The organism is Streptomyces sp. NPDC057743, from assembly GCF_042798755.1.
Taxonomy (GTDB): Bacteria; Actinomycetota; Actinomycetes; order Streptomycetales; family Streptomycetaceae; genus Streptomyces.
In genome coordinates this window covers 223370-334104 of sequence record NZ_JBHVJX010000001.1, presented here as the reverse complement: position 1 = coordinate 334104, position 110735 = coordinate 223370, and the positions used below count along the sequence as shown (strand labels likewise).

Annotated in this window: 106 protein-coding genes, 1 tRNA gene and 2 pseudogenes (2 of these 109 running past the window's edge); 60 read left to right on the top strand and 49 right to left on the bottom strand. The window is 71.4% G+C overall.

Going from position 1 to position 110735, the window contains the following annotated elements:
* A protein-coding gene (locus tag ACFVFQ_RS01535; RefSeq protein WP_383406676.1) for a hypothetical protein crosses the window boundary here: on the bottom strand, nt 1-119 show its 5' portion. The gene continues 268 nt to the left of window position 1, outside the view; only the first 119 of its 387 coding nucleotides appear in the window; the start codon lies at nt 117-119; its stop codon lies off the left edge, out of view.
* A complete protein-coding gene (locus ACFVFQ_RS01530) occupies nt 109-321 on the bottom strand; it encodes a helix-turn-helix transcriptional regulator (RefSeq protein WP_383406673.1) in 213 nt (70 codons plus the stop codon). The genes ACFVFQ_RS01535 and ACFVFQ_RS01530 overlap by 11 nt, the downstream gene beginning before the upstream one ends.
* A gap of 226 nt (nt 322-547) precedes the next feature.
* Between ACFVFQ_RS01530 and ACFVFQ_RS01525 the strand changes: the two genes are divergently transcribed.
* Together ACFVFQ_RS01525 and ACFVFQ_RS01520 are read left to right on the top strand one after the other, a co-directional pair.
* A tRNA-Met gene (locus ACFVFQ_RS01525) sits at nt 548-621 on the top strand.
* A gap of 322 nt (nt 622-943) precedes the next feature.
* Complete coding sequence (locus tag ACFVFQ_RS01520) at nt 944-2062, top strand: DUF5954 family protein (protein WP_383406670.1); 1119 nt, start codon at nt 944-946, stop codon at nt 2060-2062.
* A 216-nt stretch (nt 2063-2278) separates the two neighbouring features.
* Here ACFVFQ_RS01520 and ACFVFQ_RS01515 read toward each other — a convergent pair whose 3' ends face one another.
* Nucleotides 2279-2569, bottom strand: coding sequence for a hypothetical protein (locus ACFVFQ_RS01515; RefSeq protein ID WP_383406667.1), 291 nt, complete (start codon nt 2567-2569; stop codon nt 2279-2281).
* A 320-nt stretch (nt 2570-2889) separates the two neighbouring features.
* Here ACFVFQ_RS01515 and ACFVFQ_RS01510 point away from each other — a divergent pair, with 320 nt between their 5' ends.
* Nucleotides 2890-3984, top strand: coding sequence for a PP2C family protein-serine/threonine phosphatase (locus tag ACFVFQ_RS01510; protein WP_383406664.1), 1095 nt, complete (start codon nt 2890-2892; stop codon nt 3982-3984).
* Between the two features lie 112 nt (nt 3985-4096).
* Nucleotides 4097-4330 carry a hypothetical protein gene (locus ACFVFQ_RS01505; protein ID WP_383406661.1) on the top strand — a complete coding sequence of 78 codons (234 nt, stop codon included), beginning with the start codon at nt 4097-4099 and terminating at the stop codon, nt 4328-4330.
* Nucleotides 4331-4412: 82 nt separating this feature from the next.
* Here the strand turns inward: ACFVFQ_RS01505 and ACFVFQ_RS01500 are convergent.
* A pseudogene (locus ACFVFQ_RS01500) lies at nt 4413-4562 on the bottom strand (TetR/AcrR family transcriptional regulator); the annotation flags it as partial.
* Here ACFVFQ_RS01500 and ACFVFQ_RS01495 point away from each other — a divergent pair.
* Nucleotides 4491-4985, top strand: coding sequence for an FAD-dependent monooxygenase (locus ACFVFQ_RS01495; protein ID WP_383407012.1), 495 nt, complete (start codon nt 4491-4493; stop codon nt 4983-4985). The pseudogene ACFVFQ_RS01500 and the gene ACFVFQ_RS01495 overlap by 72 nt on opposite strands.
* Before the next feature lie 135 nt (nt 4986-5120).
* Here ACFVFQ_RS01495 and ACFVFQ_RS01490 read toward each other — a convergent pair whose 3' ends face one another.
* Nucleotides 5121-5654 carry a GNAT family N-acetyltransferase gene (locus ACFVFQ_RS01490; RefSeq protein ID WP_383406658.1) on the bottom strand — a complete coding sequence of 178 codons (534 nt, stop codon included), beginning with the start codon at nt 5652-5654 and terminating at the stop codon, nt 5121-5123.
* Between the two features lie 194 nt (nt 5655-5848).
* Here ACFVFQ_RS01490 and panD point away from each other — a divergent pair, with 194 nt between their 5' ends.
* Entirely contained in the window at nt 5849-6268 is a 420-nt protein-coding gene (panD, locus tag ACFVFQ_RS01485; RefSeq protein WP_383406655.1) for an aspartate 1-decarboxylase, read from the top strand.
* A gap of 270 nt (nt 6269-6538) precedes the next feature.
* Here panD and ACFVFQ_RS01480 read toward each other — a convergent pair whose 3' ends face one another.
* The gene (locus ACFVFQ_RS01480; RefSeq protein WP_383406652.1) at nt 6539-7075 is read right to left on the bottom strand and encodes a GNAT family N-acetyltransferase; all 537 of its coding nucleotides are present in this window, start codon (nt 7073-7075) and stop codon (nt 6539-6541) included.
* A 377-nt stretch (nt 7076-7452) separates the two neighbouring features.
* Here ACFVFQ_RS01480 and ACFVFQ_RS01475 point away from each other — a divergent pair, with 377 nt between their 5' ends.
* The 5 genes from ACFVFQ_RS01475 (at nt 7453) to ACFVFQ_RS01455 (ending at nt 10511) form a co-directional block, all read left to right on the top strand.
* On the top strand, nt 7453-8007 hold the full coding sequence (locus ACFVFQ_RS01475; RefSeq protein ID WP_383406649.1) for a hemerythrin domain-containing protein: 555 nt from the start codon (nt 7453-7455) through the stop codon (nt 8005-8007).
* 289 nt (nt 8008-8296) lie between these two features.
* Nucleotides 8297-8623: a plasmid stabilization protein gene (locus ACFVFQ_RS01470; protein WP_383406646.1), complete on the top strand. Its 327-nt coding sequence runs from the start codon at nt 8297-8299 to the stop codon at nt 8621-8623.
* Nucleotides 8624-9188: 565 nt separating this feature from the next.
* Nucleotides 9189-9548 carry a hypothetical protein gene (locus ACFVFQ_RS01465; protein WP_383406643.1) on the top strand — a complete coding sequence of 120 codons (360 nt, stop codon included), beginning with the start codon at nt 9189-9191 and terminating at the stop codon, nt 9546-9548.
* Between the two features lie 158 nt (nt 9549-9706).
* Nucleotides 9707-10006, top strand: a complete 300-nt coding sequence (locus tag ACFVFQ_RS01460; RefSeq protein ID WP_383406640.1) for a hypothetical protein — start codon at nt 9707-9709, stop codon at nt 10004-10006.
* A 187-nt stretch (nt 10007-10193) separates the two neighbouring features.
* Entirely contained in the window at nt 10194-10511 is a 318-nt protein-coding gene (locus ACFVFQ_RS01455; protein ID WP_383406637.1) for a hypothetical protein, read from the top strand.
* On the opposite strand, the gene ACFVFQ_RS01450 is transcribed toward ACFVFQ_RS01455, so the two are convergent.
* Nucleotides 10498-12078: a TIGR03086 family metal-binding protein gene (locus ACFVFQ_RS01450; RefSeq protein WP_383406634.1), complete on the bottom strand. Its 1581-nt coding sequence runs from the start codon at nt 12076-12078 to the stop codon at nt 10498-10500. The two genes, ACFVFQ_RS01455 and ACFVFQ_RS01450, sit on opposite strands and share 14 nt — an antisense overlap.
* Nucleotides 12079-12344: 266 nt before the next feature.
* Between ACFVFQ_RS01450 and ACFVFQ_RS01445 the strand changes: the two genes are divergently transcribed.
* Complete coding sequence (locus tag ACFVFQ_RS01445) at nt 12345-13328, top strand: alpha/beta fold hydrolase (RefSeq protein WP_383406631.1); 984 nt, start codon at nt 12345-12347, stop codon at nt 13326-13328.
* Nucleotides 13329-13381: 53 nt separating this feature from the next.
* On the opposite strand, the gene ACFVFQ_RS01440 is transcribed toward ACFVFQ_RS01445, so the two are convergent.
* Nucleotides 13382-14656, bottom strand: coding sequence for a lanthionine synthetase LanC family protein (locus ACFVFQ_RS01440; RefSeq protein WP_383406628.1), 1275 nt, complete (start codon nt 14654-14656; stop codon nt 13382-13384).
* A 556-nt stretch (nt 14657-15212) separates the two neighbouring features.
* Here ACFVFQ_RS01440 and ACFVFQ_RS01435 point away from each other — a divergent pair.
* From ACFVFQ_RS01435 to ACFVFQ_RS01425, 3 genes are all read left to right on the top strand, one after another.
* Nucleotides 15213-17111: an ABC transporter ATP-binding protein gene (locus tag ACFVFQ_RS01435; RefSeq protein WP_383407009.1), complete on the top strand. Its 1899-nt coding sequence runs from the start codon at nt 15213-15215 to the stop codon at nt 17109-17111.
* A 150-nt stretch (nt 17112-17261) separates the two neighbouring features.
* Nucleotides 17262-18335, top strand: coding sequence for a LysR family transcriptional regulator (locus tag ACFVFQ_RS01430; protein WP_383406624.1), 1074 nt, complete (start codon nt 17262-17264; stop codon nt 18333-18335).
* Nucleotides 18332-19267, top strand: coding sequence for a serine hydrolase (locus tag ACFVFQ_RS01425; RefSeq protein WP_383406621.1), 936 nt, complete (start codon nt 18332-18334; stop codon nt 19265-19267). Before ACFVFQ_RS01430 ends, ACFVFQ_RS01425 begins: the two co-directional genes overlap by 4 nt.
* Nucleotides 19268-19284: 17 nt before the next feature.
* Here the strand turns inward: ACFVFQ_RS01425 and ACFVFQ_RS01420 are convergent, their stop codons facing one another.
* A complete protein-coding gene (locus ACFVFQ_RS01420; protein ID WP_383406618.1) occupies nt 19285-20154 on the bottom strand; it encodes an alpha/beta fold hydrolase in 870 nt (289 codons plus the stop codon).
* A gap of 80 nt (nt 20155-20234) precedes the next feature.
* Here ACFVFQ_RS01420 and ACFVFQ_RS01415 point away from each other — a divergent pair, with 80 nt between their 5' ends.
* The gene (locus ACFVFQ_RS01415; RefSeq protein WP_383406614.1) at nt 20235-20786 is read left to right on the top strand and encodes a helix-turn-helix domain-containing protein; all 552 of its coding nucleotides are present in this window, start codon (nt 20235-20237) and stop codon (nt 20784-20786) included.
* Nucleotides 20787-20810: 24 nt separating this feature from the next.
* On the opposite strand, the gene ACFVFQ_RS01410 is transcribed toward ACFVFQ_RS01415, so the two are convergent.
* The 3 genes from ACFVFQ_RS01410 to ACFVFQ_RS01400 form a co-directional block, all read right to left on the bottom strand.
* Nucleotides 20811-21137 (bottom strand): YciI family protein, encoded by a 327-nt coding sequence (locus tag ACFVFQ_RS01410; RefSeq protein ID WP_383406611.1) that lies wholly within the window; start codon nt 21135-21137, stop codon nt 20811-20813.
* Nucleotides 21138-21275: 138 nt separating this feature from the next.
* Nucleotides 21276-22400 carry a serine hydrolase domain-containing protein gene (locus tag ACFVFQ_RS01405; RefSeq protein ID WP_383406607.1) on the bottom strand — a complete coding sequence of 375 codons (1125 nt, stop codon included), beginning with the start codon at nt 22398-22400 and terminating at the stop codon, nt 21276-21278.
* Nucleotides 22401-22493: 93 nt separating this feature from the next.
* Complete coding sequence (locus tag ACFVFQ_RS01400) at nt 22494-23498, bottom strand: alpha/beta hydrolase (protein ID WP_383406604.1); 1005 nt, start codon at nt 23496-23498, stop codon at nt 22494-22496.
* A 332-nt stretch (nt 23499-23830) separates the two neighbouring features.
* Here ACFVFQ_RS01400 and ACFVFQ_RS01395 point away from each other — a divergent pair, with 332 nt between their 5' ends.
* Nucleotides 23831-25015: a hypothetical protein gene (locus ACFVFQ_RS01395; protein WP_383406601.1), complete on the top strand. Its 1185-nt coding sequence runs from the start codon at nt 23831-23833 to the stop codon at nt 25013-25015.
* A 63-nt stretch (nt 25016-25078) separates the two neighbouring features.
* Here the strand turns inward: ACFVFQ_RS01395 and ACFVFQ_RS01390 are convergent, their stop codons facing one another.
* Nucleotides 25079-26203 (bottom strand): NADH:flavin oxidoreductase, encoded by a 1125-nt coding sequence (locus tag ACFVFQ_RS01390; RefSeq protein WP_383406598.1) that lies wholly within the window; start codon nt 26201-26203, stop codon nt 25079-25081.
* A 291-nt stretch (nt 26204-26494) separates the two neighbouring features.
* On the opposite strand from ACFVFQ_RS01390, the gene ACFVFQ_RS01385 reads away from it, so the two are divergent.
* Nucleotides 26495-28366 (top strand): transketolase, encoded by a 1872-nt coding sequence (locus tag ACFVFQ_RS01385; RefSeq protein WP_383406595.1) that lies wholly within the window; start codon nt 26495-26497, stop codon nt 28364-28366.
* 158 nt (nt 28367-28524) lie between these two features.
* On the opposite strand, the gene ACFVFQ_RS01380 is transcribed toward ACFVFQ_RS01385, so the two are convergent.
* Nucleotides 28525-29820 carry a C2 family cysteine protease gene (locus tag ACFVFQ_RS01380; RefSeq protein ID WP_383406593.1) on the bottom strand — a complete coding sequence of 432 codons (1296 nt, stop codon included), beginning with the start codon at nt 29818-29820 and terminating at the stop codon, nt 28525-28527.
* A 263-nt stretch (nt 29821-30083) separates the two neighbouring features.
* On the opposite strand from ACFVFQ_RS01380, the gene ACFVFQ_RS01375 reads away from it, so the two are divergent.
* The 3 genes from ACFVFQ_RS01375 to proS all read left to right on the top strand — a co-directional run bounded on the left by ACFVFQ_RS01375 (nt 30084) and on the right by proS (nt 33395).
* Nucleotides 30084-31010 carry a VOC family protein gene (locus tag ACFVFQ_RS01375; protein WP_383406590.1) on the top strand — a complete coding sequence of 309 codons (927 nt, stop codon included), beginning with the start codon at nt 30084-30086 and terminating at the stop codon, nt 31008-31010.
* Between the two features lie 86 nt (nt 31011-31096).
* The gene (locus tag ACFVFQ_RS01370) at nt 31097-31882 is read left to right on the top strand and encodes a polysaccharide deacetylase (RefSeq protein WP_383406586.1); all 786 of its coding nucleotides are present in this window, start codon (nt 31097-31099) and stop codon (nt 31880-31882) included.
* A gap of 100 nt (nt 31883-31982) precedes the next feature.
* A complete protein-coding gene (proS, locus tag ACFVFQ_RS01365; RefSeq protein WP_383406581.1) occupies nt 31983-33395 on the top strand; it encodes a proline--tRNA ligase in 1413 nt (470 codons plus the stop codon).
* Between the two features lie 25 nt (nt 33396-33420).
* On the opposite strand, the gene ACFVFQ_RS01360 is transcribed toward proS, so the two are convergent.
* Nucleotides 33421-34026 carry a TetR/AcrR family transcriptional regulator gene (locus tag ACFVFQ_RS01360; RefSeq protein ID WP_383406578.1) on the bottom strand — a complete coding sequence of 202 codons (606 nt, stop codon included), beginning with the start codon at nt 34024-34026 and terminating at the stop codon, nt 33421-33423.
* A 126-nt stretch (nt 34027-34152) separates the two neighbouring features.
* Between ACFVFQ_RS01360 and ACFVFQ_RS01355 the strand changes: the two genes are divergently transcribed.
* Nucleotides 34153-34845 (top strand): nitroreductase, encoded by a 693-nt coding sequence (locus tag ACFVFQ_RS01355; protein WP_383406575.1) that lies wholly within the window; start codon nt 34153-34155, stop codon nt 34843-34845.
* A 63-nt stretch (nt 34846-34908) separates the two neighbouring features.
* On the opposite strand, the gene ACFVFQ_RS01350 is transcribed toward ACFVFQ_RS01355, so the two are convergent.
* Together ACFVFQ_RS01350 and ACFVFQ_RS01345 are read right to left on the bottom strand one after the other, a co-directional pair.
* Nucleotides 34909-35676: a GNAT family N-acetyltransferase gene (locus ACFVFQ_RS01350; RefSeq protein ID WP_383407006.1), complete on the bottom strand. Its 768-nt coding sequence runs from the start codon at nt 35674-35676 to the stop codon at nt 34909-34911.
* 138 nt (nt 35677-35814) lie between these two features.
* Nucleotides 35815-36744, bottom strand: coding sequence for a zinc-binding dehydrogenase (locus ACFVFQ_RS01345; protein WP_383406572.1), 930 nt, complete (start codon nt 36742-36744; stop codon nt 35815-35817).
* A gap of 111 nt (nt 36745-36855) precedes the next feature.
* On the opposite strand from ACFVFQ_RS01345, the gene ACFVFQ_RS01340 reads away from it, so the two are divergent.
* Nucleotides 36856-37518 (top strand): TetR/AcrR family transcriptional regulator, encoded by a 663-nt coding sequence (locus ACFVFQ_RS01340; protein WP_383406569.1) that lies wholly within the window; start codon nt 36856-36858, stop codon nt 37516-37518.
* 94 nt (nt 37519-37612) lie between these two features.
* On the opposite strand, the gene ACFVFQ_RS01335 is transcribed toward ACFVFQ_RS01340, so the two are convergent.
* Both ACFVFQ_RS01335 and ACFVFQ_RS01330 read right to left on the bottom strand, forming a co-directional pair.
* Nucleotides 37613-38494, bottom strand: a complete 882-nt coding sequence (locus ACFVFQ_RS01335; protein WP_383406566.1) for an alpha/beta fold hydrolase — start codon at nt 38492-38494, stop codon at nt 37613-37615.
* Between the two features lie 41 nt (nt 38495-38535).
* On the bottom strand, nt 38536-39939 hold the full coding sequence (locus ACFVFQ_RS01330; RefSeq protein ID WP_383406565.1) for an SDR family NAD(P)-dependent oxidoreductase: 1404 nt from the start codon (nt 39937-39939) through the stop codon (nt 38536-38538).
* On the opposite strand from ACFVFQ_RS01330, the gene ACFVFQ_RS01325 reads away from it, so the two are divergent.
* The gene (locus ACFVFQ_RS01325; RefSeq protein WP_383407004.1) at nt 39847-40188 is read left to right on the top strand and encodes a helix-turn-helix domain-containing protein; all 342 of its coding nucleotides are present in this window, start codon (nt 39847-39849) and stop codon (nt 40186-40188) included. The two genes, ACFVFQ_RS01330 and ACFVFQ_RS01325, sit on opposite strands and share 93 nt — an antisense overlap.
* A 45-nt stretch (nt 40189-40233) precedes the next feature.
* Here the strand turns inward: ACFVFQ_RS01325 and ACFVFQ_RS01320 are convergent, their stop codons facing one another.
* Nucleotides 40234-40572: an ArsR/SmtB family transcription factor gene (locus ACFVFQ_RS01320; RefSeq protein ID WP_383406563.1), complete on the bottom strand. Its 339-nt coding sequence runs from the start codon at nt 40570-40572 to the stop codon at nt 40234-40236.
* Nucleotides 40573-40688: 116 nt separating this feature from the next.
* On the opposite strand from ACFVFQ_RS01320, the gene ACFVFQ_RS01315 reads away from it, so the two are divergent.
* The 6 genes from ACFVFQ_RS01315 to argG all read left to right on the top strand — a co-directional run bounded on the left by ACFVFQ_RS01315 (nt 40689) and on the right by argG (nt 47501).
* The gene (locus ACFVFQ_RS01315; RefSeq protein ID WP_383406561.1) at nt 40689-41024 is read left to right on the top strand and encodes a putative quinol monooxygenase; all 336 of its coding nucleotides are present in this window, start codon (nt 40689-40691) and stop codon (nt 41022-41024) included.
* Between the two features lie 224 nt (nt 41025-41248).
* Complete coding sequence (locus ACFVFQ_RS01310) at nt 41249-42796, top strand: cellulase family glycosylhydrolase (RefSeq protein ID WP_383406558.1); 1548 nt, start codon at nt 41249-41251, stop codon at nt 42794-42796.
* A gap of 315 nt (nt 42797-43111) precedes the next feature.
* Nucleotides 43112-43585, top strand: coding sequence for a hypothetical protein (locus ACFVFQ_RS01305; protein WP_383406552.1), 474 nt, complete (start codon nt 43112-43114; stop codon nt 43583-43585).
* 50 nt (nt 43586-43635) lie between these two features.
* Nucleotides 43636-44316 carry a class I SAM-dependent methyltransferase gene (locus tag ACFVFQ_RS01300; protein WP_383406549.1) on the top strand — a complete coding sequence of 227 codons (681 nt, stop codon included), beginning with the start codon at nt 43636-43638 and terminating at the stop codon, nt 44314-44316.
* Between the two features lie 134 nt (nt 44317-44450).
* Complete coding sequence (locus ACFVFQ_RS01295; protein ID WP_383406546.1) at nt 44451-45890, top strand: amidase; 1440 nt, start codon at nt 44451-44453, stop codon at nt 45888-45890.
* A gap of 165 nt (nt 45891-46055) precedes the next feature.
* Complete coding sequence (argG, locus tag ACFVFQ_RS01290; protein WP_383406543.1) at nt 46056-47501, top strand: argininosuccinate synthase; 1446 nt, start codon at nt 46056-46058, stop codon at nt 47499-47501.
* Nucleotides 47502-47613: 112 nt separating this feature from the next.
* Here argG and ACFVFQ_RS01285 read toward each other — a convergent pair whose 3' ends face one another.
* Both ACFVFQ_RS01285 and ACFVFQ_RS01280 read right to left on the bottom strand, forming a co-directional pair.
* Entirely contained in the window at nt 47614-48474 is an 861-nt protein-coding gene (locus tag ACFVFQ_RS01285; RefSeq protein WP_383406540.1) for an alpha/beta fold hydrolase, read from the bottom strand.
* 199 nt (nt 48475-48673) lie between these two features.
* Entirely contained in the window at nt 48674-50131 is a 1458-nt protein-coding gene (locus ACFVFQ_RS01280) for an alpha/beta hydrolase (protein WP_383406537.1), read from the bottom strand.
* Between the two features lie 151 nt (nt 50132-50282).
* Here ACFVFQ_RS01280 and ACFVFQ_RS01275 point away from each other — a divergent pair.
* The 3 genes and pseudogenes from ACFVFQ_RS01275 to ACFVFQ_RS01265 all read left to right on the top strand — a co-directional run.
* A pseudogene (locus ACFVFQ_RS01275) lies at nt 50283-50480 on the top strand (SAM-dependent methyltransferase); the annotation flags it as partial.
* Between the two features lie 318 nt (nt 50481-50798).
* Nucleotides 50799-53084, top strand: coding sequence for a molybdopterin cofactor-binding domain-containing protein (locus ACFVFQ_RS01270; protein ID WP_383407001.1), 2286 nt, complete (start codon nt 50799-50801; stop codon nt 53082-53084).
* A 42-nt stretch (nt 53085-53126) separates the two neighbouring features.
* Nucleotides 53127-53603 carry a (2Fe-2S)-binding protein gene (locus ACFVFQ_RS01265; RefSeq protein ID WP_383406534.1) on the top strand — a complete coding sequence of 159 codons (477 nt, stop codon included), beginning with the start codon at nt 53127-53129 and terminating at the stop codon, nt 53601-53603.
* Between the two features lie 25 nt (nt 53604-53628).
* On the opposite strand, the gene ACFVFQ_RS01260 is transcribed toward ACFVFQ_RS01265, so the two are convergent.
* On the bottom strand, nt 53629-55209 hold the full coding sequence (locus ACFVFQ_RS01260; protein ID WP_383406531.1) for a GMC family oxidoreductase: 1581 nt from the start codon (nt 55207-55209) through the stop codon (nt 53629-53631).
* A 200-nt stretch (nt 55210-55409) separates the two neighbouring features.
* Nucleotides 55410-56720, bottom strand: a complete 1311-nt coding sequence (locus ACFVFQ_RS01255; protein ID WP_383406528.1) for a flavin monoamine oxidase family protein — start codon at nt 56718-56720, stop codon at nt 55410-55412.
* Nucleotides 56721-56903: 183 nt separating this feature from the next.
* On the opposite strand from ACFVFQ_RS01255, the gene ACFVFQ_RS01250 reads away from it, so the two are divergent.
* Nucleotides 56904-57548 (top strand): TetR/AcrR family transcriptional regulator, encoded by a 645-nt coding sequence (locus tag ACFVFQ_RS01250; protein ID WP_383406525.1) that lies wholly within the window; start codon nt 56904-56906, stop codon nt 57546-57548.
* Nucleotides 57549-57692: 144 nt separating this feature from the next.
* Here ACFVFQ_RS01250 and ACFVFQ_RS01245 read toward each other — a convergent pair whose 3' ends face one another.
* Together ACFVFQ_RS01245 and ACFVFQ_RS01240 are read right to left on the bottom strand one after the other, a co-directional pair.
* Nucleotides 57693-58214, bottom strand: a complete 522-nt coding sequence (locus ACFVFQ_RS01245) for a DinB family protein (protein ID WP_383406522.1) — start codon at nt 58212-58214, stop codon at nt 57693-57695.
* A 92-nt stretch (nt 58215-58306) separates the two neighbouring features.
* Nucleotides 58307-59623 (bottom strand): APC family permease, encoded by a 1317-nt coding sequence (locus ACFVFQ_RS01240; protein ID WP_383406520.1) that lies wholly within the window; start codon nt 59621-59623, stop codon nt 58307-58309.
* Between the two features lie 112 nt (nt 59624-59735).
* Here ACFVFQ_RS01240 and ACFVFQ_RS01235 point away from each other — a divergent pair, with 112 nt between their 5' ends.
* Entirely contained in the window at nt 59736-60245 is a 510-nt protein-coding gene (locus ACFVFQ_RS01235; RefSeq protein WP_383406517.1) for an Lrp/AsnC family transcriptional regulator, read from the top strand.
* Nucleotides 60246-60303: 58 nt separating this feature from the next.
* On the opposite strand, the gene ectB is transcribed toward ACFVFQ_RS01235, so the two are convergent.
* The 8 genes from ectB to ACFVFQ_RS01195 all read right to left on the bottom strand — a co-directional run bounded on the left by ectB (nt 60304) and on the right by ACFVFQ_RS01195 (nt 69219).
* Nucleotides 60304-61572, bottom strand: coding sequence for a diaminobutyrate--2-oxoglutarate transaminase (gene ectB, locus ACFVFQ_RS01230; protein ID WP_383406514.1), 1269 nt, complete (start codon nt 61570-61572; stop codon nt 60304-60306).
* Nucleotides 61573-61636: 64 nt separating this feature from the next.
* Nucleotides 61637-62638 (bottom strand): hypothetical protein, encoded by a 1002-nt coding sequence (locus ACFVFQ_RS01225; protein ID WP_383406511.1) that lies wholly within the window; start codon nt 62636-62638, stop codon nt 61637-61639.
* An 11-nt stretch (nt 62639-62649) separates the two neighbouring features.
* A complete protein-coding gene (locus ACFVFQ_RS01220) occupies nt 62650-64293 on the bottom strand; it encodes a methionine--tRNA ligase (RefSeq protein WP_383406508.1) in 1644 nt (547 codons plus the stop codon).
* Nucleotides 64290-64868 carry a serine O-acetyltransferase EpsC gene (epsC, locus tag ACFVFQ_RS01215; RefSeq protein ID WP_383406505.1) on the bottom strand — a complete coding sequence of 193 codons (579 nt, stop codon included), beginning with the start codon at nt 64866-64868 and terminating at the stop codon, nt 64290-64292. Before epsC ends, ACFVFQ_RS01220 begins: the two co-directional genes overlap by 4 nt.
* A 13-nt stretch (nt 64869-64881) precedes the next feature.
* Nucleotides 64882-66084, bottom strand: coding sequence for an NAD(P)/FAD-dependent oxidoreductase (locus tag ACFVFQ_RS01210; RefSeq protein WP_383406502.1), 1203 nt, complete (start codon nt 66082-66084; stop codon nt 64882-64884).
* Nucleotides 66081-66491 carry a cupin domain-containing protein gene (locus tag ACFVFQ_RS01205; protein ID WP_383406500.1) on the bottom strand — a complete coding sequence of 137 codons (411 nt, stop codon included), beginning with the start codon at nt 66489-66491 and terminating at the stop codon, nt 66081-66083. Before ACFVFQ_RS01205 ends, ACFVFQ_RS01210 begins: the two co-directional genes overlap by 4 nt.
* Before the next feature lie 38 nt (nt 66492-66529).
* Entirely contained in the window at nt 66530-67858 is a 1329-nt protein-coding gene (locus ACFVFQ_RS01200) for a SidA/IucD/PvdA family monooxygenase (RefSeq protein ID WP_383406497.1), read from the bottom strand.
* A gap of 38 nt (nt 67859-67896) precedes the next feature.
* Nucleotides 67897-69219 carry a SidA/IucD/PvdA family monooxygenase gene (locus tag ACFVFQ_RS01195; protein ID WP_383406492.1) on the bottom strand — a complete coding sequence of 441 codons (1323 nt, stop codon included), beginning with the start codon at nt 69217-69219 and terminating at the stop codon, nt 67897-67899.
* Between the two features lie 490 nt (nt 69220-69709).
* On the opposite strand from ACFVFQ_RS01195, the gene ACFVFQ_RS01190 reads away from it, so the two are divergent.
* From ACFVFQ_RS01190 to ACFVFQ_RS01175, 4 genes are all read left to right on the top strand, one after another.
* The gene (locus ACFVFQ_RS01190; RefSeq protein WP_383406487.1) at nt 69710-70171 is read left to right on the top strand and encodes an Lrp/AsnC family transcriptional regulator; all 462 of its coding nucleotides are present in this window, start codon (nt 69710-69712) and stop codon (nt 70169-70171) included.
* 258 nt (nt 70172-70429) lie between these two features.
* The gene (locus tag ACFVFQ_RS01185; protein ID WP_383406482.1) at nt 70430-70948 is read left to right on the top strand and encodes a hypothetical protein; all 519 of its coding nucleotides are present in this window, start codon (nt 70430-70432) and stop codon (nt 70946-70948) included.
* Nucleotides 70949-70964: 16 nt separating this feature from the next.
* Nucleotides 70965-71456: a GNAT family N-acetyltransferase gene (locus tag ACFVFQ_RS01180; RefSeq protein WP_383406479.1), complete on the top strand. Its 492-nt coding sequence runs from the start codon at nt 70965-70967 to the stop codon at nt 71454-71456.
* A 106-nt stretch (nt 71457-71562) separates the two neighbouring features.
* Complete coding sequence (locus ACFVFQ_RS01175; protein WP_383406476.1) at nt 71563-72480, top strand: ketopantoate reductase family protein; 918 nt, start codon at nt 71563-71565, stop codon at nt 72478-72480.
* 173 nt (nt 72481-72653) lie between these two features.
* Here the strand turns inward: ACFVFQ_RS01175 and ACFVFQ_RS01170 are convergent, their stop codons facing one another.
* The gene (locus ACFVFQ_RS01170; RefSeq protein WP_383406474.1) at nt 72654-72839 is read right to left on the bottom strand and encodes a DUF1272 domain-containing protein; all 186 of its coding nucleotides are present in this window, start codon (nt 72837-72839) and stop codon (nt 72654-72656) included.
* 273 nt (nt 72840-73112) lie between these two features.
* On the bottom strand, nt 73113-73697 hold the full coding sequence (locus ACFVFQ_RS01165) for a CGNR zinc finger domain-containing protein (RefSeq protein ID WP_383406471.1): 585 nt from the start codon (nt 73695-73697) through the stop codon (nt 73113-73115).
* Between the two features lie 51 nt (nt 73698-73748).
* On the opposite strand from ACFVFQ_RS01165, the gene ACFVFQ_RS01160 reads away from it, so the two are divergent.
* Together ACFVFQ_RS01160 and ACFVFQ_RS01155 are read left to right on the top strand one after the other, a co-directional pair.
* Nucleotides 73749-75194, top strand: a complete 1446-nt coding sequence (locus ACFVFQ_RS01160) for an MFS transporter (RefSeq protein WP_383406469.1) — start codon at nt 73749-73751, stop codon at nt 75192-75194.
* A gap of 52 nt (nt 75195-75246) precedes the next feature.
* Nucleotides 75247-76368, top strand: a complete 1122-nt coding sequence (locus ACFVFQ_RS01155) for an epoxide hydrolase family protein (protein ID WP_383406466.1) — start codon at nt 75247-75249, stop codon at nt 76366-76368.
* 238 nt (nt 76369-76606) lie between these two features.
* Here the strand turns inward: ACFVFQ_RS01155 and ACFVFQ_RS01150 are convergent, their stop codons facing one another.
* From ACFVFQ_RS01150 to ACFVFQ_RS01140, 3 genes are all read right to left on the bottom strand, one after another.
* Nucleotides 76607-78028: an amino acid permease gene (locus ACFVFQ_RS01150; RefSeq protein ID WP_383406463.1), complete on the bottom strand. Its 1422-nt coding sequence runs from the start codon at nt 78026-78028 to the stop codon at nt 76607-76609.
* A gap of 187 nt (nt 78029-78215) precedes the next feature.
* Nucleotides 78216-78629, bottom strand: coding sequence for a hypothetical protein (locus ACFVFQ_RS01145; RefSeq protein ID WP_383406460.1), 414 nt, complete (start codon nt 78627-78629; stop codon nt 78216-78218).
* 413 nt (nt 78630-79042) lie between these two features.
* Nucleotides 79043-79846, bottom strand: a complete 804-nt coding sequence (locus ACFVFQ_RS01140; protein ID WP_383406457.1) for a TSUP family transporter — start codon at nt 79844-79846, stop codon at nt 79043-79045.
* A gap of 120 nt (nt 79847-79966) precedes the next feature.
* Here ACFVFQ_RS01140 and ACFVFQ_RS01135 point away from each other — a divergent pair, with 120 nt between their 5' ends.
* The 5 genes from ACFVFQ_RS01135 (at nt 79967) to ACFVFQ_RS01115 (ending at nt 86554) form a co-directional block, all read left to right on the top strand.
* A complete protein-coding gene (locus ACFVFQ_RS01135; protein ID WP_383406455.1) occupies nt 79967-80767 on the top strand; it encodes an AraC family transcriptional regulator in 801 nt (266 codons plus the stop codon).
* Nucleotides 80768-80816: 49 nt separating this feature from the next.
* On the top strand, nt 80817-81923 hold the full coding sequence (locus tag ACFVFQ_RS01130; RefSeq protein WP_383406452.1) for a zinc-binding dehydrogenase: 1107 nt from the start codon (nt 80817-80819) through the stop codon (nt 81921-81923).
* Between the two features lie 117 nt (nt 81924-82040).
* Nucleotides 82041-82460, top strand: coding sequence for a VOC family protein (locus tag ACFVFQ_RS01125; protein ID WP_383406449.1), 420 nt, complete (start codon nt 82041-82043; stop codon nt 82458-82460).
* A gap of 247 nt (nt 82461-82707) precedes the next feature.
* Nucleotides 82708-85098, top strand: coding sequence for an ATP-binding cassette domain-containing protein (locus ACFVFQ_RS01120; RefSeq protein WP_383406446.1), 2391 nt, complete (start codon nt 82708-82710; stop codon nt 85096-85098).
* 214 nt (nt 85099-85312) lie between these two features.
* The gene (locus ACFVFQ_RS01115) at nt 85313-86554 is read left to right on the top strand and encodes an alginate lyase family protein (protein WP_383406443.1); all 1242 of its coding nucleotides are present in this window, start codon (nt 85313-85315) and stop codon (nt 86552-86554) included.
* Between the two features lie 32 nt (nt 86555-86586).
* On the opposite strand, the gene ACFVFQ_RS01110 is transcribed toward ACFVFQ_RS01115, so the two are convergent.
* Nucleotides 86587-88209 (bottom strand): peptide-N4-asparagine amidase, encoded by a 1623-nt coding sequence (locus tag ACFVFQ_RS01110; protein WP_383406440.1) that lies wholly within the window; start codon nt 88207-88209, stop codon nt 86587-86589.
* Nucleotides 88210-88435: 226 nt separating this feature from the next.
* On the opposite strand from ACFVFQ_RS01110, the gene ACFVFQ_RS01105 reads away from it, so the two are divergent.
* From ACFVFQ_RS01105 to ACFVFQ_RS01065, 9 genes are all read left to right on the top strand, one after another.
* Complete coding sequence (locus ACFVFQ_RS01105) at nt 88436-88711, top strand: hypothetical protein (RefSeq protein WP_383406437.1); 276 nt, start codon at nt 88436-88438, stop codon at nt 88709-88711.
* 1 nt (nt 88712) lies between these two features.
* Entirely contained in the window at nt 88713-88955 is a 243-nt protein-coding gene (locus tag ACFVFQ_RS01100; RefSeq protein ID WP_383406434.1) for a hypothetical protein, read from the top strand.
* A 180-nt stretch (nt 88956-89135) separates the two neighbouring features.
* The gene (locus ACFVFQ_RS01095; protein ID WP_383406431.1) at nt 89136-90428 is read left to right on the top strand and encodes an ATP-grasp domain-containing protein; all 1293 of its coding nucleotides are present in this window, start codon (nt 89136-89138) and stop codon (nt 90426-90428) included.
* An 80-nt stretch (nt 90429-90508) separates the two neighbouring features.
* On the top strand, nt 90509-91984 hold the full coding sequence (locus ACFVFQ_RS01090) for an amidase (RefSeq protein ID WP_383406428.1): 1476 nt from the start codon (nt 90509-90511) through the stop codon (nt 91982-91984).
* A 198-nt stretch (nt 91985-92182) separates the two neighbouring features.
* Entirely contained in the window at nt 92183-92857 is a 675-nt protein-coding gene (locus ACFVFQ_RS01085) for an HAD family hydrolase (RefSeq protein ID WP_383406425.1), read from the top strand.
* 25 nt (nt 92858-92882) lie between these two features.
* Nucleotides 92883-94391 carry an MFS transporter gene (locus ACFVFQ_RS01080; protein WP_383406423.1) on the top strand — a complete coding sequence of 503 codons (1509 nt, stop codon included), beginning with the start codon at nt 92883-92885 and terminating at the stop codon, nt 94389-94391.
* Between the two features lie 2 nt (nt 94392-94393).
* The gene (locus tag ACFVFQ_RS01075) at nt 94394-94981 is read left to right on the top strand and encodes an RNA polymerase sigma factor (RefSeq protein WP_383406420.1); all 588 of its coding nucleotides are present in this window, start codon (nt 94394-94396) and stop codon (nt 94979-94981) included.
* The gene (locus ACFVFQ_RS01070; RefSeq protein WP_383406417.1) at nt 94978-95805 is read left to right on the top strand and encodes an MGMT family protein; all 828 of its coding nucleotides are present in this window, start codon (nt 94978-94980) and stop codon (nt 95803-95805) included. The genes ACFVFQ_RS01075 and ACFVFQ_RS01070 overlap by 4 nt, the downstream gene beginning before the upstream one ends.
* Nucleotides 95806-95849: 44 nt before the next feature.
* The gene (locus tag ACFVFQ_RS01065) at nt 95850-96452 is read left to right on the top strand and encodes a methylated-DNA--[protein]-cysteine S-methyltransferase (protein WP_383406414.1); all 603 of its coding nucleotides are present in this window, start codon (nt 95850-95852) and stop codon (nt 96450-96452) included.
* Here ACFVFQ_RS01065 and ACFVFQ_RS01060 read toward each other — a convergent pair.
* The 4 genes from ACFVFQ_RS01060 to ACFVFQ_RS01045 are packed head-to-tail and all read right to left on the bottom strand — an operon-like array spanning nt 96415 to nt 99939.
* Nucleotides 96415-97077: a LysE family translocator gene (locus ACFVFQ_RS01060; RefSeq protein ID WP_383406410.1), complete on the bottom strand. Its 663-nt coding sequence runs from the start codon at nt 97075-97077 to the stop codon at nt 96415-96417. The two genes, ACFVFQ_RS01065 and ACFVFQ_RS01060, sit on opposite strands and share 38 nt — an antisense overlap.
* A gap of 20 nt (nt 97078-97097) precedes the next feature.
* Entirely contained in the window at nt 97098-97436 is a 339-nt protein-coding gene (locus ACFVFQ_RS01055) for a Rieske 2Fe-2S domain-containing protein (protein ID WP_383406407.1), read from the bottom strand.
* On the bottom strand, nt 97427-98845 hold the full coding sequence (locus ACFVFQ_RS01050) for an iron-containing redox enzyme family protein (protein ID WP_383406404.1): 1419 nt from the start codon (nt 98843-98845) through the stop codon (nt 97427-97429). Before ACFVFQ_RS01050 ends, ACFVFQ_RS01055 begins: the two co-directional genes overlap by 10 nt.
* A gap of 50 nt (nt 98846-98895) precedes the next feature.
* Complete coding sequence (locus ACFVFQ_RS01045; protein ID WP_383406401.1) at nt 98896-99939, bottom strand: 50S ribosomal protein L11 methyltransferase; 1044 nt, start codon at nt 99937-99939, stop codon at nt 98896-98898.
* 816 nt (nt 99940-100755) lie between these two features.
* Here ACFVFQ_RS01045 and ACFVFQ_RS01040 point away from each other — a divergent pair.
* A complete protein-coding gene (locus ACFVFQ_RS01040; protein WP_383406398.1) occupies nt 100756-101433 on the top strand; it encodes a class I SAM-dependent methyltransferase in 678 nt (225 codons plus the stop codon).
* A 71-nt stretch (nt 101434-101504) separates the two neighbouring features.
* Here ACFVFQ_RS01040 and ACFVFQ_RS01035 read toward each other — a convergent pair whose 3' ends face one another.
* A complete protein-coding gene (locus ACFVFQ_RS01035) occupies nt 101505-103049 on the bottom strand; it encodes an MFS transporter (protein ID WP_383406395.1) in 1545 nt (514 codons plus the stop codon).
* A gap of 240 nt (nt 103050-103289) precedes the next feature.
* Here ACFVFQ_RS01035 and cynR point away from each other — a divergent pair, with 240 nt between their 5' ends.
* Both cynR and ACFVFQ_RS01025 read left to right on the top strand, forming a co-directional pair.
* Nucleotides 103290-104168 (top strand): transcriptional regulator CynR, encoded by an 879-nt coding sequence (gene cynR, locus ACFVFQ_RS01030; RefSeq protein ID WP_383406392.1) that lies wholly within the window; start codon nt 103290-103292, stop codon nt 104166-104168.
* Nucleotides 104169-104376: 208 nt separating this feature from the next.
* A complete protein-coding gene (locus ACFVFQ_RS01025; protein ID WP_383406389.1) occupies nt 104377-105918 on the top strand; it encodes an oxygenase MpaB family protein in 1542 nt (513 codons plus the stop codon).
* Between the two features lie 100 nt (nt 105919-106018).
* On the opposite strand, the gene ACFVFQ_RS01020 is transcribed toward ACFVFQ_RS01025, so the two are convergent.
* From ACFVFQ_RS01020 to ACFVFQ_RS01005, 4 genes are all read right to left on the bottom strand, one after another.
* Nucleotides 106019-107569, bottom strand: coding sequence for a hypothetical protein (locus ACFVFQ_RS01020; protein WP_383406386.1), 1551 nt, complete (start codon nt 107567-107569; stop codon nt 106019-106021).
* A gap of 173 nt (nt 107570-107742) precedes the next feature.
* The gene (locus tag ACFVFQ_RS01015) at nt 107743-108300 is read right to left on the bottom strand and encodes a Uma2 family endonuclease (protein ID WP_383406383.1); all 558 of its coding nucleotides are present in this window, start codon (nt 108298-108300) and stop codon (nt 107743-107745) included.
* A 234-nt stretch (nt 108301-108534) separates the two neighbouring features.
* Complete coding sequence (locus ACFVFQ_RS01010; protein ID WP_383406380.1) at nt 108535-108774, bottom strand: hypothetical protein; 240 nt, start codon at nt 108772-108774, stop codon at nt 108535-108537.
* Nucleotides 108771-109082 carry a hypothetical protein gene (locus ACFVFQ_RS01005; RefSeq protein WP_383406377.1) on the bottom strand — a complete coding sequence of 104 codons (312 nt, stop codon included), beginning with the start codon at nt 109080-109082 and terminating at the stop codon, nt 108771-108773. Before ACFVFQ_RS01005 ends, ACFVFQ_RS01010 begins: the two co-directional genes overlap by 4 nt.
* Nucleotides 109083-109330: 248 nt before the next feature.
* On the opposite strand from ACFVFQ_RS01005, the gene ACFVFQ_RS01000 reads away from it, so the two are divergent.
* Together ACFVFQ_RS01000 and ACFVFQ_RS00995 are read left to right on the top strand one after the other, a co-directional pair.
* Nucleotides 109331-109996 (top strand): class I SAM-dependent methyltransferase, encoded by a 666-nt coding sequence (locus ACFVFQ_RS01000; protein WP_383406374.1) that lies wholly within the window; start codon nt 109331-109333, stop codon nt 109994-109996.
* A gap of 199 nt (nt 109997-110195) precedes the next feature.
* Nucleotides 110196-110735, top strand: partial view of a hypothetical protein gene (locus ACFVFQ_RS00995; protein WP_383406371.1) — the 5' portion only. Its footprint extends 324 nt past the window's final position; only the first 540 of its 864 coding nucleotides appear in the window; its start codon is at nt 110196-110198; the stop codon falls past the right edge of the window.

The following is a 110735-nucleotide window of genomic DNA, read 5'->3' as shown; positions in this document are numbered from 1 at the left end:
ATCCCGAACACCACCAGGCCGCGAGCGAGGTGGCCGCCGAAAGCCGCGGCCACGAGGCAGGCGCCTCCGACGGCAAGGAAGAAGCCGGGGACGGACCGCCTGGCCGCGTTACTGCTCATCTGCTGGGCGCTCCTCGACATGAAACATCTCCTCAACGCTGACCTCGAAGAACTTGGCCATGGACAGAGCGAGCGGCAGGGAAGGCGTGTACCGCTCGGTCTCGATGGCATTGATCGTCTGCCGCGAGACCCCTAGGGCCGTACCTAGCTGCCCCTGGGAAAGCCCCCGCAACGACCGCAGTTTCCTGACGCTGTTCCGCACGTGTAAAGCGTACTTGTCACCCCTCGACGCATGTCAAGCTCGCTTTACAGGGGGCAGGAACCGCACGACACCTCAGGCACTTCGCTCGCCGCGCTCACCACACTGGCCAATCCCACCCCGGGCGACTACTTGGAGGTCGCCACGCCATCCCGGCCCCTGCTGGTCACGCCGCCAACGACGCCGATTCGATTGATCCCGCTCAGTGCCGTACAGTTCATCGTGTCGACGCGGGGTGGAGCAGCTCGGTAGCTCGCTGGGCTCATAACCCAGAGGTCGCAGGTTCAAATCCTGTCCCCGCTACTCAAGTGTGAAGGCCCGGTGGTATCCACCGGGCCTTCACTGCGTTCAACGTCGCATCGGGCCGGCGCTCCGCGACCGGGCCGACCACCCCCGTCGGGCCGTCTGCGTCGGATCGCCGGTCAACTGGCAGCTTCGAGGCCGATGTTGGGTTGCTACCGCCGGAACGCGGGAACCGGCGTCAAAGCTCCGAAGCAGCCGGTGCTCCTGCGCGGCGCTGGTGCCGACCCCGCCCTATACACCTGCGGCGCGGTTCCCAGGAGTGGAATGCAGGAATGTGGGCGAATCTCCGTCAGGAGCATTCCGTGGTCGGCAGGATGAGGGCATGGACCATGGGGATGTGAGGCCGGGCGGGGTGCGACCGATGGTGGTGCGGGTTCCGGTGGAACCGGTCGAGGCCGCCGTGGAGGCCGACGCAGTTGACGCCGCGGTTCTGGCCGGCGATGTGGCGGTCCGCGGCCCGCTGTTCGGCGTGGCCGCGCAGGATGCGGACGACAAGCCGCGGTGGCGGCTGGTGGTTTCGGTAGCAACAGGCTGTCCGCAGATGGCCCGTGACAGCCTGAATTCGCTGCTGTGGTTCCGTGCGAAGGACGAGGCCCAGGACAGAGCGGAGCGTCGTGCCCTACTGGCGGCGATCGCCCGGCTGGAGAGCGAGCCCGTCGACGAACTCACCGTGCTTGGCACCCGCTACCGGATCGTCCGCGCCGAGGAGTACGTCGGCATGGGCCCGGACGGCATCGAGCGGCCGCGCCCCACCGACCCGGAGCCCGTCTCTCCGAACTGGGACCGTGGCTCCCGGGACGGGAAGTTCGATGAGGGTTTCGTGCTGGATCCGGATGCGCCGGTCACCCCCGCCCAAGCCGCGGAGCGGCTGACGCTGCGCGGCATGGCCTACGTAGGCTCTCAATACCCCGACGACGTGCTACTCGACTCGCATCGGGCCGTGACCACCCACCCTGACATCCTGCTGCTCCCCGCGACGTTCAAAATCGTGGAGCGGACCGGGACGGAGTGGAAGTCGGGCAGCGGCCTCCACGTCAGTGCGCATGATGCCCGGAAGACGCTGGACTTCTCCCTGACGTGGTGGGAACCGCGCGGGCGCGGCCTGATCCCCATGGAAGCCGACCACACTGTCGACGCCCGTAGCCAGGTCGCCGAGGACCCTGAAGCCGGGGACGGGGAGTTGGCCGCCTACGCCGAGGCCGCCGACCAGCTACGCGCCGGCCGGGTCAACCAGCTGGAGGTCCTGGGCACCGTCTACCGGATCGGCCGCGTCCGACGCCTGGTGCGCTGGGGGCCGGACGGCCCCGAAGGACCGCGCCCGTCCGATGTCAACCAACAGCCGCCCAGCCGCATTCACCTCCCGCTCGACGAGGACGGCAACATCCAGTACGAGGACGAGGGTGAGGATGAGGATGAGGATAAGGACGGCGGCGAGGGCTGATTCGGTGCCTGTGGGCACGGCGGTGAGCAGGTGGCCCCGCTAGGTCCTGTCGTCAAACTCCCGTCTGCCGTGCGGCGCCCGGCCCGCACTCTCGCCGCACCGGGCGACGACCCCAGTACGTCCAGTACAGGGGCCGCCGCCCGGCACGCCGAGAGCACGCACCGACCACCGCCCGGCCCGCCCTCCGGGCGAACGACGGGAGTTTGACGACAGGACCTAGCGGCCATCGAGTGCACGGCGCAGCAGTGCTGCCGTGGTGCCGGCGGCCGCTCGCTCCACCTCGTCCTCGCTTACCTGGGCACGCTCTTCCAGCAGCACCACGGCCGCCTGCAGCAGGCCGGCCTGCACCGGCACCGTCTCCAGTGCTGTCAGCACGGCCGCGGCCTGCTCCGCGGCCGGCACGGCGCCGCTTTCGGCCTGCGGAATGAGCGCGTTGACGCCACGTCCGAGGGTGCGGTCGCGGGGCGACGGGGACGGGGACAGAGACGGGGACGGGAGGGTGGTCACCGGTACATCATCCCACCGACCATCGGCACTCAGCGTTGCTCCGAAGGCAGGCCGCTCCTGACCGTGGCCGTGAACGACCGGCTCCTGGAAGGGTGTTGTGCGACGCACGCCGGGCGATGGGCAGCCCCGACGAGGAACCGCGCCGGGCCCCTCCCGACATCGGCAGCGCCCGCAGGCCGGCCTGGCCCGGCCACCGAGTCCTCCGACACCTCGCCCGCCACCCCGCCAGCGCGGCGCGCCACGACCGACGGGCAACAACAGACAGCCGACTCCGACCCACCAGGGCGCTTTGCCCCCTTTGTATAGATATCCTGCGAAATGTGAACGAGTCTGAACGACCGCGGCTCCTTCAATACGACCGGTGGAGGCTTGTGCGGCTCTCGCCGGTCGTCCTGACCTGCGTCATCGCCGGCCTGGCATACACCACTCCCCCGGAGACGGCCTTCAGCCGCCTCCTGCCCGCAGCACCGGCCCTCGCCGCCGCCATGTGGCCGGTGCTCCCCACCGTCCTGCTCGGGACGGTCTGCCTGCTTCTCATGATCGGCCTCAGCATCGTCTTCCCCGACCTGGGAACATGGTGGACGGCCTCGGGAATCATCGCGGTCACCGTGGCGGCCGCGTACGGAAGCCACGTCCGACTCCAACGCGAGCGGACCCTCTTTCACGTACGGCTCGTCGCCGACGCAGCACAGCAGGTGGTGCTGAGCCCGATGCCCCGCCGCATCGGGAGCATCGAGATCGAGTCGCTGTATCTCGCGGCCGCTGCGGAGGCCCGTATCGGCGGGGACTTCTACGAGGTTGCCGACACGCGATACGGGGTCAGGCTGCTCATCGGCGATGTGCGCGGCAAGGGGCTGCCGGCAGTGGGAGCGGCCGCGGCGATCGTCAACTCGTTCCGGGAAGCGGCCTACAGCGAGGCCGACATGGTCAGCGTCGCGCGCCGGCTGGACGCCAGCAGCACCCGCTACAGCGTCGCCTTTCCCCTCGACGGGCCGGTGGAGCGCTTCGCCACCGCCCTCCTCGTCCAGATCCCGCACGAAGGCGGGCGTATCGAGATCCTCAACTGCGGACACCCACCACCGCTGCTCCTGAACGATGGGGAACTTTGCCCCCTCGAACCCACCAGCCCCTCCCCGCCACTCAACCTCGCGGAACTGATCGGCGATCACTACACCATCGACGCCTTCGACTTCGCCGTCGGTGACCTGCTGCTTCTCTACACCGACGGGGTCTCGGAGGCCCGCGCCCGCGACGGCGGGTTCTTCCCACTGGCGGCCTGGATGCGCCAACAACCCCTGTCCTCGCCCCACGAGCTGCTCGCGGCCCTTCACCGCGACCTGCTCCGCTACAACAGGGGGCGCCTGAACGACGACATCGCCGCCCTCGCCGTGCGCCTGCGCGAGCCCTCGGAGTAGGTCCAGGCCAGGCCACGGCCCTGCGACTTCACCAGGCAGGCCGCATGGGAGCGGGACTTCCCAACGTGCAACAATCAACGGCTTGCGCAAGTAGCTAAGTTGGAGGCGATAGATGGCCGACAGGGTCAGCGGTGTGGTCCGGTGGTACAACCAGGTCCGGGGCACCGGCTACATCGATGGGGACGACGGTCGTGAAGTGCGGGTGGACCGCCAGGCCATCGAGGACGGGACCTTCGTGGTCGAGGGGCTGCGGGTGACCTATGTACCCGTGGAGGACGAGAACGGCTGGCACGCGGAGCACTTGAACATCGTCCGGCGCCCTTCGGGAGCCACCTCTCACGGGTAGCCGGCGCGTCCGGCGGCCTCCGGGGGGGGAGGACCGGCCCGTTCACCGGCGCTCGGCTTGGGTGGGCGGCAGGTCGCCGGTGTCAGCGGGGCACGCCGAGGCCGTCGAGGACGATATCTACGGCCCGGTCGAGCGCTTCGCCGTCGGCGAGGTTCGTGGCGTGCACGAGGGCGCGCAGGAGGAGGGAGATGTCGTCGCCGGTGACCTCGGGGCGTGCGGCGCCGGCGGCCTGGGCGCGACGGAGTGCACCGTCGACGGCCGCGTGGAGGGCGTCGGCCGCGTGGAAGGCGTCGGCCGCGTGGAAGGCGTCGGCCGCGTGTACCTACTCGGAGACGCCGCGCACATCGTGCCCCCCATGAGCGCGAAGGGCATGAACCTGGCCCTGCATGATGCCGACGCCTTCGCCACGGCCGTGCTCCAGCAGGTCAAGGAGCAGAACGCGGGCCTGCTGGAGGCGTATTCCTCGACCTGCCTGAAGCACGTCTGGAACTACCAGGCTTTCGCCGTCTGGTTCACCGACCTCATGCACGACGCGGGAGACGTCTCCTCTCGCGGCGAGTTCCAACGCCGCCTCGCCCGGGCCGAGTTCGAGCGCCTCTACGAATCCGCGAGCGCCAACCGGCTCTTCAGCGAGTTCCTCACCGGCCTGAACTGAGCCTGCCTTCCTGGTGAAGGGGACCGGGACAGTGGGGCTGTCTGGGCAGCCCAGGCATGCAGCCCCTGTCACCAACGCCCGCAGGGGTCGGGAGGGCTACCGGCCCCGACCCCTGCGGGCGGTGCGTGCGCCGGTTCATGCCTGGTACTCGGTGAGGTCGATGGTGTGCACGCGCAGCGGATGGCCGTACTCCGGGTGGGCCGTCTCGCGCTCCAGCACCATGCCGAGCTTGCGGATGACGTTCTCGGAGGCGGTGTCACCCACCCGACTGATGCTGATGACGCGGTCGAGACCGCGGTCCTGGAGCGCGAACTCCAGCGTGGCCTGGGCGGCTTCGGACGCATACCCCTGGCCCCAGAACTGTGAGCCCAGCCGCCAGCCGATCGCCACGGCGGGCCCTACCTCCGGCAGGAACTCAGGCACGTACAGGCCCGTGAAGCCGGCCAGTTCCCCCGAGGCCAGCAGTTCGACGGCGAAGAGCCCGAAGCCCTCCTCGTCCCACTCCTCCTCCCCTCGCTCGATGTCCTCGGCAGTGTGCTCCAGGTCGCGCACCGAGCCGTCGTCCACCCAGCGCATGACCCGAGGGTTCGCGTTGATGTCGGCCATGGGCACGAGGTCGTCGTCATGCCATTGACGGAGCAGGAGGCGGGGGGTGCGGATCTCAACCATGGCCCCATCCTGCCGAAGGCAGGGTACCCGCCGGAAATCGGCACCCACCGTGCCGCCGCTCCCGGGGCCACGGCAGTACGGTTCGGAGGCAGGGCTCCGCCCCAGGGGCGTCGAAGACGTCGCCGCGTAGCATGGCCTCTCCGGCGCGCACCTCGTGGTGAGGGCGCGACCCTTCTTCAGCGGGAGTGTGAGCTGTGCTGCGCACCATGTTCAAGTCCAAGATCCACCGGGCCACCGTGACCGAGGCCGATCTGCACTACGTCGGGTCGGTCACCATCGACGCCGCGCTGATGGAAGCCGCCGACCTGCTGCCCGGCGAGCTGGTCCACATCGTCGACATCGACAACGGCGCCCGCCTGGAGACGTACGTCATCGAGGGCGAGCGGGACTCGGGCGTCATCGGTATCAACGGAGCCGCCGCGCACCTGGTGCATCCCGGCGACATGGTCATCCTGATCAGCTATGCGCAGGTGGACGACGCGGAGGCCCGTGCGTTGCGGCCGAAGGTCGTACATGTCGACGAGGGCAACCGCATCGTGGCCCTTGGCACCGACGCGTCCGAGCCGGTGCCTGGCAGCGACACGTCGCGCAGTCCGCAGGCTCGACTGCGGTGACCTCGTCGTGCGGGGGTCCGGGCTGCCCGGTGGGGGCCCCTCGTTGGCGTCGGTCCTACCCAGGAAAGCGGAACAGGGGCGGTGGGACCAACTCGGCTCCCACACTGGTGAGTTGCCGGCCCAGTCGGAGCGACGGGTCAGTGACGAAGTCGATTTCGGCATCGCCCGGCGGGAGTTGCCGAGTATCGAGGTGTGGCTGTCGGCGCCAAGAACGACCGCTGCCTGGTGAGTACGGCAGGTTCGAGGACGGGTCGGCGCGGTGGACGTCGGTCAGACGGTCAGTGCGCGAAGCATGACCGTGAAGTTCGGGGAGTCCGGGAACGGTTGCTGGTTTCCGGCCTTCCGGTATCCCCACGACGCGTACAGGGCCTCCACCTTCGGGTGGTTGGCGTCGACCAAGAGCGCAGCCAAGGCTTCCGGACGCTCCGCCAACAGCGCTTCATGCAGCCGCTGTGCCGTGCCGGTCTTCCGCCACTTCGGCCGGACCATCAGCTCAGACAGGGCGAAGGTCCACGGGTCGGTCGGTGCCGGGTCAAGGAATCCGCGCCACCACTCGTGTCCCTCGACGGCCGGGGCGCCGTACGCGAAGCCGACAGGTTCGCCGCCGTCGTAGCCGACGACGCAGGCGAATCCCGGGCGGGCGGACCATGTGTTCACAAACCAGCCGAAGCGTTCGCGGGTGTGGAACGGGTCGTCTAGCTGCTCGGCGTAACAGTCGTCGTGTACGTCAAGCAGCATCGCGCGGATGCGGTCGATGCCGTCGACGTCGTCGGTGGTGGTGGTGAAGTGGCGTAGGTCGATGCTCACGAAACGGTCTCCGGGAGATGGGGTTTCCGCGCTGGGTAACCGATGCGTTACGACGCGTCCTTGGGGGCTTCTTAGGGGCAGTGCCGCACACCGTGCAAGAGCGGGTCTGCGCCACGGGGCCTTCCCTCGCTACCAGGGGCCTGCCGGTCTGGGGCGAGTTCCATTTCCGCGCGGTGTGCGGTTGCGGGTGGCCAGGACGGCGGAAGCGCGCGGTGCGAGAGTGACAGTGGGGATGTCGCCGAAGGGTGGGTGCGGCGCTGCTGTTGGAATTGCTCCCGCTTGTTAGCGGCTCAGCGTGGTGGGGAACGCGTGGGGCGCAGGGGAACGCGTGGGGCGCAGGCCAAGACAGCCGCGCAGCCACGAGGAGGTGGAAGACCGTGGGACACCACGAGGACGTGATCGCGGAGCTGACCAACGACCATCGGGAGGTCGCGTCACTGTTCTCCCGGTTCGAGGACACGCCGCCCGGCGGCGCTCAGCGCAGGCAGCTCGCCGACGAGATCACGATCGAGTTGGTGCGGCACTCGGTGGCGGAAGAACAACATCTCTACCCCGCGGTGCGGGAACACCTGGAGGACGGAGACGCCCTGGCCGATCGGGAGCTCGCCGATCACGACCGGGTCGAACGGCTCCTGAAGGAGTTGGAGGCCCGCGAGCCCGACGACCTGGACTTCGACCGCCTGATGGTGAAGCTGCGTACCGAGGTGACCGCGCACGCCCGCGACGAGGAGGACGAGCTGTTCGTCCGGCTCCGGGAGGGCGTCCATCCCTTCGTCCTCGAAAGCCTGGGGAGGAAGGTCCGCGAGGCGAAGAAGACGGCCCCCACTCGCCCGCACCCTTCCGCCCCGACCACGCCGCCGGTGAACAAGCTGCTCGCCCCGGGCCTGGGCCTGGTGGACAGGGTCCGGGACTACCTCTCGGGCCGTGGTTAGGGGCACTCGCCACTGCGGGCTGACCGCCTGGCTGCGCGTCGCGGCCCTGGCCGAGTGGCCCGACCACGGAAACGGCCCGGCACGACCCACCACTTCCCGCCCTTCCTCGCCCGTCTTCGCCACCGCCAGCCCCACGGACCGCCCCGGGTAGCGCCGCCCAGACGCCCGGGCTGAACTGAAACGGGAGGCGACTGCCCGCGCGTCGCGCGCAGCGGAGGACACCGGTCCGCCGACGCGGACCGCCGCCGTCCCCGTCACTCCACGCACCACCCGTCCAAAGGAGGTCCCCATGCCTGCGGGTTCCAGCAAGAAGCGTGAGCGCCAGTACGAGCACATCAAGGAAAGCGCCGAGCAACGCGGCGAATCCGCCGAGCGGGCCAAGGAAATCGCCGCCCGGACCGTGAACAAGGAGCGGGCCCGCTCCGGCGAATCCCGCACGGCGAGCAAGGTCTCCACACAGGACCCGAAGTCCGCCTCGCAACGCGGAGGCGAGCGCTCGCACCGCGGCGCCCAGGGCCCGACGAAGGACCAACTGTACGAAGAGGCGAAGAGGCGCCACATCGACGGCCGGTCCTCGATGAACAAGGACGAGCTGCGCCGAGCCCTGGGCCGCTGAGCCGTGCGGCGACGGCAGCTACCCCGTGACGCGCACCGGCCGGCTCGTGTGGGGCGGACGCTGTGAGGCCGGGTCGCTCATCCGGCACAACCGCCGGGTGAGCACGGCATCGTGGCGTGCCGCGAGGCACTGGACGATTCGGTGCGGGCCGGAGCTGGCCGGACACGTCCGACGGCACTGGCAGCCGGCGGCTCGCCGCGGAGCGATCGCCCGCCGCCACGAACCTGCCGCGGGTGTCTGGGAGTTGGCACCACGCGCGTGGACGCACAGCCGGCCAATCTGCGCAACCGGGCTGGGCCTGCCCACATCCCCACGAAAGGCAGCAGTCCCCATGCGGCAAACGGTCGTCATCACCGGAGCGAGTGGCGGCATCGGCCGCGCCACCGCCCGCGCGACCGCGGGAAGAACCGATCGGAAACCCACCGTCACCGTTCGCAACGGTGCGTCACTGTCAACTGCCGCTGGGGCCCCGGGCCGAACCGGGAAAAACTCCACGGGGATGCGACGGTGCGGTAGCTCCGTGAAACTACTTGAGTGGGGTGCATCTGTTGGAGGAGGGAGAAGCATGTTGGGGCGCATTCTTTCCGCCATCGCAGGTAGTGGTGCTGCGCTACTGGCAGTTGCCGTGATCGGCTCGACAGCTGCTCCCGTCGAACAGTATGCCGTTGCGGCATCACAAAGCGTGTCTGCCGATGCCCCCGTGAAGGCGGACCATCCGCCGTGCCCGTGGGAGAAGGGCTGCCAGAGCAGCGAGGGGCGTCGAGTCGAGTTGAAACGGAACGTCAAGGTCAACGACGAGGGCGACACCCTGGATATGTGGTGGGACCACACCAGGGATTTCCGCGACAACTTCTGTGCCAACGTGATGACTCAGGCTCCCCAACACGGAGGCAGTTTCTGCGGGGGACTCAAACCGCCGATGTAACCGATGGGTGAGGGGCACGACGAAGAGGGAGAAGGTACCTCCCCATGTCACACCACACTGCGACAGCATCGGGAGCACTCTGGGCGGCCAGGTGGGCAGGAGCACTGTTGTGCCTGGCAGTAGCCGTCATCCATGTCGTGGACCAAGGCGGTATCACGATGACGAGGGACCCCTTCTACATCGGTGTCGCCTACCACGTCCTGGAGATCGCGGCCGTGGTCTCCGCTGCGGTGCTCCTCATCGGCCTCGTCCGACTGGGATGGCTACTGGCCGCCGGGGTCGCCATCGGCCCCCTGCTGGGCTACCTCCTCTCCAGAGGGCCGGGGCTGCCCAACTACCGCGACGACATCGGTAATTGGACCGAACCGCTCGGGCTGCTCAGCCTGGCCGTCGAGGGAGCCCTGCTCCTGCTGTCGGTGCCGCTCTTCGTGCGGAGCCTGCGCCGCAGAACCCACTGAAGCACCACGAGCCAGCCGGGGTTGACGGGTCCCGGGGCCCGTCACCTGGTGCATGCTCCGGAAGTCCGGACGCTGCGGTCGCCAGACAGAAAGACAGACAGACAGGCTTGCCCGAAACCTGACTTGTCCCGACTCGCCCGCCCTGCCAGGGTCGCTCCCAACTCCTCCGCAGAGAACGGATGCCCCGATGCGTCGTGCCTTCCTGCCCACCGTCGCCCTCGCCGTCGCGGCCCTGTTCACGGCGGGCACCGGCACCGCCCAGGCAGCCGCCGCCCCCGCCGCGACCGGCTCCCTCAACTGTGTCAATGCCTACCTGGGCGTCAACAACGGCCAGCCCTTCTACCACGTGCAGTGCGGCGTGATCGGCCAGGCAACGTGGTACGCCAACGTCGCCTGCTCGGACGGCAGTTTCCACAACGCGGGCCCCTTCACCAACTTCCGTGAGGTGTACGTGTACTGCCCGGCGGGGACCGAGGTGCAGCGGGGCTGGGTCACCAGCAGTTGACGTCGCGGCCGAGGTGGCCGGCGAGGTGGTCGAGGGCGGGTGCGCCGTCGGCCACCGGTCGGGGCGGGGCGAAGGACCCGCCCGCCGTCCGCGGCAGTCCGCCGTAGATCTCCCGCACCACCGGCAGGGCCGCCCGGGCGAGGTCCGGAACGAGATCCCGCGGGTGTCCGATGGCCGTGGCCAAGTCCCAGCCGTGCACCAGCATTTCGATGACCAGTTGCTCGACGAGCCGTCGGCCGGGCGCGGGGCCGTAGCGCTGGTCGAGCATCCCGGGGCGGCGGAAGGCGGCCAGCGCACTCCGTGCGGCGGCCTGGAACGCCGCGCGGTGGTCCTCCCCGAGGTGGTCGGCGGTGGCGTCGGAGCGCGGGGTGCCGTCGGCCAGTCCGGCCCACATCAGGTTCTCCCAGACCAGGTGGGCGAGGAGGGCGCGCACGTCCCAGTCCGCGCAGGGCGTCGGCAGGTCCAACTGGTCGGGCCCGACCGCGCCGACGAGCTCCGCCACCGCGCCCAACGTCCGTTCGCACGCGTCGAGTACGCCGGCGGGCCGCCAGGCATCGGCACCGGCGTCGTACAGGGCGCCGAGCTCCTCGGCCCGGGCGCCGGGCGCGGGGTTGGTGCGCAGCGCAGTCCTCAGCCAGTCGCCGGCCGCCGCCATGCTCGGTTGGACCGGCCAGTCGTTGAGGGTGCATATCAACTGCCAGTACCGCTCGGCCTTGGGCTGAGAGGCGACCTCCAGTTGCTCCAACAGCACCCGGCGGGCGTGTGCGTCGTCGCCGTGCACGGCGTTGCGGGTGCCTGCCTGGGTGGGGATCCAGGCGGTGACGATTGCGGCGACCACCTGGTCGGCCGCGGGCGAGTCCGGCGCGATCCCGTCCCGTAGCGCGGTGTTCACCCGGCGCGTCCAGTCATCGGTGAGCCGCCGGGCGTCGCGCAGCGTGCCCTCGTCGTGCTCGCCCGGGGCGTGCTCGGCGGCGTAGCGGGCCATGCGCCGCATTCCGGTCCGCAGGTCCGGGTCCGCGACCAGTTCGCTGAGTTCGATCCAGGCATCGACCTGGGCGTCGGTGGGGTTGTCGGGCAGGTCCGGGGTGGCGGCCAGCAGTCCGCGGCGGTAGGCCGGTACGTCCAGGTCGGCGAGCGTCTCGGTCACGAACTCCTCGATGAGCGTGCGGCGTTCGGCGGCGGACAGGCGGGCGGCTCGGGTCATGACGGCGAGTCCTTCGGCGGTGGTGGTGCGGCGGGTGACGGAGCGCAGCACCGCCTGCTGCCTGCGCAGCGCGCGGATCTGCGCCTCCAGCGCGTCGACATGGGCCGCGGCCACCTCCGTCAGGCTGTGCTCGCGGTCGAGAACGTCGCGGATGTGCGCCAGTCCCAGTCCGAGGTCCCGTAGGGTCCGGGCCAGTTCCAGGCGGGCCAGCGACTCGGAGTCGTAGACGCGGTACCCGGCGGCGGTCCGCCCGGCGGGCGGCACCACCCCCACGTCGGACCAGTGCCGGATGAGCTTCACCGACAGTCCGGTCCGCCGCGCGATCTCCCCGATGTTCCACAACACCGCGTCGTCGACGTGCATGCGCCCCACCTTTGACTCTCCCATCGTGGGAGAGTCAACCACGCACCGGCCGACCGGGAAGCACGCCGGGTGCGGCCCGGTGGGCGCGGCCGGTCGTCGCTGGCGTGATGCATGGGCACTGTGTCGTTGTTGGAATGGGTTGCTGCTGACGTTGGTTGTTGTGGACGTTGGTTGTTTCTGAAGTTGCCGAATTGGCAACGAGATTCGCGATCGGGGTGCCGTCCGCCGGACGATCGCCGCCGGACGTACCGCACTCGGGAGGACCCATGCCACAGACGCCCACCGCCGACCTCACCCACCGCCTGGTGCCCGCTCCCGCCGGCCGGATCCATCTGGTGGAGCAGGGCACCGGGCCGTTGGTCGTCCTCGTGCACGGGTTCCCGGAGTCCTGGTACTCGTGGCGCCACCAACTGCCCGCCCTGGCCGCGGCCGGCTACCGCGCGGTGGCCATCGACGTCCGCGGCTACGGGCGCTCCTCCCGGCCCGCGGCGGTGGACGCGTACCGGATGCTCGATCTGGTGGCGGACAGCGCCGCGGTGGTGGAGGCCCTGGGCGAGCAGAGTGCGGTGATCGTCGGCCATGACTGGGGTGCCAACATCGCCGCGGCCTCCGCGCTGGTCAGGCCCGAGGTGTTCCGCGCGGTCGGCCTGCTCAGCGTGCCCTACGCCCCGCGCGGCGGACCGCGTCCCAGTGAGGTCTTCGGACAGCTCGGTGGCGACGAGGAGTTCTACGTCTCCTACTTCCAGCAGCCGGGCCGCGCCGAGTCCGAGATCGAGCCCGATGTGCGCGGTTGGCTCGCGGGGCTCTACACCGCCCTGTCCGGCGACACCATGCCCGCACCGGGCGCGCCCGACCCCCACTTCGTGAGCCCCGGCGGGAGGATGCGCGACCGCTTCCCGGTCGATCGTCTGCCGTCCTGGCTGGACGAGGCCGAACTCGACGCCTACGCCGCCGAGTTCGAGCGGACCGGCCTGACCGGAGCCCTGAACCGCTACCGCAACATGGACCGTGACTGGGAGGAACTGGCCGACTACGACGGCGCCCCGATCACCCAACCGTCGCTCTTCGTCGGCGGCGGCTCGGACGCCTCCACCACCTGGCTGGCCGACGCGATCGAGGCGTTCCCCACCACGATGCCCGGCCTGGTCGCGTCGCACATCCTCGACGGCTGCGGCCACTGGATCCAGCAGGAACGCCCCAAGGAGCTCAACCAGATCCTGCTCGACTGGCTCGCCCGCCTGCCCGCCTGACGCATGCCTGTCGGGCGGCCACCCGCGGCGCCTGGTCCCGCGGCCTTCCGGTTTCACCCTGCCTGGCTTACCGCCGGCTGGTCCGGCCAGGGCACCGCGTACGACGGGTCGCCGCCCCGGCCGAGCCGCACGAAGCGCAACAGTTCGCGCACGATGCCGGCGTTGCCCATTGCCCAACCGGTGTGGGGTTCAAGGGAGTTCGGGGTGGCCCGGGGGGCGAGGTTCGACCATCGGACGCCGTCCGCGTCCCGGGTCGCGCGGACGGCGAGGTCCCTGACCAGTCGGCGCGCGAAGTCCGGGCGGTCGCCCTGCTCGGCCATCCGGTCGCAGGCCAGCGCCAGGACGCCGGCGGTGCCGCAGCACCGGCCGTTGTTGTCCCAGAAGCCGGGCCGCAGTCGGCGTGGCAGGCCGGAGTGGGTGAGGGTGCGCCAGCAGCGGTCGGCCAGGCCCTGCCAGGCGGGCTCGTCGAGCGCGTCCCGGAGCAGCCGGAAGACCTGGGCGTCGCCGGCCGGGCCGTGGCACCAGCCGTAGCTGTAGCGTTCGATGAGCTCGTGGCGTTGCTGTGGGTCGGAGTGCGGGACGAGGAAGCCGGCCGGGCCGGCGTCGTTGCGCGCCACGACGCCGGCCACGCCCGCCCGCGCCAGCTCGATCAGATCGGCGCGGCCGGCGGCCCGGCCGATCCGGACCAGCGCATAGGCGATGCCGAGCGTGCCGTGCGACATGTGGTGGTACCGCCAGGACCACCCGGTGCGCGACTCCCACTGCACGCCGCCCGCGTTCCCCGAACTCCGTTCGGCCGTGCGCAGATAGGGCTCCACCGCGAGCACGGCCAGGTCGAGGTCGCCGGCCGCGAGCGCGCCCAGGCCGATGCCGGCGTTGCCGCCGATCAGATCGAACCAGTCACCCCAGCGCGTCCCGTCGAACCGGGCGCGCACCAAGTCCAACGCCCGATCCGCGGCGCCGGCGGCGTCCGGAGCGCCCAGTGCGTTATCGACCGCCCGCAGCGCGAACGCCAGGCCCGCCAGTCCGCCGTACAGGGAGCTGTTCTCGCACTCCTCGACCGCGGCGGACACGCTGCGGGCGGCGCGCAGGGCGGCGTCACCGTAGCGGTCGTCGTCGAAGTGCCGCCGCGCTTCGAGGAGTACGGGGATGATCCCGGCCGTGCCGCCGTAGAGGGCGGGATCGGGCTCGTCCGTGGAAGGCGTGCCGGCCCAGGCCAGTCCGCCGCCCTCGACCTGCCGCGCGCACCCCAACAACCACCGCAGGGCATCCGCCGCCAACGCCTCGACCTCGTCCACCGCTGCCCGCGCCCCGCCCGCCGCCGTCATGCCCCCACTCTGGCACGCAACACGGACCCCGCCCAGACCTCGACCGCACCGAGCCCCGGAACGGCCAACGCCGGCGTTTCGGCCATGAACGCCCCCACGGCGACCCGCTTCCGGTAAGGGTCGGTGCACCCAGCACGAACGTCTTTTCGCTTCCTTGCGGGGCTCGCACCGCGTCCGAAACACGTGAGTTCGAAATTCCCGGTCCCCTCGTTGAGCAGGTCGACACCCCCCACCGACCGCGACTGGAGGCCGCCGTGTACCCGCTCCCCCCTCGTGTGACCGCTCCTCTTCCTGCCACCCCCGATCAGCACGCGCCCTCCCAGGGTCAGGGCATCGCCGCTCCGCGCGCCCACCGTGTCGCCGGCGCGTTCCGCTTGGCGCTGCCGGATACGGGGTGGTCGGCATGAGCGAGCCCACCGATGCGTCCGCCGCCAACGTCCCCAAGCCGCGCACCACTTCGTCGTCTTCGAGCCCCACCAACGAGGCGCCTGGCAACCGTCCGCCCGCGGCCGCTTCGCCCAACACCGCTGCGGTGGCGGGCGGTTCGGGGGCGGAGATGCGGTACGTGGATCTGACCGGCAGTCGGGAGGCGGCCGGTCGCGCCATCCGGATGAGCGACATGGCCAGACGGCTACCGCAGTTGGTGCGCCGGTCGCTGGCGCTCGCCTGGCGGGTCGACCGCGCGGCGACCGTCGGGCTGCTGCTGTGCCAGGGGGCGGCCGGTGTGATGCAGGCCCTGGGACTGGTCGCGATCAGCGGCACCCTGACCGCGCTGCTCACCAGCGGGGACGTCTACCAACGGCTGCTGCATGCCTGGCCGTCGGTGATCCTGCTCGCCGGCGCGTCCGGAGTGCGCGCGCTGTTGGGGATCACCGTCAACTGGCTCTCCTCCCGGCTCGGCCCACTGATGTCGCGCGAGGCCGAGCAGATGCTGCTCACCGGCTGCGCGGAGGTGGAACTGTCCGCCTACGACGAGCCCGACTTCAACCGCGACCGGGAGGCCGCCGACCGCGGGGCACAGGTCACCGGGGATCTGATCAACGAGGGGCAGGACCTGATCGCCTCGGCGGCGTCGTTCCTGGCCGGGGCGGTCGTGCTGGCCGGGGTGCACTGGGCGCTGCTGCCGCTCCTGGTGGCAGCCAGTCTGCCGCAGGCCCTGGCGCAGGTAAGCGCCGCGCGGGTGCGGTACTTGGCCAACCTGCGGAGCAACGGCGATGCCCGCATGCTGTCGGTGCTGCGGTGGCACATCTTCACGCGGGAGGCCGCCGATCAGATCCGTGCCGGCACCATGGCCGCCTTCCTGTCCGACCGGTACCGGCAGACGGTCGCCCGGATCAACCGCGAGGACCGGGCCGCGGCCGACAAGAGCGCCCGCATGTCCCTGACCGGCTCGCTCTGCGGCGGCCTGGGATCGGCCGTGGTGTGGGCGGCAGTTGTCTGGCTGTTGGCGACCGGACACATCAGCGTCGGGCACGCGGGGACGGCGGTCTTCGCCCTCCAGACGGTGGGACAGTCGGTCCGCGGACTGGTCGCCATCGGTGCACGAGCCGTGCGCACGGGCCTGTACATGGATGACTGGAGCGGCTTCCTGGACAAGGCGGGTGGGTTCCGCATGTGCCGCGGCACGGTCCGGCCCCAACCGCCACGGCAGATCGAGCTCAGGGCGGTCTCCCACCGCTACGCCGGCAAGGGCCGCAACGCCCTTTCCGACATCTCGCTCACCCTGCGCCGGGGCGAGGTCACCGCCCTGGTCGGCTTCAACGGATCGGGCAAGTCAACGCTGTCGAAGCTGGTCAGCGGCCTGTACTTGCCAACGGACGGTCAGGTGCTGTGGGACGGCGTGCCCACCGGCGACGCCGACCCACAGGCACTGTGGCAGCAAGTCGCCCTGGTGCCACAGGACTACGCGCACTGGCCGCTGACGGTCCGGGAGAACATCACCCTCGGGCAGCCCTCGCCCCGCGGCGACGTCGCGGTGCATGAGGCGTGCGCGGCCGCCGGTGCCGACGAGGTCGTCGACAAGCTGGGAGCCGGGCTGGACACGCTCCTGGCCCGCGAGTGGCTCAACGGGGAGGAGCTCAGCGGCGGCCAGTGGCAACGCATCGCCCTCGGGCGGGCGTTCTTCCGCCCGGCAGGCTTGTTGGTACTGGACGAACCGACCGCCAACCTGGACCCCCGGGCCGAGTACCGCATCTTCCAACGACTGCGGGACCTGGCGCAGGACCGCGTGGTGCTGCTGGTGACCCACCGCATCACCAACGTGGCCGTGGCCGACCGGATCGTGGTCCTCGACGAGGGCCACGTCGTACAGGAGGGCACCTACCAGCAACTCGCCCACGAACCGGGCCTGTTCCAGCAACTGCTGTCGTATCAGGTCACGTCCGAGACAACCGAAGGCACGGGCGCAGGCACCGACACCGACACCGACACCGACACCGAGGGGGTATCCCCGTGACCGACGCCACCGCGCCAGCCACTGCGGCCGCGAGCCCGGCGACCGCCTGCGCCAGGACCGGCCGTGACGGGAGAGAGCGAAACAGTCACACACCGCTCATATCCAAGGCTGCATATTGAACGCCCCAGAACATATTGATATGACTGCCGGATGGACCTGCTCGCACACCTTGAGGCGTATGTGGCGGCCGTCGACGAGGCCAGCTTCTCGCGCGCGGCCGACCGGCTCGGCATCGCCCAACCACTCCTGAGCCGACGCATCAAGACGCTGGAGACCCACTTCGGCGACGTGCTCTTCGACCGCTCGCGGCGGCAGGTCACGGTCACCGACTTCGGTCTGCTCCTGCTGCCGTACGCCAGGGACGTGCTGGACCGGGCGCAACGACTGCGGCAGGTCGCCCAGTCGGCCAGGCAGTCGGCGATACGCGCGGTCGGTGTGCCCGCCGACTGCGGCCCGGCGGCGCTGGCGCGGGTCATCCGCGCCGGCACCGAGCACGACCTTCCGCTCGGCGTCCATGAACTCCCCCCGGACGAGCGGGTGTCGGGCCTGGCCGACGGGACGCTGGCGTACGCACTGTTGCGGGTTCCGCCGGGGAACGCGGCCCTGCGGGTGCCGCTCGGCCTGGCCTCCGCACCGCCGTCGGACGCATCGTCGAAAACTTCGCCGGATGCGTCGGCGGGTGCGTTGTCGGGTGCCTGGGAGGGGCCCTTCGTCGGCCAGGCAGCGGCTCGGGTGCGGGACCGTCGGCGGGTGGTCCACCTGGAGGATCTGCGCCCCGCGCGCGGGCGTCGCGCTGCGGGCGAACGACCGGGCGAGCGGCCGACCATGGTGCCGATCCTCACCACGGCGGAGGATCACGTCCCGTATCTGCGGGACCGACTGGGGCGGGCGGCCGCGCGGGCCGGGCTGCCGGAGGGGGTGATCCGTCCGGCCGGATCGTTGGCGACCGCGCTGGCCGAGACGCTCGCCGGGCGGGCGACGCTGCTGTGCACCGAACCGTTCGCGCGTCAACACGGCGCGGAGTGGGCGCCGTTGGGCGATGCGTCGCTGCACCGCGGCTACGACCCGGGGGCCGCGCGGCGGCGGGCGGACGCGGCCGAGGCGCCCGACTGGTTGGTCGCACAGCTGGCGGCCGCGGTCGGTGCCGCGCCGCCCAGGCAGGCGGCGGCCCGCACCACGCCGGCGGGCGAGCACGCCCCGGCGCTGCTGGCGGCCCGCGGATGAGCGCCGACGCGGTGGACCGGGCCGCGTGCGTCGCCAGCGGTGGTTGGCTCCGCGACGTTGCCGAGGCGATCGCCGCAGACTGGGAAAGCCTGGGCGTCCGCGGGTCGTTCCTGGCCCGGGACATCGACACCGGTGCGTACCTCGGCTTCGATGTCGACGCGCCGGTGCCGCTCGCTTCGGTGGTCAAGGTGCCGCTGGCCCTGGTCGCCCTGGACCGGATCGCGACCGGGGAGCTCGACGCGGCCCAACCGCTCACCATCGACCCGGCCACCAGCAGCGTCGGGCCCACCGGCCTGGCGGCGTTCCGCTATCCGGTCACCGCGGCCGTCGGCGACCTGTTGTTCATGATGCTGTCGGTGAGCGACAGCGCCAGCGCCGACGCGTTGTTCGGCCTGGTGCCGGTGGTCGACGTCGACGCCCAACTGCGTGCCTGGGGCTGTGCGGACATCCATGTCCGGCACCGGCTCAACCGCATGTACGAGTGCGCCGCCGGTGCCGCCGGCAACGACTTCTCCCTCGCCCTCGAACTGGCCATCCGCGACGACCGCTCGGGCCACCACACCATCGAGACCCTGGATCCGGCCCACGCCAACCTGGGCACCGCCACGGCCCTCGCCGACCTGCTGCAACGCGTCTGGCGGGACGAGATCGCGCACCCGGACGCGACCGCCGAACTGCGCCGGATGATGGGTCTCCAGGTCTTCACCCAGCGCCTGTCGAGCGAGCTGCGCACGGACACCATCCACGTCAGCGGCAAGACGGGGACGTTCCTCCATCTTCGGCATGAGATCGGCGTGGTGGAGGCCGAGTCCGGCGACCGGATCGCGATGGTCGCGCTCACCCGCTCCGACCGCCGGGCCAGCCTGGCACCCGACATCGATCTAGCGATCGGGGCCGCGGCGCGGGACGCCTTCGAGGCACTGCGCCGCTGACGCTTCGGCCGGGCGCGTCAGGCCAACGCCCCGGGCCGTCGGCCCGCCCCACGGTCGAGCAGGCGTCCGATCCGCTCCGCGACGATCTCCGGCCGCTCGGCCTGGATGAAGTGTCCCGAGTCGACCTCCTCGAACCGGCCGTCCAACACCCCTTCCATCCAACGCCGTTGGTGTGCGGCCAGCTCGGCGTGGTGCCGCTCGCGGCCCCGCGCGGGGCGGGACGCCGAGAGCAGGACCGTCGGGCACGTCGGCGGGGCCGGCGGCTCGGCACGGAACCGCGGGATGGCTTCGGCGACGGCCCGCATCTCCCGCCGGGTCTGTGCCATGCCCTCCGGGACGAAGTCCTCGGCGAGCATGGCCTCGTAGGTCTCCGCCGGGAAGACGCGGCGGACGTTCCCGCTGGCCATCCGGGCCAGTGGGCGGAACCGGACCAACGTCTGCGTCACCCCCAAGGCACGGTCGACCTTCCTGGCCGTCTGGGCGAACGTGTCGTAGACGGGCGCGCTCTCCGGCGTGGGGTCGAGCAGCAACAGCCCACTCAGCCGCGGCCCCAGGGCCTCCGCGGCACGGCGCGCGACCAGTCCGCCCATACTGTGCGCGACGAGCACGAACCGGCTGGGCACGACCGCCTCGACCAGGGCGACGAGATCGGCGGCCAGGTCGTCGATGCTCAGTTGCGCGGTGGTCCGACCGCTACGCCCGAGGCCGGCGCGGTCGTAGACCACCGTCCGCGCCCGGCCCGCCAGTTGCGGCAGCACCGCGTCCCAGCAGGTGCGCCCCAACCCCTGGCCCGCCTCGAAGACCACCCGGTCCGATCCGCCACCGGACTCCTCGACGTAGACGGTCCGGCCGTTCACCCGGACCGTCCGCCCCCGTGACTGGCGCATGCGCCCCCCTCCCCAACCGTTTCCAATTTCGGTAATAGTACCGTGCATGAAACAGTTACCGTGCATGAAACAGTAAAGCCATGGACGCCACCGAACTGCTTCTCCACCCGGTGCGCCTGCGCGTGCTGCACGCGCTCGCCGGCGACCGGGCGCTGACCACCTCTCAACTGCGCGAGCGCATGCCCGAGGTGCCGAAGGTGACCCTGTACCGGCACGTCGGGCTGTTGGCCGAGGCCGGCTTCCTGGAGTTGGTCGAGGAGCAGCGGGTGCGCGGCGCCGTCGAGCGGCACTACCGGCTGCGCCGGGACCGCCCCGTCATCGACGCCGACGCGGCGTCCGCGATGTCGACGGACGACCACCGCCGGGGCTTCGCCGCCTCCATGGCCGTACTGATCGCGGAATTCAACGCGTACCTGGACCGCCCCGGCGCGGACCCGGTCGCCGACGCGGTCTCCTACCGCCAGGGCACGCTCTGGCTCAGCCCGGACGAACTCGCCGCCATACACCGCGAGTTGCTCGCGGTCCTGGGCCCCCTGCTCGCCAACGGCCCGGCCCCGGGCCGCTCCCCCTACCTCATGAGCCGGATCTTCTTCCCGTCCGATTCCGAAACGGCGCGCCCGGACGACGAGTAGGGGTCGCGGCGTTTCGGACTGGCGCTAGTTGCGTGGCGTGGTCGGCTTGCCCAGCGCCGCCATGAAGAGGGGGCCTGCCTGGCACGGGCGCACCTGGATATCGGCCCACACGCCGTCGGTCACATACGGCTCGGTCGCCAGCCAGGCATCGAACTGCGCGCGGGACGGGAAGTCCATCACCATCATCGAGCCGACCATCCGGCCCTCGTCGTCGAGGATCGCGGTGCCGAACAGCGCCTGGCCGTTGGCGATCAGCGACGGTCCCTGCGCAAGGTGCCGCTCGCGCGCCGCCAGCCGACGCTCGGCCGCCTGCTCGTCCGTGGCGTCGTGGGCGATGAGCAGGAACTGCATGGTCTTCTCTCCTGTTGCCTGAGGTCCGGCAGGTACCGTAACCCACCGCCTGGTGCGGCTGTGGCGCTCGGCGGGGCTGACGCCCGACGGGCCGGGACGCGCGGTCAACGCCGTCAGCGCCCCGGCCGGTAGTTGCCGTCAGTAGTTCTCACAGAGGGCCGAGGAGGCCGCGGCGGTCATCTTGTCGATGGCTTCCTGGACGTTGAGTTGGACCATGGAGTTGGTCATGACCGCCACGTGTCGGCCGTCGGGGGTTGCCGCGGAGAACGACAGGTAGCCGGGCACACCGCCGTTGTGTCCGAAGGCCACTCCGCCGCAGGGCAGGGGCAGTCGGTCCAGGCCCAGGCCGTACGGGGCGTGGGTGCCCGGGGTCTCCATCTGCGCCAGGCTCCCCCGGGAGACGAGCTTGCCGTCGACGAGTGCCTGGAAGAAGGCGGCCATGTCCCGCTCGGTGGAGATCATCGCGCCCGCGCTGTGGAAGAGGGACGGTTCCAAGGTGGTGGTGGCGTCCTGCCAGTAGAAGAACGGCCCGACGCGGATGCCGCGGTAGCCGTGTACGTAGGGGTCGGCGAGGGTGCGGTCGCCCGGCTCGGGGAAGCGGGTGTCGGTGAGGCCGAGCGGTTCGATGATCCGGCTCGTGATCACCTGGCCCACCGGCGTGCCGGTGATCTTCTCGATCAGCATGCCGAGGATCTGGAGGTTGGTGTTGCTGTACTGGAAGGAGGTGCCCGGCGGGAAGGCCGGGCGGTGGCTCAGCCCGTCGCGCACCAGGGCGGCCAGGCTGTAGCTGCCGTCCGGATTGGCCTGGGGGTTGGGGACGTTGGTCGGGATGCCGCTGGTGTGTTGGAGGAGTTGGCGGACGGTGATGGTGTTGCCGTCGTAGCCGTTGCCGTCGACCACGCCGGGCAGGTACCGCTCGATCGCCGTGTCGAGATCGACCTTGCCGTCGTCCACCAGTTGCAACACCGCGACGGCGGTGAAGGTCTTGGTCTGGCTGCCGATGCGGTAGTGATCGGTGGGCTGGACGGGCCGGTTGGCGCCGGTGGTGCCGGTGCCCGCGTTGAGGCTCCAGGAGCCGGACGGGTCGCCGGCGTAGAGCCCGGCGCCCGGGCCGCCGATTGCCTGGAGGGCGTTGAGCGATGCCTGGGTTGCCTGGTGTCCGCCGTCGGTCGCGGCCTGTGCGGGGGACGGCGGGAGCAGGGCGGCCGTGGCGAGCGCGCCGAGCGCGGCTGCGAGTCTCCACTTACCTAGGTTTCTGGCCATCGAAGCTCCTTTATTGGACTTACGGGTGCATGCACGGCAATGACCGGAATCCTCGTGCATGCGAGGACGCCTGTTGAGGGTGGCTTCGGCCAACTACGGGGCGGTGCGTGGCTCGTTGGTGTCGGACGGGGTGAGGAGGCGGCGGAGCCAGCGGGTGCGGGCGTCCTGGGCGTCCTGGCTGAGGGCCGCCCGTGGGGCGAGGGTGTCGTAGCCGTGGCAGGCTCCGGGCCAGACATGCAGTTCGGCCTGGCCACCGGCCCGCCAGATGGCGTTGGCGTAGGCCACGCCCTCGTCCCGGAAGGTCTCGGCCGATCCGACGTCGAGGTAGGTCGGGGGCAGCCCGGTCAGGTCGGTGGCGCGGGCGGGCGCGGCGTAGGGCGGGAGGTCCGCGGCGCCGTACCGGTCGCCCAACAGGGCCTGCCAGGCGGTGGCGTTGGAGGTGCGGTCCCAGAGGTCGACGCCGGCCATCTGGTGGCTGGAGTAGGTGGTGTTGCGGTCGTCGAGCATCGGACTGACGAGGAGTTGACCGAGGAGTGTGGGGCCGCCCCGGTCGCGGGTGAGCAGGGCGAGCGCCGCGGCCAGTCCGCCGCCGGCGCTCTTGCCCCCGACGATGATGCGGTGGGCGTCGATGCCCAGTCGCGTCGCGTGCGAGGCGGCCCAGGCAAGTCCCGCGTAGCAGTCCTCCACCGGTCCGGGGTACTGCGTCTGCGGCGCCAACCGGTACTCGACGGAGAGGACGGCCAGTTGGAGCGGGAGCGCCACGTTGCGCAACAGCCGTGGGAGTACGGACCAGGCGTTGCCGCTGACCATTCCGCCACCGTGCAGGTAGTACAGCGCGGGCAGCGGCCCGGCGATCCCGGCGGGCCGCGCGCTGACGAGCGTGAGGGGTGGGCCGCCCGGCGCTCCCGGCACGCGCAGCTCCGCCACCTCGAAGCGGCCGTCGGCTCGGAGGTCCCGGACGGTCGGCCTGGGGCGGGCCAGGGCGTCTTGTTGTTGCCTGGCGGCGAGGTTCGCCGGAGTGACCGGGGTCCTCACCTCCTCACCCAACTCCGCGAGTACGGCGCTCAGTTCGGGGTCGAGTGGAGGTGCGGCGCCCATCGGTCGGTGGGGGCGGGGTTCCAAGGGCGCGTCATCAACAGTCATGGCCTGCCGTCCGGGAGTGCTCGCGCGAGGTTCATGCGGCGTAGTCAACCACCCGCCGGGCGGCGGCGACTGCCGCTCGGCGAAGGTCGTGGCGGGACGAAAGTCACAGGTGGGGGGCTTGAATGCGGCCGTGCCAGGCGGCCGTTGAGGGAGGGCGCCGGTGAGCGGCGGCGTCGTTGTCGTGAGGGGGACGGGCCGGCATCGGTCGTGATCCGTATGTGATCAGCGTCCCGTAATGTCCCTTGAGCAATGTTCAAGAATTACGCGAAAAACGCGGGGGACAGTTCATGACGTATCGACGTGCGGCGATACCGGCGGTGGCCGGTGGGCTGCTGCTCACGGCGCTGTTGTGGTGGGCGGGGGCGAGCGTGCACGCGTTGCAGCTGCCAGGCGCCAGCAATCTGGTCGACGGCGAGACCGTCGGGCAACTCCGGGGCTGGCTCCTGCCCTGGGCCTACGACCCGCCGGGCGCGGCCCAGTTCGGCAACGCGATGGCGGGCGGGGACGCGCCCGGGCCCGATGGGGCGAGCTACGCGGCGCTGGAGGCGACCGGGCAGCAGATCCGGTTCGGCGCGGTCCTGGTCTTCTTCTCGTTGGGGGCGCTGTTCCTGCTCCGCAGGCTGCCGCCGGAGCGCGGCCGGACGCTGGCTGCGGTGTTGGCGGTGTGGGCCTGGGGCCTGGTGGCCGGGACGTTGGCGGTGACGGTGTCCGCACCGTGGTCGATCGCCTCAGGGGGGCGCGGCAGTTTCCGTTTTCTGCCGCGGCTGGCGGGGGTGATCGCCTCCGGGCGGGAGGTTCTGGTGGTGACCGCGTTGGTCGCCGCGGTGGCGACCGTGCTCGTGGCGCGGCTGACGGCGAAGGGGGCCGGCCCGGTGCCGCAGGCGGTCGTCCCGACGCGCGCCGCCCGCCTGGCGACCACCGTCGGGACCGCGGTGGTCGCGTTCGCCGTGGTGGTCGTCTCCCAACAGTCGGTCGCCGCCGCGCTCCAGTCGGTTTCCCCGAGCGTCGGGGTGTTGTCGGAACCGGGCGATCTGCTGCGCCAGTGGCTGCTGTTCGGCGCGTGGTCGGGGCCGGGGAGCGCGCCGTTCGGTGCCTGGCTGTTGGACCGCGGCGCGGATGTGCTGCTGCTCGTCGTGGTGTGGTGGGCGCTGCGGCGACTGCCCATGCTGCTCACCCGGGCCACCGTGCCGGCGATGGCGTTGGGCGGGGTCTGTGCGACCGTACTCGGGTTGCTGGCGGGCGAGTTGTTGCGGGTGGTCCGCAGTGCGGTGGAGCTGCCCGGCGATCCGCTGCGCCTCCTGAGCGGCTTCGCCGAGGGCGTCCCGGCCGCGTTGACCTGGGGGCTGGTGGCGGGCGTCGCGGCCGCGGTGACGCTGCGGGTGGTGACGGGCCGCGCGCAGGTCGCCGGCGCCGCGCCGGACGACCCGGAGCCCGCCAACCCGTCGGACGGCCCGGAGCCCGCCAACCCATAGGGGCTGGCCAACGACCGTGGGGCGCCGGCCAGTTGGCGCGGCGCCCCAGTCAGCCCGTACGCCTCAGCTCAGCGTCTGCAGCGACGCGGCGTCGTAGGGCTTGAGCTCCGCGAAGCGGTCGGCCAGGACCTTGGCGGCCCACTCCGGGTCCTGGAGGAGGGCCCGGCCGACGGCGACCAGGTCGAACTCGTCGCGCTCCAGGCGGTCGAGGAGGTTGTCGATGCCCTGGACCGGGGCCCCGTCGCCCTGGAAGGAGCGGAGGAAGTCGCCGTCGAGGCCGACCGAGCCGACGGTGATGGTGGGCCTGCCGGTGAGCTTCTTGGTCCAACCCGCGAGGTTGAGGTCCGAGCCCTCGAACTCGGGGAGCCAGTAGCGGCGGGTGGAGGCGTGGAAGGCATCGACGCCGGCGGCGGCCAGCGGGGTCAGGATCGCCTCCAACTCCTCCGGGGTCTCGGCCAGCTTGGCGCGGTACGCCTCCTGCTTCCACTGCGAGTAGCGGAAGATCACCGGGAAGTCGGGCGAGACGGACTCGCGGACCGCGGCCACGATCTCGGCCGCGAACTTCGTGCGGGCCACCGGGTCGCCGCCGTAGGCGTCGGTGCGGCGGTTGGTGCCGGCCCAGAGGAACTGGTCGATGAGGTAGCCGTGGGCGCCGTGCAGTTCGATGCCGTCGAAGCCGATGCGCTCGGCGTCCGCGGCGGCCTTGGCGAAGGCGCCGATGACGTCGTCCAGGTCGCGCCGGGTCATCGCCTTGCCGCCCTCGGTGCCGTCGACGCGGAGGCCGGAGGGGCCGACGGAGGGGGCGGCGGCGAAGGGCGGCTCGCCCTCCTTGCGGACCGTGCCGATGTGCCAGAGCTGCGGCACGATCGTGCCGCCCGCCTCGTGGACGGCCTCGACGACCTTCGCCCAGCCGGCGAGCTGCTCCTCGCCGTGGAAGCGCGGCACCCGGTCGCTGTTGCCGGCCGACTCGTGGCCGACGTAGGTCCCCTCGGTGATGATCAGTCCCACGCCCGCGGCGGCGCGGCGGGCGTAGTACGACCGCACGTCCTCACCGGCGATGCCGTCCGGGGAGAACATGCGCGTCATCGGCGCCATCGCGATGCGGTTCGGGACGGTCAGGCCGTTGAGCGCGATGGGGCGGGACAGGATCTCGGCCGCGCGGGAGGCGGGGGACGCCGGGACGGTCACGGGGGCTCCTCGTAAATGCCAGTCGGTAAGGGGCACGCATGGGTTGCGTGTAGAAGCCAACCTGACTGGCGGCCCGGGCATTCCGACCGTCCGCTCCCCCGTGACGTGATCCTGACCACGTGCCCCGGCGGGGCGGTCGCCGCCGCGTTCGAACGCATCGCCCACGGCCGCCACACTCCCCCTTACCGGACAAATGGGCGGATAGCCTTCCTCGGCGGTGATCGGCCGGCCCGGAACCGGCGGCCCTCACCCGGCGCCCCAACCCACCGTCCACGAAAGGCCCCCACCACCATGACCGCAGCGCAGACCGTCACGCTCGGGCCCGAAAGCGACCTGTCCGAGGTCTTCGAACTCGCGCAGCAACTGCGCGTGGACTCGGTGCGCGCCAGCACCGCGGCGGGCTCCGGGCACCCCACGTCGAGCCTGTCCGCGGCCGATCTGATGGCGGTCCTGATGACCCGCCACCTGCACTACGACTGGGACGCGCCCGACAACCCCGCCGGCGACCACCTGGTCTTCTCCAAGGGACACGCCTCTCCCCTGCTGTACGCGATGTTCAAGGCGGTCGACGCGGTCAGCGACGAGGAGTTGATGACGACCTACCGCCGCTTCGACCACCGGCTCCAGGGCCACCCCACCCCCGTGCTGCCCTGGGTGGACGTGGCCACCGGCTCACTGGGCCAGGGCATCGGCTACGGCGTCGGCATCGCGCTGGCCGGCCGGGACCTGGACAAGCAGCCCTACCGGGTGTGGGTGCTGTGCGGGGACAGCGAGATGTCCGAGGGGTCGGTGTGGGAGGCCCTCGACAAGGCCGGCCACCACGAGCTCACCAACTTCACCGCCGTCATCGATGTCAACCGCCTGGGACAGCGCGGCCCCACCGAGTTGGAGTGGGACACCGCCGCCTACGCCCGCCGCGTCGAGGCGTTCGGCTGCCGCGCGCTCGTGATCGACGGGCACGACCTGACGGCGATCGACGAGGCGCTGACCACCGCCGCCGACGGCCGGGCACCCACCGTCATCATCGCCAGGACCGTCAAGGGCCGCGGCGTCTCCGAGGTGGCCGACAAGGAGGGCTGGCACGGCAAGGCGCTGCCGGAGGACCTGGCCGACCGGGCCGTCGCCGAACTGGGCGGCGTCCGGCACCTGCGCGTGCGCGGCCCCCAACCGCCCACCGCCGCGCCCCTCCACGTCCCGGCCGCCGGCCCCGTCGAACTGCCCCGCTTCGACGTCGGCGACAAGGTCGCCACCCGCGTCGCCTTCGGGCACGCGCTGGCCGCGCTCGGCGCCCGGCCGGACGTCGTCGCCCTGGACGCCGAGGTCGGCAACTCCACCCACGCCGAGGACTTCGAAAAGGTCCATCCCGAGCGGTACTTCCAGACCTACATCGCCGAGCAGCAGATGATCGCCAGCGCCGTCGGCATGGCCGTTCGCGGCTACCGCCCCTACGCCACCACCTTCGCCGCCTTCCTCACCCGCGCCCACGACTTCATCCGCATGGCCGCCGTCTCCCAGATCACCATGGCGCTGTGCGGAACCCACTGCGGCGTCGAGATCGGCGCCGACGGGCCCTCCCAAATGGGCCTGGAAGACCTGTCGATGATGCGCGCCGTCCACGGCTCCACCGTCCTCTACCCCAGCGACGCCAACTCCGCGGCCGCCCTGACCGCCGCCATGGCCGAGCTCGACGGCATCTCCTACCTGCGCGCCACCCGCGGCGGCTACCCGGTCCTCTACGACGGCGACGAAGCCTTCCCCGTCGGCGGCTCCAAGACCCTCCGCCAGGGCGAGCACGACCACGTCACCCTGATCGGTGCCGGCGTGACCCTGCACGAGTGCCTGGCGGCCGCCGAACTCCTCGCCGGCGACGGCGTCCAGGCCCGGGTCATCGACCTGTACTCGGTCAAGCCGCTCGATGTCGCCGCCCTCGCCCGGGCCGCCCAGGACACCGGCGCACTCGTCGTCGTCGAGGACCACCACCCCGAGGGCGGCGTCGGGGAGGCCGTGCTGTCGGCACTTGCCGCCAGCGGCAACCATCCGGCCTTCACCCACCTCGCCGTCACCAACCTCCCGGGCTCCGGCACCACCGGCGAACTCCTCGACGCCGCCGGCATTTCCCGCTCCCACATCGCCCAGGCGGCCCGCGCGCTGATCCAGCGCTAGGTCCTGTCGTCAAACTCCCGTCGTTCGCCCGGAGGGCGGGCCGGGCGGTGGTCGGTGCGTGTTCTCGGAGTGCCGGGTGCTGCGGCGGACCGTCTGACCGATCGGGACGGTGGTCCGCCGGGTGGGCGGGCGGCTCCGGTGTGGGCGAGTGGTGGGGGTCACCAGGTGTCGACGGCGTTGATGAGCGCCACGTAGGAGCCGACCTCCGGCAGCGTCAGCCAGCACTCCCACATCTGCCTGGTGGCATCGTCGCCCCACGGGTTGCCCAGGCAGATCCGGCCGCCCATCGGGTCCACGTCCTTGATGAAGTAGGCGTGGTTGGCGGCCAGTCGGCCGCCGGCGATCTGGTTGCGGTCGCTGGTGCCGTAGGTGGCGGCGACGAGTGCCTGGCCGCGCGCCTTCCGGTCGGCGATCTCCCGGGCCAGCCAGGGCGAGGCGAGGTCCAGTTGCTGTACCTGGCGGCCGGTGAGCGTGGCGAGCGCGACATCGACGGGGCCGCCCTGGGCGACGTCGGGGTAGTTGCCGAACAGTTGGGCGGCGGCCTTCTCGAAGTAGCCCGGCCAGGTCTCGGCGTAACGGGCGTCCGCGGTATGGCCCTTGGCGCCCCAGAGGCCACCGTGGCCGTAGGGCAGGTCGGGCACCACGGTGAGGGCGACCGGGCTGCCCTGGTCGTAGAGGGTGACGGTGACGGTGCCGTTGGGCTCCAGGCTGAGGTGCCGGGGGGCGTACTGCGGGTTGGCCTGGAGCACGGCCTGCATGCTGGTCAGCAGCCAGCAGGTGCCGAACCGGCCCTGGTCCATGTCCTGCCAGGACATCGCCTCGGTCGCGGCCGAGACCCACTGCCAGTTCTCGGTGACGTAGGCGCCGTCCACCTGCGCGAAGGGGCCCTCGGGTAGGACCCAACCGTGGTCCGCACAGTCACACCCGGCGTCGTAGTCGGGCTGGCTGCACGGCATGCCGGTGCCGATCAGCATCGCCGCGTACGGGCTGACCGAGCGGAGGAGCCAGGTGAAGAGCTCCTGTTGGCGCCGCCAGTCATAGGCGGGCCGGCCGTGCTCGTCCTCGACGTGGGCGAGCGAGTCCCAGCGGTCCAGGCCCTGGGTGCCGAACCGGCGGATGACCAGGTCGAGTTCGGTGGGTGGCAGGGACACCAACAGGTTGCCGACCTGGTCGAGCAGCGAACGGGCGCCGTAGCGCTGTGCGTCGGCGAACAGCGCGTGCCATGCCTGGCGGCCGATCTCGTCGGCGCGCTGGTGGTTGGGGGGCGGGCCGGGCGGCTGCCAGGGCAGCTCGACCACCGGGTGGCCGCCCTGGACGTAGTGCAGCCGGTCCCGGCCGACGCTGTCACTGATCCCGTGCACCACGTCCACGGCGTTCATCAGCTCGCGGCCGCCGGGGAGGAACGGTGCGGCGAGGTCGGCGACCTGGCGCCAGTTGTTGCGGTGGTATCCCATGTCTGCTCCCCCGTACGTCCGCCGCCCGACCGACGAGCGTACGCGGCGGGCCCGGCGGTTCGGTACCCGGCCCCGGCGTGCGCGGGGTCAGGCGGTCGGTGTCGGCGAGGCCCCCTTTACCTGTGCCGGCGCCGGTGTGAGGCTGGGTGACGTTCCGTAGCGCCGGCCGGGCCCGGGGCATGGGCTCGGCGGCGTGACCGGGGCAGCCGCCGGACGCGTCGGCCCGCACGGCCTGACCAGCCGCACCGCCAGGAGGAGTGCGCATGGCACTGCACCGTCTGATCTCCGTCACCATGGGGGTCCCGAACGTCGCCGAGACGGCCGCTTACTACGCCGAGTTCGGCCTCTCCCCCGAGGGCGACGGCTGGTTCGCCACCCGGGACGCCGGCCGCCAGTTGCACATCGTGCCGGCGCCGACCCGCCGCCTCGTCGAGGTCCGGATCGGCGCGGACACCCCCGACGACCTGGCCGCGGCCGCCTCCCGGCTGCACCGCCTGGGCATCGCCAGTCACGTCGAGGGCGCCACCCTGACCGCCCACGACACAACGACCGGTCTGCGCGCCGTCCTTGAGGTCGCCGGGCGACTGGTCCAGCAGCCCGTGCCGGCCATCGACCACAACGGCCCCGGGCGCAACGAGCGCCTCGACACCCGCGCCCCCGCGGTGCGGCGCACCGACCGGGTCCGGCCGCGCAAACTGGGCCATGCGGTCCTCGGCACCACCGACTTCGACGGCACGACCGCGTTCCTCCGCGACGGGCTCGGCCTCAAGGCGTCCGACTACCTCAAGGACCGCGGGGCGTTCCTGCGCTGCTCCACCGACCACCACAACATCCTGGTACTGGCCGCCCCGGTGAGCTTCCTGCACCACACCTCCTGGCAGGTCGACGACCTCGACGAGGTCGGCCGGGGCGCCGCCGCGATGTTGGCGGACCACCCCGAACGACATGTCTGGGGCCTGGGCCGGCACTACGCCGGTTCCAACTTCTTCTGGTACCTCAAGGACCCGGCCGGCAACTTCAGCGAGTTCTACTCCGATATGGACTGCATCGTCGACGACCAACTGTGGACACCCGAAGTCCTGGAAGGGGCCAAGGGGTTGCTGACCTGGGGCCCGCCGCCCCCGCCGTCCTTCCTCGCCCCCGACGACCTCGCCGCCCTGATGACGGGAGTGCACGGCCCGACGGGGTGACTTGGCGGGACGGCACACCAGGCCGGCTCCCCCGTCAACCCACCGATTCGTAGCGTCCGTTCGCGTCGCTGCCGAGAGGACCCGACATGACCAAGGACATCAGGATCTGCCTGGGAGTCGACGTCGATGCCGTCGCCGGCTGGCTCGGTTCGTACGGCGGAGCGGACTCCCCCAACGACGTCCAGCGCGGCGTCTTCGCCGGCGAGATCGGCATCCCCCGGATGCTCACGCTCTTCAGACGCCATGGGATCCGCACCAGTTGGTTCGTGCCGGGCCACTCGATAGAGACCTTCCCCGAGCAGACCCGGATGATCGTCGAGGCGGGCCACGAGATAGGCGCGCACGGCTATTCGCACGAGAACCCGCTCGCGATGACGCCCCGTCAGGAGGAGGACGTGCTGGCCAAGTGCGTCGAGTTGATCGAGGAGTACACCGGCCGCCGCCCGCGCGGCTATGTGGCGCCCTGGTGGGAGATGTCCCCGCACACCGCGGAACTGCTGCACACGTACGGTTTCTCCAACGAGGTCGACCTGGTGGAATTCTGCGGGAACTGGTACGTGGACGACCTCCCGCCGATGATGTTCAACAAGCACGCCCACAACAGTCACGGCTTCGTCAGCCCGCGCGAGTTGGAACAGACCTGGCGCGACCAGTTCGACTGGGTGCACCGCGAGCTCGACTACGCCGTCGTCCCCGTCACCCTCCACCCCGACGTCAGCGGGCGTCCGCAGGTCCTGCTGATGTTGGAGCGGTTCATCGACTACGTCGGCTGCCACGACGGTGTCACCTTCTGCACCCTTGAGGACGCCGCCGACGACTTCCGCCGTCGCTTCCCGTTCGCCGGCACGGAACGCCCGGCCGATATGCGCTGACCCGGTCTCCGGCGACAGAACAAGGGGCCCGGGCAACGGCGGTGCCGCCACCGGAGAAATCGGTTCGCACCGGGCGGGCCCGGCCCCTACGCTGCCCGGCATGGCAAAGACACCCGTGCTCACGCCCCGGGCGGACGACTTCCCGCGCTGGTACCAGGACCTGATCAGCAAGGCCGAACTGGCCGACAACGGGCCGGTGCGCGGCACCATGGTCATCCGACCGTACGGGTACGGCCTGTGGGAGCGGATGCAGCAGGAGCTGGACTCCCGGATCAAGGCGGCGGGCGCCGCCAACGCGTACTTCCCGCTCCTCATCCCCCAGTCGTATCTGACGAAGGAGGCCGAGCACGTCGAAGGGTTCGCGCCGGAGCTCGCCGTCGTCACGCACGGTGGCGGCAAGGAGTTGGAGGAGCCCGTCGTCGTCCGCCCCACCTCCGAGACGATCGTCAACGACTACTTCGCCAAGTGGGTGCAGAGCTACCGCGATCTACCGCTGCTCATCAACCAGTGGGCGAACGTGGTGCGTTGGGAGCTGCGCCCGCGGGTGTTCCTCCGTACGACGGAATTCCTGTGGCAGGAGGGCCACACCGCGCACGCCACCTACGAGGAGGCCCGGCGCTACGCCGCGCACATCCACCGGGAGGTGTATGCCGACTTCATGACGAACACCCTCGCCATGGACGTCCTGCCGGGGCGCAAAACGGCCCGGGAGCGGTTCGCCGGTGCGCTCAACACGCTCACCCTGGAGGGCATGATGGGCGACGGCAAGGCCCTGCAACTGGGCACCAGTCACGAGCTGGGCCAGAACTTCGCCAAGGCGTTCCACACCCAGTACCTGTCGCGGGACGGCCGGCAGGAGTATGTCTGGCAGACCTCCTGGGGCGCGACCACGCGCATGATCGGCGCGTTGGTGATGATGCACGGCGACGACAACGGCCTGCGCGTTCCGCCCCGTTTGGCGCCGGTCCAGGCGGTGGTGGTCGCCGTCAAGGGCGATGACGCGGTGGTGGCCGAGGTCCGGGAGATCGGCCGCCGGTTGACCGCGGCCGGCATCCGCGTCCAGGTCGACGACCGCACCGACCTCCCGTTCGGCCGGCGGGCGGTCGACTGGGAACTCAAGGGCGTACCGGTACGGATCGAGATCGGACCGCGCGATGTGGCGAGCGGCACCGCCGTGTTGGTCCGTCGCATCGCGGGGAGCAAGGAGCCGACGGCGATCGAGGCACTGCCCGGGCTGCTGCCCCAAGTCCTCGCGGACGACCAGGCGTTGCTGCTGACCCAGTCGCGCGAGCGCCGCGAGCGGCACACCGTCGAGGTGTCGACGCTCGCGGAGGCGGTGGCGGCCGCGAGCACGGGGTGGGCGCGCATTCCGTGGGCCGCGCTGGGCCCGGAGGGTGAGGCGGAACTGGCCGAGCAGGGGGTGTCCGTGCGGTGCCTGGTCGCCGCGGACGGGTCCGTCCCCGAGCGCGACGACCAACCGGGCAATGTCGCGGTGGTGGCGCGCGCCTACTGATCCGATCCGCGCGGGGCGGATGCGGTCACCCCGTTCCCGGCGAGGCGTGTGCGAGGAGGGTCTCCGCGGCCGCGCGCGCATGCCGACCGTAATCCGCCTCGTTCAGCACCATGGCGCGACTGGCCGCACCGTCCGCCAGGGTGACCAGTTGCTCGGCGAGCGCTTCGGGCTCGTCGCAGCCCAACTCCGTTACCAGCTCTGTGACCAGACGTACCATCAGCAGTTTCTGTGCCCGGGCGTAGGCATGGATCGGGCTCTTTGGGTCGGGGAACTCGGCCGCGGCATCGATGAACGGGCACCCGCGCGCCACGGCCGCGTCCGTGGCGGGCGGGTCGAAGAGCCGGAGGATCCGCTCGCGCGGGTCGAGGTCCTCAAGGGTGAGCACGCTCTCCAACGTGCTCCCCGACTCGGCGAGCGCCCGCAGATGGGCCAGCACGAGATCGCTCTTGGTCCGGAAGTGAAGGTAGAGGGTGCGCTTGGACACCGGCGCCTGGGCCGCGACCTGCTCCATGCCGGTCGCCGTGATCCCCTGCTCCGCGAACAGCCGCGCGGCGGCGGCCAGCACGCGCCCTCGCGCCCCCTGCCCCCGCCGTTGCACCGCTTCCTTCTCCACCCCTGTCTCCGTTCCCATGACGCAAGTATACGACCGCGTTTACTTCTCGCGTGACGACTGGGTAGAGTCACCCACGCATCGCCAGTAAACGTTCCCGTTTACCGATGCCTTTCTCCACTCTCCCCTGCCATCGAGGAGCGCTCCATGAGGCCGTCCGACCACACCCAACTGGCCAGCCATGCGGAGAAGTTGATACGCAGGCGACGGGCCGTACGCGCGTTCCGTCCGGACCCCGTGCCCCACGAGACGATGCGGGCGATCTTCTCGCTGGCCGGCGCCGCACCGTCCAACTCCAACACCCAGCCGTGGCGGGTGGAGGTGGTCAGCGGCGCGCCGCGCGATCGCCTGGCGGACGCGCTCCAGGCGGCCCACGCCGCGCACCGCACCTCCGTCGACTTCCCGTACGACGACGCCATGTACCTTCCGGTGCAGCGGGAGCGGCGCACCGCGTTCGGCGGCCAGCTCTATGGCGCGCTGGGCATCGGCCGCGACGACCACGCGGCGCGCGCGGCCTATGACGCCGAGAGCCTGGGCTTCTACGGCGCCCCGCACGTCGCCTTCCTCTTCGTCGCGGACCGCGCCGACGCGCGCCTGGCCGCGGACGTCGGCGGCTACCTCCAGACGCTCCTGCTGGCCATGACCGGGTACGGCGTGGACAGTTGCCCGCAGGGGCTGCTGAGCTTCTACGCCGACACGGTGCGCGGCGAACTCGGCCTCGACGGGGGCAAGTTGCTCGTCGGAGTCTCCTTCGGCTACGCCGACGCCGCCGCACCGGTGAACCAGATCTCCACCCCGCGCGCGGCACTGGAAGCGACCACGACGTTCCACGACCGGTAGGAAGCGGCCGGAGTACGGGGGCAGGGACGGAAGTTGGCGCTGCCCCAGGGGCGGTGTGGGGTCTCAGGAGGCGCCGATGGCGTGTTCGGTGAACTGGCCGCAGGGGTGGAACCCCAGGCGGCGGTAGACCGGTTCGCCGTCCTCGGATGCCTGGAGCACCGCGATGCGGTGGCCGTGGCTGCGGGCGGTGTGCAGGGCGGCGAGGGTGAGGGCCCCGCCGTAGCCGCGTCGGCGGTGGCTGGTCAGGGTGCAGATGCCGTAGATCCCGGCGACTTGGGCGTGCAGGAAGACCTCGGCCGAGCTGACCGGGCGGCCCGCTGCGTAGCCGACCAGATAGCGGGCCGGGCAGTCGGCGGCCAGTGCCTGTGGGGCGGCGCGGGCGAAGAAGCGGCGGACGGTGGCGGCGGGCGGGTCCCAGTTGGCGGCCAGGACCGTGGCGAAGTCGGCGAGTTCGTCCGGTGTGGTCACCGGACGGATCTCCAACCCGTCGGCCGTCGGCTGCGGTAGCGCGTCCGTCAACTCGGCCCACATGGCCGTCTCGCGCTCGGCGGGCGGCAGTCCGGCGGCCGCCAGGCGGTCGGCCAGGCCCTCCGGCTCGGAGGCGGGACCCACCCACCAGGAAAAACGGCGCCCGGTGGCGGCGACGGTCCGGAGCGTGCGGTCGATCCGTGCCTGGGCGTCGTCGGGGGTGAAGCGGGCCCCGGCGACGACGTTGAAGGTGTCGTCGTCGAGGCCGCTGTCGGCGACCAGGAGGTCGTCGGTCTCCGTGACGGTCGCGCCGGCCATCTCCCGGTGCAGATGGCCGGCGTGTTCGGCCAGGTTCCGCTCCATCCCGGCCAGCAGATCGCGGTCGTCGCTTCCGTCGCGGAACGGGTGCTGCATCGGTCGCATGGTGAGCCATCCCATCACGCCCGCCGGCCGCCAGGCTCCTGATTTTCGCGGCCCCGGCCCTGACCCATCGGACAGCCCCTAGCCGAGGGTGAGCACCGCCTTGCCGTGCAGTCCGCCGGCGAGCAGCGTCTGGACCGCCTCCGCCGCGGCGCCCCAGTCGCCGCGCCAGGTGATGCCCGGGTCGAGTTCGCCGGCGGCCACGCGCTGGGCCAACCAGGCCAGGTCGCGGTCCAGGCCGGAGCAGGCGAGCAGGAAGAAGGTCACGATCGACCGGTCGTGCCTGCCGTGGTCGCCGAAGAACGTCCCGAACGGGAAGTCCTCTCCGGTGTGGGTGGTGTGCCCGACCGCAACGAGGGTGCCGCCTTCGTTGAGTGTCTGGTACGCCTCGACGAGCAGCGGGCCGCCAACCATGTCGACCACGCCATCCATCGGCCGGGTGGCCTCCTTCGGCGCGCCGATCACCTCGTGGGCGCCGAGCCCGCGCAGCAGTTCACCGTTGGCGTCGGGCTTGCTGGTGACGGCCACGACGTGGGCGCCGGCCGCGCGGGCGAGTTGCACGGTGAACCGGCCGACGCCTCCGGTGGCTCCCGTGACGAGGACGTTCCGTCCCAGGAGCGGGCCGATCCGGTGCAGGGCGCGCAGGGCGCTCGTGGCGGCGACCGGGATCGTGGCCAGCTCCGCCGGCTCGGCCCCAACAGGTGCGATGCCGATCAACGCGGTGTCGACCGCGCGCAGTTCGGCCCAGGCACCGTCGGGCATCAGGGTCACGACCGGTGTGCCGGCGGCCGGGCCTGAGCCGTCGGCGGCCGCCCGTTCCACGACGCCGGCGGCGTCCCAGCCAAGGACGGCGCCCTCGGGCGCATTGGCCAGACCGAAGGCGACCTCTCCGTGGTTGAGCGAGGTCGCGGTCACCCGAACCAGGGCCTGGTGGGGCGCGGGGACCGGATCGGGGACGGCGGCGAGCCGCAGGCCGGCGGGGGCCGAACGATCGACGAGCAGCGCACGCATGGGAAACCTCCCGGGAAGCAAGGAACCAGGACAAGCAACAGAAAACAAGAAAGTGCCACTGAGTGGCGTAAGCGTACAGGGCGCATTTGCTGCTCAGCTACACTGGCATTGATGACGCCCAAGACCTCCGCCGCCGCTCGCGCAGCCGCCCAACTCCCGCTCCGCGAGCGGAAGAAGCTGCGCACCAGGCAGGCGCTGGTCGACACCGCACTGGAGTTGTTCGGCGAGCGCGGCTTCGACGCGGTGACGTTGAACGAGCTCTGCGACGCGGTCGAGGTATCCAAGCGGACGTTCTTCCGCAACTTCAGCAGCAAGGAAGACGTCGCCCTGGCCCCGACCCAGGACCTGTGGGCGGCCTTCCTCGACGCGTTGGAGGAGTGCCCGGCGGACGGGCGCACGCTCATCGCGCTGTTCGAGGACGCCCTCGTCGCGGCCATCGACCGGATGGACGCCGACGGATGGGCCGAACGCGCCCTGGCGAGCCGCCGGTTGGCGGGGCGGACGCCGTCCATGGACGCGCACGGGCTGGCGTTCTGCGACCGCACCAGCCGTGCCGCGCTCGCCGTGGTGGAGCGACGGTTCGACCTCCCCGGGGGCGGCGGCGTGCGCTCCCATCTGGCGCTCGACATGCTGATCGCGGCGTTCCACCGGGCGCTCGACGGCTGGGTGACACAGCCCGCCAGGCACACCCGGGCAGACCTCGCCCGCCGACTCCGCGCGGCCTGCGCGGAGCTGCCCGGCGCGCTGACGGTGCAGGCGCGGGGGCGCGCGTAGGGCCGCTCCGTTACGCCCGTCGTGCCTGTCACTCCTGTCGTGCCTGGCGGGCCTCAACTCCCCCGTGGATGGGTTGGGTTGGGGGTGATCGAGTTCAGGCCGTGTGTGTCTGTAGGGCGTCGAGGAGCTGGGGCCACAGTTCGCGCGGGCGGTCGTGTCCCATGTCGGGGACCAGCATGAGCCTCGCTCCGGGCACCAGTTTCGCGGTGCGTTCGCCGCCGCTCGGGGCGATCAGCGTGTCGTCCAGGCCGTGGATCACCAGGGTCGGCACCCGGAGCTCGCGGAGCGCCTCGGCGCGCGAGCCGTCGAGGATCATCGCCCCGAGCTGACGCCCGATCCCGGCCGGGTAGTAGGCGCGGTCGTAGCTGGCGGCGGCCAACTCGCGGAGGAGTGCGGGGTCTCCGTAGCGCTTGGAGGACCACACCAGTTCGCGCTCCGCCGAGGCGACGTATCCCTCCCGGTCGGTCGGCCTCGGTCCCAGGAGCACCGCTTGGGCCTCGGGGCTGGTCCCGCCGTATTCGGGTTCGCCGGTCGCGGACATCATCGACGTCAGGGTCAGCACCCGGTCCGGCCGGGTGAGGGCCATCCGCTGGGCGATCATCCCGCCCATCGAGGACCCGACCACATGCGCGCGGTCGATGCCGAGCGCGGTGAGCAGGTTGAGGCCGTCGGCGGCCATGTCCGTCAGCGTGTACGGCACCATCGCACGGGCGGCGGCGAGGTCTCCCGAGCCCACGGCGGCGATGAACCGGCCCACGTCGACGGGGTGATCGTCGAACGTGGTGGACAGTCCGCAGTCGCGGTTGTCGTAGCGGATCACATGGCGGCCGCGGTCGGCCAGCGCGCGGCAGAAGTCCTCGTGCCAGGCGATCAGCTGGGAGCCGAACCCCATCACGAGCAGGACGGGTGGGTCGGACGGGTCGCCGAACGTGTCGTAGGCGAGGGACATTCCGGGTGAGACCTCAACGAGTGGCATGCCGGATCCTCCCAGCCCCGACCGCCGCCGGGGCCCGCTCCCTACTTCACGGTCACGCCGTCGAACAGCACGTCGTCCTCCCACTGCTCGACGGGCTGCCCGGCGAGCCGTACGTACTGTTCGGCGATCCGGTCGGGGTCGAGCGGGGAACCCGGGGAGACCGGGCCGGCGACGGTGACGGTGGCGAGGTGCACGCCCTGCGGCCCGAACTCCTCGGCGAGGACCGCGCGGGCCGCGCGCAGCCCGGCCTTGCCGATGGACAGGCTGGTGCCCGCGACGCGCGGGGTCGGCATGCCCGAGGTGAGCAGGACGGTGCCGCCGCCGGCGGCCGCCATGCGCGGCGCCAGGTGCGTCACCGCGGTCACCGCGCCGACCACGTTGACCCGCAGCGTCGCCGTCAGTTCGGCGGCGGACAGCTCGCCGGGGCGGTCGTAGCGGACCCAGGCGGCGTTGTAGACCAACACGTCCGGGATGCCGAGCCGTTCGACGGCGGCATCGAGGCCGGCGCGCAGTGATGCCTCGTCAGCCGCGTCCGCCAGCAGGCCGAGGGCCTTGCCCCCGGCCTCCTCGACCGCCGCGACGGCCCCGTCGACGGTGGACCGGGAGCGCGCCAACACCGCGATCGGCGAACCCTCCTGAGCGAATCGGCGGGCCACTGCCTGGCCGATGCCGGGCCCCGCGCCGATCACGAACGTTCCAGCCATGGTGAGTCCCCTTCCTTTCACTGTCCTTGTCACTGTCGCCGAAACGGCGATCGGAGGGGGAACCCGGCTGATCCACTTCTTATTCCGCTTCTTATTCCGCTCTGCACCTGCCGATGCTCCTCCCGGACAGCGGTCTGCCCGGCGACGGACCGTTCCCTGGAGCCAGTCGAAGGACTCGCCCAGGACGAGGGTGGCGCACAGGGTGTTGATGACGGGGACGTTGAACATCATCAGCGAGGCCCTCGCCGGTCCGACGGCGCCAACTCCCCGGTAGCAGAGGAGGTTTGCGACGGCGGCGGCACCAACCGTCAGGTACAGGGCGTTCAGCCAGACCGTCGCGGACAGCTGCGCCCACTCCACCTTGGCCATGCCGGGGACGGCCAGAACGCCGAGCAGGACGGCACCCGCGCAGGTCGCGTACGTGGTGGCGCGCAGCGGGGCGATGCCAGTCATCACCCGGGGTCCCGCCAGCGTGTACGCCGCCCAGCACACCGCACTGAGGAGGAACAGACCGTCGCCCCACAGCCGGTCCGATCCGCCCTGCGCGCTTCCGCCGGCCCCCAGGAAGAAGATCGCCGCACCGGTGAGCCGAGGCCGAGCCCCAGGACGCGCCCCCAACTCGAACGCGGCGCGACCCGCGCCCCGCGGCTGCGCGCCCTGGCGGGGGCGGAGCAACGCCGGGCGGCCCGTCGAGCGCGGGCCGTACTGGAGGACGTCCCGCTCGAACCGGTATCGACGCATCACCTGGCGCTGGCCGCCGGTTGCAGTCGATTCGCCGTCTACCGGGCCTTCCGGGCGGAGTTCGGGATGGCGCCGAGCGACTACCAGCGCCTGCTGCGCCTCCGGCAGGCCCGGCGCCTGCTGACGGGCGGCACGGCGCCCGCGGACGCCGCGGCGGCGGCCGGCTTCTCGGACCAGGCGCACTTCAACCGCTGGTTCAAGCGTGCCTATGGCGTCACACCGGGGGTCTACCAGCGCTCGGCGCGGTGACGCAGGCAGTCCGCCGGGCCGTTCGGAGGGCTGCCCCGCATCTCCTCATCCGGAGTCGGTGGCCGACTCCGCGGTTTCCTCGGCGACGAGGAGCGCCAGCAGGCCGGGAAAGCGCCGCTCGATGTCGGTGCGGCGGAGGGTGGCCATCCGGCTGTTGCCGCGGTTGACCTGGCGGATCAGGCCGGACTCGCGCAGCGTGCGGAAGTGATGGGTGACCGTCGCCTTGCTGACCGGCAGCGCGAAGGAACTACAGGTACGCGCCTCGCCGTCGGGCGCGGCCGCCATCTCCCGTACGACGCGCCGCCGCAACGGGTCGGCCAGCGCGGAGAGAACCTTGCCGAGTTCCATCTCCGCGAGCCCGGGGTGCCCCTCGTCGTCGGGCATCACCCTCACCTCCTAGGTACGGCTTGCATCATACCTCGAAGATCGCTAACGTCGTCGGATAGGTACGAATTTCGCCGTACCTATCCATGCCAATGTCAATGCCATCGGAGGCCACCATGGACCAGCCGTTCACCCTCGTCGGGGTTGCCCGACCCAAGCCCGAGCGGGCGGCGGACCTGCGGCGACTGCTCCTCTCGTTCGTCGAGCCGACGCGGCAGGAGCCCGGCTGCCTGGAGTACCACTTCCACGAGGACCAGGCCGAGCCCGGCGCATTCGTCTTCTACGAGGCGTGGCGCAGCAAGGAGGACCTCGATGCCCACCTGGCCCTCCCCCACCTTCGGGACTTCTGGGAGCGGCGGATGGAGTACCTGGAGCAGGACCTGGAGATCCGGTACCTCACGATGCACAGCCCGTATGAGCAGCGGGGGCGGGCGGCGGCGCGGGCGAGCTAGCGCGATACCCGTCAACTGATCTCCGCCACAAGGACGTTGCACGGCCACCTTCCTCCTTCCCACGCTTCGCACAGGCTTCCTCCCCGCGCTTCGCAAAGGCTTTCTACCCGCGCTTCACAATGGCTTCCTTCTGCGACTTCCGTGGCGCAGAATCCGAGCGGCGGAAAACCGTCCGCCGAGCGGATGGGTCGTCAAGTCAGCGTCATCGGGAGGAAGTTATGCGCATGCGTCGCGCCGTCATGTCCGTCGCTCTCGGCGTGGCGTTGATCGCCGCCGGGCCGGCGGGCGTCCCGGCCGCGGGGCGGGCCGCGGCCACGCCAACGGCCGCGGCGAAGACGGCTGTCGGGGCGAGGGCGATCGTCGACACGGTCGAATCGGCGCACGACCGGGCGGCGGACTGGCCCGTTCCCACCGGCAGCGTCACCGCGCCCGACGGCCGCACGCTCTTCACCGACCGACACGGGCGCGCGCTGCGGTTACGGGGCCTCAACCTCGGCAAGACCGACACGGTGACGGAGGCGCACCTCGCCCAACTGGAGCGGGACGGCTTCGACCTGGTGCGACTCAACGTCGGGTGGGAGCGGGTCGAACCGCGCCGGGAGCGGTACGACGCCGGTTATCTGCGCTACCTGGAGCGGGTGTTGGGGTGGGCCGACCGCCATCGGGTATTGGTGTTGATCGACTGGCATCAGGACGTCTTCGGCCCGGCGTTCGGGCACAACGGCATCCCCGCCTGGGCCACCCGCACCGATGGGCTGCCCTTCAGGCCCAACCCCGATGACTGGTTCGCGGAATACTTCCAACCCGCCGTGCAGGCCGCCTTCACCCACCTCTACGACGATCGCGATCTGCGCGCGGCCCAGGCCGCCGCGTACGCCAAGGTGGCGACGGTGCTGCGCGGACACCGGTCCCTGTTGGGGTACGACCTGTTCAACGAGCCGTTCGGGCCGGTCCCCGGTGACCCGACCAACCCCGACGACCAGATCGCCGCCGCCGCGGCCCTGGAACGCGGCCGACTGGCCGATATGTACCGGCGGTTGATCAACACCGTCCGCTCCGCCGACCCCGATGCCTGGCTCTTCGTCGAACCCACCGTCCTGGTCGGCCAGGGCGTCCCCACCAGCCTGCCCGGCTTCGCCGACCCGCGGCACGGCGCGGCCCGCCTGGGCTACGCCCCGCACTACTACGACACCGCCGTCGAGTCGGGCGCCGACTGGAACCCGTCGGGCCGCTTCATCGAGAACTACGAGGCCGCGGTCGGCGGCTACCCCACCGCCCACCGGATGCCCGTGGTGGTCGGCGAATGGGGGCCACCACAGGCCCACACCCCCGGAAACGCCGAGCTGATACGACGTCAAGTCACTTCTATGGACGGCTTTTCCTCGGGCTGGGCCCTGTGGTACGACTGCCGCGCCGCGGACGGCGGCGGCTACTGCGCCTACGACGCCAACGGCCGTCCCGCCCCCGGGAAGGAGCCGGCCTTCGCCCCATACGCACCGGCCGTGGCGGGCATCCCGGGCGCCGAGTCCTACGCCCCGGCCAGCCGGACCTACACCCTCACCCTGACCGCCGACCGCACCACGCGCCGCGCCTGGACCCGCCTTTCGTTACCGGTCACCGCCTTTCCCCACGGCGCCCGGATCACCGTCACCGGGGCCGGGTCGAGGGTGATCGTGACGGCCGACGGACCCGGGCATGCCAGGTTGCGGCTCCCAACGGCCCGTCCGGGCATGGCGGTTCGGGTGGTGGCGACGGCTACCGCCGTCCGCTAGCCAGACACTCCGCGTGCGGCACACGGCGTCCAGCGCGGAGTCCAGCGCGGCGTCCCAGGTGCCTGGCGGGAAGGCGGGTGCGAGGCGGTCGTCATGGCGGCGGGTGACGTTCTGGAGGGGCCTGCCTGTCCTCCACCGCCCCTTGCCTGTGAGGCGCGCCACATCAACCGTGCCGGCGGCCCGCGCGTCTTCGTCGACAGCAGCCATCCGCCAGTCCCCCAGCCCACCAGCCCACCGCCAGCGACAGCAGCAACCCCGCCCCTCAGCGGTCCGCACGGATCGATACGCGTCAGCACGACAGGAAGCCCGGCAGCCATGCCCTCTCAGCCGCGTCGCACCTCCCACGGCACCGTCTACCTCGTGCTCGGTGGGCTGGTCGTGGCCTGCCTGGTGATCGGCGGCGGGGTGTGGGCCCAGAACAACACCGCCTGGTTCAAGCGGGTGCGCGGGGGGAATGCCTGGGACCTTACGTACCAGGCTGGCGCCGTCGGCGGCGGTGGCGGTGGCCAGGCAGCCACCGTGCGCTACCGGTTCAACCCGGACAGTTTCGAGCGGGCCCATCGCATCGAGCAGGTCGGCCGCGCTCCGCTGCCGTGGAGCAAGCAGGCGCTGGTCAACACCGGGGAACTGGCGCGGGTGGAGGTCGAGCCGGAGGGGGACGCGATCGCCACCTGTCGGATCCTGCTCGACGGCGTCCGGGTCGTGGCCGAGGGTCGCTCACCCTCCCCCGGACGTCCCGCGGCCTGTCAGGTGACGACCAGCAGCACTCCGGAGAAGTGGCCCCACTAAGAGCGGGCGCACGGTGAGTGGCGTCGCCATAAGCGCCTAGAGTCGCCGCCATGGTTGAGTCTGACTATCTCGCCGCGATCCGGGAGTCGTACGACAGCGTTGCCGGCGCTTATGCCGAAGTGGTTAAGAAACCAGGGGAGTTGGACCCGGTGTCGCGCGCGGTGCTGGGCGCGTTCGCCGAGTGCGTGCGGGTGGGTGGGCGTGGTCCGGTCGCGGATCTGGGGTGTGGGCCGGGGCATGTGACGGCGCATCTGGTGGAGTTAGGGGTGCCCGCGTTCGGGATCGATCTCTCGGCGAGGATGGTCGAGTTGGCGCGGCGGGCCCATCCTGGCGTGGGGTTCACCGTGGGGTCGATGACCGCGCTGCCGCTCCCGGACGACGGGCTGGGCGGCATCCTGGCGTACTACTCGACCCACCACACGCCGCCCGAGTCGCTACCGACCGTGTTCGCCGAGTTCCATCGCGCCCTGGCGCCCGGCGGCCAGATGATGTTGGCCGGTCATGTGGGCGAGCACGAGCGTCGCCGTCCGACGCATGCGTACGGCGGCCATCCGGTGTCCTACGAGTCCCACCGGCTGCCGTTGGAACGGATCGCGGAGCTGGTGGGTCGGGCCGGGCTCGTCGTCACCGCGCGGCTGGAGCAGACCGTCGGCGAGGGGGGCGGTAGTGGTAGCGGTGGCGGGCGGAGGGTTGGTACGTGCCTGGCGCGGAAGCCGGAGCGGGGAGCGTAGGCGGGCACTGGTCAGGTCACCGGGGCCCGCCACGGGCGGCCTCTGGCGCCGTCGGGCGCGCGCCCAGGCAACCGCCCCGCAGGGGTTTTTCCACGGCCAGTGTCGGAAGCCCGGGCCCCGGGCATGGACCCCATGTGACCGAAGAACTCTGTCTGTTGAGCGCGCTGGAGCAGGCCGCGGCCCTGCGGCGCGGGGACGTCAGCGCCCGGGAGCTGCTCCGGGCACACCTGGACCGGATCGAGCGGCTCAACCCGGTGGTCAACGCGATCGTCACGTTGGTGCCGGACCGGGCCCTGGCGGAGGCGAAGGCGGCCGACGAGCGACTGGCCCGCGGGGAGGAGGTCGGGCCGTTGCACGGCTTGCCGGTGGCACACAAGGACACCCACCTCACGGCAGGCATCCGCACCACGTTCGGGTCCCCGGCGATGGCCGAGCACGTACCGGACGTCGACGACCTGGTGGTCGAACGGCTGCGAGCGGCCGGCGCGATCACCCTGGGCAAGACCAACGTGCCGGAATTCGGGGCCGGTTCACACAGCTTCAACCCCGTTTTCGGCACCACCCGCAACCCCTACGACCCGACGCGCTCCGCGGGCGGCAGCAGCGGCGGCGCGGCCGCGGCGCTGGCCTGCGGCCTCCAATCCCTGGCCGACGGCAGCGACATGGGCGGCTCACTGCGCAATCCGGCCGCGTTCTGCAACGTCGTCGGGCTACGCCCCTCGCCGGGCCGGGTGCCGAGCTGGCCGAGCGAGGCGGCCTGGTCGACGATGGCCGTGCAGGGGCCGATGGGGCGCACCGTGGCGGACGTGGCGCTGGCCCTGTCGGTGCTGGCGGGCCCGGACGACCGCAGCCCGATCGCACTGTCCGAGCCGGGCTCCTCGTTCGCCGGGCCGCTGTCGAGCGACCTCACCGGGCTGCGGGTCGCCTGGTCGCCGGAGCTTGGCGGCGCGGTGCCGGTCGATCCCGAGGTGCGGGAGGTGGTGGCCGCCCAGGTGCCGGTGTTCGAGCGGCTCGGCTGCCTGGTCGAGGAGGACTGTCCGGACTTCGCCGGCGCCGAGGAGGTGTTCCGCACGCTGCGCGCCTGGCAGTTCGAGGCGGGGTTGGGCGAGTTGGTGGACCGCAGCCCGGAACTGGTCAAGCCGGCACTGCGGTGGAACGTGGCGTGCGGACGGCGGCTCTTGGGCCCGGACATCGCGCGGGCCGAGGCGCTGCACACGGCGCTGTACCACCGGGTGCGGGAGTTCTTCACGCGCTATGACGTGCTGCTGCTCCCGGTCAGCCAGGTCGCGCCGTTCGACGCGTCGGCGGAGTACCCGACGGAGATCGACGGGGTCGCGCAGGAGACCTATCTGGACTGGATGCGGTCCTGCTACTTCGTGAGCGCGGCCGGCAATCCGGCACTGTCGGTGCCGGCCGGCTTCACCGCCGGCGGGCTGCCGGTGGGGCTCCAGATCGTCGGCCGCCACCGCGCCGACCTCCAGGTGCTGCGAGTCGGCCACGCCTACGAGCAGGCGACCGGGCACGGGACCCGTAGGCCGGCGTTCACCGCGCTGACCACTCCGGAGACCGGCTGACCACCCCGGAGGTCGAATGACCACCTCGGGGAGGGGTGGACCGCGCCCAGACACCCCAGACACCGCCCTCCAGAAACCACCCCCAGACACCACTCCTGGACACCTCCCCAGACATCTCCCCCACCCCGCATTGCATGACCATGCGAGATGATGCATACTCTTCCTATGTCTAAGGTCCTCACCTCTCTCCCCGGCGGCGAGCGCGTCGGAATCGCCTTCTCGGGCGGCCTCGACACCTCGGTCGCCGTCGCGTGGATGCGCGACAAGGGCGCTATCCCGTGCACCTACACCGCCGACATCGGCCAGTACGACGAGCCCGACATCGCCTCGGTGCCCGGCCGCGCGAAGACCTACGGTGCCGAGATCGCGCGCCTGGTCGACTGCCGCGCGGCGCTGGTCGAGGAGGGTCTGGCCGCGCTCACCTGCGGGGCGTTCCACATCCGCTCGGGCGGCCGGGTGTACTTCAACACCACGCCGCTCGGCCGCGCGGTCACCGGCACGCTCCTGGTGCGGGCGATGCTTGAGGACAACGTGCAGATCTGGGGCGACGGCTCGACCTTCAAGGGCAACGACATCGAGCGGTTCTACCGCTACGGCCTGCTCGCCAACCCCAAGCTGCGGATCTACAAGCCCTGGCTCGACGCGGACTTCGTGACCGAGCTCGGCGGCCGCAAGGAAATGTCGGAGTGGCTGCTCGCCCACGACCTGCCCTACCGCGACAGCACGGAGAAGGCGTACTCCACCGACGCCAACATCTGGGGCGCCACCCACGAGGCCAAGACGCTGGAGCACCTGGACACCGGCGTGGAGACCGTCGAGCCGATCATGGGCGTGCGGTTCTGGGACCCCGCGGTCGAGATCCTGCCCGAGGACGTGACGATCGGCTTTCACCAGGGTCGCCCGGTGACGATCAACGGCAAGGAGTTCGCCTCCGCCGTCGACCTGGTCATGGAGGCCAACGCCATCGGCGGTCGGCACGGCATGGGCATGTCGGACCAGATCGAGAACCGGATCATCGAGGCCAAGAGCCGCGGCATCTACGAGGCGCCCGGCATGGCCCTGCTGCACGCGGCATACGAGCGCCTGGTCAACGCGATCCACAACGAGGACACCCTCGCCCAGTACCACAACGAGGGTCGGCGCCTGGGTCGGCTGATGTACGAGGGCCGGTGGCTGGACCCGCAGGCCCTGATGGTCCGCGAGTCGCTCCAGCGCTGGGTCGGCGCGGCCGTCACCGGCGAGGTCACGCTGCGGCTGCGGCGCGGCGAGGACTACTCGATCCTCGACACGACCGGCCCCGCGTTCAGCTACCACCCGGACAAGCTGTCCATGGAGCGCACCGAGGACTCGGCGTTCGGCCCGGTGGACCGGATCGGCCAGCTCACCATGCGCAACCTCGACATCGCCGACTCGCGCGCCAAGTTGGAGCAGTACGCCGGCATCGGCCTGATCGGCAACGCCGACCCCGCCATCGGCGCCGCCCAGGCGGCCGCGACCGGGCTGATCGGCACCATGCCGGAGGGCGGCGCCCAGGCGATCGCCTCCCGCGGCGAGGCGTCCGGCGCCGACGAGCTGCTGGACCGCGCCGCGATGGAGTCCGGGACGGACTGACCCGCTTCCCGCTCCCCCATGGGCCGGCTCGACACCGAGGGTGTCGGGCCGGCCCGTTTCCGTGTCCCGCTGCGGTGCCGGTGGCGGATGGGGCTCCTCGGCGTCGGATGGATCAAGTGGGCAGCTCCCGGACGAACTTGGCGATCAGCGCCGCTACCGCTTCCGGGGCCTCCAGGACCATGGCGTGACCGGCCTCGACCCGGGCGACGGTGATCGTCGGCCGGACGCGGGCCAGTTCGGCCAGTTCCGTGGCGAGCCCGCGCGCGAAGCGTTCGGTCAGTTCGGCGAACCAGCCCGCCACCGGCATCGGCCCGTGCGGCCGGCCGGCCTGCACCAGCAGCAGCGGGCAGGCCACCCCCGCCAGCCAGGCCGTGACGCCGAGCGCGCCGAGGCGGTCCAACTCGTCGAACATCTGCTGCGCCGCCGGCCGTTGTGGCAGCGTCTGCCAACCACCGCCGGGAAGCGGTCGCGCGGCCGCGCGCGCGGCGGCCTCCGCGCGGTCCGCGGGGATGCCGTACCGGGCGGCGTGGGCGACCTCGTCCTCGATGTACTCGGGTGGGGCCACGACCCCGGTGGCCGCCCGGAGCAGTTCCCCGACCCGTTCGGCGCCGGGGTACTCGCCGGGCCGGCCCCACCAGAAGCCGTCCAGATTCACGGCGGCGCGGACGACGTCGTCATGGGCCCGCGCATACTCGACCGCGACCAGCGCGCCGAGCGAAGTCCCCACCATGACCGGCGCCGAGATGCCGTGCGCCGCCAGGGTCTCGGCGATGCTGTGCACCGTGGCGGGCATCGTCCACGAGGAGATCTCGGGTGAACGGCCGTGCCCGGGAAGGTCGAGGGCGAGGACCCGGTGCCCCGCGGTGAGCTCCGCGGCGACGGCGTCCCAGTCCGCATGCGATCGGCCCGCACCGTGCAACAGCACCAACTGCGGTCCGTCGCCCCCGTGATCGGATACGTGCAGCAGCGTCATGGCCCCACGGTAGGGGAACCGCATCCGGTGAGAAACTCCGTGAAAAGAGGGCGGCGGCGCCCAGACGCTCTACCGGTGCGCGCCGGCGCGTTAGTCGGCAGTCGCCCGACAGGCAACCGCCGACAGGCAACCGCCCCCGCCCGTGCACTCACGGGTCGGGGGCGGTGTCGCGTTGTCCGCGGTGGGGCGACCGGTTCGGTCAGGTGTGGGCGGGCGCGGTCGGGGTGTGGACGCGCTCGGCGAGCCAGGGCAGCGCATCGGAGAAGGCCGCGGAGGCCAACTGCCAGGTGTGGCCGCCTGGTTGGGAGTGCAGGGTGCAGGAGATGCCCTTCTTGGTGGCGGCGGCGCAGAGCTTCTGCGCGTCGGCCGTCTGGTTGCCCATGCCGTCGCCGGGGATGTCGCGCCCGCCGAAGCCCACCGGGCCCGGGCGGGTCATGCTGCCGCCGTGCCCGTGCGGGTGCCCCTGGTGGCCACCCTGCCGACCACCGTTACCGCCGTGTCCGCCCGGGCCGTTGCCGCCCCAGCCGCTCCGCCCGCCGGGACCGCCGCCGGAGCTGCTGTTGTCGAACCAGCCCGCGGTGTTGGCGTAGCGCGGGTGGTGCGCCAACACGGTCAGCGGGTCAAACCGCGCCCAGGCTGCCGTGCTGCCGCCGTACAGCTCCTTGATGGTCAGTTGCTTGGTGCCGACGATCGGGCCCTCGTCCCCCGCGATGTCCTCGAAGCTGCCGAACAGTTCCGGATGCATGACCGCGAGATCGACCGCGCAGGTACCGCCCATGGAGAAGCCGACGACACCCCAGTCGGCCGCGGCGGGCGAGGCGCCGAAGCGCGAGACGACATAGGGCCGGACGTCCTTGGTGAGGTGGTCGGCCGCGTTGCCGCGCGGGCCGTTGACGCACTCGGTGTCGTTGTTGAAGCTGCCTCCGGAGTCGGCGAACACCAGGATCGGTGCCTGGCCGTGGTGGGCCTTGGCGTAGGAGTCGATGGTGGAGATGGCACCCCCGGTGCGGATCCAGTCGGCGGGGGTGTTGAACTCGCCGCCGACCATCATCAGGACGGGAAGCCGCGGATGGTGCGCCCCCTCGAACCAGGCGGGCGGCAGATACACATACTCCTCGCGGTGCGTGAAGTGACTGGCGGTGTCGGGGACGTTGACCCCCACCACGCGGCCGGTGGTCATCGTGCCGCCCTTGTTCTGCAGGGCACTCAGCTGTGCGGCATCGACCTGGTCGGGCAGCGGCCCGGCGCTGATCTGCGACCACGCCTCCTGCACGGTCGGGAAGTAGCCCACCCACTGGTTCAGTACCAGTCCGGTGCACAGCAGGCCCATCGGGATCACCGGCACCGACAGCAGCCGCCGCCACCAGCGTGCGCTGCGCCAGCCCAACACGGCGACGGCCAGCGCCGCCGCGGTGATCCCGATCCAGACCCACAGCGCGGTGGGCGCCGGGTCGGTGGCGAGCGCGTTGGCGTTCACGTACCACCTGGCCAGGAGGGCGGCGAGGAGTCCGACGACGACGGCGACGGGCAGCCAGACCAGTCGCCAACGCCGGGTGCGCCAACCGATGACGAGGACGAGCAGTACGCCGGCGACGATCTGGAGCGTCAGGGGCAGCCAGCCGTCCAACAGCGAAGTGCCGGAATGCCAGGCAGACATGGGCACGTTTCCGTGCGGGGGAGCAGAGAGGTACACGAACAAGCAGCGTGCCGCTGCTCGACGAGCACCCACAATATGCACCGGATGAGGAACCGGTGAGAATTCCCTTAAGGGGGCGCTCTCCACACGGTCGCCAACGCCGGCCGGAGCGCTCGGCTTCTTCGAGTCGGAGGGTGGGCCGGTCGTGGCGTTCGACCACCGGGTGACGACGGCGTATCGGTGGCCGATCGACGAGCTTGCGGGGCTGGCCCGCGGGGCGGGGTTCGTTGAGGTCGGCCGGATGTTGCGGGAGCCGAACGAGGGTGAGAGGTTCCGTCGGGGCCATCTGTTGCTGCGCAAGGGCGACTGACGGAGCCGGGCAACGGCTCGTCGGGGCGCGGTGGTTGACGGGAGGCGTCGGCCCGTTCGGTGTGGTCGTGTGAAGGCCCTGGGCAGACCCGCCTGCCCCGTGTTTTGTCGTGCGCATGGTTTCGCTACCATCCGGTAGGCCGATCAACGATGCTCCGCGAAGGGACAGATGATGGAGACTCAGGATCGTCTGCCACGGGAGCACGACCACACCACCGCGCCAGGCACCCTCGACAGCCAGGCAATCGCCGACGCCCCGGAGCCCCCGGATGCCCCGGATGCCCCAGTCACTCCGGACGCCCCGGACGCCCGTTCCGGGATGGGTCGTCGGCGGTTTCTCGGCTACGTCCTGGCGGCGCCGACGCTCGCGGTGGCCGCGCAACTCGGCGAGGCCGCGGCCGGGCCCACCCCGGCGCACGCCGCGGCCCCCTCGCTCCCCGAGCTGACCGAGATCTTCGATCTCAACGACATGCTCACGACCGCGGCCCTGCCCACCTCCGGCCTCATCACCATCCGCCTGCACGCCGACGGCACGGCCTCGTTCGCCCTGCCGCGCGCCGAGGTGGGCCAGGGCATCACCACCTCCACCGCGATGCTGATCGCCGAGGAGCTGGACCTGCCGCTGGAGAAGATCCGCGTCACGCTCGCCGACGCCCGCCCGGAGCTGCTCTTCAACCAGCTCACCGGCGGCTCCAACACCACCATCTCCACCTACACGCCGATCCGGGTCGCCGCCGCGATCGCCAGGAAGCGCCTGCTGGCGGCCGCCGGCGAGCTGCTCGGCGCCGAGATCTCCACGCTGACCAGCAAGGCGGGGGTGATCTGCGCCCCCAACGGCCGGAGCGCGACCTACGGTTCGCTCGCCGAGAAGGCCGCGAGCCTGAAGACCGTGCGGGTGGCCACCGAGCTCAAGCCCCGCTCCGAGTTCTCGGTCATCGGCACCTCCCGCAACCGCGTCGACGCGCTGGCGGCCGTGACCGGCCGCAAGCAGTTCGCCATGGACCTCCAGGTGCCTGGCGCCGCCCCGACCATGGTGTGTCGGCCGCCGACGGTCAACGGCACGGTGCGGTCGGTGCAGAACCTCGCGGCCGTGCGGGCGATGCCCGGCGTCACCGACGTCGTGACCATCGCCACGGGCGTGGCGGTGCGCGCCCGGACGTTCGGGCAGTGCATCGACGCGGTGCGCGCGCTCAAGGTTGACTGGGGTCCGGGGACGGCGGAGCGGGCCTCCGACGACACCGTGCTGCGGGAGCTCAAGGCGGCCGAAATACCGTTGGCCGTACCGAAGTTGGACGTGTTGGCGAAGACCGTCGAGGGGTCCTTCACCTTCCATTTCGCCAGCAACAGCGCGCTGGAACCCAACTGCGCGGTGGCCGACGTGCGACCGGGCCGGGCCGAGATCTGGGGCGCGCTCAAGTCACCGATCGTCGCGCAGGAGAAGATCGCGGCGAAGTTGGGACTGTTGCCGAGCGCGGTCACGGTGCATGTCACCGAGGGCGGCGGCTCGTTCGGCCGCAAGCTGTTCTTCGACGCCGCGTTGGAGGCCGCCGAGGCCTCCAAGGCGATGGGCAAGCCGGTCAAGCTCATGTGGCACCGCACCGACGAGTTCCGGCAGGGCCGCACCCACCCGATGGCCACCTCCCGCATCCGCGCCACGCACGTGGGGGGCAAGGTGCTCACCTACGAGCACCGGCACACCTCGGTGTCCACCGACTTCGGTCACGGCCTGGGCGAGATCATCACCGCCACGGCCGCCAAGCTGCCGGTCGGCGATCTGACCTTCTCCGAGACCATCTTCACCCTCACCCAGCAGACGCCGTACCGCCTCGGGCTGACCACCCAGCTCCTCAACGAGGTGGACAAGGGCTTCAACACCGGCAGCATGCGCAACATCTACTCCCCCAACGTCCGGTGCGCACAGGAGCTGATCGTCGACCGGCTCGCGGACGAGATGGGCAGGGACCGCCTGCAACTGCGGCGGGACCTCATCAAGACCGACCGGGCCAGGGCCGTGTTGGACAAGGTCGCCGAAGTCGGTGACTGGGGACGGAAGTTGCCGTCCGGTATCGCGCAGGGCATCGCCGTGCATCCCGAGTACCACGGGGTCGTCGCGGTGCTCGCCGAGATCGACTGCCGCCCGGAGACCATCGGCCGGCACGTCCCCGACGCCTACACCGGACCGCGCGTCACCAAGGTCGTCTGCGCCGTCGACGTCGGCCTGGCCGTCAATCCCAAGGGCCTCGAAGCCCAGATGATGGGCGGCATCATGGACGGCATCGCGGTCACCCTCTCCTCGGGGTTGCACCTCAGGGACGGGGCGTTCCTGGAGGGCAGTTGGGACAACTACTTCTACACCCGCCAGTGGAACACCCCGCCCGAGTTGGAGATCGTGGTCATGCCGCCGACCGGCGACAAGCCCGGTGGCGCGGGGGAGTTGGCCGTCGGCGCCGCCTCGGCCGCGGTGGCCTGCGCGTACGGGGCGGCCACCGGCACCATGCCGACCACCTTTCCGCTCAACCACAACGGCCCGCTCGGCTTCGAGCCGCTGCCGACCGTCCCCCCGATCCCGCAATCGCCGACCGACGGCCTGAACCGCGCCTACTAGACCCGTTGTTGGCAAGGGCCTACCAGAGCGCAAGGAGCGACCGTGCCCGAACACACCTTCATCCTCAACGGCAAGGCCGTCACGGTGGACGTCGAGGACGATGTGCGGCTGCTGTGGGTGCTGCGCGACGTCCTGGGCGTCACCGGACCGAAGTACGGCTGCGGACTCGGGGTCTGCCAGGCATGCACCAGTCACCTCAACGGCAAGGCGTTCAACCCCTGTTCCGTGCCGGTCAAGAACGTCCGGCCCGATGACGAGGTGACCACCATCGAGGGCCTGCCGGCCACCGTCGGCAAGGACCTGCACCCCATGCAGGAAGCCTGGTTGGAGCGGGACGTCGCGCAGTGCGGCTACTGTCAGCCGGGCCAGATCATGGCCGCGGTCGCCAAGGTCAAGCAGGCCCGCGCCAACGGCCGCGAGATCACCGAGGCGGACCTGGACGAGATCCGCAACGTCTGCCGCTGCGGCACCTACCACCGCATCCGCGAGGCCATCGTCGAGGGGGCGAAGCACTTCTGACGTCTCGCGGCGGATCGGGGGCGGATCAGCGCCGTTCGGGTACGTGCCTGGCGTTGCTCTCCTTGAGGAGGTCGGCCGCCTTCTCGGCCGCCATGATCACGGGTGCGTTGGTGTTCCCCCGCGGCACCATCGGGAAGACCGAGGCGTCGACGACCCGCAGGCCGGCCACGTCCAACACCCGTAGTTCGGGGTCAACCACCCTTCCGATGGCGCACGTTGACGTCGGGTGGTACAGCGTCTGGCCGGCCCGCTGGGCCCAGGCGAGCAGCTCCGCGTCGGAGTCCGAGGCCGGCGCGTCGCCGTACGGCCCGGTGATGAGGTCGGCCATCGCCGGTTGTGCCGCGATCTCCAGGGCGATCCGGATACCGGCGACGACGGCGGCGCGGTCCTCGGCCGTCGTCAGGTAGTTGTGCACGATCCGGGGCGCGGCGTCCGGGCGCGCGGAGCGCAGGGTCACCGCGCCGCGGCTGGTCGGGGTGAGCACGCACGGGCCGAAGGCGAAGCCGGGTTCGGTGACGGGGCCGAGCCCCTCCTGGTGGAAGGGCGCGGCGAGGGCGTGGAACTGCAGGTCGGGGGCGGCCAGTTCGTCCCGGCTGCGGAAGAAGCCGCCGGCTTCGGCGAGGTTGGAGGTCAGCGGGCCGCGTCCGGCGCGCTGTAGCAGTTCGGCGTTGGCCGAACTCGCCGCGTCGATCAGCGTCTCGGCATCGGTGCGGAAGTTCAGCATCGTCGCGTAGTGGTCCTGGAGGCCCTGGCCGACCGGGAGTTCGCCAAGGACGTCGATGCCGGCGGCGGTCAGGGCGGCGGCCGGCCCGATGCCGGACAGCATCAGCAGCTTCGGGGACTCGTAGGCGCCGGCGGAGAGGATCACCTCGCGCTCGGCACGGACGCTCTCGACGTTGCCGGCCCGCGCCACCTCCACCCCGGTCGCCCGGCCGTCCTCGATCACCACGCGGTGGGCGCGGGTCGAGGGGAGCACGGTGAGGTTGGGCCGGTCCAGCGCCGGATGCAGATAGGCGACCGCCGCGCTGCACCGCAGGCCGTCGCGCTGGGTGAGTTGGTAGCGCCCGACGCCGAACTGGGTCGCGCCGTTGAAGTCGTCGTTCGCCCGGTGGCCGGCCTGCTCGGCGGCGCGCACGAAGGCCGTTGCGAGCGGGTGTCCGGACCTGCCGTCGCTGACCGTCAACGGCCCGCCGGTTCCGTGGAGTTGGTCCTCGCCGCGCTGGTTGTCCTCGGCGCGCCGGAAGTACGGCAGCACCTCGGCGTACGACCAGCCCTTGGCGCCGGCCGCGGCCCAGTCGTCGTAGTCGACGCGATTGCCCCGGATGTAGATCATCGCGTTCATCGAGCTACAGCCGCCGAACGTCTTGCCCCGGGGCAGAAAGGCCCGCCGGCCGCCGATCCCCGGCTCCGGATCGGAGTTCAGGTCCCAGTCGAGGTCGGACTTGAACAACTGCGGGAAGGCGGCCGGGGTATGGATCTCCTGCGCGGTATCGGGGCCGCCCGCCTCGATCACCGCCACCCGCACCCCGGGGTCCTCCGACAGCCGCGCCGCCAGCACGCAACCCGCGGATCCGGCACCGACGATGACGTAGTCGTACGCGCTCATTCCCGATCCCTTCACTCGGTGCTGCCGCCCGTCGCCGCAGCCCGGTGGTCACCGTCGAGTGCTCCCCCGCTCGCCGGGAGGTACACCGCCGCTCGACGGGCCTCGGCGGTGGGCTGCGGCGCACGGTCCGCGATCGGGCCATCTTGCAGCCGCTCGACGTCCTTCTTTCGGGGCCGGCCCGGACGCGCGGGCGGGGTCGCTCAGTAGGAGCCGTTGAGCAGCGCCGCGGCGATGTCGCGGGCGGCGCGGGCGCCGGATTCCATGGCGCCCTCGATCGATCCGGCCTCCATCGCCGCGATGTCGCTGCCGGCGAAGTGCAGGCGCCCGTGGGGCTCGCGCAGCCGCGGGAGGACCCCGGTCAGGTTGCCGGGCCGGTGCATGGCCCAGGTGCCCTGCGAGAACGGGTCGTTGACCCAGTCGTGGCCGGTGCTCTCCAGTACGTCGAGGTCGGGGACGAACGTCCGCAGTGCGCGCTGCACCGCCTCCCGGTCGTCGGCGCGGATGGCCGAGGCGTCGGAGGCCAGGCACATGAGGAGGGTGTCGCCCTGGTGCCGGTACTCCACCCTGGCGGCGTTGATGGGGTTCTTTCCCAGGGGGGCGAAGGCGTAGAAGGGCTCGATCTCGCCCCTGACCCGCGCCCAGATCTTGACGGTCCGCATCGGGAGCTTCTGCTCGATCATCTCGCCTACCGGTTGGGCGAGTTGGGGGGTGAGGGTCAGGTCGGCCAGGGTGTTGAGCGGCACCGCGACGACGGCCGAGCGGGCGCGGATGCGCTGGCCGTCGCGGGTGGTCACGGTGACGCCGGCGCCGTCGTCCTCGATGGCGGTGACGGGCGTGGCGAGGCGGAGGACGGCGCGGGACTCGGCGGCGAGGGCGTCGAGGAGCCGCCGGGTCCCGCCCTCGATCGGCCAGTGACTGGCGGTCTCGAAGAACGCGCTCCAGTCGCCGAAGTAGGTGGCCACGCCGAGGAGGAGCTGCGCGACGCCGTGTTGGCGGTAGTCGTGGACCAGCGCGGCCAGGCTCCCGTCGAGCACGTCCCGGTCGTACGCGGAGAGGTCCAGCGCGTCGAGCCGGTCGGCGAGGGTCTCCTTCTCGATCGCGGTGTGGTCGGCCGCGGCGAGGTCGAACGGCAGCGGGAACCGCTCCCGGGCGTCGGCGAAGCAGCGGGCCATGAGGGGGCCCACGGCGCTGCCGTAGTCGAGCCGGTTGCCGGTGTGCACGGTGCCGTCGGCCAGCCAGTGCACCGTGTCGGTGGCGAGCGGCGGGACCAACCCGATCCGGTGGCACCGGAGTTCGCGCCACACGTGCGGCTGGGTCCAGTGCACATAGGCGCCGCCGAGCTCCAAGGGGCGGCCGAAGGCTTCGCCGGTGTGGGTGCGGCCGCCGATCCGGTCGCGCGCTTCGAGGTGGACCACCGAGTGGCCCTCGACGCTGAGGTCCCGGGCCGCGATGACTCCGGCAAAGCCGGCACCGATCACCGCAACGTCATACGCGTCATAGCTGTTGGTCATGACCCTCCCCTTTCGGTTGCCCCCGCCGCGTGCGGACACGGCGAGGCCCCGCGCCGCGGGTGGCGCGGTGGACCGAGACGTAAACTCGATCTCGAATCGAGTTTGAGTTTAGGGCGGCATGAGATGCTGTCAACTCGGCTGACACGCAAGCCCGATGGGGCGCGACTGATACGATCTCGAATCGTGTTCGAGAAAAGTTCGAAAACCCAGGCACCGGCCCGCCCCGGCGTACGGCAGCGCCGCGGCGTGGAGCGCAGGCGAGCCATCCTCGACGCCGCCGAGGCGCTGCTCGGCGAGCAGGGCTATCAGGCCGGCACCCTCAAGGCGATCGGCGAGCGGGCGGGCATCCCGACCGCCTCCGTCTACCACTACTTCTCCGACCGGCACCAGGTCGACGCGGAGCTGCTGCAGCGCCATATCGGCGAGCTGGACGCGCTCATCACCACCGCCCTGGAAAGCCCCGAACTGCGCACGCTGCGCGACGCCGGCGATGCCGTCATCGACCCGCTGCGCAACTACTTCCGGCAGCACCCGAGTTGCACCGTGCTGTGGTTCGCGCGGGGCAATGAGACGCTCGACGCGCACATCCGCGCCTTCGACACGTCACAGGCGGAGCGGCTCTGGCACTTCCTCATCGAACGGGAGCTGCTCCCCGCCGACACGCCCCAACTCGTCGTGCAGCTCGCCTGGGAGGCCGGCAACCGCCTCTTCGACACCGCGTTCCGCCACTCCCCCACCGGCGACGACGCCACCATTAACGAGGTGCGGCGCATGGTCACCGCGTATCTGGAGACCTACGCGCCGAAGGCGACCAAGCGGCGCGGTTGATCCGGCGCGGGAACGCGTCCGGATACGACAAGACCGCCGCTTCCTGCGAAGCAGCGGTCACCCTTGCGTCGATCCTGCACCGGCAGGATCACCATGCGGACGGTTTCCGGCGCGGGGCGCTGGTGCCCGGGGTTACGGGTGGGGTCACCAGCCCCGGGCGCCGTCGGTCAGTTCGCGCAGGAGATCGGCATGGCCGGCATGCCGGTTCGTCTCCGCGATCTGGTGGCACAGCGCCCAGCGCAACGTGTAGTCGCCGTCGACCTGTTCGCCCGTGCTCTCCAGGTCCAGCGACGCGATGACCTTGTCGCTGGTGTGGCAGGCGGCCTGGTAGGCGGCGATGAGGCGCTCCGGCCCCTCGTCGTCGGTGACCCGCCAGTCGCCGTCGGGGTCCTCCTTGCTGAACGGCATGGGGAGTTCCAGGCCGCCGAGTACGTTGGCGAACCAGTGGTTCTCACCGGTCACCAGGTGCTTGAGGATGCCGCCCAAAGAGATGCCGGATGCGGTGTGGGCGCGCCTCAGGTCTTCCTCTCCCAGTCCGGCCACCTTCGCGATGGCGGTCGCCCGGGCGAATTTGAGAAAGGCCCAGAGCATTTCCTTTTCGCCCAGTTGGTGAGCGGGAATCTTGCGTCCCTCGGTGCCGAGGGCGACTGGGACCTGTAGCGACATGTGTCTCCTCGCGGTCTGGTGATGGACCCGCAGGCGTACGTCGCCTGCGGGGTGTTCGGCCTCGGCCCGTGGAACGGGGCACTCCGCCTGGTCTACTGGAGCGTGGGTGCCGCCGGCTCCTGCGGGTGCCGGGCGCACCAGACGAGCGCCGCGGCGGTGAGGATCAGCGGCCAGATCATGTACCACCCCGTCAGCACGAGCAGGATGACGATGATGACGAGGGAGGCGATGGCGGAAGACGTGCCCCACCGGGTGCTGTCCCGCAGCAGTTTGGCACCGGCGGCCGAGCCGAGGGCGTAGACGGCTCCCAGGCAGGCCGTGGTGCACAGCACCAGGGGTTGCACGTCCGACTTCGTCAGGGCGGCGTAGACGAAGACGGTGCCCGAGATCACCCCGACGATGGCCAGGCTGCGGCGGGGGACGCCGCCGGCCTCGGCGCCGCTTCCGAGCCCGCGGGGCAGCGCCCCGTCACGGGACAGGGCGGCGCCCAACTTGGCGGTGCTGGCGATGTAGGCGTTCATGGTGCCGAGCGTGGTGAGGATCGCGATCACGCTGGCGAGGATCTTGCCGAACGACCCGAAACCGAGCTCCAGTAGGGAGGCCAGGGAGGTGGCCGTCGTTCCGGACGTGCTGCCGAGCGCCAGCACCGTGATGGTCGCCAGGCCCAGGTACAGGACGCCGATCGCGAGCAGCGCACCGATGGTCGACCGCTTGATGTCGCGCTCCGGGTGGGCGAACTCCGCGGACAGGTGGGTGACGGTCTCCCACCCCGTGAACGACCACACCAACAGCGCCGCGGCGGGGCCGATCGCCGACCACCCGTGCGGGGCGAACGGCTCCAGGTTGGCCGGGTCCGCGTGCGGGAGGGCCACCAGGATGCCGACGACGAGCAGGAGGGCCAGGGAGCCGGAGAGGATCAGCTGGACCCGTCCCGACACCCGCACGCCGAAGGCGTTGGCCAGGAAGCCCACGACCAGCAGGCCCGCGGCGTAGCTGGCCGTGGCCGTCCAGCCGCCGCCGGTGCTCCGCTCCAGATAGGACGCGCCGAAGAAGGCCAGCGCCGGAATGCCCACCGGGGCGCCCAGGTAGAACCACCAACCGACGACCGTGGCGGCGCGGGTCCCGAACGCCCGGCGCACATACGTCGACACCCCGCCCGAGTCGGGCTGCCGTGCGGCCAGCGCCGCGAAGGTGGCGGCGAGCGGAATGGACATCACGATGAGGGCGAACCAGGCCACCAACGACGCCGGACCGGCCTCCTTCGCGGTCAGGCCGGGGAGCGCGAGGACCCCGGTCCCCAACACCGCCCCCACGTACAGGGCCGTGCCCTGCGCGAAGTTGAGCCGACCGGCGGGGACCGAGCCCTGACGGTCGTCGTTGGCCTGTACGGCCTGTGTGGTACGCGCCATCCGTCCTCCTTGAAGTACGCCCCTGACCCTATTGCGCTGAACTGACCGTTCCACAGGGGCACTTGTAAGCGTTCCTGGGCCGCGGTTATCGAAAATCACGTATCATTGGTCAATGGCTAATGATTTGAAAGCGGCGCTTGATGCGACCGACTGGCGGATCCTCAGCGAGTTACAGGCCAACGCTCGCATTACCTTCAGTGAACTGGGCCGACGTGTCGCGCTGACGCCCCCGGCGGTCGCCGAGCGGGTCAGGCGGATGGAGCAGTGCGGGATCATCGAGGGGTATCGCACCCGGGTCAATCTGCCCGGGCTCGGGCTCTCGATCCTGGCTTTCGTCAACATCGTGTTTCCCGGCGGCAACTACCAGGACTACGTGCGCATCTTCAATGACTGCCCGGAGATTCTGGAGTGCCACCACGTGACCGGAAGTGACTGCTTCATCGCCAAGGTGGCGGCCCGCTCGATGAGCCATCTCGAAGAGGTCACCGCGCGGATCACGAAGATCGGCTCCATCGCGACGACGATCGTGTACTCGACCAGCGTGAGCGACCGCGTGATCACCCGCGAGATGGCCGAACCCCTCGCTGCGCAGCCCCGACTTGAGTGTGAGCAGGCGTCCTAGCGACGTGGCTGCCGCCGTGGGCATCGGCGGTGGGCGGCCGCCGATGCCCGGGGCCGGTTCAGGCCGTCTCGCGGATCGCTCGGGCTAGGACGCACAGCCCCTCGTCCAGCAGTTCCGTCGGGATGGTCAGCGCCGGTAGCAGTTTCACCACCTCGCTGCGCGGGCCGGACGTCTCGACCAGCAGACCGAGTTCGAAGGCCCGGGCGCACACCTTGGTGGCACGGTTCTGGTCGTGGAATTCGATGCCCCATACCAGTCCGCGGCCGCGGAATTCGGCGATGTCGTGCGGGTGTTCCGCGGCTATGGCGGCCAGATGGGACGCCACCAGTTCACCGCGGGCCAGGGTCTGCTTCTCCATTTGGTCGTCGGCCCAGTAGGCATCCAATGTCGCGGCGGCGGTGACGAAGGCCGGGTTGTTGCCGCGGAAGGTGCCGTTGTGCTCGCCCGGCTCCCAGATGTCCAGCTCCGGCTTGAAGAGGGTGAGCGCCATCGGCAGGCCGTAGCCGCTGATGGACTTGGAGACGGTGACGATGTCCGGCACGATGCCCGCCTCCTCGAAGGAGAAGAAGGCGCCGGTGCGGCCGCAGCCCATCTGGATGTCGTCGACGATCAGCAGCAGGTCCCGGCGCTTGCAGAGATCGGCCAGTTTTCGTAGCCAGTCGGCGCGGGCGACGTTGATGCCGCCCTCGCCCTGGACGGTCTCGACGATGACCGCCGCGGGGTAGTTGAGGCCGGAGCCCTGGTCCTCCAACAGCCGCTCGAACCAGAGGAAGTCCGGGACCTGGTCGCCGAGGTAGTTGTCGAACGGCATCGGGGTGCCGTGCACCAGCGGGATGCCGGCGCCGGCCCGCTTCATCGAGTTGCCGGTCACCGCGAGCGCGCCCAGCGACATGCCGTGGAAGGCGTTGGTGAAGGAGACGACCGACTCCCGGCCCTTGACCTTACGGGCCAACTTCAGCGCGGCCTCCACCGAGTTGGTCCCCGTCGGGCCCGGGAACATGACCTTGTAGCACAGGTCGCGGGGGCGCAGGATGAGATTCTGGAACGACTCCAGGAACGCCCGCTTGGCCGTGGTGGACATGTCCAGGCCGTGCGTGACGCCGTCCCGCTCCAGGTAGTCCAGCAACGCCCGTTTGATGACCGGGTTGTTGTGCCCGTAGTTCAGCGTTCCGGCGCCGGCGAAGAAGTCGACGTAGGTGTGGCCGTCCTCGTCGAACATCCGGCTGCCCTGCGCGCGGTCGAAGACGGTGGGCCAGCCACGGCAGTAGCTGCGCACCTCCGACTCCAGGGTTTCGAAAACACTCAGATCGGGAGCGGTGATCGACATGGCGTCCTCCAGAGGGCAGGCGAGAAGCGTCGAAGGAAGGCAGGAGGGTGGGGAAACGGCTTGGCTATGAGCCGGGCACCGCGGGCCCGGTGGTGCGGGGTCGGGACCGCCACCGGCGGAGGGCCGCGACGGCCAGCACGGCGTAGATGGCGGCCGTGGCGGTACCCGGGCCGAGCAGCAGCACGGCGAGGCTCCAGTGGAAGGCGGCGGCCAGGCCGAGGGCCGCGCCCGCGAGGACGACCGCCACGGCGATCCCCGGCCGGCCGGGGCCGCGGTCCCCCGGCTCCGCCGGTCCGGAGCGGAGGGTGTGCCAACGGGCCCCGACGGCCCGGAGGTTGGTCAGGCAGTACATGCCCAGCACCACGGCGGCGACCCAGGCAAGCGCGGAGTGGAGCGCGGGCGGGCCGAGCGCCTGGGAGCCCGGCGGGGTCAGCAGCACCCCGTAGAGCGCCGCGGCGCCGACCAGGCCCAGGGCGACGCCCCATGTGGTGGCGGCGCGGGCGGACCGCAGGGCGGGCAGCGAGCCCTCCAGCCCGACCCAGGCGAACAGCACCGGCACCGCGATCAGCGCGGCGGCCCCGAAGGGCGACCGGCCCGGGTCCAGCCCGAACGTCCCGGGGTAGAGCCACCACACCAGTGCCAGGGCCAGGGTGGCGACCAGCCGCGCCGTGCGCACCGCCGGCGAGGGGGTCACGCCGGCGGCGGCCAGCGCGGCGGCCAGGCACAGGAGGACCGCCCCCAGGGCGGCCGCCGCCGGCCCGTCGGCGACGAACTGCCCGGCGGCGCCGACCACGACGGCCTGCCCCACCGCGAACCCGCCGAAGTACAGCCCGTGCACCACGTTCGTGGTGCGGGGCCCGAGTCGTGCGCGGACGAAGCCGGCCGGTCCGCTGCCCCGCGTCCCACCGGCGAAGCCGATGAGCAGGGACCAGACCAGCAACGCCCCGGCGACGACGAGGGACACCGCGCCGCTGTGTGCCAACGGTGCCAGGGCCACCGGCAGCAGCAGGGTCCCCGCGCCCAGCACGGCGTTCACGATGCCGAGCGCGGTGCGTAAGGCACTCATGTCGCCCCGGCTCAGCCCAGGTTGTGGAAGTAGGCGGGCACGGTCGCGCCGAGCCGGCGCCCCTCGGGCACCAGCGGCAGGTCCGCCGCCTCGGGCCAACGGGGCATCTGGGTCAGCACATCGACCGGAATGTCCAGGTGCTTGGCGATGTGCCGGGCCCAGCCGGGCATCAGCGGGGTGGCCAGCACGGAGACCAGGGCGAGCGCCTCCAGGTGCGTGACCAGCCGCCGGGCGTACTCCGGCGACCCCGCCCCGGCCTGGCGGGCCGCGGTGAGCTCGGGGAGGTCGTTCACCGCCCGCTCGATCGTCGACGCCAGGAAGGCGGCGGCCCGTTGGGGCGAGAAGGAGTCCGGGGCCAGTGCGGCGGCGATCCGCTTGGGCAAGTCCACCAGTGACGCGGTGAGCGGGCCGGCGTAGCCGTCGCCGGCCGGGACGGTGGAGCCGAAGTCCTCGGCGAGCAGGGGCAGGATGGTCTGCGCCCACCGTTGGAGGCCCGCCACGAGCACGGACTCCACCGTGGAGGCGAGCTCCTTCATCGCGAAGTTGCCCTGCTCCTGCTCGGGCCCCGTCAGGCACAGGTGGAACCGCAACGCGTCCGCGGACACCTGGCGCAGGATCTCCCCGCCCCAGATGGCGTGCCCGCGGCTGGTGGAGAACTTGTCGCCCTCCAGCCGGTAGAACTCGTTGGTGACGATCTGGCTCGGCAGGGTGTAGTCGCCGTGCGCCATCAGGAGCGCCGGCCACAGCACGGCGTGCGAGAACGAGCAGTCGAAACCGAGGAAGTTGACGATGCGGGTGTCCGGGTCACTCCACTGCTGCCGCCACAGCTCGGGCTGCCCCTGGGCCTCGGTGAGGCAGGCGGTCGCGGCCAGGTATCCGCAGATCCCGCTGAACCAGGTGTCGAGGATGTGCCCTTCCCAACCGTCCAACGGGACGGGAATGCCGTAGTCGGCCTCCCTGCTGATCGGCGTGAGAGGCAGCTCGTTCGACAGCAGTCCGTCGAGGTAGCTGCGCAGCCGGGGCCGCCAGCGCTCGCCCGCCTTCTCGTAGTAGGCCAGGAGCTGCGTGCGGTACTCCTCCAGCGGGAAGACGATGCGCTTCAGCGTGCGCAGCTCGGGCGCCTCCCAGCAGGCGGTGCACTTCGCCGCCGCCAGGCCGCCGGACTCCTGCGCCAGCCCGCACGCCTCGCAGTAGATGCCGTCGGAGGGGGCGTTGCAGAACTGGCACTCGCCGCGCACCTCGGCCTCGTACAAGTACCGTGCGCAGCCGGTGCAGTAGAACACCGGAAGCTCCTTGACCGCCAGCTTCCCCGCTTCCCACAGGGTGGTGAAGAACTCCTGGACGATCTCGGTGTGCTTGGGCGTGGTCAACGGCCGGGTGAACCAGTCGTGGTGCATGGCGCCCAGCGACAGCGTCTCCTCCATCCTGGTGCCGAAGGACAGCGCGGTCTGGTACGCGGTGGACCCGATCTCGGCGGCGCGGCGCGGCACGTAGCAGGAGTGCTCGTCCGAGTAGCCGACGTAGCGCACCTCGTGCCCGCGCTGCCGGAGGTGCCGGGCCTGCACATCGGCGCCGAGGAAGGGCCCTGACAGGTGCCCCACGTGCAGATCGCCGTTGGGGTTGGGCGGCGCACTGGTGACGACGTAAGTGTTCACTGGGTGCTGCTTCCTTCCGCGATACGAAGCGTGGAGACATCGGGCACGAGGTGGTGCGAGGCGGAGGTGTGCGCGGTGCCGGCCGCGACCCGGGCGTCCGGCGGGAGGTCGTGCAGGACCACGGCGTGGGCGCCGATCCGGGTGTTGGCCCCGATGCAGACCGGGCCCAGCACGCTGGCGCCGGTGCAGATGATGACGCCGTCCTCCACCACGGGGTGGCGGCGGGAGTGGGTGGGCCGGCGCAGGTCCTTCCACCATCCCACCGAGCCCAGGGTGACCTGGTGGTACAGCATCACGTCGTCGCCGATGCGGACGGTCTCGCCGATCACCACCCCGGTGCCGTGGTCGATGAAGAAGCGGCGGCCGATGGTCGCCCCCGGGTGGATCTCGATGCCGCTGATGGCGCGGGCCAGGAGGGAGAGCGCGCGGGCGCTGGTGCGACGGCCGCGCTTCCACAGGCGGTGGGAGAACCGGTAGGTCCACAGCGCGTGGATGTGCGGGTACAGCAGCACTTCCCGGTTGCTCCGTGCCGCCGGGTCCTTGGCACGCACCGTCGCGAGGTCCTCGCGCAGCATGTTCAGTACCTGTTTACATGTGGGCATAGGAAGCCTCCGGCGTGATCAAGTTGCCGCTCTCGAACCGCTGTGGCCGGTAGGGCTCCAGAAGAGGCTGGACGGCCTTGCCCAGGACGGCGCCCCCTTCGCAGATCTCCCGTGCGGCCAACTCGGCGACGGCCGGCGCCATTTTGAAGCCGCCGCCGCTGAATCCGAGGGCGAGGTACAGTCCGTCGGGCCCGGCCGGTCCGATCGCGGGCCGCTTGTCCGGGGTGTAGCCGTCGTAACCGGCGCGGGTGCCGACCAGTTCCGCGGTGGCCACCGCGGGTATCCGGCGCGAGACCGCCTGGACGGCCGCGCCCACCTCGTCGTCGGTGAGCGGGGCGACGTCCACTCCCAGTTCGACCTCCGGGTTGCTCGGCACGCCGAAGTAGAGCTGGTCCAGGGCTTCCGGGCGGAAGTAGCAGCCGATGGTGTCGTCAATACAGGTCGGTACGGACGCGTCGGACCCGCGGCGGCCCGCGCCGGGCAGTTGGGCCTGGGCCAGCCCGATCCGCCGTGGCACGACGGGGAGGTGCACCCCCAGGTGGGCGGCGGGCGCGTGTCCCCAGGCACCGCTGGCCAGGACGACCAGTGGCGCCTCGATGTGCCCGGTCTCCGTCTGCACGCCCGCGATCGAGCCGTTGCGCTCCAGCACCCGCTCGACCCGGGTGCCTTCAGAGGTGGTCACCCCGAGGCGGCGGGCGGCGGCGGCCAGCGAGACGGTGGTGGCCGCCGGGTCGGCGTACCCGCCCGCCGGTTCGTACGCGGCGGCGGCGACGCCCTCGGTGCTCAGCCCGGGGTAGAGCGACCGGATCTCGTCGGGGGCGAGGAGTTCGGCGCGTTCGTAGCGCAACGCGTCGGCGGTGACGGCGCCGTTGGCCTTCAGCGTCTCGACGTGGTCCGGGCCCACCAGCATCAGGAATCCGGTGCGCCGGTAGCCGCAGTCTCCGCCGATCCGCTCCTTCCACTGCTCGAACACGGGCAGGCTGCGGGCGGTCAGCCGGGTGTCGGAGGCCGCCGTGTGGTGCAGGCGCAGCAGCCCGCCCGAGCGGGCCGTCGCGCCTTGCGCGGCGACCCTGCCCTGGTCGCACAGGACGATGTGGCCGAGCCCGGCGAGGGCGAGTTGGTGGGCGATGGCCGCACCGATGACGCCGCCCCCGACGACGATGGCGTCCGCGGTTCGGTTGCGGTTCACCGATTCGGCTCCGCGGTGTCGCTGATCCCGAACTCCGCGGCCCACTTGGCGCGTTCGGCGGCCACCGCCTCGGACCCGCCCCACCAGATGGTGACGAACCGTATCCGGGTGGTGCCGTCGTTGGTCAGGTCGTGGTCCTTGAACGGGGTGATGAAGACGGTGTCGCCGGCGTTCACCCGGCGCTTCTCCTCGCCGATCCGCATGATGCCGCTGCCCTCGGTGATGAAGAACATCTCGTTCTCGTCGTGCGAGTGGGCCGTGGAGGTCTCGCCGGGCGCCACGTCGACCCAGGCCCCGCCCCAGAACGGTTCCTTGACCGCCTCGTTCCACGGGAAGATGCGCCGACCGCTGACGTTGTAAGCCTCCTCGAAGACCATGTCCTCCGGAGCCGTGTGGAAAATGTGCACAGGGATTCCTCTCGTGGGCGTGGGAGACTCCGTCGCGCTCAGCTGACGAGCGTCGCGGGGTGGGACTGCAACTGCCGGGCGAGCGTGGCACGCAGGTCGTTGTGGACGGTTTCCGCCTTGGCCGCCATCTGACTGAAGGACGTGGCGCTGGCGATGCCGTGCCGCCACTCGGTGATGCCGTCGAGGTAGAGGCCCACCGTGCAGTGGTCGACGGTGCGGGCGCGGTACTCCCGGGTGACGTCGAGGCGTCCGTCGGTGTCGTAGGACAGGTACGGCGCGAACGGCTGGAGCGACTCGGGGAACTTGGGCTCCTCGTACCCGGTGCAGAGGATGACCGCGTCGGCGTCGATGCTGCCGGCCTCGCCCGTGTAGACCTCGTTGGTGGTCAGCCGGACCCCGTCGCCGGCGACGGCGACGTCGGTGACCTCAAGGCGGCGGTGCAGGTGCAGGCGGTTGGTGCCGGTCAGCCGGTCCTGGTAGGCGGCCTGGTACAGCGCCGTGGACACATCGGGGTCCAGGGCCGCGTAGTTGGTGGCGCGGGCGTGGGCGAGGGCCTGTTCGCGCGCCGGCCCTTCGAGTCCGTAGACGTAGTCCGTCTCGGTGGGAAAGTACGCCTCGTTGCTGAAGTGGCCGAGTTCGTACATCTTGAAGCCGCCGTGCCGCACCAGCGAATGGATCCGCGCGTCGGGGAGTTCTCCGGCGAGATAGAGAATGATCTCGCCCGCGGTCTGGCCGCCGCCGATGACCGCGAATCGCAGGGATTGGCCGGTCTTCTCGCGCAGCGCGTTCATCCGGGGCAGGAACTCGCTGGCATGGAATACACGTTCGCCCAGATCCTCCCGGAAGACCTCCGGGATATAGGGGACATGACCGGTTGCCAACACCACGTTGCGGCCCAGGTGTTCGTGCACCGCACCGTCCCGCGGATCGCGACTGACCACCCTGGCGGTGCGCACCGTCCCGTCGGAATCGGCGACCGGCTCGACGCGCAAGACCTCCCGGTGATATTCGGCCGGCTGTCGCACCTGGGCCGCGGCCCATTGAACGTACTCGGACCACTCCAGCCGACTCACATATCCGCCCAGGAGCGTGAATGGATAGAAACGACCGCTCTGCAAAAGGAAGTTGGTGAAGCCGAAGCGGGAGCGGGGGTCGCGCGGGGTGGCGAGGTCGCGCAGGAAGTGGTGCTGGATGTCGGTGCCCGGCAGCACCTGGTTGGGCTGCCAGGCCGAGGTCGCGGCGCGCTCCAGGTAGGCCGCGTCCGCGGGCCGGGCTCCAGGGTGCGCGTCGTCGTGGTCCTCGATGGCGGCGGCCAGCGCGATGCCGGAGGGGCCGAAGCCGGCCACCACAACGTCGTGGATCTGCATGTAGGAATGCCTCCCGTCGGGGGTCACGACCTGCGAGGTCAGAGGGCGAACTGAACGGATTCCGGCAGGCTTTCCGGCCGGTTGCCGAGCCGGTCGGCGAGGGCGTCCGCCAGGGTGCCGGTGCGCAGCGACAGCAGGCTGAAGGAGCCGGCGTCGCCGATGCCGTGGCTCGACTCGCACAGGCCGTTCAGGAAGAGCGGCGGGACCTTGTCCATGTCCTCGCGCGGGGTCAGCGCGTAGTCGCTGCCGACGTCCAGCCTGCCGTCCTCCTCCCGTGCGAAGTGGTCGGCGACGGGGGCCAGCATCGGCGGGCAGAGCTCCTCGTGGGGGCCGGGTCCCAGGTTGCGGAAGCCGGTGGCCAGGACGACGAAGTCGACCTCGTCGCGGACGCGTTCGCCGGTGTGCAGTTCCTGGAAGTCGATGGTGACGCTCCGGTCGGTCGCCGAGAGGGCGGTCGCCTCGTGGCTGCCGCGGACGAACACGCGCTGGTCACCGTCGAGCTGCTGCTCGTAGATCGCCACGTACAGCTCCTTGAGCACGTCCCCGTCGGCCGAGGAGTAGTTGGTCGGCTGCATGTAGGCGTCGAGCGCGCGCCGGCTGTCCCGTGAGGCGCGGAAGTAGTACTCGGTGAACTCCGGGAAGTACCCCTCCTCGCTGAACGGGCTGGTGTCCTTGAGCCGCAGCGAGTAGGAGCGCGGGTAGGTGACCACGCGGGTGCCGGGGAACTGCCGGTGCAGGTCCAGGGTGAGCTCGACGGCGCTCTGGCTGCCGCCGATCACCGCGACCGCCTTGGGGGCCCCGTCGGCGGTGAGTTGCTTCAACCGCGGCAGGTACTGGGTCAGGTGGAAGACGCGGGGGCTGTCCACGGTGTCGTAGGGCGCCGGGATGTACGGCGTGCGGCCCGGGGCCATGACCAGGGTGCGGCCCAGGTAGCGGGCGCCGGTCTGGGTGGCCACCTCCCAGACGCGTTCGCCTTCGTGGTCGATCGCCTGTATACCGACGGCGCGTTGACCGCAGTCCACTTGGTGGGAGAAGAAGTCCGCGGCCCAGCGGATGTACCCGGCGTATTCCTTGCGGAGTGGGAACTCGACCGGGAGGTTGAGATGGCGCACCAAACGCCCCTGCTCGTGCAGGAAATTGAGGAACGAGTAGCGACTGCGGGGGTTCCTGAGGGTCACCAGATCGCGACTGGGATGGTTCTGGATATCCGATCCGTTCAGCAGCATCCCGGGCTGCCAATCGGGGGTGGGACGGGCTTCCAGAAACCGGGCGTCCAGACCGGGGTACTTCTCCTCGATGGCTATTGCCAAGGCGAGGTTGGCGGGACCGAAGCCTACACCGAGAACATCGTGAACGCGCACGGGAAAAGACAAGGGTATTCTCCTAAATCGCGTTGAGTTCAGGCATGGTTCTGGCGGGGCGCACAAACGGGAATTACCGCGCCAGCACTGGTCGCAGCGCCGACACAGATCGCGGCCGGCGGCCCTGGCTCATCGCGTAGCTGCGGTTACGCAAGGCACTTGACCGCGTCGTAGTGGTGGATGGCGGAAAAATTCCGCGAGTTACCGGGCAGCGCGGGAATCCGGTGCACCGGGTGGCTGTGGGCACCGAGGGCGGGCATCGACTGTCTGTTGAGTGACCGGCTAGGGCACCTATGACCTCCGACGCTGGTAGCCCTTGAGCGAAACCGTTAGCAGGTGATCTCGGGTGCCAGTCATTACTGGCACTGGACGTGCTGATAACCAGCGACTCGCGGTTCACTGGCCGCGGAAGCCACATTAGTTCAAGGGCAGTAGCAGCCGATGCTAAATCCTTGCCTCCGGAGAGGGGCCTGTAGCATGATCGCCTGCCATGGACAAAATTGATCGCATGATCCTGCGCGAGCTACAGCGGGACGGCCGCATGGCCAACGCCGATCTAGCCGCCAAGGTAGGGCTTACGCCCACCCCGTGCCTCCGCCGAGTCCGGAACTTAGAAAAGATCGGTGCCATACGAGGTTACCGGGCGGAACTCGACGGTAACTTCCTGGACAGCGGATTCCATGCATTCGCCACAGTAGCGATGAAGCACGACAATCGCGCCACTATGACCGAGTTCGAGGCCCGGATCACCGAGCTGCCCCAAGTGATCGAGAGCCACCGCCTGTTCGGCGACCCCGACTACCTGCTGCGCATCGCGGTAGCCGACATCGCCGCCTACGAGCGCTTCTACACCGAGGTGTTGTGTGCCCTGCCCGGGATCAACAAGCTCACCTCGCACATGACGATGAAAGAGGTCAAGGCGCACCGGGGGTTCCTCGCAGGGCTGGAGTGACCCGCTGTCGCGGATCGCCAGCCGCCGCTGGCGAAACGGCAGAGGCTTAAAGCCACCTTTCGGGCATACCGACGGCGCCGCAGCGATGCGGCGCCGCCTGGTGCCGACCGGCGCCGCGCCGGCGTGTCCCCGATCCAATTACCGTGCACCGTCCTACAGTTGAGCCGAACGAGCGCCACCAGCCACCCCGGCAGCCACATTGAGCCGGACCCGTACCATCTCGCGCACGAACGGAGCCGCAGGCTGCATGATGTCTCCATGAGCGATCGTGAGGAACTACCGACCGCGGTGGATGCGGCATCGCTGCTCGCCCTGGCCGAGGGCCATCACGCCCGCACCGTACGGGCGTTGGACCCCCGCGAGGCCGCCGGCCACCTGGTGAAGACGTATGTCATCGAGGCGTCGGGCCGCACCGTGACCAAGGAGGACGAGGCGGCCGCGCTGCGGATCGCCGGAGCGCACCTGGAACTCGGGCACGCCCGCGGGTCACTGGGGCTCGCCGTGGTGATGCTGCATGCGGGCGGCGACGGCGACTACGTCCTCGTCTCGACCTGGATCGAGGGCTATATGTCCGATCTTTCGGTGTTCGTCGGACCCGCCGGGCGCCCGGACCAACTGCGCCCCGGCCGGGCCGGGTTGGCGCCCTGCGTCTGGGAGGCCGCCGTGCTGGCCCATGAGCGCGACGCCTTCACCCGCCATGTCCTCGACGGCGACGGCCCGTTGGCCGGCCGGCTGACCGCATGGGGAGCGGACGTCCTGGAAGGGAAGGTGCGGTGAGGGAGGTCGGTGCCCCATGACGGCGGCACGCGTCAGAGCCGCGCGGGTGTCCGATCTGCCACAGGTGGCCGAACTGGCCGTCGAGCACGCCGCGTACGAGAAGGCCGCACCGCCGGTGCCCGACCTCGCGGAACGACTCGGGACGCTGCTCTTCGGCGCCCCGGCGCCCCGACTGCGCTGTCTGGTCGCGGAGTCGGCCGACGGTGACCTCATCGGCTACGCCACCTGCTCGCCCGAGATGTCCACCTGGCGGGCGTGCGAGTACCTCCACATGGACTGCCTCTTCGTCCGCTCCGGCCATCGGAGTCTGGGCGTCGGCGCGCTGCTGATGGCGGCGGTGGCCGGTGAGGCGCGCGGGCTCGGGCTCACCGAGGTGCAGTGGCAGACGCCGAGTTGGAACGTGGACGCCGCCCGCTTCTACGACCGGCTCGGCGCGCAGGCCAAGGAGAAGTACCGCTACACCCTGCCGGTGCCGGGCGAGCGGGCCGCCGGCGGCGAGACCGGCTGATTCGCCGGGCGGGCCCGTCCCTCAAGCGCCGCGCCCGGCCGGGCGTCGGGGCCGCCGGCGCCAACCACCCTGCACTACAAGGTCATTGACGGAGGGGAACCCACAGATGAACGCCACCACCGCGCCCCGGACGGTCGCCGTGCTCGGCCCCGGCGGGGTCGGCGGGCTCGCCGCGGCCTTGCTGGCCCGCGCCGGACACCGGGTGATCTGCCTGGCCGGCGACGAGACCGTACAGGTTCTGCGGAGCCAGGGCGTGCACGTCACCAGCGGCGCGTTCGGGGACTTCAGCGCCCCGGTCGAGGCCGACACCCAGCTGCGGGACCCCGTGGACCTGTGCCTGGTCGGGGTCAAGCAGACCGCACTGGCCTCGGCGCTGGAGCGCGTACCGGAGCAACTCCTGGGCGACCGCGGGGTGTTGGTGCCGCTCCTCAACGGCCTGGAACACCTCGTTCCGCTCCGCGCGCGCTACGGCGACGACCGCGTCGTGGCCGCCACCATCAGCGTGGTGTCCGCCCGCACCGCCCCCGGCCGGATCGAGCACCACAGTCCGTTCGCCCGCATCGACCTCGCGGCCGAGGCGGTGTCCCGGGCCCGGCTCGATGACGTGGCGGCCGTGCTCGGGGGTGCCGGCTTCGCGACCCGGGTGCGCACCGACGAGAACGCCATGATGTGGGAGAAGCTCGCCTTCCTCGCCCCGATGGCGCTGCTCACCACCCGGTACGGCGTCCCGCTCGGCGAGGTCTGTAGCGCCTACCCGGACCAACTCCGGGCCACCGTCGGCGAGGTCGCGACCGTGGCCGGCGCCACCGGCGCGCCGATCGACGCGGAGGCCGTGGTGGGCTTTCTGACCGGTGCGCCGCCCGCGTCACGCTCCTCCATGCAGCGCGACGCCGAGGCCGGCCGGGCGTTGGAACTCGACGCGATCGGCGGTGCGGTGCTCCGTGCCGCGCGTGCGGCCGGGGTGGCCGTGCCCCAGCTCACGCGGCTCGTGGACGAGATCCACGCCACCGCCGGACGGCCCTAGGTCCTGTCGTCAAACTCCCGTCGTTCGCCCGGAGGGCGGGCCGGGCGGTGGTCGGTGCGTGCTCTCGGCGTGCCGGGCGGCGGCCCCTGTACTGGACGTACTGGGGTCGTCGCCCGGTGCGGCGAGAGTGCGTGCCGGGCGCCGGACGGCAGGCGGGAGTTTGACGACAGGGCCTAGGAGCCTGCCCGGCGGCGCGGGCGGGGCACCAACTCCCCGCCGCAGTTCGGGCAGATGTGTCCCATCTCCTGGCTGCACGCGATGCAGAAGCTGCACTCGTACGAGCAGATCCGGGCCGGGCCGTCGGGATCCAGGACTGCGGTGGTGCACCGCTCGCACAGCTCACGCATTTCCAATGCCATGCGTCCCAGCCTCTCACCACCCAACGGCCCACCCCAATCCCCCCTAGCACCCCCCTAGCACCCCCCTACAGCCCCCTACTCCGGCACCGCCCGCCGCCCCGGCCCCGCATACGAGGCCGCGGTGGGTGTCGGGCACGGTGGTGGGCATGGCGGTTTGTGACGGGGCTTTGCTGTCGGCCAGTTGAGCACGCGGCGCTCGGTCTCCAGGGCCGGCGGCATGCTCGCCTGGCACGGAAACACCGGAGCCGGCCTGGCAGGGTCAGGTGCCGGCGCTCAACGCGGGCTGCGCCGGCTTCGGTAGGCCGCGACGCTGGCCCGGTGTGAGCAGGTTCGGGTGCAGTACTGCTTCGAGCCGTTGCGCGAGAGGTCCACGAAAGTGGCCCGGCAGGTCGGCCCGGCGCATACGCCGAGACGGGCGGGACCGAGCGTGGCGATCACTGAGGCCAGTGCGCTGAGCGTGGTCGCGGCTAGGTGCGCCGAGCAGCGGTCGGTGTCGGAGGTCACCTCGGTCCACCAGCGGTCGCCCTCGTGGCGCAGTACCGGGGTGGCGCGGCTGCGACGCAGACCGTCGTTGATCAGGGCCGCAGCTTCGACCGCGTCCGCGTTCGCCCGTTCCAGCACCGCACGCACCGTACCGCGCACCGCGCGGACTTCCGCCAGGTCGGCGCGGGTGAGATACCGCGGACCGGTCCCTTGCTTCGCGGCCGAACTCGGCGGCTCAGCCGCGGGATGGTCGTCAAGGAAGTCCCGGAGCTGCTCCACGGTCTCAAGCGCGTCCTCTCCCTTGACCGGCCTCAAGGTGTTGGCCAGGTCGACGGCCGTCTGGACCACCAGCGGGCTGTAATACGCATTCGACATTTGACGTGTCTCCTCACTGCTCCTTAGTGTTACACGTAAAGGAGCTTTTGCATGTCACAACATATCCGGCAGGGGACGGCGCCGCAGACGATCCCGTCTGGAGGGGGCCCGGCACCGGAGCGAGCCGACGCCCCGGACGGGCGTCGGCTGGGGCTGACGTTGGGGATGCTGGTGCTGCCGATGTACGTGGCGCTGGGAGCGCCGTCGGTGGCCCTGCCGGCCATCGGCCGCGCACTCGCGGTGCCGTTCGGGGCCACCGCATGGATTCTCGCCGCGTGGTCGCTGACCTCCGCGCTCGCGATGCCGGTCGCGGGTCGGCTGCTGGTCCGCTGGAACCCCTTCCAGGTCCTGGTCGCCGGGGTCGTGGCGCTCGCCGCGGGCTCCGCGCTCGCCGGAGCCGGGCCGACGCTGTCCGCCGTGATCGTCGGCCGACTGATCGGCGGCGCCGGGGCGGGCGCGACCGTGATCGCCGTCTTTGCCGCGGCGACCGCCCTTCCCCGACGGCAACGGATCCGCGCCCTGGGGATCATCGCGGCCGCCAGCGCGACGGCGTCGGGGTGCGGGACGCTGTTGGGCGGGGCGGTGACCGCATGGCTCGGGTGGCGTGCCGTGCTCGCGATCCCGGTCCTCGCGCTGCCCCTCCTGCTGGCCGCATTGCCGAGTAGGCGCGCGCTGACGCGGAGCGGTGGCGGCGAGCGAAACGGCGCGACGGGGCGACTCGATATCGTCGGCGCGGCCGTGCTGTCGGTACTCGCCGGCTCCTTGATCACGTTGCTCCAGGCACACTCGGTCGGCCTGCCCGCTTTGGTCACGCTCACCGTGGCTGCCGCCGGGGCGCTCGCCGCCGTGGGACTGTGGCGGCGCGTGCGCAGCACGCCCGACGGGTTCGTGCCTCGGCGGGTGATCGCATCCCGCGGCTTCCTGGTGGCCGGGCTCATCGGCGGGACCGTCTTCGCCGGCTACTACGGGGTGCTGTTCCGCGCCCCGTCCCTGATCGAGCAGGCCACGGGCGGTGGCCCCCTGGAAGCCGGCGTGCTCTTAGTTCCGGCCGCCGCCTGCTCGGTGCTGGCCGGGCGGCTGGTCGGCACCTTGACCGACCGGTTCGCCGGCTGGCAGGTGTCGGCCGGGCTTGCGGCACTCACCGTCGTCGGCGTGCTCGTGGTCGCGCTCTTCACCGGGCCGATCCCGATCGTCGTCGGCACGGCGTTGGCCGTGTGCGGGTTCGCCGGCACCCAAGCCGTACTGGTGAGCCTCGCGCCGGACCTGGTCGCCGCGGACGACCGCGACACCGCACAGGGCCTGCTCAACTTCATGAACGCCCTGGGCGGCGGGATCGGTCCGGCCGCTGTCGCGGGGCTGTCCGGCCTCGTGCCGGTGCCGGTGGCCCTCGCCGTGCTCGCGGCACTCCCCCTGGCCGGGCTCGTCCTCAGCCTGACCCGGCGCCCTACCCCGCACCGCCGCCCCGAACCCCACGCCACGCAGGGGAGCCCGCGATGACGGTCCACCCACGTCTGATCCGATAACGCCTTGAGCAGTAAGGAGCCTTGCCATGCCTGCCGAGCCATTCGAGGTCAGCGTCACCGAAGCCGAGATCGCGGACCTGCGTGAACGACTGCGACGGACCCGGTGGCCCGAGCGCGAGCCGGTGGACGACTGGTCACAGGGTCTGCCGCTGGCGTACGCGCAGGAACTGTGCCGCAGTTGGGCCGAGGACTACGACTTCGGGTTCGCCGAGCGGCTGAACGTGTTCCCGCAGTACCGCGACACGATCGACGGCCTGGGCATCCACTTCCTGCACGTCCGCTCGCCGGAGCCGGACGCGTTCCCGCTCGTGCTCACGCACGGGTGGCCGGGTTCGGTGCTCGAATTCCTGGAGGTCCTCGGCCCGTTGACCGACCCGCGCGCACACGGCGGTGACCCGGCGGACGCGTTCCACGTGGTCGCGCCGTCGTTGCCCGGGTACGGCTGGAGTGACAAGCCGTCGACGACCGGGTGGGGCGTCACGCGCACCGCGCGCGCCTGGGACACGTTGATGGTCTCGCTGGGTTACGAGCGGTACGGCGCGCAGGGCGGTGACTGGGGTTCGGCGGTGTCCGCGGTGCTGGGCGAGGTGGCGCCCGAGCGGGTCGCCGGCGTGCATCTGAACCTGGGATCCGTGGCGGCGGGCACGTTCGACGACCCGACGCCCGCGGAGCTGGCGAATCTCGCAGCCGAGAAGGAGATGCAGCGCACCGGCCGGGGGTACTCGGCGATCCAGGCGACTCGGCCGCAGACGCTCGGCTACGGCCTCACCGACTCCCCGGCGGGGCAGGCCGCCTGGATCGCCGAGAAGTTCTGGGCGTGGACGGACAATGACGGCCACCCCGAGGACGCGTTGTCGCGGCAGACGATCCTCGACGAGATCTCGGTCTATTGGTTCACCGCGTCGGCCACGTCGTCGGCGCGCCTGTACTGGGAGAGCTTCGCCACCTTCCGGGACAAGGTGACCGCGCCCTCCGGGCTCTCGGTCTACCCGCGCGACCTCACCCGCCCGTCGAGGCGGGAGGCCGAGCTGCGGTTCACCGACCTGCGCTGGTACGAGGAGTTGCCGCACGGTGGCCACTTCGCCGCGCTGGAGCAGCCGGAGTCGCTGGTCGAGCAGGTGCGCGGGTTCTTCCGCCTGTTCCGCTGACGGTCCGCGGCACCTCCTGGAAAGCCCGCCAGGGACACACCTCGCCGCTTCGGCCCGGCCGTCGGGGCGCTGTTCCTGTCCCCCTGGCTCAGCGACGGCCGGCGCGCCTGCCGAGACCGGCACCACGGCGCCCTGATCGGGCGGGTTGGTGGGAAACGCGAGGTGGCCGGGGCCGGACGGATTTCCGTCCGACCCCGGCCACCTCGTCTGCGTGCCTGGCGCGGGAGTGTTCGGTGCGTCAGCCCTGCGCGCCGTCGACGGCCCGCTGCTGGCGGCGCCGCCTGAGGCGGTCACCGGCGATCAGCGCCGCCACCACGACGGCCGTGCCGATCAGTTGGTGCCGGCCGTCCGAACCGGCAGCCATCACCGCGAAGATGCCGAGGATGGCGGCCAGCGCCACCCAGGTCAGGTAGGGGAAGGCCCACATCCGCACCATCAGCAGCTCGGGCTGCTCGCGCTCCAGGCGGCGGCGCATCCTGAGCTGGGTGAGGCAGACGATGGTCCAGACGACCAGTACCGAGCAGCCGGCGATGTTCAGCAGCCAGGCGAACACGGTGCTCGGCCAGATGATCCCGGCGACCACGGCCACGAAGCCGAACAGGCAGGACGCCAGGACCGCGGCCGCCGGCACGCCCCGGGTGACCCGGTTCAGGAACCGCGGCCCCTGCCCCCGGCTGACCAGGGAGTACGCCATCCGCGACGAGCCGTAGATGTTGGCGTTCATGGCCGAGAGCAGCGCGATCAGCACCACGATCTGCATGATCGTGCCGGCCGCCGGGATGCCGAGCCGGTCGAGCACGGTGACGTAGGGGCCGTCCGCGGCGACCTTCGGGTCGTTCCAGGGCACCAGGGTGACGACCACGGCCATGGAGCCGATGTAGAAGACGGCGATGCGCCACACCGCGGTGCGGACGGCGCGGGCCACGTTCCGGCTCGGGTTGTCGGACTCCGCGGCGGCGATGGTGACGGTCTCCAGGCCGGCGAAGCCGGAGATGGTGGTCAGCAGTCCGGCGGCGAGGCCGGCGGCGCCGGTGGGGAAGAAACCGCCGTGGCCGACCAGGTGTTGGGTGCCGGGCGGGGGGCCGAAGACGCCGAGGATGGCGAGCACGCCCAGCACCAGGAAGGCGACGATCACGGTGACCTTGATCGCGGAGAACCAGAACTCGAACTCGCCGAAGTTCTTGACCGCGGTCAGGTTGCTGGCGCAGAAGAACACCATGAAGATCGCCACCCAGCCGTAGGCCGGGATGAACGGCACCCAGTTGTGCATGATCGAACCGGCCGCGGTGGCCTCGGCCGCCACGCCGGCGGTCAGCATCAGCCAGTACATCCAGCCGGAGGTGGTGCCGGCCCAGGAGCCGAGTTCCTCCTCGGCGTGCACGGAGAACGACCCGGTGGAGGGCCGGGCCGCGGACATCTCGCCGAGCATCCGCATGATCAGCATGACCAGCGCGCCGGTCCCCGCGAAGAGCAGGACGATGGCCGGACCGGCGGCTGCGATGCCTACGCCGGAGCCGACGAAGAGTCCGGCTCCGATGACGCCACCGAGCGCGATCATCGACAGATGGCGCTGCTTGAGGCCGTGCGACAGCACGGGCGCAGCGTCGTCCTGCACAGCCGGTGGGGAGCCCTGGGGTGACTGGGCGAGGGTCCGGGTCATGGACGTGCCTGTTCATTGCTTGACGATCATTGAGCCTCCCGAGTGTGCGGTGTGCGATGCAGGCACGGCGTGAACGCCCGTTATTCGGACATCGCGTTCACGGAGAGTGAGAGCGCGGCTGTGTTGGGTGGCGCTCGGTCGACCCCCGGCACGTGGGGCGAACGGCCACGGCCCGCCAGGCATGCGACTACTGGCGGTGCGACTCGGTGACTGTCCGAGAGGCGGGTTCGGCGCCAGGCCGGCCAGGCACGGGCGCGCGGAACGGCCGTAGCAGCAGCCGGGTTCCGGGCCAGGCAGCGAGCACCGCCACGACCAACACGCCCAGGCGCACCAGCATCTGACTGGCCCCCGGCGGAACCCGCGGCACCAACAGCACCGTCCCGGCCAGGCATACCCCCCAGGCCAGTACGGCCAACACCGTGCACGCGGCCGCGACCGGGACCCCGCCCACGCCCCAGGCCACGGCGTCCAGATCGGCGTCGAAGCTGCCGGAGTCCACCAACCCCACGGCGACCAACAGCCAGAACACCACGGCCACCAGGAGGGCCGAGGTGAAGAAGAGGGTGGGAAAGGCAGCGGCGGCCGACTCCAACGTTCCCATGTCGGCCTTCCCGCGTCGTACCGTGCGCTTCCCATCCCGCCGTGGTGACACGGCAGTTGACGAGACGGCCCCGGTGCGCGGCATGACTGCCGACATCCGGCACCGGGGCCGTCCTCCGCATCCCCCGGTGCACCATCATCGCCGTGCGGGCCGCGCCCGTCATTGCCGGTTCTCGGCAGCCTTCCCGGCCGTCTCCATGCCAGGTTGCCGCTAAAAGGACGTCATCAGCGCGTCAAAAACCCGGAGAAGTCGTGCGGGATCGGGGACTTGACCGCGGGCACAATGGGCGCCCCGACGGCCAGACAGCGACAGCAAACCGCTGCTGCCTGGCCGGCCCACGCCAGTCCACGTCATCCCTCGCCAGTCCACGCCAGTCCGCGTCAGTCCACGCCAGTCCGCGTCACATTTCCCAGTCAGCCCGACAGCAGCATCGCCACCGCCACCACGGCCAACAGGCCGATGTACGCCCAGGCATAGAGGCGGTCCGGGATGCGCGGCGGGCGGCGGCGCAGCACCGCGATCACCGGTAGCGCCCCCAACAGCAACACCGCGGCGGAGAGCGGGTCGACGAGGCCCACCAGGTGTCGGTGCGCATCGGCGGCGGTGGTGACCGTGGCGCCGACGAGCGAGACCGCGGTGGCCGGGAGCGCGATGGTCAGGGTGAGGGGGTTGGCCAACGTGGTCGCCACGCGCATCGTGTGCCCGGCCCGCCGCAGCGCGGGCACGGTCATGACGCTGCCGCCGACGCCCAGGAAGGCGGCGACCGCTCCAACCGGCGCGCCGAGGACGGCCGGTAGCGGCCGCGGCGCGTCATCGGCCGCCTCGACCCGGGCCGGTGGGCGCAGAAAGCCCGGGCGCAGGAGCAGGTCGACGATGGTGAGGGCGATGTACCCGACGAACGCCCAACGGACCAGCTCGGCCGGGGCGAGGCGGGTGGCGAGGGCGCCGACCGCGGCGCCGACCGCCAACAGCAGGAGCAGCGCCCGACTGCCGCGCAGCGTGGCGAGCACCCGCCGCGGTGTGACGGCCGTCGCGAAGCCCGCGTTGACCACCATCACCAGCGCCGAGGTGGCCGTCGCCACCCGCATCGCGTCCCCGCCGAGCGCGGCGTCCGCCCACACCACGACCGGGACCGCGACGAACCCGCCGCCGAACCCGAACAACACCGTCGTGACTCCGGTGAGGAGCCCGATCCCCAGCAATGCCAAAACGTCCACGGGGCCCACCCCACCAGCTCCGACCCCGTGCCCGCATGCGAAGATCGGCACGGTTCTTTCGCGTCTCGGCCACGGCGCGATCCGGCCCGCGTCGCCGTACGCGGCCAGTACGGTTGCCCGGTGAAGAACGTCTCCCTGGACGACATCGACCACGTCGACCGGGTCGTCCTGCCGATCGGCACCGATTACCCGCCCGGCCACCTCCTTGACTGGCACCAACACCGCCGCGCCCAATTCCTCTACGGCGCCACCGGGGTGATGGTGGTCGACACCGCCGAGGGCACCTGGACCGTCCCGCCCGAGCGGGCCGTGCTGATTCCGGCGGCGACCCAACACCGGGTCCGCATGCTGGGGGTGAGCACCCGGAGCCTCTACATCGAGCCGGACGCCGTGCCGTGGTGGCCGGCCACCTGCACGGTGGTGGACGTGCCGCCGTTGCTCCGCGAACTCCTGCTGAGCGCCGTCGAGTTCGAGGTCGACTACGGCCCCTCCGGGCGGGAGGGGTGCATCGCCGCGCTGCTGCTGCACGAGATCGCGGCGCGCGCTCCCCTGCCGTTCCACGTCGCGCTTCCCCCCTCCCCCGACCTGGCGCAGCTCTGCCGCGCGTACCTGGCCACGCCGGACGTCGGTGTCACCAACGCCGCCTGGGCCGCCCGAACGGCCATGAGCGAACGGGCCTTCACCCGGCGCTTCCGTTCGGAGACCGGCGACAGCCCGGCCGTCTGGCGGGCCCGCGCCCGCCTGTTGGCGGCGGTGCCCTGGTTGCGCGACGGCACCGTCAGCGAGGTCGCCGGCCGCCTCGGCTACGCCTCGCCCGCCGCGTTCACCGCCGCCTTCACCCGCGCCTTCGGGCTGCCACCGTCCCGCTTCACCTCCCGCGGCCGCGGCGACGGCGGCCCCGACCTCGGCCACCAACCCTGAGGGCACGCCTCTTTCTGGTACTCCCGGTCCCAGCATCGCGCGCCTCTGGATGGCGCTCACCGCATCCGGTGCACTACTGGCCATGAAGGCATGGCAGATGACCACCCCCGAAGGCGGGCTGCGGCTCGCGGAGTTGCCCGACCCCGTGCTGCGCGGCGGCGGTGCCACGCTCGACGTACTCGCCGCGCAGATCCCCGCGTACACCGAGGTCCTGGTGGCCGGCGGCCGCAGCGGGTTCCCGACGCCGATCGTGCTGGGGCCCGGCGGGATCGGGCGGGTGACGGCGACGGCGGACGACGTGTTCGGGGTGCGGCCGGGCGATGTCGTCGTCGCCAACGGGCTGTTCCGGTCCGGGCGGACGGCCCAGCCGGAGGAGGCGCTGCTGGGGTGGACCGGGATCGGGGGCGAGGGGCGCGCCACCCCGACCACCGACCGCATCCGCGCGGTGTGGCGGGACGGTCTCTATGCCGAGCGCGCGGTGCAGCCCGAGCGGACACTGCTCGCGCTGCCCGGGGCAACGGCGTATCCGGCGCCGGAGCGGCTCGCGTTCCTGCCGTGGCTCGGGATCGCGGGCGAGGCCGTCGAACGGGCCGGGGTCGGCGCGGGTCAGGTCGTCGCCGTGGTGGGTGCGACCGGTCAACTCGGGGCGGCGGCGGTGCTGGTGGCGCTCGCCCGCGGCGCCGCGACGGTGGTCGCGGTCGGTCGCAACCGTGGCGCGCTGGACGCGCTGGCGGCCCTCGACCCGCGCGTGGCGACCGTGCCGCTCACCGGCGACCGCAGGGCCGACGGGCGGGCGATCGCGGGCGCCGCCGGGCCGGTCGACGCGGTCATCGACACCTTGGGCGCGGTGCCGAGCCCGGATCCGACGATGGCCGGTTACGACGCGGTGCGCCCCGACGGCGCCTGGGTCCTGGTCGGCGGGGTGCGACAGGAACTGCCCATCCCCTACGGCGACTTCATGCACCGCCGGCTGACGCTGCGGGGGTCGTGGATGTACCGCGAGGCGACGGTGCTCGCGCTCTGGTCGATGATCCGCAGCGGCGTCCTCGACCTCTCGGTGCTCGATGTCACGACGGTCGGTCTGGACGACCCCGCGGGCGCGCTGTCCGCGGCGTCCCGCTCGCGGGGGTTGGGGGTCGTCGTCCTCGTACCGTAGGCGGGGCATTTACGACATAAGGGGCATATCCTCCATTCCTCGCGCCCAAAAAGCGCCCCGCACACCGATCAGTTTTCAAGAAGCCCCGCCGGCCGGGCCCTGGCTAGCGTGACGGCCATGAACCTCACGCTGCACTCGTCCTTCCTCCCGCACACCGATCCGGACGCCTCCCTGACCTTCTACCGCGACGTCCTCGGCTTCGAGGTCCGCAAGGACGTCGGCCAGGGCCCGATGCGCTGGATCACGGTCGGCCCCGCCGACCAGCCCGGCACGTCCGTCGTCCTGGAGCCGCCGGCCGTCGATCCCGGCCTCAGCGACGACGAGCGCCGTACCATCGCCGAGCTGATGGCCAAGGGCAGCTACGCCCGCATCATCCTGGCCACCACCGATCTCGACGACACCTTCGCCCGGGTCCAGGCCAGCGGTGCCGAGGTCGTCCAGGAGCCGATCGTGCAGCCGTACGGTGTGCGCGACTGCGCCTTCCGGGACCCCGCGGGCAATCTGGTCCGGATCAACGAGATCGACCAACTCCGCTGAACGGTCCGGCGATCACGGCCGCGACCTGCGCGGACGGCGCGGCGCGGGAGCCCGCACTGATCATCGACCGGTGCCGGGTGGCGTCGCCCCCGCCCCCACCCGGCACCGCGGGCCCGGACCGCGACTACCGTTGCCGCGAGCCCGCACCCATCAAGCAGAATCCGACAGAGCGCCCGAACCGGCACCGGCCGCCACGGGCGTCGTCGATGGAGGCCGCGCAGGCGGCCCGCCCACACCAGGAGACAGCATGAGCACGTCCTTGAGGACGGACACCCCGGCGTCCCCGCCGCACGCCGCCGACAGTCACGACATGATCCGCGTGCACGGTGCGCGCGAGAACAACCTCAAGGACGTCAGCATCGAGATCCCCAAGCGCCGGCTGACGGTGTTCACCGGGGTCTCCGGCTCGGGCAAGAGCTCGCTGGTCTTCGACACGATCGCCGCCGAGTCGCAACGGCTGATCAACGAGACCTACAGCGCCTTCGTGCAGGGCTTCATGCCGAACCTGGCCCGCCCCGAGGTCGACGTCCTCGCCGGGCTGACCACCGTGATCACCGTCGACCAGCAGCGGATGGGCGCCGACCCGCGGTCAACCGTCGGCACCGCCACCGACGCCAACGCCATGCTGCGCATCCTCTTCAGCCGGCTCGGCACGCCGCATCTCGGCTCGCCCAAGGCGTACTCCTTCAACGTGGCCTCGATCAGCGGCGCCGGCGCGGTCACCGTGGAGCGCGGCGGGCAGCAGGTGAAGGAGCGGCGCAGCTTCAGCATCACCGGCGGCATGTGCCCGCGCTGCGAGGGCCGGGGCACGGTCTCCGACCTCGACCTCACCCAGCTCTTCGACGACTCGCTGTCCCTCAACGAGGGCGCGTTGACCGTCCCCGGCTACAAGCCCGGCGGCTGGAACTACCGCCTCTACACCGAGTCCGGCCTGGTCGACCCCGACAAGCCGATCCGCAAGTACACCAAGCGGGAGCTCCAGGACTTCCTGCACCGCGAGCCGACCCGGATGAAGATCGCGGGCATCAACATGACCTACGAGGGTCTGATCCCGCGCATCCAGAAGTCGATGCTCGCCAAGGACAAGGAAGGCATGCAGCCGCACATCCGGGCCTTCGTGGACCGGGCGGTCGCCTTCACCGTGTGTCCCGAGTGCGAGGGCACCCGGCTCACCGAGGCGGCTCGCGGCTCGAAGATCGCGGGCGTCAGCATCGCGGACGCCTGCGCGATGCAGATCAGCGATCTGGCCGAGTGGGTGCGCTCGTTGGACGAGCCCGCGGTGGCGCCGCTGCTCGGCTCGCTGCGGCACACCCTCGACTCGTTCGTGGAGATCGGCCTCGGCTATCTCTCGCTGGACCGGCCCGCGGGCACGCTGTCCGGCGGCGAGGCGCAGCGCGTGAAGATGATCCGCCACCTGGGGTCGTCCCTGACCGACGTGACATACGTCTTCGACGAGCCGACCACCGGGCTGCACCCGCACGACATCCAGCGCATGAACGACCTGTTGTTGCGGCTGCGCGACAAGGGCAACACCGTCCTGGTCGTGGAGCACAAGCCGGAGGTCATCGCGATCGCCGACCACGTCGTGGACCTCGGCCCCGGTGCCGGCACGGAGGGCGGCACGGTCTGCTTCGAGGGCACGGTGCAGGGGCTGCGTGCCAGCGGCACCCTGACGGGCCGTCACCTGGACGACCGGGCCGTGGTGCGGGACGCCGTCCGCAAGCCGATCGGCCGGCTGCCGATCCGCGGCGCGGCGACGCACAACCTCCAGGACGTGGACGTCGATATCCCGCTCGGCGTGCTGTGCGTGGTCACCGGCGTCGCGGGCTCCGGCAAGAGCTCGCTGGTGCACGGTTCGGTGCCGGCCGGCGCCGACGTCGTGTCGATCGACCAGAGCCCGATCCGTGGTTCCCGGCGCAGCAACCCGGCCACCTACACCGGCCTGCTGGAGCCGATCCGCAAGGCGTTCGCCAAGGCCAACGGCGTCAAGCCGGCGCTGTTCAGCGCCAACTCCGAGGGGGCCTGCCCCACGTGCAACGGCGCCGGCGTCCTCTACACCGACCTGGCGATGATGGCCGGCACCGCCACCACCTGCGAGGACTGCGAGGGCAAGCGGTTCGACGGGTCAGTGTTGGAGTACACCCTCGGCGGGCGGGACATCGCCGAGGTGTTGGCGATGTCGGTGGCCGAGGCGGAGGAGTTCTTCGGCGCGGGCGAGGCGCGCCTCCCGGCCGCCCACAAGATCCTGAAGCGGATGGCCGACGTCGGCCTCGGCTACCTCACCCTCGGCCAGCCGCTGACCACGCTCTCCGGCGGCGAACGCCAACGCCTGAAGTTGGCCACGCACATGGCCGAGAAGGGCGGCGTCTACGTCCTGGACGAGCCGACGACCGGTCTGCACCTCGCCGATGTCGAGCATCTGCTCGGCCTGCTCGACCGCCTGGTCGACGCCGGCAAGTCGGTCATCGTCGTCGAGCACCACCAGGCGGTGATGGCGCACGCCGACTGGATCATCGACCTGGGCCCCGGCGCCGGCCACGACGGCGGCCGGGTCGTCTTCGAGGGCACCCCGGCCGACCTCGTCGCCGCCCGCAAGACCCTCACGGGCGAGCATCTGGCCGCGTACGTCGGCACCTGATCAACTCTCCCTGTAGGAAGGGTTATTCGGGTTCTTCGGTCTACGTCGGGTAACTCGCCGCAAACGGCAGGGGGTTGGGTGATCAATCCGCCCAACCCCCTTGGCATGCCCTTGCGTTGCTGCTTCAATGCGGCTCGTCGCGAGCGTTAGGAAGGTTTCCTAACAGCTCCGGGGCGGCGCCCGCCCCCCTCCGCTTCCGAGAGGACGGTCCCCGATGGGTCGAAGGACCACGACGGCGGTGACGGCCTCCCTGGCCGGCGCCGCGCTCGTCGCCCTGCTGCTACCGCTCACCACCGCGCCCGCCGGCGCCACCCCGGCCCGCACCACCGCGGCCGCGTCCACCACCGCAACCACGTCGACCACCGCGTCCAAGCCGTTTCGGCACCCCGGAGTCCTGGTCGGCGACCGGCAGTTGGCCCTCGTACGCTCGCGGCTGGCGGCCGGCGCCGAGCCGTGGAAGTCCGCCTACGCGCAGCTACGGGCCAGCCGCTACGCCGCCCTCGACTGGCGGCCCACACCGCGTGCCACCGTCGAGTGCGGCTCGGGATCGCACCCCAACCACGGCTGTTCCGACGAGCGCGACGACTCGATGGCCGCGTACACCGACGCGCTCCAGTGGGCCCTCACCCACGACCGGCGGTACGCGGACAAGGCGATCGAGATCATGGACGCCTGGTCGGCGACCATCAAGGAGCACACCAACTCCAACGCCCCGCTCCAGACCGGCTGGTCGGGCAACAACTGGGCCCGGGCCGGCGAGCTGATCCGGCACACCGGAGCGGGCTGGCCGGCCGCCTCCGTCGAACGCTTCGCCACCATGCTGCGCACCGCCTACCTGCCCGAGCCGCTGCCGGGCAGCCCGCGCAAGAACGGCAACTGGGAACTGATCGAGACCGATGCGCTGATGGGCATCGCGGTCTTCCTCGACGACCGCACGACGTTCGACCGGGCCGCGGCCATGTGGCGCCAACGCCTGCCCGCCTACGTCTACGTGACGTCGGACGGCGCGCTGCCGGTGCCGCCGCCGCGCGCCGGTATTAGCGGGAAGGCCGCACTGGTGAAGTACTGGCAGGGCCAGTCGACCTTCCGCAACGGGCTCGCGCAGGAGACCTGCCGCGACTTCGGGCACACCGGCTGGGGGCTGGAGGCGGCCGCCCAGGCCGCCGAGACCGCCCGGCTCCAGGGCCTGGACCTGTGGGCCGAGGGCCGCGAACGCCTGGTCCAGGCCCTGGAGTTCCACGCCGGGTACGCCAACGGGGCGCCGGTACCGGACTGGCTGTGCCACGGCACGCTCAAGACCGGCCTCGGCCCCACGGTCCAACTCGCCTACAACGAGTACCACGTGCGGGAGGGCCTCCCGATGCCCCAGACGCAGCAGTACGTGGCCGCGCACAGCCCGTTCGGCGCCAACTACTTCATCGGCTGGGAAACCCTGACCCACACCAACGCCCCGTGAGCGTCACCCCGCCCTGAGCACCGACGCCCCGCTCAGCAGTCCCGCCGGTCCGTCGTCAACTCACCCTGGGCGGTGGCCAGGGTGTGGTCGTAGCAGGCACCCGGGCCGTAGAGGCGGTAGCGCTCGCGGGAGACGCCGGTGGCGTGGCGCTGTTCGCGGGGCACGTTCTGGGTGTAGGCGGCGTCGCCGGTATAGGTGTCGTCCCGCCGCGACCAGTCGGTGCGCCGTCCGCCCCGCAGGGTCGCGCCGGCCGCGCGGTCGCCCATGGTCATGGTGGTGCGCAGGCGGTTGTTGCCGTCGATGGTGGTGGCGCCGTCCATGGTGTAAGTGCGCTGGTTGCGGGTGGTGGTCGCGGGCCCCCGGCCGCGGACGGTCACCGTCTCGTCGTCGTGCCAGCGCGCCCGGAGCGCGTCGAGCGATTCGTCGGCGTTCCAGCGGTGCGTCGAACTCCCGGACAGTTTCCGGGTGAGGGTGGTGGTGACCCGGCCGTGCGAGGTGTTGAGGTATCCGGAGACCGTGAGGGAGTGCCCGCCGTCGGCCGTCAGCCGGCGCTCGGTGCCCGGCCGGTACGCCGTCTTGTTGACGAGGTCGCCCGCCCGGCTCGTGAGCAGCCCGCCGGTCACGCGGGCGGCCTTGGCGTCCTGCCAGACCAGGACGTTGGTGGGGGTGCTCCAGCCGCTCTGCCCCGCGGGCACGCCGACGACCGAGACGGCGATCCGGTGCGGGCGCCCGTCGTTCAACTGGCCGGCGAAGGGCGTGAGGTCGTACTCCACCGGGCGGACGTCGAAGGCCCGCGGGCCGGGGATCACGTACCACAGGAAGGGGTTGGACCAGCCGCCCGTCCAGACCGTCGGATACGGCGCCGCGATGCCGGCCAGTTTGCCGTCCACCGACACCTGCACCTCGCGGTACGGGCCGTCCTTGGCCTTGCACGAGTACGGCGCCGCGGTGGGCACCGTCAGGTACCAGAACTCCTCGCAGCCGCCGCCCGATCCGGTGGCGTACACCTCGGCGACGATGCGTTCGCTGTTGCGCGGGGTGGTCAACTCCCCCTGGTACGCCCCGCCTTCGGTGTGGGCGCCGCGCAGGGTGAGGACCTGGTCGGGGGTGCTGGCCGGCTTCGCCCGGCCCTGCGCCAGGTAGAAGGTCAGCGTCACCTTGACCTTGATGACGCCGGTGTAGGTGCCGTCCACGGTGTTGCCGATGAGCATCTCGACGGGCTGCCGGGCGCGCAGCGTGGGGGCGTACCGCGTGACGTCCTTCTCCACGTTCCAGGTGATGCCCTGCGGTGAAGGTTCGGGGGTCGAGGTGCGCAGGACCTCCACGCCACCGATGTGCAGATACCCCAGGCGGTCGAACTGCCGCCCGGCGACGGACCCTTGGAGCCGGAGGACGACCTTGCTCCAACGGTGTCCCTGGCCGCACTTGCCCGGTGGCGCGTAGCTGCCCCGGTACGGCGTGAAATCACGGAACTCGGTCTCGGCGACCGTCACGTGGCAGGACGGGGTGTCCGGGACGGGCACCGGTGGGCCGGCGGTGACCGGGTCGTGCCAGTGGGTGCCGAACTCGGCGGGCGGCGCCGCGGCGGTCGCCGGGCTCACGCCCAGCACCAGGCCGGCGGCGGCCGCGCACAGCGTGCGGAACAGTCGTCTCATGGGTCAGGAGTGAAGCGCCTCGAACCCCGGTGCGCCAGTGTTCCTTTGGCCCGATCCGCGGCGGGGCGCGGAAGCGGCGGCGGTCGCGCCGGGCGGGGCGCCCGTGGCCCGCCGGACCCGCCCTGGGTGGTGGTCCTGGCGGCCAACGCCGAGTTGGGCGTTGGTCGCGTCCGGGGCGGGACGCCGTCGGGTTCCGGGGCGTAGCGTACCGGCGGAAGGAGGCCCCATGGACGCCACCCTCAAGACCGTCATCGACGGGGAGCTCGTGGAGCTGCCGGGCACCATCGCCGCGCTGCGCGCCAGCCTGACCGCCGACCGGGCCGCCGCGTTCGATCGGGAGATCGAGCATCTGCCGGCGGCCGAGTTGCCGGCCGCGCTGGTGCGTTGGGCGCTGGCCGGGGCGGGCGCGGACGACGAGGACGAGGCCCTCTTTGAGCGGCTGGCCAGGGGTGAGGACATCGGCGCCGTCGACGCGGAACCGGGCTCGGGCGGGCGGAGTTAGCGTGCCCTACCGGTTGCAGTACGCCCCGCCGGCGGACGAGGTCCGGCGTGCGATGCCGCGGGCGTTGCGGGGCGCCTTCGACGCGGGGATGGCGCTGCTGGCGGCCGATCCGTACGGCCAGGGCTCGACGCCGGTGCGGGCCGACGCGGACCGGCGCGAGGCGGCCGCCAGCGGGGTCGTGGTGCGGTATTACGTCAGCGCCACGGTGGCGACGGTGACCGTCGTGCGGGCCGTCCACGTCTGAGGCCCGCGCCCGGGCCCGCCCTCGCGGGGCCCGAACTCGATGACCGAATCCCGCCAGACAGGCGGTGGCGCGGGCTGGTGTGATCAGGGGAAACGTCCCTTCCGGAAGGCAGGAGCTTTCCCGCATGACTGGTCCCCGTTCCCGTCCCAGCGGTGCCGCCGGCTCCGGTGTTTCCCCGTCATGACTCACCCCCGTACGCCGGGCACGGACGCGGGGGCGGCCGGCCGCCCCGCGGCGATCGTTGACCCGTATTCGTCCGGGACGTTCTTCGCACCGTCGTTCCGGGAGGCCGGAATTCCGACGGTCGCCGTGCTGTCCCGGGCCGAGGTGCTGAAGACCTACGCCGACAGTTGGCACCCCGAGGACTTCGACGAGGTGATCCGCTACGAGGGCAATCTGCTCCCCGTCGTCGAGCGCCTGCGGGCGTTGGACGTGCGGTGTGTGGTCGCGGGGTCGGACCCGGGGGTGGAGCTCGCCGACGTGCTCGCGGCCGAGCTCACCCCGGAGTTGGCCAACGTGCCGGCCCTGACCGCGGCCCGTCGGGACAAGGGCGAGATGGCGGCGGCGGTGGCGGCCGCTGGCCTGCCGGTCATCCGGCAGATCTGCACGGACCGGGCGGAGGAGGTCGCCGCCTGGCTGGTGCGGGAGGACCTGGTCGGCCGGGACCTGGTGATCAAGCCGCCGAGGAGCGCCAGCACGGACGGGGTGGTCCGGATCCCCCAAGGGGTGGGCTGGCGCGGGGAGTTCGCGGCCCAGTTGGGGCACCCCAATCAATGGGGGGTGGTCAACGACCGGATGCTGGTGATGGAGTACGCCACCGGCACGGAGTTCGTCGTGGACACCTTCAGCTCGCACGGCCGGCACACCGTCACCGACGTCACCCGCTATCAGAAGATCGACAACGGCCGGCACATGGCGGTCTACGACGCCATGGAGTGGTTGGCGCCCGACGACCCGCTGGTGGCGGGGTTGGTGCAGTACACCGTCGGGGTGTTGGACGCGGTGGGCATGCGCTTCGGGGCGGCCCATGTGGAGATCATGCTGACGGCCGACGGGCCACGGCTGGTCGAGCTCAACGCGCGGCCGCACGGCGGCGGTCAGCCGCAGTTCTGCCGGCACGCCACCGGCGACAGTCAGATCGACCGCACGGTGCGGGCCGTTCAGCACGGCACCGCCCGACCGATCCCGGAGCGCTACACGCTGCTGCGGAACATGCTGGTGGTGTTCCTGATCAGCCAGTCCACCGGCGTGGTGCGCAATGCCGAGGTCTTCGACGGCCTGGCGAAGCTGGCGTCGTTGCACCACGCGGCCGTCCAGGTGCGCAACGGCCAGGTGCTGGAGGTCACCCGGGACCTGCTCCACACCCTCTCGCTGGGCTTTGTGGTGCTGGCGCACGAGGACCGGGAGCAGTTGTGGGCCGACTACGCGGAAGTGCGGCGCATGGAGCGGCAGTTGCAGTTGGACGGCGGCTGACCGGCGCGGGTACCCGGCGGCTGCGAAGTCTTCACAAGGGTGTCTTTCACCAGGATGTCTTTACAAGGAGGACGAGGGGCATGGACGATCTCGCGTCGTTAACGGCAGTGCAGCTCAGTCAGGTGATCCGCAGCCGGGCCGTGTCGCCGGTGGAGGCGGTGCAGGACAGCCTGGCGCGCATCGAGCGGCTCAACCCCGCGGTGAACGCGTTCGTCACGGTCTGTGCGGACGAGGCGTTGGACGCGGCCAAGAAGGCCGAGCGGGCGGTGATGTCGGGGGCCGAGCTGGGCCCGCTGCACGGGGTGCCGATCGGCGTGAAGGACCTCGATCCGGCGGTGGGGGTGCGGACCACCCGCGGCTCGTTGGTGTTCGCCGAGGACATCGCGCAGGAGACGATCCTGTGCGTGCAACGGCTCGTGGACGCCGGGGCGATCGTGGTGGGCAAGACCAACACCCCGGAGTTCGGGTTCAAGGCCACGACGGACAACGCGCTGTTCGGGCCGGCCTCCACGCCGTTCAACCTGGCGATGAACGCCGGTGGTTCGTCCGGCGGGAGCGCGGCGGCGGTCGCCACGAGCATGGTGCCGCTGGCGCAGGGGTCGGACGCCGGCGGTTCGCTGCGGGTGCCCGGCTCCTTCTGCGGTGTCTTCACGATGATGACGACGTTCGGCCGGGTCGCGGTGCCGGCCCGGCCCAACGCCTTCCGGCGGCTGAACCCGATGGTCTGTTACGCGCCGCTGGCCCGGACCGTGGGCGATGCGGTCCTGGGCCTGGACGTGATGTCCGGGCCGCACCCGCGGGACCCCTATTCCTTCCCGGTGAGCGAGGCGTTGGCCGACGCGATGTCGCCGTCGTTGGCCGGGATGCGCATCGCCTACTCGCCCGACCTCGGCGGCTATCCGGTGGAGGGCGAGGTCGAGTCGGTGGTGCGGGCCGCGCTGCCGGCACTGAAGGAGGCCGGTGCGGAGGTGGTGGAGGTGGACTTCAAACTGCCACTGCCGCACGCCGAACTCACCGCGATGTGGCGCCGGTACCTGTCGCTGTGCCACGCGGAGTCCGCGGAGGTCAGCCGTCGGCAGGGCATCGATCTGCTGGGCGAGCAGGGCCGGGTGGTCGACCCCGCGTATCTGGACAGCGTGCGGACCGGCGCGGCCCTGAGCGCGGTGGACTTCCGCCTCGGTGACCTGGTGCGGACGCAGGTGCTGGATGCGTTCGAGGACCTCTTCGACGGGTTCGACCTCGTCGTCAGCCCGGTGAACTGCATAGCCGGGATTCCCAACGACGGTGCGCGGACCACCGTCGGGCCCCATCAGGTCGAGGGGCAGGACGTCGACCGGTTCGTCGGGTGGTCGATGACCAGCCCGTTCAACCTGATCAGCAGCCCCGCGGCCACCGTGCCGGTCGGCCGGGCGGCCAACGGCGTGCCGGTCGGCATGCAGCTCGCGGCGCGCCGGCACAACGACGCGGCCGTGGTGCGCGGTGCCACCGCCTGCCAGAAGCACCTGCCCTGGCGGCACCTCTACGACAACCTCGATCCGGCGCTCGATGCGCGCTGAAGCCACCCGCCGCTTGAGGGGGCGCACCCCGCGCCCCCGCACAGCGGAGCGCTCCGCGCCGCGCGCTCTGGTACAGAACATGACGTACCGGACGCGATGCGCGGAGCGCTCCGCGCCATGCACCACTCCTCACCCGCAACACCCCCACCCGCAACACCCCGCACAGAACGCACCCACACGAGCAAGGACCACTTCCCGATGCGTGACATCACCGTTCGCACCGAGCCCTTCCGCGCCGCCCTCTTCGACCTCGACGGCACACTGATCGCCACCGAACACCGCAGCCGGGCCGCCTGGACCCGACTGTTCCAGACCCATGGGCTGACGGTGGACGACGCGTTGTTGGCCACCTTCGTCGGGCGGCGCGGCCAGGAGGCGCTGGCCGACCATGTGCACCGCTTCCCCGGCCACACCGTGCAGGAGCTCTTCGACGAGGCGGTCGGCTACCTCAACGGCCCCGACATTCCGCCCCCTTACCCGGTGCCGGGCGCCGAGGTGTTGGTGAAGAAGCTGCACGCGGACGGGGTGCCGATGGCGGTCGTCACCTCCGGTCTGCGCGAGCACGCCGGGGCGCTGCTGACGCACGTCGGCGGCGCTGACCTGTTCACCGCGATGGTCACGGCCGAGGACGTGCGTCGGGGCAAGCCGGACCCGGAGGGCTTCCTGGCCGGGTGCGCGGCGCTGGGGGTGGCCCCGGAGCAGGCGGTGGCGTTCGAGGACGCGCCGGCCGGGGTCGCCGCGGCCAAGGCGGCGGGGTTGGCGTGCGTGGCGCTGACCACGACCCATGCGGCAGCGGAGTTGGCGGCGGCGGATCTGGTCGCGGCCGACCTCTCGGGGATCGGCTGGCCGCCACTGCCGACGACCGCCGCCTGACCCCTCCTCCCGAACGGACCCCGCCATGCACCCTCACCCCAGCGAACCGGGCAGCGCCTCCGGTCCCGAGCGGTCCACCGCGCCGCCGCCCGCCATCGAGGAGGGCGGGGCCACGATCGAGGTCGGGCACCGCTGGCGGCTGCTCGCGGTGCTGTTGGCCGCCCAGTTCATGGCCAACGTCGACACCGCGATCGCCAACATCGCCGCGCCCGCCATCCAGCACGACCTGGGCGCCTCCGGCGGCGAAACGGGCCTGGTGATCTCCGGCTATGTGGCAGCCTACGCCGTCCTGTTGGTCGCCGGCGCCCGGCTGGGCGCCAGTCACGGCCACCGCCGGGTCTTCCTGGCCGGCATGGCGGTCTTCACCGCCGCCTCCCTGGCCTGTGCGCTGGCGCCGGCCCCGGCCGTGCTGATCGCGGCCCGGATCCTCCAGGGTGCGGGGGCGGCGCTGATGGTGCCGCAGGTGTTGAGCGGCATCCAACTGCACTTCAGCGGCCAGGAACGGCTCAGGGCACTGGGCTACTACGCGATCGCCCTGTCCGGCGGGGCCGTGGCGGGCCAGGCACTGGGCGGCGTGCTGATCGCGGCGAACCTGTTCGGCACCAGTTGGCGCCCGATCTTCCTGATCAACGTCCCGGTCGGGCTGTTGCTGATGTGGGCGGGCCGGCGGACCATGCCCGCGGACCGGGAGCCCGAGGACGTCCAACAGGTGGACGTGCGCGGGATGTTGCTGCTGTCGGCCGCCGTCCTGCTGGTCATCGTTCCGCTGCTGTTGGGCACGGACGCCGGCTGGCCGGCCTGGACCTGGGTCAGCCTGGCGTTGAGCGTGCCGGTGACGGGGGCGTTCGTGCGCAGTCAGCGCCGGCGCGCGGCCGGCGGCGGTCGGCCGCTGATCGCCCAGGAAGTGGTGCGCACGCCCGCCATCCGCTGGCTGTTGGCGGCCCACGGCATCACCACCCTGACGTACTTCGCGCTGCTCTTCGTCCTGGCGGTCTACCTCCAGGAAGGGTTGGGGCAGGGGCCCGCCTACGCGGGGTTGGCGATGGTCTCCTGGGTGGCGGCGTTCGGCGTCGCCGGCCCGTTGTTGGCGCGGGCGCCCGAGCGGCACCGGGCGGCGATGCCCCCGCTGGGCTGTCTGATCCTCGCCTCGGGCTACGCCGCGGTGTGGCTCTACCTGGCCACGGGGCACCGCACCGGACCGCTGCTCTTCGTCCTGCTGGGCATCGGCGGCCTGGGGCTGGGGCTCAGCTCCAACTCCCTGATAGGGCAGATGACGTTCACGCTGCCGGACCGCTACGCCGCCGACCTGTCCGGGGTCATCAGCACCAACGCGCAACTCTGCGGCGCCCTGGGCGTCGCGGCGCTGGGCGGCGGCTATCTGTTCCTGGCCGGTGACGGGGCGGCCGAGCCGTCGGCCCTGGCGTTGCAGGCGGTGTTGGGGGCGTCGGTGGCGCTGTCGGTGTTCGCCGCGGTGGCGGCCACCCTGGCGCGTCGGGCCAGGGCAACCGATGACGGGGCTTCGGTGGTGCCGTAGCGATGGACGGAGTGGAGAGGTCGCTTCCCGAGCGCCTGGCGGCGGACCTGGACCAGGGCTTCGCCGGCCTGGTCCAGGTCCATGCCCCCGCGCTGCGCCTCTACCTGCTCCGCCTGACCGGTCTGCCCGCCGAGGCGGAGGACCTGACCCAAGACACCTTCCTGCGCGCCTATGTTGCGCTCCAGGGCTACTCGGCGGCGCGCCGCCGGGCCCTGCGCCCGCGGCCCTGGCTGATGAGCATCGCCACCAACGTGTGGCGCAACGACGTGCGCGCCAAGAGCCGGCGCCCGGTGTCCGTGGGACGGGTGGAGGACACCCAGGACGCCTGGCCGGACGAGCGGCCCGGGCCGGACGAGTGCGCGCTGACCGCGGCCGATCGCCGGGTGCTGATCGACGCCCTCACCGTGCTGCCGGAGCAGTACCGCGTGGTCATCGTGCTGCGGCATGTGGTGGGGATGAGCTATGCGGAGATCGCCGAGGTGCAGCGCTGCCCCGTCGGCACGGTCAAGGCCCAGGTTTCCCGGGGGCTTTGCCACCTCCGCGACCTGCTGGGGGCCGAGGGGCGTCTGGTGAAGGAGATGGCGGGGTGAGCGCGGAGAACGACCGGCCCGTGGAGTGCGGCGAGGAGTCCCTGACCCGTGCCCTCGCCGCCGTCGCGAAGCCCGGTCCGACCGAGCGGCCCGCCGCGGACCTCACCCTCGGCATCCTGCGGCACATCGGGCTGCCGCAGGACGCCTACGACACCTACGCGGTGCTGGACGGCCCGGCCGGCGGGCTGTATGTGGCCCGGCGCGCGGCCGCGTTGACGTGTGCGGTGCTGCGGGCCGTGGCGCCCACGTCCGAGGAGTTCGAGGCGCACTACCTGGCCGCCACGGGGCGTACCGCGGTGCGGACGACGGTGCCGCCGCCGGGGGTGCGGACGGCGCTGCGCACCGGCCAGGCGAGGCGGCTGCGGCTGGACCTGTCGGCCCTCCCGGCGGCGGAGCAATCCGCGCTGACCGCGGTGCGCAGCATCCCGCGCGGCCAGATGCGGCCGGTCTCCTGGATCGCGCGGGAGGCCGAACTCACCGATCCCGCCGTGGTGGTGACCGCGGTCCGCACGAACCCGCTGCACCTGCTCGTGCCCTGCCACCGGGTCGCCCACGACAGCGGCCTGCCCTGCGACGCCGCCTACGACCCGGAGACGGGCGACGCGCTGCGGGCCGCGGAGGGTCTCCAACGGGCCCTGCTGCACGGCCTGGTGAGCCGGCGCACACGCTATCTGGGCAGCGGCACCACCCTGATCTACTGCCATCCGACGTGTGCGCACGCGCGCCGGATCACCCCGCCGCACCAGGTTCCCTTCAGCTCCGCCGGCTCCGCCCGTCGGGCCGGTTACCGGCCGTGCAAGAGCTGCCGGCCGGCCGCCGCATGAGGCGGGCCGGTGCGCCCCGTCCGTCGTGAGAGGAAAGTGACCGCTTGACCGCCAAGAACCCGCCACCGGTCGACTCGGTGGCGCTGGCAGCCCATCAGACCCCCTTCGGCCCGCTGGTCCTGGGAGTGTCCGAGGAGGCCCTGCTGTACTGCGTGCCCGCTCCGCTCAAGGACGCGCGGGCGCGGGTCGGCCGGGTCGCCCTCAAATGCGTCGAGGAGCCCGGGCTGTTCTCGGCCGCGCAGGCCCGGCTGCTCGCCCAGGCGCGGACCGAGATCGACAGCTATCTGCGGCGCGAGCGGTCGTTCTTCACCGTGCGGCTCGATCTGCGGCTGGCGACCCCCTTCTGCAAGGAAGTGGTGCTGTCCTTGGAGGAGTTGGCGCCGTACGGGCGCACCACGACGTATGCGGCCCTGGCGCGCGATCTGCAACGGCCGAAGGCGGCGCGGGCGGTCGGCACGGCGTTGGGGGCCAATCCGCTGTGCCTGATCCTGCCGTGCCATCGCGTCAACGGCAGCCGGGGGCTGACCGGTTACGCGGGCGGCCTGACCGCCAAACGCTTCCTGCTGGACCTGGAGAACTCCGTGGCGGCCACCCCGGAGGAGCTGCTGCTCAGCCCTGCCACACCAGGCGGACGGCCAGCGCGATGAACACCGCGCCGGCCAGGGCCTCCACCGCACGTCCCACCCCGCGCCGGGCGGAGTGTGCGGGGCCGCGACCGGCCAGCCAGCCGTGCAGCCGGTAGGCGACGGTGATCAGGAAGCAGAGCCACAGCGCGGCGAGACCGAGGTAGACGGCGGCCAGGACGACGATGCCGGGGCCGGGGGCGCCCCCGGTGGGGAGGAACTGCGGGAGGTAGGCCAGGAAGAACAGGCCGACCTTGGGGTTGCTGCCCGTGGACAGCAACCCCAGGCCGACGCACCGCCAGGCCGAGCGGGGCGGGTCGGTGCGGAACGGGCCGGGCGGGCCGGCGTCGTCCGGCGTCCGCGGCCGGCGGGCGGCCGCGTACAGGGCCCGGGCCCCGAGCAGCGCCAGGAAGGCCGCCCCGGCCCAGACCAGCGCGGTGAAGACGGCGGGCACGGTGTGCAGCAGCAGTGAGACGCCGCTCAGCGCCGCCGCCGCGTGGCAGGCGCCGGCGCCGATCATGCCCACCGCGGCGGCCGCGGCCGGCCGCCACGACCCGGTCCGGAACACCAACTGCGCGGCCAGCGCGGCGTCCGGACCGGGCGTGGCGATCACCACCAGGGACGTGGCCAGGAACAGGCCGCTGATCATCCCCCACCCTTCCGGCCCGGTCAGGCGGACAGGTCCGCGGAGAGCGGCCGGTACTCCCTGCGCGGCTCCGACGCCGCCGCGCCGTCCTTGTCCGTCAGCACCGCGGTGACCCGGTCGCCGCTGCGGACTGCCGGGACCTGGTGGCGCAGCCGGGTCAGCGAGATGCCGCCGCCGTGCCAAGGGCACACCAGCCGCTTGCCGTTGGGGGCGAGGCGGCCGAGGTGCAGGGGCCCGCCGCGGTGCGGGCACTGCGCGGGCATCACGAATCCCCCGTCGGGCGTCCGCGCGTACACATAGGGCACGCCGGCCACCACGACGCAGTTGCCGCGGCCCGCCGTCGAGAATGTGACTACAGGCACGTGGTGTGGTCCCCAATCGAGTGGATCTGGTAGACGCACTCCTCGGATTCGATGATCGCGCCGTGCAGGCGGTTCTGCTCGATGACCGTGCCCTCCCCCGCGCGCAGGATCTGGTGGGAGTCGAAGCCGCTGACGAACTTCATCGTGCCGGAGACGATGTGGCACAGCTCGTCGCCCTCGTGGCTGTGGGTGTTGGAGAGTTCGCCGTACGGCTCGACGATGTCGGCGACCGGTGCGGTGACCCGCCCGCTGGAGATCGCGTCCCAGACCGGGGCATGCAGCTTCTTGTACTCCGGGCCCTTGTTCATCCAGCGGATCTGCCGGGCGAAGTCCTCGTCGGCGAGGTCCGCCACGACGCGGTACTCCTCGATGCCGCGGACGATCTCGGGGATGATCTCCTCGCCGTGGGCCTCGATGAGCGGGAAGACCAGCTTCTCCAGCGCCATCCGGCCGTGGTGTTGGTCGATGTGCACGTGCTCGGTGAAGTACCGCACGTCGGCCCGGCCGTCGAAGACGTCGGTGAGCAGGTCGGTCGCCCGGCGGCAGAAGTCCACCAGGGTGGCCTCGGTGTAGTACAGGGCTCCCACGTAGCGGAAGAACAGTTCGTGGTTCTTCCCGAGGTAGTGGAAGTAGTTGTTCATCAGCAGGCTGCTGACGAGGTAGTACTGCCAGTAGTGGTGGATGTCCGACGCCAGTCCGGCGGACTCCAGGGTCTGCTCGAAGAGTTGGCTGTGCTTGGTGTCGTGCACGCCGTAGCCGTACTCATCGATGATGATCTTGAACCACTCGGACTGCGGTGCGCCGTAGTGGCCGAGGACGTTGCGGATCATCGGCGACGCCTCGGACAGGAAGTCCGGCGCGAACTGGATCAGCCACATGCGGGCCGCCCGTTCGCGGTCGGACGAGGACCGGATCGCCTGCTCCGACTGCGAGGCCGGCCCGGCCGCCGTGGCGTCCAGGGACTCGACGTACTCCCGGAAGCTCTCCAGCGTCCACTTACCGGAGACCTCGACCTCCTGGTCCAGGAACCCGAACGCGAACCGCTCCAGCGCGGGGCGTATCGCCTCCCCCAGCGCCCGGTTGGTGGGGCTGTAGAACTGGCGGAAGTCCTCCCACTTCCCCTTCAGTCCGCCCTTCGGCAGGAAGACCAGGTCGGCCTCGTAGATGGTGGTCAGCAGGCGCTGCGCGGCCAGGCTGCTGTACTCCAGGATGCGGTCGCGCCCCGGCACCCGGTCGAAGTCGAGATGCCGTAACACCTGCGGACGCAATTGGCGCCGATAGGGGTTGTCGTCGTTCTCCCACTCCTCGTTGTCGAGGTAGAGCGGATTGCTCGCGTACCGCAGTATCGCGTTGCGCAGCTCGTCACCATGCAGCTCGAACGGGGTGTACGGCGGGGGTGCGTAGCTCATGTACCTGGTGACCTTTCTGACGAGGTTTCGGGTCGGCTCTCGATGTCTGCTCAGGACGCGTTGAGGCGGAAGTCGCTCCAACCGAACTCGACATGGCAGTTTTCGCCCGCGACCACCGGGACCGGCTTTTCGAAGGGGATCATCGCCTGCATCCAGTGCGACCCGACATTCGCCGGGGCGTTGCTGAGCACGATGCCTTCGCTCAGCTCCAATTCGAACCACGCCACGAGTCCGTGCGCCTCGCCGCTGTCGGTGGCCGGCACCGTGAGGGTGCGGGTTCCGGGGCCCAACTCGCCCGCGTACAGATCGAATGCGGCCAGTTCCACCGGCTCGGAAAGCGTCCGGTGCGGCCAGGTTTCGAGGCGCACCGGGAAGTGCCCCTGCGTGGCGGCCTTGTTGATCAATGACACATCGAATCCGCTGGCGCACTGGACATGGTTGAGATTGACCATCGCCTGACTGTTCACCAACTGCCCGCGCAGCCTGGCGGCGAACGGCATCATGACCCCGCCCGGGGCCAACAGGTGCTCGCGGGCATGCCGTACAGACGGCAGCAGGCCCTCCCCGATCAGCCCGCAGTCGACGATCTCGGAAACCAGGACGTCGACCCGGCGCGGCAGCTCCCGCCCCACCTCCAGCCCCGTCGACCAGGTGTTGAGCACGGTGACGCGATCCGCCATGCCGTGTCCGGCGATGTTCTGCCGGGCCATCTCCGCCAGCAGCGGGTTCGCCTCGCAGGTGTAGACGTGCGCGGCGCCGGCCTTCACGGCGCCCATCGCCAGCAGGCCGGTCCCGGTGCCGATGTCGAGCACCACCGCGCCGGTCGGTACGCACGCCTGAAGCGCCGCACTGAGCGCGGCGTTCCGCTCCTCGTCGTTGAGCATCGCGAAGTGCCAACGAGGGATGGTGTTTTGGGCGGCCTGCGCGAGCACAGCGGACTGCATTTCCGGCTCGAAGAGGGCCTGGGAATTCGACAGGGTGGCGACCGTCTCACCGAGGAGGCGGGTGATCTCCTGCGCCTGGGCGTGGAGGGCAGATATCGCCAGGCGCACACCTGAAGCGACGTCAGGCCCCGCCACCGTCGAGTCGCGCAAGGCGGCCAGATCGACCTTCTCCTGCGCATGTGCGGTTCCGGTAGTCATGGATTCCTGTACACCCTTTCGGCCGTTCCGGGGAATTCATGATTCAGCGATACGACGCGATCGGGGTCACCGTGGCGCCGTCGCAACAGGGGTGGACCTATGGATAGTTGAGGGAAACGGAACACCGGCAGGCAGGCCCCGCCGACATGCGCCCTAAAACCGAAATCCAATACACCGCAGACCGCGCGCAGACCTCATCAGCCTCCGTCACCGCAAGCGCATTGGTCTACCCCACGTGCGGCTCTGTGAAGCATGACAACCAATGATGCTCCAGGCAAGTGCACTTCGGCATCGACCGGGCGAATTCGAGGAGACGCAGCCATCGTGAAATACGACCGTGCAACCCGTCGGGCGGGCCCGGTGTTCGTACCGCAGCAGCACGGGTCCGGGAATCGATCAACGGGCCGTACTGGACCGGGGAATCTCTTCGGCCAACCGATTCACCCATGGCCGAGAACAGCCTCCGGCAGGCAGTACGTAACGAATGCGTGAAATACCCTCGTTGGGGAGCTGGTTGGGCCCCATGGGATTCGCCCCATCGTGCGGCGCCACGCCACGAGTCGGCCCCTCGATCGGATCGGCCGCGATCTTGAGACCGTATACCCTCGAAGAGTGGCCACACGCCAACACGAGCGGAAGGCCACTCGGACGAGCGCCGCCCCGGCCCGCGCACGCCCGCCCCGTCCGGGCCGATCACCAACTCCCGGCCCGCGCCCCACCGTTCACCCCCGGGATGCGCCGCCATCAGGAACTTGGTGCACTGGCGGAATGACCGCACCCACACACCGCATCCTCCGGGCGCTCGACCGCTTCAACGCCGCCCACCCCTGGGACCACAACGCCCACTACCACCGGTGGATCCTGCGGCAGCTCCCCGCGCGCTGCGCCCGGGCCCTCGACGTCGGCGCGGGCAGCGGCGATCTGGCCAGGCTGCTGGCCACCCGCGCCGAGGCGGTGCACGGCGTCGACGCCGACCCGGAGATCACCGCACGGGCCCGCCAACTCACCCCCGACACCCGGCACATGGCCGTCACCTTCACCACCGCGGACGCCCTCACCGGCATCCCCGCCGCCTCCTACGACGTCATCACGTGCGTCGCCACCGTCCACCACCTGCCGTTCGCCGAAGCCCTCGCCGCCTTCCGCCAACGCCTGGCGCCCGGCGGGACGCTGGTGATCGTCGGCCTGTACCGCGCGCAGACCGCCACGGACTACCTGCTCAACCTCGCCGCCACCCCGCTCAACGCCGCCACCGGCTGGCTCAAGAACGGGGGCCGCCCGGCGCCCCGCCCGGTGTCGATGACGGCCCGGACCCGCCCGGCGGAACGGAGCTTCGCCGACCTCGCCCGCGAGGCCCAACACGCCCTGCCCGACGCGCGCTTGCGGCGCCGACTGTTCTGGCGTTACACGCTCGTGTGGCGGCACACGGTGGCGGCACACGACTGACGACACGCCAACGGGCGGCGCGGCCACGAGCGTTGAACGGCGCCGCTGCGCGGCAAGGCCGCCTGCGCGTTTCAATGGGGCGTGACGCGGATGACGGGGTGGGCGTCGTCGACATGGGGCGGCCGGGCGCTGGGGGTGGGGGCGTTGGGCGTGGGGGCGTCGGCGGTGCCGACCACCGTCGCGCCGCCCGCGGTGATGATCCAGGCAGCGCGCGACCGACGGCCCGGGGCGCGCCTCGGCTCGCGGCCGGGCCCCGGGCGGGGACGGTCGCGCCGTTGGGAGGGCACCAGGAGCGCCGCCAGGGCCAGGACGCCCGCGCCGCAGCCGGCGATGATCCACCAGGCGGGCCGGGCGGCCCCAAGGAACGTCGCCGCCGTGTCCGCGTGGGCGTCCGCCGCGAGGACGGCCCCGATGACCGCGACGCCGAGGGCGTTGCCGATCTGCCGGCTGGTGGCGGTGATCGCCGAGGCCACGCCGACCTGTGCGCGGGGCATACCGGCGACCGCGGTGTCCGTGATCGGCGCGTTGATCAGGCCGAACCCGATGCCGAAGAGGGCGTAGGCGGCGAGGAAGAGGGCGCTGTGGTGGGGTGCGTCGAGGACGGCGCAGAGCAGTCCGCTCAGGGCGGTGGCGGCGCCGGAGGCGATCAGTGGCAGGCGTGGGCCGCGGGTGGCGGTGAGCCGGCCGGCGAGCGGCGGGCAGACGATCGTCATCACCGCCATGGGGAGCAGCCGGACCCCGGCCTCCCAGGCGGCCAGATGCCGGATGTTCTGCCAGTACAGGGCGGCGAGGAAGAGGAAGCCGCCCAGCGCGGCGAAGGCCAGGATCGCGCTGAGCACCGCGGCGGTGAACGCCGGTTGGCGGAAGAAGCGGAGTTCGATGAGGGGTTCGCGCCGGCTGCTCTCGACGCGGAGCAGCGCGGGCAGGGCCAGCACCACCGCGCCGGCGCAGGCCACTACGGGCGCCGCGGTCCAGCCGCTGACCGGTGCCTGGATGATGACGTAGACCAGCGCGGCCAGGAGCACGATCACCAGCAACTGACCGACGGGGTCCGGCCGGCGCGCGTGCCCGGCGCGGGCCTCGGGGACGTGGCCGGTGAGGACGAGCGCCAGCACCCCGACCGGCACGTTGATCAGGAAGATCCAACGCCACCCGGCGGCGTCCGTGAGCAGCCCGCCGATCAGCGGGCCCACCGCCATCGTCACGCCCTGGACGGTGCTCCACGCCCCGATCGCCCGGGCCCGTTCGCGCCGCCCGGTGAACACGTTCGTCAGCAGCGCCATCGCCGCCGGGTTGAGCATCGAGCCGCCGACCGCCTGCACCGTCCGGAAGACGATCAGCCACCCGGCGCTCGGCGCCAGGGAACAGAGCAGGGAGGAGGCCGTGAACAGGGTCAGGCCGGTGCGGAAGACCCGGCGGTGTCCGAGGCGGTCGCCGAGCGCGCCGGAGAACAGCAGCAGGGCGGCCAACACGATCAGATAGGCATCGATCGTCCACTGAAGGCCGGTCACCGACGTCCGCAGGTCGCGCTGCATGGCCGGCAGTGCCACGTTCAAGGCGGTGTTGTCCAGGCTGACCAGGAACAGGCTCGAACAGCAGACGGCGAGAACGAGCAACCGCCGGGCCCCGGTTGGCGACACCGCGGCGGCGGGCCCGGGGCCGGATGGGGGCTCAACAGGACAGGGGGGCGGGGAGGGTCTTGGGGACACGGGATTCCTCGGGGTGGGGTCGCCTGGCCGGGTCGGGCACCCGGACCGGCATCGCCCTCCACCTTGCGCGACATGGAGCGATAACGTCCAAGACCGATGACTCATGATCGTCATTGGTCCTGCTTATAGCGGCCCTATAGTCGCCCCATGGCCCTCGAACTGCGCCACCTGCGCTCCCTGCTCGCCATCGCCGAACACGGCAGCTTCACCCGTGCCGCCGAGGCCCTGCACGTCTCCCAGCCGGCCCTCTCCCAACAGATCAGGCAGTTGGAACGCGCCCTGGGCACCCGGCTGTTGGACCGCTCCGGCCGGGGCGTGCGGCCGACCGACACCGGCGCCGAGTACCTCCGGCACGCCCGCACCGCGCTCAGGGAACTGGACGCCGGCGCACGCGCCGTAGGGAACGTGCAGGACCTCACCCACGGCAGCCTGCGGCTGGCCGTCACCCCCACGTTCACCACGTATCTGGTCGGTCCGTTGGTCCAGCGCTTCCACGCCCGTTGGCCGGGAGTCACCCTGGAGATAAGGGAGTTGACGCAGGAGGCCATGGAGGCGGGCCTGCTCGCGGACGAACTCGACCTGGGCCTCGCCTTCCACTGCGACCACCTTCCGGGCATCACCGGCGACCCCCTCTTCACCGAACACCTCGGACTGGTCGTCGGCACCGGCCACCCGCTCGCCGAACGCCCCCGACCGCTCCCCGTCCGGGCCCTCGACGGGCACCAACTCGCCCTGTTCACCGGGGGCTTCGCCACCCGCGCCCAGATCGACGACCACTTCATCCACCACGGCGCCCGACCGCCCCTCACGGTGGAGATCAACTCCATCGTCGGCCTCATCGACATCGTCCAACGCACCACCCTGGTCACCGTGTTGCCGGACCGCGTCACCCAGGAGTACCCGGGCCTGCGCACCGTCCCCCTCGCCCCCGCCCTCCCCGGCCGCACCGCCACGCTGCTGCGCCGGGCGGCGGCCCACGAGACCCACGCCGCCCGCGCCTTCGGCGGCCTGTTGAGGGAGCATTAGGGCCTATTCGACCCTGACCCATCGGGACAGGCCCTACGCCACCCGTAACCGGCCGGCGCCCGTCATCACGGCGTACAAGATCACGCCCGGTCGTGTGGTTTGCGCCCCGCCCCGTCCCAACCACCCCTGTACAGCGGTTACTTGTACGTTCACTGCCGGTGGCTCGAACGGTCCCGGTATCGCGCTGTGTTGCCGTGGGGAGACGCCCGTGTCCACTGTCCTGCCCGACTCTCGTTCCCTGCTGCGCCGCACCCTCGGCGAGCGACGCATCGCCCTGGTCGCCTGGCGGTTGCTGGTGCTCCAGAACTCCGATCCGGCCGTCGCCGCCGGCCTCGCCCAGTTCTCGACCTACCGGGCCCATCCCTGGCGACGGGTGGAACACACCATGGAGAGCGGCCAGCGGCTGTTCTTCTCGGACCGCGAGGGGCTGCAACGGGAAATCGCCCGCCTGGGGCGCACACACCGCCGCATCCAGGGCACCGACGGCCAGGGGCGGGCGTTCACCGCGCTGGATCCGGCGGTGCGGGTGTGGGTGCTGGTGACGCTGTACGAGTCGATGACGGCGATGTGCGAGCTGTCCGGCGCCCCGCTCAGCCCCGCCCAATGCGACCAGCTCTACGGCGAGTTCCGCAGCGTGTGCGCCGCGTTCGACCTGCCGGAGGAGCTCTTCCCGGCGACCGCCGCGGAGGTGCCCGCCTATATGGACCGCACCATCCGCGAGCGACTGGAGTACACCGAGGCCGCACACGACCTGCTGTTCCAGATGCTGCGGCAGGCCCCGCCCCCGCGCCGCCTGGGCCGACTCCGCCCTGCCTGGCCACTCCTGCGCCCGGTCATCGCCCACCTGATGACGGCCCTGACCGTCGCGGATCTGCCCCCGGCCTACCGCGAACGCTTCGACCTGCGCCGCAGCCGCAGCGCCGCCGCACTGTCCTGGACCCTGCACCACGGCCTGCGCCACCTGATGACCCTCCTCCCCGACCACCTGCGCTACCGCACCCAGGCAACGCCCCAGCCAACGCCCCAGCCAGCCGCGGACCATCCCACCGCCGCGGCCAACGCCAGCGCCGGCAGCAACTCCGGCGGTGGCGACGGCAGTAGCGCCGACGGCGGCGCCGCCAACGACCACGGCAGCGGCAGCGGCAGCGGCAAGAGTCCCCTCGCTCCCCTGCGGGGCCTTCGGCTGCCGCGGCCGCGCCGTTCCGGGCGCCGCAGTGCGCGCCAGGCACGCGTGGAGGCGTTCTTCCGGCAGGTGGTGGACCAGACCGGCGATGGCTTCATCACCGCCGCCGACCTTCAGGCGATGGCCCACAACGTCTGCTGGCAGTTGGAACTCAACGAGGAGCAGGAGGCCCGGGTGTATGCCGGCTTCGACACCTGGTGGCAGCACATCCACGCCACCATGGACACCGACGGCGACGGCCGGGTCTCCCGCGCCGAGTTCACCACCGCCGTGCTCGCCGGCGTCGACCGCGACCCCGACTACCTCCACAACGGCCTGCACGCCGCCCTGCGCGCGCTGTTCCGGGCCGCGGACACGGACGGCAGCGGGTATCTGACGGCCGATGAGTACCGCGTCCTCTTCGGCGGCTCGCGCGTCCATCCCGCCGAGCTCAACCACGGCTTCCGGCAACTCGACGCCGACGGCGACGGCCAGATCACCGAGGACGAGTTCCTCCGTGCCTTCACGGACTACTTCACCGCCCGCACCGACACCACGGCCGGCGCCCAACTCCTGGGCCGCCCCTGAGCCGACCGGTCCTCGGACCGGTGAGCGGCCGACGAGCGCGGCCGGCCAGCCCGTTGGCCCCGCCCGGTCTCGTACGCCGCGTTGCCGCTCCCGCCTACCGCTACCGCTCGTACAGCACGACGGCCGCCGAGTACGGTGCGAGCGACTGCGGCGCCCGGCTGGTGCGGGCGGCTCGGGCGGGGTGCGCGGTCGGGGCGATCGCGTCGTCCGGTTCCCAGGTGAGGGTGCGGACGGCGTGGTAGCCGCGCGGCACCGTGAGGCGTATGCGCTGGGCGTGCCGCGGGTCCTTGTTCAACGCCACCACGGCGAGTGTGCCGTCGGCCCGGCGGACCGCGTGCGCGGAGAGCGCCTCGCTGCCGGACGTCGTGGTGGTCAGCAGGCTGCCGCCGTCCTTGAGTGCGGTGGTGAGCATCTGGAGGGTGTAGTAGGGGGCGAAGGGGGTGCCGGCCGGCGGCTCGCAGCCGGTCCTGCCCGGTTGGTCCGCGGGGCAGGTCCCGGAGGAGAGCAGTCCGAGGTCGCCCCAGCCGCCGTCGGGCGTGGAGTTGGGGCCGTTGTAAAGGGCCCACCAGTCGACTGCCGAGGCGCCGCTCTCCAGCAGTGTGAGGTTGTTGTCGAGCAGGTACAACGCGCCCACGGCGCCGGTCTGTTGTGGTGCCCCGAGGGCGCCGGAGTTGGTCTCCCCCACGACGATGCCTATGCGGTGCCGGGGGCCGGCGGCGCGGTCCAGGTCCGCCCGCAGGGTGCGCAGGGCGGGGCCGGTGGCCGCGGTGTCGGCCAGTACGGCGGCGTCGGAGCCGCTCCGGGCGGCGTGGTACCAGTGGATGTCGGCGAAGTCGACGGCCGCGGCCAGCCCGGGGGTGGCGAGCACGGCGTCGTCCCACTGCTTGGCGTACCGGTCGATGCCCGGCCGGTCGGTCTTCGCGGGGTCGTACGTGGCGAGTTCGATGCCGATGCGGATGCTTGGGTCGACGGCCTTCATCGCCCTGGCGTAGGCGAGGGAGTTGCGGCCGTAGGCGGCCGGGGTCTTGTCGGGATGGGCGTCCGGCTGGCGCGGCAGGCCTGGCGGTGTGGGGTGCCAGCCGTTGCGGTAGGTCTCCTCGCCGATCACCCAGTCACGCACGTGGTAGTGGTGGCTGCGGTTGGCGTAACGGACCCAGGCGGCGGCCTCGTTCGGATCGCCCGGCTTGGGGTGCTCCGGGGTGCTGGGGTCGGCCTTGGTGTCGGTGGGGCCCGTGCCGTAGTTGACGTGCACGAGCATGCCGGCGTGCGCGGCCCGCGCGATCTGGGCGAACCGGTCGAAGCTGAAGCGTGGGGTGAGGCCCTGGAACCCGCCGTTCTCGGGCCCGTTGGGGTCGGGGCTGAGCCAGCCGCCGCCGGCGAAGTGGTAGAGGTCGCTGGGGCCGCCGGCGTTGAAGGAGAGGGTCCGGATGCCGGCCTTCCTGATGAGGTCGGGGGTGTCCGACCGGGTCAAGAGGGGGTTCCAGAACGGGGTGTTGGCGCCGATGGCCCCGGGGGCGACGGTGTTGGCGACGGCGCTCCCGACCGTGATGTCCGCGCCGGCCGGTGTCGCCCGGGCGGCCGCCGCGCCCGGCGCCGTGGCCAGTACGGTCAGGGTCGCCGCGGCGGCCAGGGCGGTGACGCGCTTCAACATGGTGCGTTCCTCTCGCGGTTCGACGGTGCGCGCTCTACGACGCTGCAAGATCAGCGTCTCGCGCCACGAGCGCCGGCGGCAGGGCCCGGCGTCACGAGTCCGTCATGACAGATGTCATACGCGGGGCGCGGGGAAGCCCCCGCCCTTGCGGTCTGGCCTGGGTGTCCCGCGGCTCAGAGCGCGTTGGTGTCGAGGGCGATGCCGAACGGTTCCGGGAGGCGCAGGACGGCGCCGTAGGGGTGCGGGCCGTCGGCCCGTGTGTAGCCGAGCCGCCCCGGTTCCGCATAGAGCGTCACGGCGCGCTCCTGGCGGTCGATCAGGAGGTAGAGCGGCGCACCGTATTCGGCGTACCGCCTCCGCTTGACCACCCGGTCGGTGTTCGCGTTCGACTCCGAGGTGACCTCGACGACGAGGAGGGTGTCGGCCGGCAGCAGTGCCGCCGCGCCCTTCGCCACATCGGCCGGGACGACGGCGAGATCGGGCACGTACCAGTTCGGCGAGCCGGGGAGGTCGAGGTTGCCGGAGCCGATCACGCAGCCCAACTCCCGCGCCCGGGTGCGGATCTGCTCGCGGAGGGCGTCGGCGGCGGCTTCGTGGTCCCAACTGGGCGGCACGGTCTCGATGACCCCTTCGATGATTTCCGCTCGATCGTCCTTGAGGTGCTGGAGGGCGCGCTTCAGGGCGCGTTCGGAGGATATGCCGCGGTTGTCGGCGGCCGGGACTTCACTCACCGGGATCGTCTCCTGGGGCGGGGCGGCATCGGCACCCGATCGCGTCGCCGGCCGGGACGACGAAGGGCCCCACCCTGACGGATGGGGCCCTCGCGTGGAGCGCCTGGCCGGCCTTGCACCTGCATCTCCCACCGGTTGGTGGACGTCTTTCCTTGGACCACAGACGCGCGACTCCCGCCCGAAGAACCGGAGTTGCACCAAGATCATAACCGAATCCCGTCGCGCCCCGCACCCTCAGCCCACATAGGTGAGCTGGACGAGGGTGATTTCGGTGTCGCCGATGAGAATGACCCCGGCGACGTGACTGCGGGCGATGGTCCGCATCATCCGGTCGTCGGCGCCGTAGGGCTCGGAGTAGGCCAACGGGTCGACCAACGCGTCCAGCATCAGCACCGATAAATCCCTACGGGCCTCATCGGGCAGGGACTTGTAGGTGGCGTGGAGGGCGGGGTCGAGGTGGAGCCGGTAGGTCACGCGGCGCCTCGTCCCCTGGGGTCCGTATCCCCGGCGGCGGAGCGCAGTTCCTCGGTGGTGACGTCGACCAGGCCGGCACGGTAGTTGGCCGGCAGGTTCCCGGCTCCGCTCAGGGTGGTGCGCAGTTGCTCGACCCGCTCGCGGTCGGCCTCGAACGTCTCGATGAACCTCATCCAACGGTCCAGAATGGCCGGCAGCTCGCGCACATCGCTGAAGCCGACCTCCTGCATGAACGTCGCCCGGAGTTCCGAGTGCGGAAGGGCGTGTGCGATGCCGTCGACGGTCCACGACCGACCGGAGCTGTTCATCGGGTCCTCCTCACGACACTGCTGGCGCGGATGCGTGCTGCCACGGTAGCGAACCCCGAACCCCCGCGTCGGCCCGCCCGTTCGGTTACCGGTGGTGACGGCCTCGCCGAGCACGGCCACTGGGGCACCCGTAGCCGGTGGAGGGCGCCACCGGGGCCAACCCGCCAGCATTCGCATGTCAGCTGTCAGCCCTAGGGTGGTTGGTGCGCCACCTTGCACCACCTACCGGACGAGCTGGGGAACGAACGATGACGGAGGACCAACCGGAGCTGGCGTCCGAGCAGCGGCGGCACTGGCAGGAGACCTACTCCGCGCACCCCGGCATGTACGGCGACGAACCCTCCGCGCCGGCCCGGTACGCGGCGGAGGCGTTCCGCGCCGCCGGTGCCGCGCGGGTACTGGAGCTGGGCGCCGGGCACGGCCGCGACGCCCTGCACTTCGCCCGCGAGGGGTTCACCGTCCACGCGACCGACTTCAGCCGCATCGCCCTGGACCAGCTCTCCACCACCGCGCGGGCGCAGGGCCTCGGCGACCGCATCACCACCACCGTGCACGACGTCCGCGAGCCGCTGCCGCTGGCGGACGGCTCGGTGGACGCGGTCTTCGCGCACATGCTGCTGTGCATGGCCCTGTCCACACAGGAGATCGGGTCCCTGGTCGACGAGGTCCGCCGCGTGCTGCGCCCCGGAGGCGTCTTCGTCTACACGGTCCGGCACACCGACGACGCCCACTACGGCGCCGGCACCGCCCACGGGGACGACATCTACGAACACGGCGGATTCGCCGTCCACTTCTTCCCCCGACACCTCGTCGACGCACTCGCCGCGGGCTGGCAACTCGCCGACGTCCACGCCTTCGAGGAGGGCGACCTCCCCCGCCGACTGTGGTGGGTCACGCAAACGGTGCCCGCCTGAGCCGACGCCTCGGTGGTCACATCGCCGCGGCGTTCGCGCTCCCACGACGCAACGGCGGGACTTTTGCCATCAAATCGGGCGCACAGCAGGCCGGCCCGTTGCCCCAACCTCACCAGAGAGGTAGATCACACCGGGCGATCAAGGCCCGAACTGGGCCGATGACCCTGGAAATCGCGCGTATCGGGCATTCTTGGAAAGCGTGAGCGCCACGAGAACCAAGAGGGTCAAGAAGCCCAAGAAGGCCAAGAAGACCACCCGATACGCCACCAACTGGGCATCGACCACGCTGCCCATCGGACTGGGCGCCATGGCGATGGTGGTGGGTGTCTGGCTCCTGGTGATCCCGTTCCCCCAGGCCATGGCCGCGGCCCGGGCGTACGACGCCGCCATCGGCTGCCCGCGCCAGGCACCGTCCGACGAAGCCGGGTCAGGCGAAGCCGGGTCGGGCGAAGCGGCGTCGGGCGACTGCTTGAGCGGGGTCGATGCGACCGTGCAGCGCTCCTGGACGCGGGGCTCCAGGCCCGTCCGTCACTACCTGGAGTTCCAGCGCGCGGACGGTATCCGCCAGGAGGTGCGGCTGGACTGGCGCACGCACGGGGGTTCTCCGGCCAAGGGCACCCGGGTGCGACTGGTCAGTTGGCGCGGCGAGATCCGGCACGTCAACTACCCCGCCGGCGGAACCCACAACACCGGCGGCACCCTCCGTACGCTCTTCACCGACGCCAACCCGCGCACCGCC

Excerpts from the sequence above, each read along its gene's own strand:
- ACFVFQ_RS01105 (WP_383406437.1), top strand. The coding sequence starts at position 88,436 with ATGGACGCCACCCTCAAGACCGTCATCGACGGGGAGCTCGTGGAGCTG.
- ACFVFQ_RS01285 (WP_383406540.1), bottom strand. The coding sequence starts at position 48,474 with ATGACGCTGCTGCACGTATCCGATCACGGGGGCGACGGACCGCAGTTG.
- ACFVFQ_RS01430 (WP_383406624.1), top strand. The coding sequence starts at position 17,262 with ATGGACCTGCTCGCACACCTTGAGGCGTATGTGGCGGCCGTCGACGAG.
- ACFVFQ_RS01225 (WP_383406511.1), bottom strand. The coding sequence starts at position 62,638 with ATGAGTGCCTTACGCACCGCGCTCGGCATCGTGAACGCCGTGCTGGGC.
- ACFVFQ_RS01185 (WP_383406482.1), top strand. The coding sequence starts at position 70,430 with ATGAGCGATCGTGAGGAACTACCGACCGCGGTGGATGCGGCATCGCTG.
- ACFVFQ_RS01465 (WP_383406643.1), top strand. The coding sequence starts at position 9,189 with ATGTTGGGGCGCATTCTTTCCGCCATCGCAGGTAGTGGTGCTGCGCTA.
- ACFVFQ_RS01255 (WP_383406528.1), bottom strand. The coding sequence starts at position 56,720 with ATGACCAACAGCTATGACGCGTATGACGTTGCGGTGATCGGTGCCGGC.
- ACFVFQ_RS01340 (WP_383406569.1), top strand. The coding sequence starts at position 36,856 with ATGACGCCCAAGACCTCCGCCGCCGCTCGCGCAGCCGCCCAACTCCCG.
- ACFVFQ_RS01470 (WP_383406646.1), top strand. The coding sequence starts at position 8,297 with ATGCCTGCGGGTTCCAGCAAGAAGCGTGAGCGCCAGTACGAGCACATC.
- ACFVFQ_RS01095 (WP_383406431.1), top strand. The coding sequence starts at position 89,136 with ATGACTCACCCCCGTACGCCGGGCACGGACGCGGGGGCGGCCGGCCGC.
- ACFVFQ_RS01350 (WP_383407006.1), bottom strand. The coding sequence starts at position 35,676 with ATGGAGCGGAACCTGGCCGAACACGCCGGCCATCTGCACCGGGAGATG.
- ACFVFQ_RS01150 (WP_383406463.1), bottom strand. The coding sequence starts at position 78,028 with ATGACCCGGACCCTCGCCCAGTCACCCCAGGGCTCCCCACCGGCTGTG.
- ACFVFQ_RS01180 (WP_383406479.1), top strand. The coding sequence starts at position 70,965 with ATGACGGCGGCACGCGTCAGAGCCGCGCGGGTGTCCGATCTGCCACAG.
- ACFVFQ_RS01330 (WP_383406565.1), bottom strand. The coding sequence starts at position 39,939 with ATGCGTCGATACCGGTTCGAGCGGGACGTCCTCCAGTACGGCCCGCGC.
- ACFVFQ_RS01335 (WP_383406566.1), bottom strand. The coding sequence starts at position 38,494 with ATGCCACTCGTTGAGGTCTCACCCGGAATGTCCCTCGCCTACGACACG.
- ACFVFQ_RS01520 (WP_383406670.1), top strand. The coding sequence starts at position 944 with ATGGACCATGGGGATGTGAGGCCGGGCGGGGTGCGACCGATGGTGGTG.
- ACFVFQ_RS01460 (WP_383406640.1), top strand. The coding sequence starts at position 9,707 with ATGACGAGGGACCCCTTCTACATCGGTGTCGCCTACCACGTCCTGGAG.
- ACFVFQ_RS01170 (WP_383406474.1), bottom strand. The coding sequence starts at position 72,839 with ATGGCATTGGAAATGCGTGAGCTGTGCGAGCGGTGCACCACCGCAGTC.
- ACFVFQ_RS01380 (WP_383406593.1), bottom strand. The coding sequence starts at position 29,820 with ATGGGATACCACCGCAACAACTGGCGCCAGGTCGCCGACCTCGCCGCA.
- ACFVFQ_RS01075 (WP_383406420.1), top strand. The coding sequence starts at position 94,394 with ATGGACGGAGTGGAGAGGTCGCTTCCCGAGCGCCTGGCGGCGGACCTG.
- ACFVFQ_RS01080 (WP_383406423.1), top strand. The coding sequence starts at position 92,883 with ATGCACCCTCACCCCAGCGAACCGGGCAGCGCCTCCGGTCCCGAGCGG.
- ACFVFQ_RS01120 (WP_383406446.1), top strand. The coding sequence starts at position 82,708 with ATGAGCACGTCCTTGAGGACGGACACCCCGGCGTCCCCGCCGCACGCC.
- ACFVFQ_RS01370 (WP_383406586.1), top strand. The coding sequence starts at position 31,097 with ATGACCAAGGACATCAGGATCTGCCTGGGAGTCGACGTCGATGCCGTC.
- ACFVFQ_RS01405 (WP_383406607.1), bottom strand. The coding sequence starts at position 22,400 with ATGGCCAGAAACCTAGGTAAGTGGAGACTCGCAGCCGCGCTCGGCGCG.
- ACFVFQ_RS01040 (WP_383406398.1), top strand. The coding sequence starts at position 100,756 with ATGACCGCACCCACACACCGCATCCTCCGGGCGCTCGACCGCTTCAAC.
- ACFVFQ_RS01490 (WP_383406658.1), bottom strand. The coding sequence starts at position 5,654 with ATGGTTGAGATCCGCACCCCCCGCCTCCTGCTCCGTCAATGGCATGAC.
- ACFVFQ_RS01445 (WP_383406631.1), top strand. The coding sequence starts at position 12,345 with ATGCCACAGACGCCCACCGCCGACCTCACCCACCGCCTGGTGCCCGCT.
- ACFVFQ_RS01440 (WP_383406628.1), bottom strand. The coding sequence starts at position 14,656 with ATGACGGCGGCGGGCGGGGCGCGGGCAGCGGTGGACGAGGTCGAGGCG.
- ACFVFQ_RS01145 (WP_383406460.1), bottom strand. The coding sequence starts at position 78,629 with ATGGGAACGTTGGAGTCGGCCGCCGCTGCCTTTCCCACCCTCTTCTTC.
- ACFVFQ_RS01345 (WP_383406572.1), bottom strand. The coding sequence starts at position 36,744 with ATGCGTGCGCTGCTCGTCGATCGTTCGGCCCCCGCCGGCCTGCGGCTC.
- ACFVFQ_RS01385 (WP_383406595.1), top strand. The coding sequence starts at position 26,495 with ATGACCGCAGCGCAGACCGTCACGCTCGGGCCCGAAAGCGACCTGTCC.
- ACFVFQ_RS01020 (WP_383406386.1), bottom strand. The coding sequence starts at position 107,569 with ATGTTGAAGCGCGTCACCGCCCTGGCCGCCGCGGCGACCCTGACCGTA.
- ACFVFQ_RS01005 (WP_383406377.1), bottom strand. The coding sequence starts at position 109,082 with ATGAACAGCTCCGGTCGGTCGTGGACCGTCGACGGCATCGCACACGCC.
- ACFVFQ_RS01200 (WP_383406497.1), bottom strand. The coding sequence starts at position 67,858 with ATGCAGATCCACGACGTTGTGGTGGCCGGCTTCGGCCCCTCCGGCATC.
- ectB (WP_383406514.1), bottom strand. The coding sequence starts at position 61,572 with ATGTCGATCACCGCTCCCGATCTGAGTGTTTTCGAAACCCTGGAGTCG.
- proS (WP_383406581.1), top strand. The coding sequence starts at position 31,983 with ATGGCAAAGACACCCGTGCTCACGCCCCGGGCGGACGACTTCCCGCGC.
- ACFVFQ_RS01090 (WP_383406428.1), top strand. The coding sequence starts at position 90,509 with ATGGACGATCTCGCGTCGTTAACGGCAGTGCAGCTCAGTCAGGTGATC.
- ACFVFQ_RS01060 (WP_383406410.1), bottom strand. The coding sequence starts at position 97,077 with ATGATCAGCGGCCTGTTCCTGGCCACGTCCCTGGTGGTGATCGCCACG.
- ACFVFQ_RS01310 (WP_383406558.1), top strand. The coding sequence starts at position 41,249 with ATGCGTCGCGCCGTCATGTCCGTCGCTCTCGGCGTGGCGTTGATCGCC.
- ACFVFQ_RS01305 (WP_383406552.1), top strand. The coding sequence starts at position 43,112 with ATGCCCTCTCAGCCGCGTCGCACCTCCCACGGCACCGTCTACCTCGTG.
- ACFVFQ_RS01360 (WP_383406578.1), bottom strand. The coding sequence starts at position 34,026 with ATGGGAACGGAGACAGGGGTGGAGAAGGAAGCGGTGCAACGGCGGGGG.
- ACFVFQ_RS01000 (WP_383406374.1), top strand. The coding sequence starts at position 109,331 with ATGACGGAGGACCAACCGGAGCTGGCGTCCGAGCAGCGGCGGCACTGG.
- ACFVFQ_RS01270 (WP_383407001.1), top strand. The coding sequence starts at position 50,799 with ATGGGTCGTCGGCGGTTTCTCGGCTACGTCCTGGCGGCGCCGACGCTC.
- ACFVFQ_RS01300 (WP_383406549.1), top strand. The coding sequence starts at position 43,636 with ATGGTTGAGTCTGACTATCTCGCCGCGATCCGGGAGTCGTACGACAGC.
- cynR (WP_383406392.1), top strand. The coding sequence starts at position 103,290 with ATGGCCCTCGAACTGCGCCACCTGCGCTCCCTGCTCGCCATCGCCGAA.
- ACFVFQ_RS01115 (WP_383406443.1), top strand. The coding sequence starts at position 85,313 with ATGGGTCGAAGGACCACGACGGCGGTGACGGCCTCCCTGGCCGGCGCC.
- ACFVFQ_RS01130 (WP_383406452.1), top strand. The coding sequence starts at position 80,817 with ATGGCGCTCACCGCATCCGGTGCACTACTGGCCATGAAGGCATGGCAG.
- ACFVFQ_RS01160 (WP_383406469.1), top strand. The coding sequence starts at position 73,749 with ATGTCACAACATATCCGGCAGGGGACGGCGCCGCAGACGATCCCGTCT.
- ACFVFQ_RS01260 (WP_383406531.1), bottom strand. The coding sequence starts at position 55,209 with ATGAGCGCGTACGACTACGTCATCGTCGGTGCCGGATCCGCGGGTTGC.
- ACFVFQ_RS01375 (WP_383406590.1), top strand. The coding sequence starts at position 30,084 with ATGGCACTGCACCGTCTGATCTCCGTCACCATGGGGGTCCCGAACGTC.
- ACFVFQ_RS01410 (WP_383406611.1), bottom strand. The coding sequence starts at position 21,137 with ATGCAGTTCCTGCTCATCGCCCACGACGCCACGGACGAGCAGGCGGCC.
- epsC (WP_383406505.1), bottom strand. The coding sequence starts at position 64,868 with ATGCTGCGCGAGGACCTCGCGACGGTGCGTGCCAAGGACCCGGCGGCA.
- ACFVFQ_RS01355 (WP_383406575.1), top strand. The coding sequence starts at position 34,153 with ATGAGGCCGTCCGACCACACCCAACTGGCCAGCCATGCGGAGAAGTTG.
- ACFVFQ_RS01165 (WP_383406471.1), bottom strand. The coding sequence starts at position 73,697 with ATGTCGAATGCGTATTACAGCCCGCTGGTGGTCCAGACGGCCGTCGAC.
- ACFVFQ_RS01155 (WP_383406466.1), top strand. The coding sequence starts at position 75,247 with ATGCCTGCCGAGCCATTCGAGGTCAGCGTCACCGAAGCCGAGATCGCG.
- ACFVFQ_RS01110 (WP_383406440.1), bottom strand. The coding sequence starts at position 88,209 with ATGAGACGACTGTTCCGCACGCTGTGCGCGGCCGCCGCCGGCCTGGTG.
- ACFVFQ_RS01280 (WP_383406537.1), bottom strand. The coding sequence starts at position 50,131 with ATGTCTGCCTGGCATTCCGGCACTTCGCTGTTGGACGGCTGGCTGCCC.
- ACFVFQ_RS01050 (WP_383406404.1), bottom strand. The coding sequence starts at position 98,845 with ATGAGCTACGCACCCCCGCCGTACACCCCGTTCGAGCTGCATGGTGAC.
- ACFVFQ_RS01450 (WP_383406634.1), bottom strand. The coding sequence starts at position 12,078 with ATGCACGTCGACGACGCGGTGTTGTGGAACATCGGGGAGATCGCGCGG.
- ACFVFQ_RS01395 (WP_383406601.1), top strand. The coding sequence starts at position 23,831 with ATGACGTATCGACGTGCGGCGATACCGGCGGTGGCCGGTGGGCTGCTG.
- ACFVFQ_RS01400 (WP_383406604.1), bottom strand. The coding sequence starts at position 23,498 with ATGGGCGCCGCACCTCCACTCGACCCCGAACTGAGCGCCGTACTCGCG.
- ACFVFQ_RS01315 (WP_383406561.1), top strand. The coding sequence starts at position 40,689 with ATGGACCAGCCGTTCACCCTCGTCGGGGTTGCCCGACCCAAGCCCGAG.
- ACFVFQ_RS01505 (WP_383406661.1), top strand. The coding sequence starts at position 4,097 with ATGGCCGACAGGGTCAGCGGTGTGGTCCGGTGGTACAACCAGGTCCGG.
- ACFVFQ_RS01085 (WP_383406425.1), top strand. The coding sequence starts at position 92,183 with ATGCGTGACATCACCGTTCGCACCGAGCCCTTCCGCGCCGCCCTCTTC.
- ACFVFQ_RS01235 (WP_383406517.1), top strand. The coding sequence starts at position 59,736 with ATGGCTAATGATTTGAAAGCGGCGCTTGATGCGACCGACTGGCGGATC.
- ACFVFQ_RS01245 (WP_383406522.1), bottom strand. The coding sequence starts at position 58,214 with ATGTCGCTACAGGTCCCAGTCGCCCTCGGCACCGAGGGACGCAAGATT.
- ACFVFQ_RS01415 (WP_383406614.1), top strand. The coding sequence starts at position 20,235 with ATGGACGCCACCGAACTGCTTCTCCACCCGGTGCGCCTGCGCGTGCTG.
- ACFVFQ_RS01425 (WP_383406621.1), top strand. The coding sequence starts at position 18,332 with ATGAGCGCCGACGCGGTGGACCGGGCCGCGTGCGTCGCCAGCGGTGGT.
- ACFVFQ_RS01455 (WP_383406637.1), top strand. The coding sequence starts at position 10,194 with ATGCGTCGTGCCTTCCTGCCCACCGTCGCCCTCGCCGTCGCGGCCCTG.
- ACFVFQ_RS01175 (WP_383406476.1), top strand. The coding sequence starts at position 71,563 with ATGAACGCCACCACCGCGCCCCGGACGGTCGCCGTGCTCGGCCCCGGC.
- ACFVFQ_RS01240 (WP_383406520.1), bottom strand. The coding sequence starts at position 59,623 with ATGGCGCGTACCACACAGGCCGTACAGGCCAACGACGACCGTCAGGGC.
- ACFVFQ_RS01420 (WP_383406618.1), bottom strand. The coding sequence starts at position 20,154 with ATGCGCCAGTCACGGGGGCGGACGGTCCGGGTGAACGGCCGGACCGTC.
- argG (WP_383406543.1), top strand. The coding sequence starts at position 46,056 with ATGTCTAAGGTCCTCACCTCTCTCCCCGGCGGCGAGCGCGTCGGAATC.
- ACFVFQ_RS01320 (WP_383406563.1), bottom strand. The coding sequence starts at position 40,572 with ATGCCCGACGACGAGGGGCACCCCGGGCTCGCGGAGATGGAACTCGGC.
- ACFVFQ_RS01125 (WP_383406449.1), top strand. The coding sequence starts at position 82,041 with ATGAACCTCACGCTGCACTCGTCCTTCCTCCCGCACACCGATCCGGAC.
- ACFVFQ_RS01190 (WP_383406487.1), top strand. The coding sequence starts at position 69,710 with ATGGACAAAATTGATCGCATGATCCTGCGCGAGCTACAGCGGGACGGC.
- ACFVFQ_RS01435 (WP_383407009.1), top strand. The coding sequence starts at position 15,213 with ATGCGGTACGTGGATCTGACCGGCAGTCGGGAGGCGGCCGGTCGCGCC.